Here is a 104,705-nt window from a genome sequence, read left to right on the forward strand (position 1 = left end):
GAGCCCGATCTACGTTACAGGCTAAAAGCCTAAGCAGCTGTGCGGCTTCCAAGTCCCTCCCTCGATGATCAGTCGAGAACTATTACTCCTGACGGAGCGATAGTCGAGATACAAGCAGCTGTCGAGCGCAAGCGAGGCTGCGTCGGCCGCAACTCGGTCCTGAATCGGCAGCGCGCCCGACGCAGCCTCGCTTGCGCTCGACAGCTGCTACGGGGCGGGGGCTGCGTATCGCCATTAAAGGGTTTTGGCGGAAGCCGGATTGATCATCCGTGTCAGCCCAAGGTTCTTCAGCGCCAATTGCAGCGAGCTGTGGATAACTTGCGGGTTGTCGATGGTCATCAACTCGGCCAGCAGATCCTTGGCCATGCTCAGTTCAACCTGGCGCAGCATCCACTTCACCTTCGGCAAGTTGGTGGCGTTCATAGACAGGCTGTCAAAGCCCATCGCCATCAACAGCACCGCCGCCGCCGGGTCGCCGGCCATTTCACCGCAGATGCTCACCGGCTTGCCTTCGGCATGGGCGTCGCGCACCACGTGTTGCAAGGCTTGCAGCACCGCCGGATGCAGGTAGTCGTAGAGGTCGGCCACCCGTGGGTTGTTGCGGTCCACGGCCAGCAGGTATTGGGTCAAGTCGTTGGAGCCCACCGACAAGAAGTCCACCTGCCGCGCCAGTTCCTTGGCCTGGTACACCGCCGCCGGGATTTCGATCATCACGCCAATCGGCGGCATCGGCACGTCGGCGCCTTCGTCGCGCACCTCGCCCCAGGCGCGGTGGATCAGGTGCAAGGCTTCTTCCAGCTCATGGGTGCCGGAAATCATCGGCAGCAGGATGCGCAGGTTGTTCAGGCCTTCGCTGGCCTTGAGCATGGCGCGGGTCTGCACCAGGAAGATTTCAGGGTGGTCGAGGGTGACGCGAATACCGCGCCAGCCGAGGAAGGGGTTGTCTTCCTTGATCGGGAAATACGACAGTGACTTGTCGCCGCCGATGTCCAGGCTGCGCATGGTCACCGGCAACGGGTGGAAGGCAGACAGTTGCTCGCGATAAATCGCCAGCTGCTCCTTCTCGCTCGGGAAACGCTGGTTGATCATGAACGGCACTTCGGTGCGGTACAGCCCCACCCCTTCGGCTCCGCGCTGTTGCGCGCGGGCCACATCGGCCAGCAGGCCGGTGTTGACCAGCAGCGGCACACGGTGGCCGTCGAGGGTAACGCACGGCAGTTCGCGCAACGAATCGAGCCCGAGCGCCAGTTGCTTCTCTTCTTCCACCACCTCGGCGTATTGCTTGCGCATGACTTCGCTGGGGTTGGTAAACACCTCGCCGCGATGCCCATCGACGATCATGTCGATGCCATCGACCTTGGAATACGGCAGGTCCACCAGGCCCATCACCGTCGGAATACCCATGGCGCGGGCCAGGATCGCGACGTGGGAGTTACCCGAACCCAGTACGGAGACCAGGCCCACCAGTTTGCCTTCGGGCACTTCGCCGAGCATGGTGGCGGTCAGTTCTTCACTGATCAGGATGGTGTTGTCGGGGTAAACCAGGTTGGTGGTGCGGTCTTCCTGCAGGTAGGCCAGCAGACGGCGGCCGAGGTCGCGCACGTCCGAGGCCCGCTCGCGCAGGTAGGCGTCATCCATCAATTCGAAACGGTTGACGTGATCGGTGACCACCTGGCGCAGCGCGCCCTGGGCCCACTGGCCGGTCTTGATCACGGTCTTGACTTCGTTCCCGAGGGACGCGTCGTCGAGCATCATCTGGTACACGTCAAACAGCGCGCGCTCTTCGGGGCGCAGCTGGGTGGCCAGCTTGGTCGACAGGTTGCGCATGTCGGCGCGCACGCCTTCCAGGGCCGTCTTGAACAGTTTGATTTCAGCGTCGATGTCGTCGACGTTCTTGTCCGGCACCACATCGAGGTCGGCCGGCGGCAACATGACCACGGCAGTACCGACCGCCGCACCCGGCGAACCCGGCACGCCGACGAACTTGGCTTCCTGGATACCCTTGCCCTGGCCGCCCAGGCCGCGAATCGAGCCGGTGGCTTCGGCGTGGGCAATAACCCCGGCGAGCTGCGCGCTCATGGTCACGAGGAAGGCTTCTTCACCCTCGTCGAACTGGCGACGCTCTTTTTGCTGGATGACCAACACGCCGACGACGCGGCGGTGGTGAATGATCGGTGCGCCGAGGAACGAGGCGTAACGCTCTTCGCCGGTTTCGGCAAAGTAGCGATAACGCGGGTGATCAGCCGCGTTTTCTAGATTGAGGGGTTCTTCACGCGTCCCCACCAAGCCCACCAGACCTTCGTTGGGCGCCATGCTGACCTTGCCGATGGAGCGCTTGTTCAAGCCCTCGGTGGCCATCAGCACAAAACGGTTGGTCTCTGGGTCCAGCAGGTAAACCGAGCAGACCTGGCTGCCCATGGCTTCCTTGACGCGCAACACAATAATCCCCAACGCCGCCTTGAGATCCTTGGCGGAGTTAACTTCCTGGACGATCTTGCGCAGCGTATTGAGCATGGCTCGGGGTCGAACTCCGTCGTCAGTCGCGCGATAAAAGGCGCGGGGCAAGCTCTTTGAGAGCGCGACGATAAACCTCGCGCTTGAATGTCACCACCTGGCCCAACGGGTACCAATAACTGACCCAACGCCAGCCATCGAACTCCGGTTTACCGGTCAAATCCATCCGCACCCGCTGCTCGTTGGAGATCAGGCGCAGGAGAAACCATTTCTGCTTCTGGCCGATGCACAGCGGTTGGCTGTGGGTACGCACCAGGCGTTGCGGCAAACGATAGCGCAACCAGCCCCGGGTACAGGCCAGAATCTGTACATCTTCGCGCTCAAGGCCGACTTCTTCGTTCAACTCACGGTACAAGGCGTCTTCAGGGGTTTCGTCGGGGTTGATTCCGCCTTGAGGAAACTGCCAGGCATCTTGGTTGATTCGGCGAGCCCATAGCACCTGGCCGGCATCATTCGTAAGAATAATCCCGACATTAGGACGGAAACCATCGGGGTCGATCACGGCAACAACCTCGCAAACGCATGTCGCCGCATTGTTCCACAAAGGTTGTTCCAGCGGCAACGAGGCTTCTTACCTTATGTGCACTCTTGTGAAAAGACCGTATTCTGGACGCCTTTTTACAGACTTTTCAGCGAGTAACTGCAATGCGCCTGGCTTTATTCGACTTGGACAACACCCTTCTTGGCGGTGACAGCGACCACGCCTGGGGCGATTACCTCTGCGAACGGGGGATTCTCGACGCGGTAGCCTACAAGGCCCGCAACGACGAGTTCTACCAGGACTACCTGGCCGGCAAGCTGGACAACGCCGCGTACCTGAACTTTTGCCTGGAAATCCTCGGCCGCACCGAGATGGCCCAACTGGACGAGTGGCACAACGACTATATGCGCGACTGCATCGAGCCGATCATGCTGCCCCTTGCCGTCGAACTGCTGGCCAAGCACCGCGCCGCTGGCGACAAGCTGGTGATCATCACCGCCACCAATCGTTTCGTCACCGCGCCAATTGCCGCACGCCTGGGCGTGGAAACCCTGATCGCCACCGAATGCGAGATGGAAAACGGCCGCTACACCGGACGCAGCACCGATGTGCCGTGCTTTCGCGAGGGCAAGGTGACGCGCCTGAATCGTTGGCTGGAAGAAACCGGACATAACCTGGAAGACAGCTATTTCTACAGCGATTCAATGAACGACCTGCCGTTGTTGGAGCAGGTGACGCATGCGGTGGCGGTGGACCCGGACCCGAATCTGCGCGCCGAAGCCGAGAAGCGTGGTTGGCCGGTGATTACGCTGCGTAGCTGATGGCCCTATCGGCGACACGGTCCAAAGCGTTAAACCGGCTTGGCGCCCATCAACCCTGCAATCGCCACAAACCCCACCAGGCTCACCACCGCCAGCACCAAAGTGAAATTCAGGCTGCCGCCCTCGCCTTTGCGCAGGCGGTTAAGCCGTGCCACCAACCAGAACCAGGCCAACGCCGCCACGGTATAGAGGATGCTGGAACCCAGGATCCAGGTCTGCCCCAATGGCCAGCCGACCAAGTGCACCAACCACCAGCCGGTAAACGGCATGCTGACCATACAAACGCCCATCAGCAACCACACGAACGCCCACGGGCGCTGCACAGTCACGGCCGGGCCGGCGCTGCGCTTGCGCCAGGCCAACAGCGCCAGGCCGAGGCCGCAGAGCAGCAGCAACACCGTGGCGGCTATGTGGATAACTTTGAGGGTGGTCAGGGTTTCCATGTGTCGTCTTCCTTAAAGTCCGCCCCAATCAGCGTAGTCGCTCAACCGAGAAACAATTTGTAGGCCGGGTTATCGCTTTCATCCCAATACGGGTAGCCAATGGCCTCCAGGGCTGCCGGGACCAGGTGACGCTCGCTCGCCGGCACTTGCAGGCCGGCGACCACACGGCCGTCAGCGGCGCCGTGGTTGCGATAGTGGAACATCGAGATGTTCCAGCGCCCGCCCAATTTATTGAGAAAGTTGAACAAGGCCCCCGGACGCTCAGGGAATTCGAAGCGAAACACCACTTCATCACTGACCTTGGCCGCATGCCCACCGACCATATGGCGGATGTGCAACTTGGCCAGCTCGTTCTCGGTCAGGTCCAGCACCGGAAAACCCTGGCTGGTGAGGCTGGCGATCAGCGCACTGCGCGGGTCGTTTTCCGGGTGGGTCTGCACCCCGACAAAGATGTGCGCTTCGCTGCCGGAGTGGTAGCGGTAGTTGAATTCGGTGATCTGGCGCTTGCCCACGGCCTCGCAGAAAGCCTTGAAGCTGCCCGGTTTCTCGGGGATGGTCACGGCGATGATGGCTTCACGACCTTCACCCAGTTCGGCGCGCTCGGCCACATGGCGCAGGCGGTCGAAGTTGACGTTGGCGCCGGAGTCGATGGCCACCAGGGTTTGCCCGGTGATACCACGGGTCTCCACGTATTTCTTGATCCCTGCCACACCCAGCGCACCGGCCGGCTCGGTGATGGAGCGGGTATCGTCGTAGATGTCCTTGATCGCCGCACAGATTTCATCGGTGCTGACGGTGATTACCTCATCCACATAGTGTTTGCAGATGTCGAAGGTGTGCTGGCCGATCTGCGCCACCGCCACGCCGTCGGCAAAGATACCCACGGTGGGCAGCACCACACGCTCGCCGGCGGCCATGGCGGCTTGCAGGCAGTTGGAGTCGTCCGGCTCGACGCCGATGATCTTGATCTCCGGGCGCAGGTATTTCACGTAGGCCGCAATGCCGGCGATCAGCCCGCCGCCGCCCACCGGTACGAAAATCGCGTCCAGAGGCCCCGGGTGCTGGCGCAGGATCTCCATTGCCACGGTGCCCTGCCCGGCAATGGTGTGCGGATCATCGTAGGGGTGAATGTAGACGTAGCCTTTTTCGTCGACCAGTTTCAGCGAGTAGGCCAGGGCTTCCGGGAAGGAATCGCCGTGCAGCACCACTTTGCCGCCACGGGAGCGCACGCCTTCGACCTTGATCTCCGGGGTGGTCTTGGGCATCACGATCGTGGCCTTGACCCCCAGCACCTTGGCCGCCAGGGCCAGGCCCTGGGCATGGTTGCCCGCCGAGGCCGTGACGACGCCGCGTGCACGCTCTTCAGCCGTCAACTGAGTCAGCTTGTTGTACGCGCCGCGAATCTTGAACGAGAACACCGGCTGCAAGTCTTCACGCTTGAGCCAGACCTTGTTGCCCAGCCGCTCGGAGAGCTGGCGGGCGGTCTGCAGCGGGGTTTCTACGGCAACGTCATAGACGCGCGAGGTGAGGATCTTTTTGACGTACTGTTCAAGCATCGGCGGAAATCACTGGGCGGGTTGGGCAGGGCCAAGGAGTCTAACCCAGCGTTTGGCCGGGCGACCACACGAATCCAGAGGTTTTGTTAGGTTATACTCGCGCCCCTCTTTACTCCCCGCCCGTTCCGGAGCCCGCATGACCCAGGATCAACTCAAACAGGCAGTGGCCCAGGCCGCCGTCGATTTAATCCTTCCTAAACTCGACGACAAGAGCATCGTCGGTGTCGGCACCGGCTCCACCGCCAACTGCTTTATCGACGCGCTGGCCCAGCACAAAGGCGCATTCGACGGCGCCGTGGCCAGTTCCGAAGCCACCGCCGCGCGCCTCAAAGGCCATGGCATTCCGGTGTACGAGCTCAATACCGTGAGCGACCTGGAGTTCTACGTCGACGGCGCCGATGAGAGCGACGAACACCTGAACCTGATCAAGGGCGGCGGTGCAGCCCTGACCCGCGAGAAAATCGTCGCGGCGGTGGCCAAGACCTTTATCTGCATCGCCGACGCCAGCAAGCTGGTGCCGGTCCTCGGCGCGTTCCCGCTGCCGGTGGAAGTCATCCCGATGGCCCGCAGCCACGTGGCCCGCGAGCTGGTGAAGCTGGGCGGCGACCCGGTGTACCGCGAAGGCGTGTTGACCGACAACGGCAACATCATCCTCGACGTGTTCAACATGCAGATCACCAACCCGGTGGAGCTTGAGACGCAGATCAACGCCATCGTCGGCGTGGTCACCAACGGCCTGTTCGCTGCGCGTCCGGCGGATGTGCTGCTGCTGGGCACTTCCGAAGGCGTGAAAACCCTCAAGGCCTAAGAACACCACATTAGTTCGGCAGTGTTTTCAGGGGCTGGGTTTCTTGAACACATAAAACAGGTTCGGCTCGCTGACCAGGTACAACGTGCCCTCGTCATCCATGGCGATCCCTTCGGCCTGGGGTACGCGCTTTTTCAGGCCGTGGCGCCCATTGAGCAGAGACAGACTGCTCAATGGGCGACCGTCGATATCCAGTTCCAACACCAGAAACGACTCATCCGACAGCGCCAGCAGATGGCCGCTGCGCTCGTCGTATTGCAGGCTTGAAAGATCGCGCACAAACAGCCCGGCATCGCGCTTGGGGTTGTTGATGACGTGCACCGAGTAGGTTTTTTCCGGTTTGAAATGGGGAAAGCCGTGAACCTCGTAGATCAGCATCGGGTCGCGCTCCTTGGCCACGAACAGGCGCTTGCCGACTGAGTCATAGGCCAATCCTTCAAAACCCTTGTTGCCCCCGACATGCAGGCCCAGGGTCATCTGCTCCGCATCGGCAGCGTCGAGGAATTGGGTAGCGTCGTCCACATGCACCTTGATCAGCCGCTGCTGGCGTTCGTCGGTGATGACGTAGATGTTGTCGCTGATAAATTCCACCGCCTCGGCATCACCAAACCCCACCAACGGGATGCGCCGCAGGATCTTGCCCTCAAGGGACAACTCGATCAGCTCGGCGTTTTTATTGGTGACGGTAAACAGGCTTTTGCGCACAGGGTCGTACGTGAGGGCCGAGACATCGTCGTCAAGCCCTTCGATAACCTGGGCCTCCAGGACCACTCGGTAATCCGCCAGGCCAATGGAGCGCTCGTCCGCCGGCTGGCGCCAGGCCTGCCAGTTGAACCAGGCGCGCTCGAACAGGCGAAAGTGCTGCGCAACGGCCCCGGCGCTGACCAGGGCGATCAGCACAAGCATAAAGAGAATGGGTTTGGGACGGGCAAATCGACGCATCGGGCGGGGCTCAAAGTCAAAAGTGGCGAATAAATATCACGCCCGTCTGAATTTAAACTTAAACGCACCCTGGTGTCTGGCGAATGCCGCTAACAGAGAGATATCCGACGTAATCCGTCCGTTACTTCTGCTTTTCGAACCGATAGAACAGGTTCGGCTCACTGACGATATAGAGCGTGCCGTTCTCATCCATGGTCACGCCTTCTGCACGGGGGATGGTGTTCTTGAGGCCGTTGAAGCCACCGAGCAGGGTCATGAAACTGACTTGTTCGCCCTTCTCGTCCAACTCCAGCAGCAAGTGGGAGTCGGCCGATAACACCAGCAGATGACCGGTGCGCGGGTCGATGGCCAGGGCCGAGAGGTTACGCATGTCCAGCGCTTTGCTGGCCAGTTTTTGTTTATCGCCGACCAGGGTCTGGCTGCCGTCGCTTTTCCAGGTGAACAACGCCGGCGGGCGCTCTTCACCGAGTACAAATTGCTGATTGCGCTTGTCCCAGGTAAACCCTTCGAACGCTTTGTTCTGGTCCTTGGACGGGCCCAGGTCATAGCTCGGAAAGTCGGCCTTGTTCAATTGCTGGGTGGTGGCATCGACCTTGAGGATGGTCAGGCTGTGTTCGCGTTCATCCACCACGGCTATCAGGCCGTTTTCCATCACCGTCACGCCTTCAGGGTTGCTCCAACCGTTGAGCGGCATCTTGCGCAGCACATCGCCTTGCAGGTTCAGCTCGACCAGGAACGGGTTTTTACCCATGACGGAAAACAGGGTTTTGGTCTGCGGGCTGTAGGAGACGTCCGACGCTTCATCCTTCTCCATGCCCGGCAGCAGCTTGCCATCGATCACGGCATGGTAGTCCGGCAACCACACACTCTCCTGACGCTCAGCCGGGGTTTCGAAGCGCTCCAGCATCCACAGCAGGCCGCGATCGTCCCAGTGCATGGCCCAGGAAATACCGTAGACGATGGCGCCCGCCAGAAACAGCCAGGAATACCAGCGCAGGGCAAAACGAGAACGCGGCTTGGGTGTGGCGGAGGGCAGGGACACGGCCATTGGGGGCTTTTTCCGGAAAGTCAGCGGTAGGTGATAGCACAGGATCAACGGGCCCGCGCGCTGGAGGCTGGGAATTATCCGGATGGCGTGTGAAAAAAATGCAAAAGCCGATGCACGAGATGGACTCGGAGCAATGTGGGAGGGGCGGTGCGACGATTCGACTTGCTCCCGATAGCAGTGTGTCAGTCAACATCCACTTAACTGATACAGCGTAATCGGGGCAAGTCGAATCGTCGCACCGCCCCTCCCACATCAGGTGCTTAGCGAACGCTGCTTTCGAAGCGGTTCACACCTGTCAGCTCCAACACCAGCTCATCGCCCACATTCAACGGGCCCACGCCAGCGGGGGTGCCGGTGAGGATCACATCGCCGGCCTGCAGCGAGAAGCAGCCGGCCATGTATTGGATCATCGGCACGATCGGGTTGAGCATGATCGCGCTGTTGCCGTCTTGGCGCACTTCGCCGTTGATGGTCAGGCGAATGCCAATGTCGGTCACGTCCGCGAAGGTGCTGCCGACCACGAATGGCGCAAGCACCGCTGCGCCGTCGAAGGACTTGGCGATTTCCCACGGCAGGCCCTTGGCTTTCAGCTCGGCTTGCTTGTCGCGCAGGGTCAAGTCCAGGGCCGGGGCGAAGCCGGAGATGGCGTCCAGCACTTCTTCACGGCTGGGCTTGTTCGACAGTGGTTTGCCGATCAATACCGCGATTTCCGCCTCGTAGTGCACCGAGCCGCGCTCGGTCGGAATGCTGAAACCGCCTTCCAGCGGTACTACGCAACTGCCTGGCTTGATGAACAGCAACGGCTCGGTTGGCACCGGGTTGTCCAGTTCCTTGGCATGTTCGGCGTAGTTACGCCCAATACACACCACCTTACCCACTGGAAAGTGGATGTTGGTGCCGTCGACATACTTGTGCTGGTAGCTCATGAAACGACTCCTTCGGGGGCGGTTAAACAGCGAAGATCTTGCCAGGGTTCATGATCCCGTTCGGGTCGAACACCGCCTTCACTGCTTTCATGTATTCGATCTCAACCGGCGAGCGGCTGTAGGTCAGGTAGTCACGCTTGGTCATGCCCACGCCGTGTTCGGCGGAGATCGAGCCGTTGTACTTCTGAACGGTTTCGAACACCCACTTGTTCACGGTGGCGCACTTGGCGAAGAACTCATCCTTGCTCAGGTTTTCCGGCTTGAGGATGTTCAGGTGCAGGTTGCCGTCGCCGATATGGCCGAACCAGACAATTTCGAAGTCCGGGTAGTGTTCGCCGACGATCGCGTCAATTTCCTTCAAGAACGCTGGCACTTTGGAGACAGTGACCGAAATATCGTTCTTGTACGGCGTCCAGTGGGAAATGGTCTCGGAGATGTACTCACGCAGTTTCCACAGGTTGTGCAACTGGGTTTCGCTCTGGCTCATCACGCCGTCCAGCACCCAGCCCTGCTCGACGCAGTGTTCGAAGGTTTCCAGGGCGTGGTTGGCGACTTCTTCGGTGGTGGCTTCGAATTCCAGCAGCGCGTAGAACGGGCACTCGGTTTCGAACGGTGCCGGCACATCGCCACGACCGAGGACTTTGGCCAGGGCCTTGTCGGAGAAGAATTCGAAGGCGGTCAGGTCCAGCTTGCTCTGGAAGGCGTGCAGCACCGGCATGATCGAGTCGAAATCGGTGGTGCCGAGCACCATCGCCGTGAGGTTTTTTGGCGCACGGTCCAGGCGCATGGTGGCTTCGACCACAAAGCCCAGGGTGCCTTCGGCGCCGATAAACAGTTGGCGCATGTCATAGCCGGTGGCGTTCTTGATCAGGTCGCGGTTCAGTTCCAGCACATCACCCTTGCCGGTGACGACTTTCATGCCGGCCACCCAGTTGCGGGTCATGCCGTAGCGAATGACCTTGATCCCGCCGGCATTGGTACCGATATTGCCGCCAATCTGACTGGAACCGGACGACGCGAAGTCCACCGGGTAGTACAGGCCTTTTTCTTCGGCGACGTTCTGCAATTGCTTGGTGACCACGCCCGGCTGGCACACGGCGGTACGGTCGGTAAGGTTCACGTCGAGGATCTGGTTCATATAGTCGAACGAGACGACCACTTCGCCATTGGCCGCCACGGCAGCAGCCGACAACCCGGTACGACCACCGGATGGCACCAGCGCCACCTTGTGCTCATTGGCCCAACGGACAATGGCCTGCACCTGCTCGGTGGTCTTGGGGAACACGATGGCGGTCGGCGCGGGCGCGAAGTGCTTGGTCCAATCCTTGCCGTAAGCCTCCAGGGAGTCGGCGTCGGTCAGCACTTTGCCGGGCTCAACCAGGGTCTTTAGCTCATCAATCAGGGCAGGATGGGTCATCGACAGAACTCTCGAACAATTCATGGTCATCCTGAGAACGCTTCACGTCGCAGGAATAGGTGTTTAGCGGGGCGCGTATGCTAGCATACCGCCCCCGCAGGACAGAGCCCAAGGGCGTTTCTGCGGTGACGGCTTTCCTGCCGTCCGGGTCAGCTTAACGATCCGATTCCCTGCCATTTTTCTCCGGGATACAGGTTTACGCAGATGAGCAAGACTTCTCTCGATAAGAGCAAGATCAAGTTCCTTCTTCTGGAAGGCGTCCACCCATCGGCCGTCGACGTATTGAAGGCCGCCGGGTACTCCAGCATTGAGTACATCACCAGTTCTCTGCCGGAAGCCCAGCTCAAGGAAAAGATCGCCGACGCGCACTTTATCGGCATTCGCTCCCGCACCCAGCTGACCGAAGAGATCTTCGATCACGCCAAGAAACTCGTGGCGGTCGGCTGTTTCTGCATCGGCACCAACCAGGTCGACCTCAACGCAGCGCGCGAGCGCGGCATTGCAGTGTTCAACGCCCCGTACTCCAATACCCGTTCCGTAGCGGAGCTGGTGCTGGCCGAGGCCATCCTGCTGCTGCGCGGTATCCCTGAGAAGAACGCTTCCTGCCACCGTGGCGGCTGGATCAAGAGCGCGGCCAACTCCTTCGAAATCCGTGGCAAGAAACTGGGTATCGTCGGTTACGGTTCGATCGGCACGCAACTGTCGGTACTGGCCGAAGGCCTGGGCATGCAGGTGTTCTTCTACGACACCCTGACCAAGCTGCCATTGGGCAACGCCACCCAGGTGTCGAGCCTGACCGAACTGCTGGGCATGTCCGACATCGTCACCCTGCACGTTCCGGAAACCGCTGAGACCCAGTGGATGATCGGCGAGAAGGAAATCCGCGCCATCAAGAAAGGCGGCATCCTGATCAACGCTGCACGCGGCACCGTAGTCGAGCTGGACGCCCTGGCCGACGCGATCAAGGACAAGCACCTGATCGGCGCCGCAATCGACGTGTTCCCGGTGGAGCCACGCTCCAACGACGACATCTTCGAAAGCCCGCTGCGTGGCCTGGACAACGTGATCCTGACCCCGCACATCGGCGGCTCCACCGCTGAAGCCCAGGCCAACATCGGCCTGGAAGTGTCGGAGAAGCTGGTCAAGTACAGCGACAACGGTACGTCGGTCTCGTCCGTCAACTTCCCGGAAGTGGCCCTGCCGGCTCACCCTGGCAAACACCGTCTGCTGCACATCCACCAGAACATCCCTGGCGTGATGATGGAGATCAACAAGGTCTTCGCGGAAAACGGCATCAACATCTCCGGTCAGTTCCTGCAGACCAACGAGAAGGTCGGCTACGTGGTGATCGACGTCGACGCCGAGTACTCGGACCTGGCGCAAGAGAAGCTGCAGCACATCAACGGGACCATCCGAAGCCGCGTGCTGTTCTAAAACGGCGGGAATGGTCAGCTACAAGCGGTAAGTTTCAAGCGGCAAGCTAAAAGCGTCTACTTGCAGCTTGTAGCTTGAAACTTGCCGCTAAAAAACGGGTGTCCCGCCAGGGGCACCCGTTTTTTTATTTCACATTAACTGTGATCACTTTCGAAGCTACCGTCGGGTCGAACTGCATGTGCAGCTTGTCGCCGGCCACCAGTTGCAGGGTGTGTTTGCCTGGGGTGAGGGTCAGCTCGGTCTCGGTCTGGGCCTTGCCGTAGTGAATCACGGTGTCGGTGGCCGGGATCGGTACGCTGGCGTCTGGCAGCGCTTTCTGGTCGATCAGCAGGTGGTGGTGGCCGGTGCCTGCGGTTTGGTCAGTGGCCGGGGCCAGCTTCAGGCCTTCCATGCCGAATTTGACGGTGAAGGTTTTATCCACGGTGGCACCGTCTTTCGGCGAGACGATAAATACCTTGGCGCCTTCAGGTGGCGCGCTACGCGGGATGCCGTCGGCGGCGGTGGCCAACATCGAAGCACCCAGCAGCAGGGAGGCCAGGGTTGCACGTGACAAAAGGGCTTTCATTCGCTTCTCCAGTTTTTCTGTGAAATCTGTAGGGGGATGACAACTTCGCGATAAATTGCTGTCCAAGGCACTCAACACCATAGCAAAGCGATGCTGAACGGCGCCTCGCACATTCGAAACCTCTAGGAGTGACCATGCGCTTTTCGCCTGGCCTGTTACTTTTGCTTCCCCTTCTGAGCCCCTTGGCTCATGCCGAACTGATCGACGATGTAAACGATCGCGGCGAACTGCGCATCGCCCTTGAAGCCAACACCCCGCCGTACAACTTCAAGGAAGGCGACAAACTCACCGGCTTTGAAGTCGAGCTGGGTGAACTGCTGGCAAAAGAAATGGACGTGCGCCCCTCATTTATCACCACCGATGACGCCGATATGCTGCCAGGAGTCTCAACCGGTAAATACGATGTGGCCATCAACCATATCGCTATGACTGCCGAGCTGAAGGATCAGTTCGATTTCAGCGAGGCTTATCACGACAAGCCTGAACTGGCGATCCCGTTCCAGAAGGGCAACCCGGCCTTCAAGACGAGTTTGGACGGGGCGTTGAAGCGGGTGAAGGACGATGGCCGATTAAAGGCGCTGTCGCACAAGTGGTTCGAGGACGAAGCCCCTACAGGCGCGCCAACGCCTGTGCCGCCTCAGGCAACTCCAGCTCACTGAACACCTGCACGCCATGGCGCTTGAGCAGCGCCGCCGTGACGCCCTCGCCACTGACCTTTACACCGGTGAAGGTGCCGTCATAGGTCAGCAGGTTGCCGCAGGACGGGCTATTGGCCTTGAGGATGGCGATACGGAGGTTATGACGCAGCACCAACGCCAAGGCCTGGCGGGCGCCTTCGAGGAAGGCGGCGCTGAAATCTTCGCCCTCGGCAGTCAACACTTGGGCGCGGCCTTCCCACACATCGATGCCCTGTCCACCTGGAATCTCGGCCGCGGGCCTGGGCGTCGGCAGACCGCCCGACACTTCCGGGCAGATCGCAATCACGCGACCTTCAGCCTGCCATGCCGCCAATTGGTCGAACGGCCCGCTGGCCCCGCCGTCGTAGCGCACCTTGTGGCCGAGCAGGCAGCGGCTGATCAGAATCTTTTGCATGGTTAAAACGGTTCGTTACCGCGCCGGCGAAACCAGCCGGTGAGGGACAGGCGTTCGCGCGTAGCAGGCATGACCTCGTGGGGCACCTCGCCCGACAGGAACACCACCAGGCTTCCGCCGGTGGGCACCACATCGTGTTCGACGCCGTCCTTGAGGTACATGCGCAACTGGCCACCGTGCTCGGGCAGCCAGGCGTCGTTCAAGTAGATCACCGCCGAGACCATGCGCCGGTCATCGTCACGAAAACGGTCGAGGTGCTTGAGGTAAAACGCGCCGGGCGGATACATCGCGAAGTGGCTTTCGAAATCCTCGAGACCCAGGAACAGGCCACGGTTCATGGCCAGGCGCAGGCTGTCCATCAGCGCCATATAGCTGCCGCAGACCGCCGCGTCGCCCTCCTCCAGCCACTGGATACGGTCACCACGAATGCCCTCGCGAATCTCCTGGGCGGGCCCACGCCCCACGGCCGCTGGCGCCAGTTCACCCTCGGCCGCACGTTTACGGCACTCAGCCGCCAGTTCCAGGGTCAGAGCCTGGGGCAGGAAGCCGTTCTGCTGCGACCAGCCTTTTTCGGCCAGGTCATCAACGATGCGTTGCAGCAGGGGGTGATCAAGGGGTATTTGCATGGCGCGCATAGTATCCATACGCCTGTGAATCCGACAGCGCCGTCGAGCGCCTCAACACACTTTAGTCAGGCGACTGATAGGACTTCTCGACAAATCCTACGCCCGACACGGACAATAGTGGCCGACTGACAGGAGTCCATATGCGTCGTTTGTTTTTTTCCTTGCTGATGTTCTGCGTTTTGCCCGCTTGGGCAGACGGCCATGACCAGTTGTACAAGGTCGCCGGCTGGGCCGAACAACGTGCGCATTTCAATGACGCCCTCAGTGCTGCCCAGCAACGCTACCGCAATAGCCTGCCGCCGGCGGTGTACCAGGCGCTGGTGGACAACAGCAATAAACGCTTTGCCGCCCAGGCCATGGACCAACGTGCCGAGGCGCAACTGCGCAAGAACCTGGCGGACCCCAAGCCCGCCTTGGCGTTCTTCCAGTCGCCGCTGGGCCGCAAGATCGTCACCGCCGAATTGCTGGCCACGCGCCGTGACCAACTGGCAAAAAATGCCCAGGGCCTGCCCAAGATCGAAGCCGACGCCACCCGCAGCCTGATCATCGGCCACCTGGCACAGGCCCTGCCCGCCCGCGAAGCCGGCGCCGAAGTGAGCCTGGCGATTGCCGGTGTAGCCGCCGACAGCTTGAGCCAGATGATCCCCGGCCTGCTGGGTGGTGGTCAGGCTCAGGGCATGTTGAATGGGCAGCGTGAGCGGCTGATGCAACAGATCGACAAGGACTTGAACAACACGTTGCTGTACGTCTATCGGGATTTGTCCGACCCGGAGCTGGAAGAATTCGCCACGTTTGCGGAGTCGCCGGAGGGTAAGGCGTATTACCAGGCGGCGCTAGCGGCGATTCGTGCGGGGCTGGCGGTCGGCCAAAGCACTTCAAGCCTGACGCAGTAATAAAATGTGGGAGGGGGCTTGCCCCCGATGGCAGTGGGTCAGCTACAGATAAGCTGACTGATACACCGCTATCGGGGGCAAGCCCCCTCCCACATTTGGACTGCGTTATTTCAGATGGGCCGTCAAATACCGGAAGTACTCTTCACGAATCCCTGGAATCTCATTTGCCAAGTGATGCCGGCCACGCGGCAGCATCAACACTTCGGGCTGGTCGAACTTGCCCCGCAGCACCTGCAAGTTGTGCTGCCAATCCACCGTCATGTCTTCCTCACCCTGCACAATCACCGGCCGCCGTGGGCTGCGCGGGGCGGCTTCGATGCGTTTGATCCAGCGCGCCAGCGCGCCCACCCAGGCGGTTGGCAGTTGGCGCGGCTGAAGCGGGTCGGCCTCCAGGAACGGCTTGAACTGCGGGTCGTTGGTGTTCTCGCTGAAACGCCGGGCGATGCCGTTGACGAACGGGCGCAGCAGGTAATAGCTGACCTGCGACCACCCCCACGCACGCGGCCGCACCAGCGGTGAGAGCAGGAAGGTCTTGCCCTGGGCCGGGCTGTCGGCCCCCTGGTTGAGCAGGTGGTCCACCACCACCGCGCCGCCGGTGCTTTGCCCGAACAAGTGCCAGGGCTGTGGCAATTGCAGCGCTTGGGCCTGGACGAACAGCGCCTGCACCACATCCTGGTACACGGCAAAATCATCGATGCTGGCGCGCGCGCCGCTGGACAAGCCATGGCCCGGCAAATCGCAGGCGATCACCACAAAGCCTTGGTCCAGCGCCCAGTCCACCACGTGGCGATACAGGCCCATATGGTCGTAGAAGCCGTGGAACATAAACATCGTCGCCACCGGCACGGGCGGCCACCACACCTGGGCGACCACCTCAAACCCATCCACCTCGAAACGCCCCAGCCGACTCACAACCGGCACTTTGCGTGCACTCAGGTCCAGCCCATAGAAACGCTGGTAGACCCGCGCTTCGGCTGAAAGCGGTTGCGCATCCACCAGGGGCCGCAGGCTTTCGCGAAGGTGATCAGGGTCAAAGGTCACAGGCATAAAGGGTTCCAGACTTGCGGCGAAGATGAATATCGAGCTGCGATATTCATCTGTCAGGACAAGCATGGCAAGCTACGCGACCTGCGAGGATAGATCCGAATGCGACAGCCTTACCGTAACGCCCTGTTCGCCAGCCTGATCCTGATCATGTGCGCTGGCGTGCTGTGGGCGGCGTATGACTGGTTCCAGGGCCGCTACCTGCGCGCCTTCAGCGAACACACGGCGGTATTTTCCGGCGACTCCCTGCGCCTGCCCGCCGAACTCAGCGGCCCCGGACCGATCCGCCTGGTGCATTTCTGGGATCCGGCTTGCCCGTGCAATGTCGGCAACCAGCAACACCTGGGCGAGTTGATCGAGCAGTACGCGCCCCAGGGCGTCGAGTTCTATGCCCTGCAAAAAGCCGGCAGCCACGGCCAGTTGCCCGACAACCTGCGCAAGATGAAAACCCTCACTGTCCTGCCCGGTGCCGACCAGGTGCCGGCCAGCCCGGCCGTGGGCATCTGGGACCGAACCGGCAAGCTCGCGTATTTCGGGCCGTACAGCGAAGGGCTGACGTGTAATTCCAATAACAGTTTTATCGAGCCGATCCTGAAAGCCCTTGAAGCCGGCCGAGACGTGAACGCCACTCACACCCTGGCGGTGGGCTGCTATTGTTCGTGGTCGAAAGATTAGTCGCCCGCCACCCCACTCTTGGTAAGGAATGTTCATGAAGCGCGTCTTGCAGGTTCTCGCGGTTCTGCTGGTGCTGATTGGCCTCGGTGCGGGCTGGTATGTCTACAGCAAGCAACCGACCCGCCAGGGCACGGTTGAACTGGCCAACCTGCAAGGCTCCGTCACCGTGCGCTACGACGACCGTGGCGTGCCGCATATTCGCGCCGAGAACGAGACCGACCTGTATCGCGCCCTGGGCTACGTGCATGCCCAGGACCGCCTGTTCCAGATGGAGATCATGCGGCGCCTGGCCCGTGGCGAGTTGGCCGAGGTGCTCGGGCCGAAGCTGCTGGAGACCGACAAGCTGTTCCGCAGCCTGCGCATTCGCGACCGCGCCGCCACCTATGTGGCGCAGCAGGACCATGAATCGGCGCACTGGAAGGCCCTGCAAGCCTATCTGGACGGGATCAACCAATATCAGGACAGCCACGCCCGCCCGATGGAGTTCGACGTGCTGGGCATCCCCAGGCGCGCGTTTACCGCCGAGGACACCATCAGCGTCGCCGGGTACATGGCCTACAGCTTTGCCGCTGCGTTTCGTACCGAGCCCTTGCTGACTTACGTGCGCGACCAACTGGGCAGCGACTACCTGAAAGTCTTCGACCTCGACTGGCAACCCAAGGGCGCCCTCAACCTGGCCGACAGTGACTGGAAAACCCTCGGCGCCCTCGCCGCCCTGAGCGAACAGGCGTTGGCCGACAACGGCTTGCCGCAATTCGAGGGCAGCAACGCCTGGGCCATCAGCGGCAGTCGTACCAAGAGCGGCAAACCGCTGCTGGCGGGTGACCCGCACATCCGTTTCTCGGTGCCATCGGTGTGGTACGAAGCGCAACTGTCGGCACCCGGGTTTGAGCTGTATGGCTACCACAACGCGCTGGTACCCATGGCGTTCCTGGGGCACAACCTGGATTTCGGCTGGAGCCTGACCATGTTCCAGAACGACGACCTCGACCTGATCGCCGAGAAGGTCAACCCGGACAACACCAACCAGGTCTGGTACCACGGCCAGTGGGTCGAGATGAGCAGCAGCGAGCAACAGATCGCCGTGAAAGGCCAGGCACCGGTCAGCCTCACCCTGCGCCAGTCGCCCCACGGCCCGATCGTCAATGACGTGCTCGGCGAGAACGGCGGCAAGACACCGATTGCCATGTGGTGGGCGTTCCTCGACACCCAGAACCCGATCCTCGAAGGCTTCTACCAGCTCAACCGCGCCGACACCCTGGCCAAGGCCCGCGCGGCGGCGGCCAAGGTGTCTGCACCGGGGCTGAATATCGTGTGGGCCAATGCCAAGGGCGATATCGGCTGGTGGGCGGCGGCGCAGTTGCCGATGCGCCCGGCCGGCACCCACGCGGGCTTTATCCTCGACGGCAGCACCGCCCAGGCCGACAAGCTGGGCTTCTACCCCTTCAGCGCCAACCCTCAGGAAGAAAACCCGGCGCGTGGCTATGTGGTGTCGGCGAATGCCCAGCCGGTGTCGCCTACCGGCATGGAAATCCCCGGCTATTACAACCTCGCTGACCGTGGCCAGCAGCTGAACGCGCAGTTGAGCGACAAGAGCGTGAAGTGGGATGTGAACAACAGCCAGGCCCTGCAACTGGGTACCACCACCGCGTTCGGCCCGCGCCTGCTTGCACCGCTGTTGCCGGTGCTGAGCGAGGTGGTCACGGACCCGGCGCAGTTGAAGCTGGTGGAACAGCTTGCCAGCTGGAAAGGTGACTATCCGCTGGATTCCACCAGCGCCACGCTGTTCAACCAGTTCCTGTTCAACCTTGCCGACGCGGCTTTCCACCCAAAACTGGGCGACGCCATGTTCAAGACCCTGCTCACGACCCGCGTGATCGACGCCGCCCTGCCCCGCCTGGCTGCCGACCCGGCCTCGCCCTGGTGGGACGGCAAGCGCACCGACACCGTCAAGCGGGCCTGGGACAACAGCCTCGCGCACCTCAAGGCCACCTTCGGCGATGACCCAACGCAATGGCAATGGGGCAAGGCCCACACCCTGACCCACGGTCACCCGCTGGGCTCACAAAAGCCCTTGGACCTGATCGTCAACGTCGGCCCGTTCCCGGCACCCGGCACCCACGAAGTGCCGAACAACCAGTCGGCCGTCATCGGTCCCGCGCCGTGGCCGGTGACCTACGGCCCGTCTACCCGCCGCCTGATCGACTTCGCCGACGTGGCCCACGCCCTCACCATCAACCCGGTGGGGCAAAGCGGCGTGCCGTTCGACAAGCACTATGGCGACCAGGCCGAGACCTATATCGAAGGGGGTTACGAGCAGGCGCATTTCAGTGATGAGGAAGTCACGGCCAATACCCGCGGCACGCTGAAACTGCTGCCGGCGCGATAACCCCTTGGAAATCGGTCAACCTGTGGAAGGGGCTTAGACCGGTGCCGCAAAGTTGAGCCGGAACTGCTGCGGCGTCACGCCCAGCCGACGGTTGAACACGCTGCGCATGTGCTGGGCATCGCGAAACCCGCATTGGTAGGCCACGGTCTTCAGCGGCGCATGCGTGCTTTCGAGCATCACCCGCGCCGCATCCACCCGTGCTCGTTCGACAAACTCCGCAGGCGTTATCCGCGCTTCACGGGCGAACACCCTGGAGAAGTTGCGCGCGCTCATGTTGGCGGCCCTGGCCAGGTCGGCGATGCTCAGGTCGCCCGTCAGGTTCGCCAGTACGTATAACTGCACCAGCGCCACTGCCGAGGTGGTTTCGGTGTGAGGGGTGAGGAACGGGCTGAACTGCGACTGCCCGCCCGAACGCTGGGTGAACACCACCAGGCGCTTGGCCACGCTCAACGCCACTTCCGGGCCGTGGTCCTGGGCCAGCAGGTACAGCGACAAGTCGATGCCCGCCGTGACGCCTGCCGAGGTGTAGAGGTTGCCGTCCTGCACGTAGAGACGGTCTGCTTCGACCTGGGCCGAGGGGCACAGATGCGCCAGGTCGGCAGCATCGTTCCAGTGGGTAGTGACGGTTTTGCCATCCAGCAATCCGGCGCGCGCCAGCATGAAGGCGCCGTTGCAGACAGAACCGAAGCGTTGCGCCCGGGCGGTTGCGCCACGCAGCCAATCATCGAACTGTGGGCCGAAATCCTCGAACGGCAACTGTGGGCCGCCGGCGACCAGCAGCAGGTCATAGGCTTGCAGGGCTTCGCTGTAATGCCGGTGGGCCTGCAATGCCAAACCGTTGGAGGCGGCCATGGTGCCGTGGCCCAGCCCGATGACCTCTATCTGGTAGTGATCCTGGGACGGCAGAAAGCGGTTGGCTTCGCAGAACACATCCATGGGGCCGGTCACATCCAGTGACTGGACGCCGGGGAAGATCAGGATAGCGACGGTCTTGTGCATGCTCACAGACACCTTTTTCTAGCGGAATAAAATGCAAGCCCCCTCCCACATTGGGATTTTCACAGACTTCGAGAGGGCTATCGCCCGCCATACCCTAGCTGATTTCCCCTTGGCACGATGTGGCGGCAGATTGGCCGGGATCGCACCCTCGTCACCATGGCCGCTTCACGTGCGCGCGACCAGACTGGGGGCTTTCCAGAGGAGAACCACCATGACCATCACCATCGCCGGCATCAAGATCCCGGACAGCGCCCTGGCCAAGGCCACCACCGAATACATTCGCGACATCGAATCCGACCTGCTCTACCACCACTCCCGCCGAGTGTTCCTGTTCGGCGCATTGAGCGGTGAGCGCAAACAGTTGGCCTATAACCCGGAGCTGCTTTACGTCGGCGCCATGTTCCATGACCTGGGCCTGGTGGAAGGCCATCGCAGTGACGACGAGCGCTTCGAAGTGGACGGCGCCAACGCCGCCGCGGCCTTCCTCAAGCCTTACGGGCTGAGCGACGACGATATCGAACAGGTGTGGCTGTCCATCGCCCTGCACACCACGCCAGGCGTGCCGCAGCACCTGCGCCCGACCGTGGCACTGGTGACAGCCGGCGTCGAAATGGACGTGCTGGGCATGGACTACGCCGCGTTCAGCAGCGTGCAGCGCGAAGCCGTGGTGCATGCGCATCCACGCGGTGAAGGGTTCAAGGAGTGCATCATTTGCGCGTTTGCCGACGGCTTGCGCCATCGCCCGCAGACCACGTTTGGCAACGTGAAGACCGATGTGCTGGTGGATCAAGAGCCGGGGTTCAAGCCGATGAATTTTGTCGAGGTGATTCGCAAGTCGCCGTGGTTGGCGTAGTTGACTTGAAATGCAATCAAATGTGGGAGGGGGCTTGCCCCCGATTGCTGAGTGTCAGTCACTGCATCTATTGACTGACCCACCGCTATCGGGGGCAAGCCCCCTCCCACACCTTTAGACCGGCGCTGGAGCCCGACGCTTGTCCGGCTGCTGCCAGCCGTCCGCCGCGGCTTCTTCGATGGCTTGCTGGATGGCCTTCTTGCGCATCTCTTCGGCACGCCGGCTGAAGAACCACACCAGGAACGTCACCAGCGACACCGCCAGCAGAATCAGGCTGGCCACGGCGTTGATCTCGGGTTTAACCCCCAGGCGCACCGCCGAGAACACTTCCATCGGCAACGTCGTCGAACCCGGCCCCGAGACGAAGCTGGCCAGTACCAGGTCATCCAGGGACAGTGCGAACGACATCATGCCGCCCGCCGCCAACGACGGCGCGATCATCGGGATGGTGATCAGGAAGAACACCTTCCACGGCCGCGCCCCCAGGTCCATCGCCGCTTCTTCGATCGACAGGTCCAGCTCACGCAGGCGCGCCGATACCACCACCGCCACATACGCCGCACAGAACGTGGTGTGGGCGATCCAGATGGTGACGATGCCACGCTCCTGGGGCCAGCCGATCATCTGCGCCATGGCCACGAACAGCAGCAACAGCGACAGACCGGTGATCACTTCCGGCATCACCAACGGCGCGGTCACCAGGCCGCCGAACAGCGTGCGGCCCTTGAACTGGCTGATGCGCGTCAGCACAAACGCCGCCAACGTACCCAGCGCAACAGCGGCCACCGCCGTGTAGCAGGCGATTTCCAGGGACCGGGCCACCGAGCCCATCAACTGGGTGTTGTCCAGCAGGCCCACGTACCACTTGATCGACCACCCGCCCCACACCGTTACCAGCTTGGGTTCGTTGAACGAGTAGATCACCAGGATCAGCATCGGCAGGTAGATGAACAACAACCCCGCCACCAGCATGAAGCTTGAGAAACTGACGCGCTTCATATCTTGCCCTCCATCTCTTTGGCTTGGCTGCGGTTAAACAGAATGATCGGCACGATCAGGATCGCCAGCATCACTACCGCCAGGGCAGACGCCACCGGCCAGTCACGGTTGTTGAAGAACTCTTGCCACAACACTTTACCGATCATCAGGGTTTCCGGGCCGCCGAGCAGTTCCGGGATCACGAACTCGCCCACCACCGGGATAAACACCAGCATGCAGCCGGCGATGATGCCGTTCTTGGACAGCGGCACGGTGATTTTCCAGAAGCTGTTGAAGGTGCTCGAACCCAGGTCCGAGGCGGCTTCCAACAGGCTCTGGTCATGCTTCACCAGGTTGGCGTACAGCGGCAGGATCATAAACGGCAGGTACGAATAGACCACGCCGATATACACCGCAATGTTGGTGTTGAGGATCTGCAGCGGCTCGTTGATCAGCCCCATGGACATCAGGAAGCCATTGAGCAACCCGTTGTTGCTGAGGATGCCCATCCACGCATACACGCGGATCAGGATTGCGGTCCAGGTCGGCATCATGATCAGCAGCACCAGCACGGTCTGCATCTCTTTGCGCGCGGTGGCAATGGCATAGGCCATCGGATAGCCGATCAGCAGGCACAGCAGCGTGCTGAAAAACGCCATCTTCAGCGAGCCCAGGTACGCCGCGATGTACAGCTCATCACCTGCCAGCAAACTGTAGTTGGCCAGGTTCAGCACCACCTGCAGTTTCTGCTCAACGTAGGTGTAGATCTCGGTGTACGGCGGAATCGCCACGTCGGCTTCGGCGAAGCTGATTTTCAGGACAATGAAAAACGGCAAGGCGAAAAACAGGAACAGCCACAGGAACGGGATCCCGATGACCACCTGCTTGCCACTGGGGACGATGCGGTGCAAGCGCCGCTTGAGCTTCTTTATGTTCATGTGCGCAGTACCACGCCGCTGTCGTCTTCCCACCACACGTACACCTGGTCACCCCAGGTTGGGCGCTGGCCACGGCGTTCGGCGTTGGCCACGAAGGACTGCACCAGCTTGCCGCTCGGCAGCTCGACGTAGAACACCGAGTGGCCGCCCAGGTAGGCGATGTCGTGCACCTTGCCGCTGGACCAGTTGTGCTCGCAGGTCGGCATTTCGGTGGTGACCAGCAGTTTTTCCGGGCGGATGGCGTAGGTCACCGACTTGTCTTCCACCGAGGTGGCGATGCCGTAGCCGACGTAGATGTCACGGTCCAGGTCCGGGCACTTGAGCACCGCGTGGCCTTCGGCGTCATCCACCACCTGGGTATCGAAAATGTTGACGTTACCGATGAATTCGCACACCAGGCGGCTGGTCGGTGTCTCGTAGATGTCGATCGGGCTGCCGATCTGGGCGATCCAGCCCAGGTGCATGATCGCGATGCGCTCGGCCATGGTCATGGCCTCTTCCTGGTCGTGCGTCACCATCACGCAGGTCACGCCGACGCGCTCGATGATCTCTACCAGTTCGAGTTGCATCTGCGAGCGCAGCTTTTTATCGAGGGCGCCCATCGGCTCATCGAGCAGCAGCAGTTTCGGGCGCTTGGCCAGGGAGCGGGCCAACGCCACACGCTGACGCTGGCCACCGGACAACTGGTGCGGCTTGCGCTTGGCGTACTGGCTCATCTGTACCAGCTTGAGCATTTCGGCCACGCGGGCATCGACCTCGGCCTTGGGGATCTTGTCCTGTTGCAGGCCGAATGCGATGTTCTGCGCCACGGTCATGTGTGGGAACAAGGCGTAGGACTGGAACATCATGTTGATCGGCCGCTCGTAGGGCGGCATATCGGTGATGTCCACACCGTCGAGGTAAATCCGACCTTCAGTCGGGCGCTCGAAACCTGCGAGCATGCGCAGCAGGGTGGACTTGCCCGAACCCGAACCGCCGAGCAAGGCGAAGATCTCGCCTTTCTTGATTTCCAGGGACACATCGTCCACGGCAATCGTCTCGTCGAACTTCTTCGTGACCCGGTCGATTTTGACCAGCACCTTTTTCGGTGTCTGGTCGCCCTCGAGGGCTTTCTTATAGGCGCCGGAGGCAACTGCCATTTACGAAACTCCCAAAAAAAAGAGTGCAGTTCGCCCGAGGCGGGCGAACCCAGGATAGTGTGAGCCTTACTTGCCCGTCTTGACCTTGGTCCAGCTACGGGTCATTAAACGCTGCACTTTCGGGGGTAGCTCGAAGTTGACGAATGTCCTGTCGAGAACCGCCTGCGGTGGGTAAACCGCTTCGTCGGTGCGTATCGATTGCTCCATCAGCTTGTCCGCCCCTGGGTTAGGGTTGGCATAGCCGACGGTGTCACTGACCTGGGCGATCACCTCAGGTTTCAGTAAATAGTTGATGAAGGCGTGGGCTTCCTTGACGTTGGTGGCATCCTTGGGGATCGCCAGCACGTCAAACCACAGGTTGCCGCCTTCTTTCGGAATTGCGTAGGCGATATTCACGCCTTTGCCCGCTTCGCTTGCGCGAGCCTTGGCCTGGAACACATCGCCGGAGAACCCGGCAGCCACGCAGATGTTGCCGTTGGCCAGGTCCGAGATGTATTTGGAAGAATGGAAGTAGGTCACGTAGGGCCGCACTTTGAGCAGCTTTTCTTCGGCCTTCTTGTAGTCTTCAGGGTCGGTGCTGTTGGGGTTCAGACCCATGTAGTTGAGTACTGCCGGCAGCATTTCATCCGCCGAATCCATGAAGGACACACCGCAGGTGGCCAGCTTCTTCATGTTTTCCGGTTCGAACAACACGGCCCAGGAGTCGATCTTGTCGACACCCAGCACTTCCTTCACTTTGTCGACGTTGTAACCGATGCCATTGGTACCCCACAGGTACGGCACGGCGTACTGATTGCCCGGGTCATTCTTCTCCAGGCGCTTGAGCAACGCAGGGTCCAGGTTGGCGTAATTAGTCAGCAGCGACTTATCGAGCTTCTGGAACGCCCCGGCCTTGATCTGCTTGCCGAGGAAGTGGTTGGACGGCACCACCACGTCATAGCCGGTACGCCCGGCCAGTAACTTGCCTTCGAGGGTTTCGTTGGAATCAAACACGTCATACACGGGTTTGATGCCGGTGGCCTTTTCGAAGTTGGCCAGGGTGTCGGAGCCGATGTAATCCGACCAGTTATAAATATGCACGGTCGGTGCGGCCTGCACGCTGAGAGCCAGCGTGATACCTGCACCTACCAGCAAGGCTTGGCGAAATAAAGAAATTGGCAAGTGGAGGTCCTCTTAAATAGTTGGGCCTTAAAGTTGTTGCCCGGCAACAAAACCGGCGCGCAACTTACCCTCGATAAACCGATCCGGCAAAACTTTCTGACATTTAATGTGTGGGAGGGGGCTTGCCCCCGATGGCGGCGTGTCAGCTTGCAAATGTGTTTCTGATACAACGCCATCGGGGGCAAGCCCCCTCCCACAGGTTCTAAGGCTTACTTGCCGGACTTGATCTTGGTCCAGCTGCGCGTCATTTCACGCTGGGTGGCAGCCGGCAAGTCTGCAATGGCGTAGAGCTTGGCTTGCACATCGGCTGGCGGGTAGATGCCCGGGTCGCTGGTGATGTCTTTGTCGACCAGTGCGGTGGCCTTCTCGTTACCGTTCGGGAAACGCACGCTGTTGGTGATCGAAGCCATGACTTCCGGCTTGAGCAGGTAGTTCATGAACTTATAAGCGGCGTCGACGTTTTCGGCATCTTTAGGGATGGCGACCATGTCGAAGAAGCTGCCCGCACCTTCTTTCGGAATGTCGTAGGCCACCTTGACCTTGCCACCGGCTTCAGCCGCGCGGGATTTGGCCTGCTGGATGTCACCCGAGTAACCCACGGCTACGCAGATGTTGCCGTTGGCCAGGTCGGAGATGTACTTGGACGAGTGGAAGTAACCAATCGAAGGACGGATTTTCAGGAACAGGTCTTCGGCCTGCTTGAGGTCGGCCTTCTTCTGGCTGTCGGTTGGCAGGCCCAGGTAATGCAGCGCGATCGGCAGCATTTCGGTCGGCGAATCGAGGAAGCTCACGCCGCAGCTTTTGAGCTTGGCGATGTTTTCCGGCTTGAGCAGCATGTCCCACGAATCGATCTTGTCCACGCCCAGCGCGGCCTTGACCTTCTCCGGGTTGTAGCCGATGCCGATCGAACCCCACATGTACGGGAAAGCGTGCTTGTTATCCGGGTCGCTGACCGACACGGCTTTAAGCAGGGAGGTGTTCAGGTTGCCGTAGTTGGACAGTTTGGACTTGTCCAGCTCTTGGTAGACACCAGCCTTGATCTGCTTGGCGAGGAAGTTGTTCGACGGTACGACGATGTCGTAACCGGACTTGCCTGCCAGCAACTTGGCTTCGAGTGTCTCGTTGCTGTCAAAAACGTCGTACACCACTTTAATGCCCGACTCTTTTTCAAAGTTGGCGATGGTGTCCGGTGCAATGTAGTCGGACCAGTTGTAGACGTGCAGCACTTTATCGTCTGCCTGGGCCGCGCCCGCCATTGCGCCCATCAGGGACAAGGCGAGGAGGGTCTTGCCAGCGTTCTTCAAACCTAATGCCTTCATTTGGTGATGCTCCAATTTTTCTTTTTTGGGCCACGTTCTTTTATGTTCAGCGACCCTTCCAGAGGGCAACAAAACAGGGCGACAGTCTGGCAAGTTCAGGGGCCGGCTTTCAACCAAAGCCCCTACATTTATAACTGCCCGGTGCGCTGCGCACTGAGCCTAGCACTTAGCCCTGCAATGCCGCCAAAGTCAGGTCCAGGCAATGACGAGCCTTGGTCACCAACTCGTCGATTTCAGCCTTGCTGATCACCAGAGGCGGCGAAATGATCATGGTGTCGCCCACGGCGCGCATGATCAGGCCATTCTCGAAGCAGAAGGTTCGGCAGATCATGCCTACGCCCCGGCCCTCGTAACGCTTGCGCGTCGCCTTGTCCTGAACCAGCTCAATTGCACCGAGCATGCCGACACCGCGCACTTCACCCACCAACGGATGATCCGCCAGCTCCCTCAGACGTTTCTGCAAATACGGTGCCGTTTCGTCGTGGACGCGGTTAACGATTTTTTCATCGCGCATGATGCGGATGTTTTCCAGGGCCACTGCCGCCGCCACCGGGTGACCGGAGTAGGTGAAGCCGTGGTTGAAATCACCGCCCTCGTTGAGCACGGCCACCACGTCGTCGCGCACGATCAGGCCGCCCATGGGGATGTAGCCGGAGGTCAGGCCCTTGGCGATGGTCATCATGTGGGGCTTGAGGTCGTAGAAATCGCTACCGAACCACTCACCGGTACGGCCGAAACCGCAAATCACTTCGTCGGCAACAAACAGGATGTCGTACTTGGCGAGGATTTCCTTGATGCGCGGCCAGTAGCTGTCTGGCGGTACGATCACGCCACCGGCGCCCTGGATCGGCTCGGCAATAAAGGCACCGACGTTGTCCACGCCCAGTTCCAGGATCTTCTCTTCCAGTTGGTTGGCGGCCCAGATCCCGAACTCTTCGGGGCTCATGTCGCCGCCCTCGCCGAACCAATAAGGCTGGGCAATGTGGACGATGCCCGGGATCGGCAAGTCGCCCTGTTCGTGCATATAGGTCATGCCGCCCAGGCTCGCGCCGGCCACGGTGGAGCCGTGGTAGCCATTCTTGCGGCTGATGATGGTTTTCTTGTTCGGCTGGCCCTTGATCGCCCAATAGTGGCGGACCATACGCAACATGGTGTCGTTGCCTTCGGAGCCGGACCCGGTGAAGAACACGTGGTTCATGCCGGCAGGTGCGATATCGGAAATCGCCTTGGCCAACTCCAGTACCGGTGGGTGAGCGGTCTGGAAGAACAGGTTGTAGTACGGCAGTTGTTTCATCTGCTTGGCGGCGGCGTCGGCCAGTTCATCGCGACCGTAACCGATCGCCACGCACCACAGGCCGGCCATGCCGTCGAGGATCTTGTTGCCTTCGCTGTCCCACAGGTAAACGCCGTGGGCTTTGGTAATGATCCGGGGGCCTTTCTCTTTCAATTGCTTGAAGTCGCTGAACGGCGCCAGGTGGTGATCACTGCTCAAGGCTTGCCATTCACGGGTTTGCGGGTTGTTGCTGGACATACCAATCTCCTAGACTTTTCAGTGAAGGGCGCGCCGTGTGAAGGGCGCGCCCGGCGCATCAGACGGCGAAGAGCAGGAATTCCCGCTCCCACGAACTGATCACGCGCTTGAAGTTTTCATGCTCGGCCCGCTTGACCGCGACGTAGCCTGTGATGAATTTCTGACCCAGGTATTTTTCGATGGTCTTGCTGTTTTCCATGCGTTCCAGGGCGTCTTCGATGGTCAACGGCAGGCGCAGGTTACGTCGCTCGTAACCACGCCCCACCACCGGGGCACTCGGGTTATGGCCTTCGACCATGCCGATGTAGCCACACAGCAGGCTGGCGGCAATCGCCAGGTACGGGTTGGCGTCGGCGCCCGGCAGGCGGTTTTCGACGCGACGGTTCTGCGGGCCGGCATCCGGTACGCGCAGGCCGACAGTACGGTTTTCTTCACCCCACTCCACGTTCACCGGCGCCGAGGTGTCGGGCAGGAAGCGGCGGAACGAGTTCACGTTGGGGGCAAACAGCGGCAGCAATTCAGGGATAAACTTCTGCAGGCCGCCAATGTGGTTGAGGAACAGCTGGCTCATGGTCCCGTCTTCATTGGAGAAGACGTTCTTACCGGTGGCGATGTCGATGATGCTCTGGTGCAAGTGCATCGCGCTGCCGGGCTCGCCGGTCATCGGCTTGGCCATAAAGGTGGCCGCCACGTCGTGCTTGAGCGCGGCTTCACGCATGGTGCGCTTGAACACCAGGATCTGGTCGGCCAGGGACAGGGCATCGCCGTGACGGAAGTTGATTTCCATCTGCGCCGTGCCGTCTTCGTGGATCAGGGTGTCGAGGTCCAGCTCCTGCAGCTCGCACCAGTCGTAGACGTCTTCGAACAACGGGTCGAACTCGTTGGCGGCTTCTATAGAGAAGGACTGGCGGCCGGTCTCCGGACGCCCGGACCGACCGATCGGCGGTTGCAGCGGGAAGTCCGGGTCTTCGCAGCGCTTGGTCAGGTAGAACTCCATCTCCGGCGCCACGATGGGCTGCCAGCCTTTGTCGGCGTAGAGCTTGAGGACTTTCTTGAGCACGTTGCGCGGCGACAGCTCGATCGGGTTGCCTTGCTTGTCGTAGGTGTCGTGGATCACCTGGGCGGTCGGCTCGATGGCCCAAGGCACCAGGAATACCGCGTTCTGGTCGGGGCGGCAGATCATGTCGATGTCGGCCGGGTCGAGCAATTCGTAATAGATGTCGTCTTCGACATAGTCGCCGGTCACGGTCTGCAACAGAACGCTCTCGGGCAGGCGCATGCCTTTTTCGGCGATGAACTTGTTGGTCGGCGAGATCTTGCCCCGGGTGATACCGGTCAGGTCGCCAATCATGCATTCGACTTCTGTGATCTTGTGGTCTTTCAACCAATCGGTGAGCTGGTCGAGGTTGTTACTCATAAATGCCTCTGGGCTGGGTTTCCTGGCATCCATTAAAGGCCAGGCGTTGGTTGACGCAGCATCCGCGTCGTTTTTTCGTTCAGGGTAGGAGCTTACCTGCCATTTGCTGCAGCGTTGCATTCCTCAAGCCAAAGTCGTGCAGAATCATGAGCGGCCGCGCAGAGGGGAGCCGGTCAGTGACCGTCGAGGAGGCAAAAGAGAAAGCGGACGGGCCGTCAAGAATATTGGCCGGTGCGTGGGCATTCACGCGGGACGAACGGACTGCGGACAAAGCCTGGCTGGAGCAGGCTGAGACGCCGAGTGGCGGCAGGCGATACATGAAGCACCCCGGTATTATTGCTGTTATGGGTTTGAATCGAGCTTAGCCTTGTTCATTTTTTTACACAACACCCCCGTAAAAAATACAACACGGCCCGCTCAAGCCTGCGAGTCCCAAGCCCGTCAAACCGGAAAAACCGCCCCAAAAAGCCCCAAATATGCCGTCACGGCGCTTTTTTAGGGCAAAAAAGGCCTCGCTTGACTTCGGCATGCCGTTCGGGTTGACTGAAACCAGAAAAGATCAATGATTGATATTTTTAACAACAAAGGTGTTGCATCATGTCGGTACCCCCGCGTGCCGTTCAGCTTAACGAAGCGAACGCGTTCCTTAAGGATCATCCTGAGGTTCTGTACGTAGACCTTCTAATTGCGGATATGAATGGTGTGGTGCGCGGTAAGCGCATCGAACGAACCAGCCTCCACAAGGTTTACGAGAAGGGCATTAACCTGCCTGCCTCTTTATTTGCCCTGGATATCAACGGCTCAACGGTGGAAAGCACCGGTCTGGGCCTGGACATCGGTGATGCTGACCGAATCTGTTATCCGATCCCCGACACCCTGTGCAATGAACCCTGGCAAAAGCGCCCTACCGCGCAACTGCTGATGACCATGCACGAACTTGAAGGTGAACCTTTCTTCGCCGATCCGCGCGAAGTGCTCCGCCAGGTTGTCAGCAAGTTTGACGACCTCGGTCTGACCATCTGCGCCGCCTTCGAGCTTGAGTTCTACCTGATCGACCAGGAGAACGTGAACGGCCGCCCGCAACCGCCCCGCTCGCCGATCTCCGGCAAACGCCCGCACTCGACACAGGTCTACCTGATCGACGACCTCGACGAATACGTCGACTGCCTCCAGGACATCCTGGAAGGGGCCAAAGAGCAAGGCATCCCGGCGGACGCCATCGTCAAGGAAAGTGCCCCGGCGCAGTTCGAAGTGAACCTGCACCACGTGGCCGACCCGATCAAGGCCTGCGACTACGCGGTACTGCTCAAGCGCCTGATCAAGAACATCGCCTACGACCATGAGATGGACACCACCTTCATGGCCAAGCCTTACCCAGGCCAGGCAGGCAACGGTTTGCACGTACACATCTCGATCCTGGACAAGGACGGCAAGAACATCTTTGCCAGCGAGGATCCCGAGCAGAACGCCGCATTGCGTCACGCGATCGGCGGTGTGCTCGAGACCCTACCCGCCCAAATGGCGTTCCTGTGCCCTAACGTCAACTCCTACCGTCGTTTCGGCGCACAGTTCTACGTGCCGAACTCGCCGTGCTGGGGCCTGGACAACCGCACCGTGGCGATTCGCGTACCGACCGGCTCGTCCGACGCCGTACGTATCGAACACCGTGTCGCCGGCGCCGACGCCAACCCTTACCTGCTGATGGCTTCGGTCCTGGCAGGCGTGCACCACGGCCTGACCAACAAGATCGAACCGGGCGCACCCGTGGAAGGCAACAGCTACGAGCAAAACGAACAGAGCCTGCCGAACAACCTGCGCGATGCCCTGCGCGAGTTGGACGACAGCGAGGTGATGGCCAAGTACATCGATCCTAAATACATCGATATCTTCGTCGCCTGTAAGGAAAGTGAGCTGGAAGAGTTCGAACACTCCATCTCCGACCTTGAGTACAACTGGTACCTGCATACCGTGTAAGCGGTTGCTGCATTGAAAAAACGCCGCAGGCTGTTGGTCTGTGGCGTTTTTTTATGGGTTTGTTCCGGGAGACCGATTCGGCCTTATCGGGGCATGGGTATCTACACAATTTTCAGAGACTGGCGAGTTCCACTGTGGCGAGCGGGCTTGTCCCGCGTAGGGCTGCGAAGCAGCCCCAAAACCAGCCTCCACAGAGTGTCTGATACACCGCGTTCTTCCTTATTGGGGCTGCTACGCAGCCCTACGCGGGACAAGCCCGCTCGCCACAACAGCCCTATCTGCCGGGCGTTCAGCGTTGAGCAAAAGTTGTGTAGATACCCATGCTTATCGGGGGCCTGGAAGACAACACAGACTCCTACTCATACAATGCCCGCTGCCTTGTAGGAGACTTCCATGCCCACCCGCCCCGCCGCCCCTCGCAAACCCCGTGCCCGCAGCCAGGCGCGGATCGACGCGATTCTCGACGCCGCCCGCACCTTGCTGGCCACCGAAGGCGTGGCGAGTTTGTCGATCTACAGCGTGGCCGGGCGCGCGCAGATTCCGCCGTCGTCGGTGTATCACTTTTTCGCCAGCGTGCCGGCGCTCCTGGAGGCACTGACCGCAGATGTCCATGCGGCCTTCCGCTCCGCCATTCAGGCGCCCATCGACCACGATTCACTCAAGCATTGGCGCGACCTGTCCTACATCGTCGAACAGCGCATGCTCATCATCTACAGCAACGACGCCGCCGCGCGGCAGTTGATCCTGGCCCAGCACGGGCTGACCGAGGTGACCCAGGCGGACCGTCAGCATGATCTGGAGCTGGGGGATTTGATGCTGGAAGTGTTCGACCGCCACTTTGAAGTGCCGACGCTGCCCGCCGATGTGGATGTGTTCGCCTTGGCGCTGGAATTAAGCGACCGCGTCTATGCACGCTCGGTGCATCAGCATGGGCTGATCACGCCGCGAATGGCGGAGGAAGGGATGCGCGTGTTTGATGCGTATGTGGGGCTGTATTTACCGGCGTATCTGCCTAAGCGTTGAACCGTGGGTTGGCTGGGCGGGCCTCATCGGGGGCAAGCCCCCTCCCACATATTGATCTGTGAACACATTCAAAATGTGGGAGGGGCGGTGCGACGATTCGACTTGCTCCCGATGACGGTATCAAGTGATCACAACTTGGCGATCGACACCTCAGTCGACTTCACAAAGGCAATCACTTCACTGCCAATCACCAGCTCCAGCTCTTTGACCGAGCGAGTAGTGATCACGGACGTGACGATACCGGACGCGGTCTGCACGTCGATTTCCGACAGCACGTCGCCGACTACGATTTCCTTGATGGTGCCTTTGAACTGGTTACGCACGTTGATGGCTTTAATAGTCATGGTGGACTTCCTTCGTGGGACAAGTGAGTTATTGAGCCCAACGCAATTGCGTAGGCAGCGGTGAAACAGGTTCGGGTTCCGGCGGCGTGCCGGGTAACGACAGCACACGGTTGAGTACTTGCGCTTCCAGCGCGGCCAGGCGATGTGAGCCACGGGCCCGTGGACGCGGCAGGTCGACGATCAGGTCGAGGCCGATTTCGCCGTCTTCGATCAGGATCACCCGGTCGGCAATGGCCACGGCTTCGCTGACGTCATGGGTCACCAGCAACACGGTGAAACCGTGTTTTTGCCAGAGGTTTTCGATCAGTTGCTGCATCTCGATACGGGTCAGGGCGTCCAGGGCGCCCAGCGGTTCGTCGAGCAGCAGCAGACGCGGCTGGTGGATCAAGGCGCGAGCCAACGCCACACGCTGCTTCTGGCCACCGGACAAGGCCGCCGGCCACTCATTGGCACGTTCGGCCAGGCCGACAGCTTCCAGGGCCTCCAAGGCTTTAGGGCGCCAGTTGCCTTTGAGGCCAAGGCCGACGTTGTCGATGATCTTTTTCCACGGCAGCAGGCGCGCTTCCTGGAACATCAACCGTGTGTCTTCAATCGCTTCGCTCAGCGGCGCGGAACCGGCCAGCAGCTCGCCGCCGCTGGCTTTGTCCAGGCCGGCCAACAGGCGCAGCAAGGTACTTTTACCGCAGCCACTGCGACCGACCACGGCCACGAACTGGCCCGCCGGAATGTGCAGATCAATTTCCTTGAGCACTTCCCGCGCACCGAAGGCCTTGCGTAATTTGCGCACCGCCAGGGGAATCCCCTTCAGCAGGCGCGGAGGTTGTTGAGCCGTCATGCCGCACCTCCTTTATTGACTTGATACGCCGGGTGCCAACGCAGCCAAACACGTTCCAGACCGCGCGCGGCCAAATCGGCCAGCTTGCCGAGGATGGCGTACATCACGATGGCCAACACCACCACGTCGGTTTGCAGGAATTCGCGGGCGTTCATCGCCAGGTAGCCGATACCCGAGCTGGCGGAAATGGTTTCCGCCACGATCAGCGTCAGCCACATAAAGCCCAGGGCAAAGCGCACGCCCACCAGGATCGATGGCAGCGCGCCCGGCAGGATCACTTGCCAGAACAGGCTGAAACCGGACAAGCCATAGCTGCGCGACATTTCTACCAGCGCCGGGTCGACGTTGCGGATGCCGTGGTAGGTGTTGAGGTAGATCGGGAACAGCGTGCCGAGGGCCACCAGGAAAATCTTCGCGGTCTCGTCGATGCCAAACCATAGGATCACCAGCGGAATCAGCGCCAGGTGCGGCACGTTGCGGATCATCTGCACCGAGCTGTCCAGCAGGCGTTCGCCCCACGTCGACAGGCCGGTGATAAACCCCAGCGCCAGGCCGATGCTGCCACCGATCACAAAGCCCAGGCCGGCACGCCAGCCACTGATGGCCAGGTGCGTCCAGATTTCACCGCTGCGCACCAGGTTGACCCCGGCCTCAATCACCGCACTGGGCGCCGGCAGGATGCGTGTCGACAACCAGCCCGCCGACACCGACAACTGCCACACCGCCAGCAATAGAATCGGCAGCACCCAGGGCGCCACGCGATGGCTCAATTTTTCAACATTCATGGCGCCGCCTCAGCTCTGTGACGCAGCTTTGGGAAGGATGTCGTTGGCGACCATCTCACCGAACGGGCTCACGTAACCGGCGCTTTTCGGCAACTCCGGACGTTCGATATCCAGGTGCGGGAACAGCAGCTCGGCGACCCGATAGGACTCTTCCAGGTGTGGATAACCGGAGAAGATAAAGGTGTCGATGCCCAGCGCTGCGTACTCCTTGACCCGTTCTGCAACCGTCGGACCATCGCCCACCAGCGCGGTCCCCGCACCGCCACGCACCAGGCCGACGCCGGCCCACAGGTTGGGGCTGACTTCCAGGTTGTCGCGGTTGCCGCCATGCAAGGCCGCCATGCGCTGCTGGCCGACGGAATCGAAGCGCGCCAGGGAAGCCTGGGCACGGGCGATGGTGTCGTCGTCCAGATGGGAGATCAGTTTGTCGGCGGCTTTCCAGGCCTCCTCGTTGGTTTCGCGCACGATCACATGCAGACGAATACCGAAGCGCACGGTGCGCCCGAGTTTCGCCGCCTTGGCCCGCACCTGTTCGATCTTCTCGGCGACTGCAGCCGGTGGCTCGCCCCAGGTCAGCACCATCTCCACTTGTTCGGCGGCCAGGTCCTGAGCCGCTTCGGAGGAACCACCGAAGTACAGCGGCGGGCGTGGCTGCTGGATCGGCGGGTAGAGCAACTTGGCGCCTTTGACGCTGATGTGCTCGCCGTCGTAATCCACGGTTTCGCCTTCCAGCACGCGGCGCCAGATGCGGGTGAATTCCACGGACGCCTGGTAGCGATCTTCGTGGCTGAGGAACAAGCCATCGCCAGCCAGCTCTTCCGGGTCACCACCGGTCACCAGGTTGAACAACGCACGGCCGCCGGACAGGCGATCCAGGGTCGCGGCCTGACGCGCGGCCACCGTCGGGGAAATGATCCCGGGGCGCAGCGCGACAAGGAATTTCAAACGCTGGGTCACCGGGATCAGCGAGGCGGCCACCAGCCAGGAGTCTTCGCAGGAACGGCCGGTGGGGATCAGCACCCCGCCGAATCCCAGGCGGTCAGCGGCCTGGGCCACTTGCTGCAAATAACCGTGGTCGACGGCACGAGCGCCTTCGGCGGTGCCAAGGTAATGGCCGTCGCCGTGGGTAGGCAGGAACCAGAAAATAGTGAGGCTCATGGAGTTGTCTCCTGAAGAAATCGGATTACGGCGCTTTAGCCACGGCAGCAGGTGGCGTCCAGATCACGTCCTTGATGCTCAAGGGCTTGGGGATCAATTTGAGTTGGTAGAAGCTGTCGGCGATTTTTTGCTGGGCCGCCACCACTTCCGGGGTCAGGAACAGCGCGCCATAGCCCTGGCGTTTCACCGAGGTCAGGGTGATGTCTGCCGGCAGGCCCAGCAGCGGCGCGACCTGTTCGGTGACTTCCTGGGGGTTGGCCTTGGACCACTCGCCCACCGCGCGCACTTCTTCGATCAGCGCCTTGACCACTTCCGGATGCTTTTCGGCGTATGGCTTGGTGGCCAGGTAGAACTGGTGGTTGTCGGCGATGCCGGTGCCGTCACGCAGGGTGCGCGCTTGCAGTTGTTTCTCGGCGGCGGCCTGGTACGGGTCCCAGATCACCCAGGCGTCCACGCTGCCACGCTCGAAGGCGGCACGGGCATCGGCGGGGGGCAGGAACACGGTCTGCACGTCGGTGTATTTCAGGCCGGCATCTTCCAGGGCACGCACCAGCAGGTAATGCACGTTGGAGCCTTTGTTGAGCACGACTTTCTTGCCCTTGAGCTCGGCCACCGATTTGATCGTCGAGTCTTTCGGCACCAGGATCGCTTCACTGGTCGGCGCTGGCGGCTCGTAGGCCACGTAGAGCAGGTCGGCACCGGCGGCCTGGGCGAAGACCGGCGGGGTTTCGCCGGTGACACCGAAGTCGATGGAGCCGACGTTCAGGCCTTCAAGCAGTTGCGGGCCGCCGGGAAACTCGGTCCATTGCACCTGCACACCTTGGGCGGCCAGGCGCTTTTCCAGGGTGCCCTTGGCCTTGAGCAGCACCAGGGTGCCGTATTTCTGATAACCGATCCGCAAGGTCTCGGCGGCTTGGGCCTGAACGATGGCGCCGAAGGACACAGCCGCAGCAAACAGTGCGACCAGACCACGACGCAAGATGACAGTGCGCATGGCGCTCTCTCCAAATAATGCGATGAGGGGGTTGGCTGCACCTGCTTGGCCGTTGGCGGCTGAGTAAGGTGAGTACATCTATATAGCGGTGAGGCTGACTTAAATGCTCCAGCGAGCACTCAACAAACGTTCATTCAACACATGCGGGTCCAACGGTTTCGGACGACGGGCCATGGCGCCATAAAGCGTCTCCAGGGCCTCGTGCAACCGGTGTTCGAGGACCGGCACCAGTTGCGCCTGGGCACTGCCTTCGCCGTAGGCGATCTGGCTGTCCTCGGCAAAAATCCCGTGGAGCAATTCCTGGGCCTTGAGGGCCGACAACACCGGCTTCAAGGCGTAATCCACCGCCAGCATGTGGGCGATGCTGCCGCCAGTAGCCATCGGCAACACAATCTTGTGGGCCAGGGCGCGCTCGGGCAGCAGGTCGAGCACGGTTTTCAACGCGCCGGAGAACGACGCCTTGTACACCGGCGTGGCGATGACCAAGCCATCCGCGTTAGCCACCTGTTGCAGCAGGTCAATGACCTTGGGGCTGTCGAAGCGTGCATGCAGCAAGTCTTCAGCCGGGAAGTCCCGTATCTGGTAACTCACCACTTCAACGCCTTTGTCTTGCAACCACTGACGGGTTTTTTCCAGCAAGACCCCGGAGCGGGAACGCTGACTGGGACTGCCTCCAAGTGTTACGACCAACATGCAGGAATTCCTTGAGCAAGTGCCGGCGGTTCGCTGTGTGGCGATGGCGCCAAGATGGAACAGACCTTATCAGCAGATTAATATATCTATAAATCTTATTTTTTAATTTGTTTATTCTTTAAATGCATATGAGATTTATAAGTCGCCAGGCGAAAAAAAAGGCCGTTGAAACGGCCTGAAAACCCCTGCTATGTGATTCGGTTTGCAACTTGAAATGCAGTCAAAATATGGGAGGGGGCTTGCTCCCGATTACGGTGTGTCAGTGACCAACGACTTGGCTGATCCACCGCTATCGGGGGCAAGCCCCCTCCCACAAAGTTATGTGCTAACGATTGGGTTGTGGAGTAAGCCGCAGATACGGCTTCACCGCCCGATAACCCTTGGGAAAGCGCTTCTTGATCTCTTCCTCATCCTTGAGCGACGGCACGATCACCACTTCATCACCGTCCTGCCAGTTGGCGGGGGTGGCGACTTTGTAGTTGTCGGTCAGCTGCAGCGAGTCGATAACCCGCAGGATTTCGTGGAAGTTACGACCGGTGCTGGCCGGGTAGGTGATAGTCAGGCGGATCTTCTTGTTCGGGTCGATCACGAACAAGGACCGTACGGTGAGGGTGTCACTGGCGTTCGGGTGGATCAGGTCGTAGAGGTCCGAAACCTTGCGGTCGGCGTCCGCCAGGATCGGGAAGTTGACGACGGTGTTCTGGGTTTCGTTGATGTCTTCGATCCACTTGTGGTGCGAATCCACCGGGTCTACCGACAGGGCGATGGCCTTGACGCTGCGCTTGGCGAATTCGTCCTTGAGCTTGGCGGTGAAGCCCAGCTCGGTGGTGCACACCGGGGTGAAGTCCGCCGGGTGGGAAAACAACACACCCCAGCTGTCGCCCAGCCATTCGTGGAAACGAATCTTGCCGGCGCTGGAATCCTGTTCGAAGTCGGGGGCGATGTCGCCAAGTCTTAGGCTCATGGTGTGGCTCCTGGTGAGTGCTTATGGAGCCCACTGTGCATGGATTAGGGATCATTTAAAAAGAATAAATATCGATTTATCTAGACGATAAAGGAATATTAAAAATGTGTTCATTGGACGTGGGAAATGGGGAGGCGCACCATCGGTTCCAAGGTTCGAGAAGGCCTTGAGACGCTGTACAAAGAGGGGTTCAGGAAGGGCTTACGGGGGTTTAGCCCGACTTGAAAGCAAGACACCTTGCCCGGCGTTGCGCCGGGCAAGGTTTACAGTCTTACAACAGCTTTACGCTACTAGAACAGTGGCAGCGAGTAGCTGACGATCAGGCGGTTTTCGTCCTGGGAACGGGTGTTCGCCAGGTCGGTACGCCACATAGCGTTTTTCCAGGCAACGCCGAGGTTTTTCAGCGGGCCTTCTGGAATCACGTAGGCAACGGTGATGTCGCGTTCCCACTCGGACTGGCCAGTGGTTTCAGCACGACCGTTGTTGTTGGCGATAGTGTCGATGTCGCTACCTTTCAGGTAAACAACACCGGCAGTCAGGCCAGGTACGCCAACTTTGGCGAAGTCATACGCGTAGCGAGCTTGCCAGGTACGCTCGCCGGCACGGGCGAACTTTTGGATCTGCATGTCGGTAGTCAGGTAAGCCGACGAACCGTCACCCTGGTTCAGCCAAGGGAAGTCGCTGCTGCCGTTGCTGACCTGATAACCACCACCGAAGGTGTGACCGGCAACGGTGTACAGGAACAGGCCGCTGTACAGGTTGTTGTCGACTTTACCTTTGCCGGCGTTGAAGCCGTTGTAGTTACCGGTGGTGTAGTAAGCGGGGGTGTTGCCGTTCAAGCCATCATCAGTGCTGTGGAAGTAACGCAGGTCAGACTTCAATACGCCCGGGCCGATCGACCAGTTGTGGGTCAGACCAAGGAAGTGCTGCTTGTAGAAATCTTCCAGATTGCCGTAGTAGTACTGGGCAGTCAGGTCCTTGGTGAGTTTGTAGTCACCACCTGCGTAGTAGAACTTATTGACGAACTTGCCTGCGTTGTAGTTGGAGCTACCGTTGGCGCCGCCCAGCGACAAACCTTCGTTGTTGCTGGAGTTACGGCCCTTGGCATGCTCGATCTGACCAGCAACCAAGGTCAGATCCTTGATGTCGTTGGTAGTGATCTGGCCACCTTGGAAGGTCTGCGGCAGCATACGACCATCGTTGGTCACAATAACTGGCAACTTAGGCTGCAGGGTGCCCAGCTTCAGCTCGGTTTGGGAGATCTTGACCTTGCCGGTTACGCCCAGGCTGGCGAAATCATTAACAGCCGTGTTGCCGTCGCTCGGGAACACAGTACCGCCAGATGCGGTACCGCTGTAGTTACCATGTTCTGCACGGCTCGAATCCAGACGCACGCCGTACAGGCCGATCGCATCAACGCCGAACTGAACGGTACCTTGGGTGTAACCCGAGATGAAACGCAGGTCGAAGCCTTGGCCCCATTCAGCGTTCTTGCTACGGCTGCTCGCGGTTGGAGCGCCATCACGGTTATCAGTGTTGATGTAAAAGTTACGCGCACTCAGTGTGGCGTGGCTGTCTTCGATGAAACCGGCAGCGCCTGCTTGCTGAGCGATGACGCCCAAAGCTACAGACAGTGCCAAGGTGGACTTCTTCATGTACCGCTCCTCTCATTTCTAATTTTTGTATTTCTTTGGTCTCGGGTCTGACGCCCTCGATCCACAGATGCGCGATTAGCACCGGATAGTGACTGACAAGTCAATCGTAACCTTGTGTGTCTAATACCTTCGTCTAACCACCGTTGATTTGGTCCCTGCAGGGTAATGAGTTTTTCATACACCCAAAAAGAATTATTTCATTCTTTTTCATACGATTCAGGAATAAGCCTTTCCGTGATGCGGACAGGCCAGCATAGACCATCCGCTCAATAAGCTAATTCCTAAAGGGTATTTATTAGCGCTTTTTTAGATCGATTAGTGTGGCCGTTCCGCCGCATACGTCACCCACGATCAAAAAGGCGACGCCATCATGGCCAAAGGCACATCCTCCCGTCAATTTGTTACAGTTTTTGTGTCACTAATAGTTTCTTTTGTTGTCAAAGCCGCCCATTCGACGATTCAGGTGGTTGTGGTACGCCCACAATCTATCCATAGCCGCCATCCTGTTATCGGCGTCAGATCAAGAATGCTTAAACTTTAGTCGTGCGTGACGGCACGCCAGATTGGCCTGCGACGCAGGCAGGCTCTTACGCGAGCCTGCCCAGTGACTTGGGGATAGGGCTTTACAAGGCCTTCTCGAAAATCTTCGAGTTACGCTGGTAGTTGTACAGCGAGGCCCGCGCCGAGGGCAGGCGATCAACGCTGCTCGGCACAAAGCCGCGCTCACGGAACCAGTGGGCAGTGCGCGTGGTAAGCACGAACAAGGTTTTCAACCCCTGCGCCCGGGCACGGGTTTCAATTCGCTCCAACAGCTCATCACCGCGCCCGCCGTGGCGGTACTCGGGGTTCACCGCCAGGCACGCCAGTTCACCCGCGTCCGAATCGGCGATCTGATACAACGCTGCACACGCGATGATCATGCCTTCGCGCTCCACCACACTGAACTGCTCGATCTCACGCTCGAGCACTTCCCGTGAACGGCGTACCAGGATGCCTTGCTCTTCCAGCGGGCTGATCAGGTCGAGCAAACCGCCGACGTCTTCAATCGCCGCCTCGCGGACCAGTTCGAATTGCTCCTGGGCCACCAGCGTGCCGCCGCCATCGCGGGTGAATAGTTCAGTGAGCAAGGCGCCATCTTCGGCGTAGCTGACGATATGGCTGCGCCCTACCCCACCCCGGCAGGCCTGGGCGGCCGCATCGAGCAATTCGGACTGGTAGTTGCTGCTGCCCAGGCGTTGCAGGTGTGCCGGCACTTGTTGCGGGCGCAGTTCGCGCACCAGACGGCCGTTTTCATCGATCAGGCCGAGATCGGCGCCGAACAGCAGCAGCTTGTCGGCCCCCAGGTCGATGGCGGCGCGGGTGGCGACGTCTTCGCAGGCCAGGTTGAAGATTTCACCCGTAGGCGAATAGCCCAGGGGCGACAGCAGCACGATGGAGCGCTCATCCAGCAGACGATTGATGCCCTTGCGATCGACCCGACGCACTTCGCCGGTGTGGTGATAGTCCACGCCTTCGAGCACGCCGATAGGACGCGCGGTCACCAGGTTGCCGCTGGCCACCCGCAGGCGCGAGCCCTGCATCGGCGACGAAGCCATGTCCATCGACAAGCGCGCTTCGATGGCGATACGCAGGTGGCCGACCGCGTCGATCACACACTCCAGCGTCGCGGCATCGGTGATGCGCATGCCTTCGTGGTAAGTCGGGATCAAGCCGCGTGCTTCAAGGCGCGCTTCGATCTGTGGGCGCGAACCGTGCACCAGCACCAGGCGCACGCCCAGGCTGTGGAGCAGCACCAGGTCGTGGACGATATTGCCGAAGTTCGGATGATCCACACCGTCGCCGGGCAACATGACCACAAAGGTGCAGTCGCGGTGGGCGTTGATGTAGGGCGAAGCGTGACGAAGCCAATTAACGTAGTCGGGCATGGAACCTGGGCCTGTAATAAAAAGCAGCCAAAAAAGGATGAGTCGTGAAAACGCACAGCGGGCTGATGGTTATCGTCGGAACAGGCTTGGCGACACGCTCGCTCTCCTTATGTACGAATGGACAGGGGTTAATTTACGCAGGTTTCAGGCAGTAATGTTCGATCAGTTCCCGCAATAGACGCACTGTAGGCGTCAAGCGTGACATTTCGAGGTACTCGCCCGGTTGATGGGCACAGGCGATGTCGCCAGGGCCCAGCACCAGGGTTTCACAACCAAGGCGCTGAAGATAAGGCGCTTCGGTGCCGAACGCTACTGCTTCGGCACGATGACCGGTCAATCGTTCCGCGACCCGCACCAGCTCGGCGTCTTCGGCCTGTTCGAACGGCGGCACTGCGGGGAATAACGGCGCGTAGTCGATCTTGACTTTATGGCGCTCGGCCAGCGGTTCGAGCTTTTGCCGGATCGCCGCACGCAGCACTTCGGGATCCATGCCCGGCAAGGGCCGTAGGTCGAATTCCAGGGAGCACTGGCCGCAGATACGGTTGGGGTTGTCGCCGCCATGGATACAGCCGAAGTTCATGGTCGGTTGCGGCACGCTGAATTGTGTATTGCGGTACTCGCGCTGCCAGGCCAGGCGTAGGCCGCGCAGTTCGCCGATGGCGTCGTGCATGGCTTCGAGGGCGCTGTGGCCCAGGCTTGGATCCGACGAATGGCCGCTTTGGCCGAGAATGTCGATGCGCTCCATCATCACGCCTTTGTGCAGGCGGATTGGCTTGAGCCCGGTTGGTTCGCCGATTACTGCCGCGCGGCCCAATGGGCGACCCGCTTCGGCCAATGCCCGGGCACCGGACATGGAGCTTTCCTCATCGCAGGTGGCAAGGATCAGCAACGGCTGCTTGAACGGCTGATCCAGCAGCGGCAACACCGCTTCAATCGCCAGCGCGAAAAAGCCCTTCATGTCGCAACTGCCCAATCCTACCCAGCGGCCGTCGACTTCCGTCAGCTTGAGCGGATCGGTCTTCCACAGCGCAGCGTCATAAGGAACGGTATCGCTATGGCCGGCCAACACCAGACCGCCGGGGCCAGTACCGAAACTGGCCAGCAGGTTGAATTTGCCGGGGCTGACGGGCTGGATGTCGATGGAAAAACCCAGGTCGCCCAACCAACTGGCGAGCAAATCGATCACGGGGCGGTTGGTCTGGTCGAGAGACGCTTGGGTGCAACTCACCGAAGGCGCTGCAATCAGCGCGGCGAACTGCTCTTTCATGGACGGTAACGGCATGCGCGGTCTCCCTACTTCCCGGACGAGCCCCACTATAGAGGCATCTGCACGACACAATAAACCGTTGCGGCGCGTTGCCGGGCTCAGTCCTGTACACTGCACGACCTTGGCAGCCACTCTTTTTCCCGGCTGCGCTCCCGATCCTGGATTTTCCGGCCATGCAGAAAGAAACCGAAATCAAGCTCCGCGTCAGCCGCGAAACACTCGCCGCGCTGCGTGAGCACCCGTTACTGAAAAAACGCAACAAAAGTGGCTGGGAACGCCGTGAGTTGATGAACCAGTACTTCGACACCCCCGAGCGCGACCTGGCCCAGGCCAAAGTCGCCCTGCGCCTGCGCAAGGACGGTGACGACATTATCCAGACCCTCAAGACCCGTGGCCAAAGCGTCGCCGGTTTGTCGGAACGCAACGAGTACAACTGGGACCTGCCCAAAGCCAAGCTCGACGTGAAGAAACTCGATGGCGAGTGCTGGCCCGAGCAGTTGGCCGAGTTGGACAAAAAGACCCTCAAGCCGATCTTCACCACCGACTTCGTGCGCGAACGCGCCGAAATCGCTTGGGGCCGTGGCAAGGCCAAGGTGGTGATCGAAGCCGCCCTGGACCTGGGCCATGTAGTGGTCGGCAAGCAGAAAGAAGAAATCTGCGAGCTGGAACTGGAACTGCGCGAAGGCGAACCGGCTGCCCTGCTGGAGTTGGCCGCCGAACTGGCCGCCACCCTCGCACTGATGCCGTGTGACATCAGCAAGGCCGAGCGCGGCTACCGCCTGTACGACGCCAGCAGCTACTCCTTGAGCCTGCCAGCGCCGCAGATCCATGCCGAAATGCCGCTGGACGACGCCTTCGCCGCAATCATGTGGCACCTGCTCGGCAGCAGCCAGCGCCTGGCCGAGCAATACCGCTTCAATGGCCACTGGCGTCTGCTGCAAGACTGGGTCGACAACCTCGGCGAACTGCGCGCCCTGATCGGCAGCCTCGGCCAGGCCGCGCCGCGTCAATCCACCAGCGAACTGCGCAGCGCACTCGATGCATTGCTGGAAGACTGGCGCCCACTGGTCCAGGCCGGCGGCGACGACGAAGATATTCGCAAAGCTGCACCCGAGCAGTTCGCCGAAGAGTTGGACGACGTACGCTGGGGCTTGTTCTCGCTGAACACATCCCGCTGGTTGCTGGCTCGCACCTGGACCGCCGACCGCAACGTGCGCGGTAACCGCCAGGGCGCCGCACAAATCACCAACTGGCTGCCGCGCCTGCTGGCCGACGATGCCGTCGCCCTGCAACTGCCGCGCTACCAGCAGCAACCGGAAGACCTGGCAGAGCAACTGCCGCGCATCGAGCGCATCCAGGCCTGGCTGCACCATGCGCGTAACGTGGTGGACATTCCGGAACTGGACCGTTTGTACGGCGAGCTGAACAAGCTGGCGCAACTGGCCAACCAGCCGATCACCGACGAGTCGCTGGATGCGCGTATGCATCAGGCGATTGCGGTGTATCAGAACCGTGCCTGGAAGACCCTGCTGCGCCTGTAATATCGCCATCGGGAGCAAGTCGAATCGTCGCGGTACGACGATTCGACTTGCTCCCGATGAGGCCGGTCAGCGCAATACTGGCAGGCTGGTCGTCGACTTGATTTCAGACAGCGCCACAATCGAGTTGACCTCCTGAATCCCGGGCACCATCGACAGCTTCTCGAAGAAAAACCGCTCGTACGCCTCAATGTCCGAGGTCACGATGCGCAGCAGAAAATCCACCGCCCCCATCAGCACATAACACTCCAAGACTTCCGGAAACCCGCGAATCGCTTCGGTGAACTCGGTGAAGTTGGATCGGCCGTGGGCGTTGAGTTTGACCTCGGCGAAGATCTGCGTATTGAGGCCGATCTTCTTGCGATCCAGCAGGGTGACCTGGCCGCGAATCACCCCTTCTTCCTTGAGCCGCTGGATGCGCCGCCAGCACGGCGACTGGGACAGGCCGACCTGTTCGGCGATCTGCGCGCTCGACAGCGAGGCGTCCTCTTGCAGCAGGGCCAGGATGCGACGGTCGTAGACGTCCAACTCGCTGTGCATATAAATGCCTTTAATTCTGATTATTATGAATTGATTAATTCGTTTAATCGCAAATAAGGCCCATCTTAGATAAGAAATCTCCCGAAGCGAATGTAAAAATTTCTCCAGTCGAATCTGGAGAGTCAGCATGCATGCCGTCGAAACCACCCACCCCCTGACCCGCGTCGATGCGTGGTCTGTCAGCAGCGCCCATTGCCAGGCGCACTACCAGATCGTCGCCGAGGCGGAGCCCGATGTGCTGTGTCGGGTACTCAACTATTTTGCGTTGCAGTTCTTAACGCCGAGCCAGGTCACCGTGAGCCGGCAAGAAGACCTGCTGAACATCGACATCGTGATGGATGGCCTGAGCTGGCACCGCGCCCAAGTGATCGCTGAAAAGATTCGAAACCTGATCAGCGTGTGCACGCTGCAGGTGTGGACCGCCGATTCCGTGGGGCCTGCGGCACGGGTGGCGACAGCTCAGTAAAGGCCTGCAACATACGCTGGGAGGAAGATATTCAGAGGCTGGCTAGCCTGAAATTTCGTCCGAGGCTACCCAGGAAAACCTTCATGTCTGCTGATCACCGATTGGAACTGCATCAGTTGCTCCCGGCCTTGGTCGAGGGAGGTTTGATCACTCCCGACATCGCGCAGCGCTTATCGGCGCTGCCCGCCGGCAGCAGCCAGCACCCACTGGAATGCATCGCCGCCCATGGGCCTTGCCTGGAAACCCTGACCCAGTGGCTTGCGCAACATGTCGGGCAACCGTATTTGCGTATCGACCCGCTGAAGATCGATGTCGCAACGGTGGTGCCGCTGATGTCCCACGCATTTGCCCAACGCCACACCATCCTTGCAGTGGCCGTGGACGCACAGACCGTCACAGTTGCCAGCGCCCAGCCCCACGTCACCAGTTGGGAATCAGGACTGGCACAAGTGCTCCAGCGTTCGATCAAGCGCGTGGTTGCCAACCCCCAGGACATTCAGCGTTGTATCAGCGAGTTTTACCGGTTGGCGAAGTCCGTCAGCGGTGCGGATCAAAAGGTGGCGGTGCCTGGCAACTTCGAGCTGCTCAACCTCGGCGCCGGCGACCAGCAGCCGGACGCCAACGACGCGCATATCGTCAATATCGTCGACTGGCTGTTGCAGTACGCTTTCGCCCAGCGCACCAGTGATATTCATATCGAGCCGTGCCGTGAACAAGGCCGCGTGCGCTTTCGCATTGATGGGCTGTTGCACGATGTCTATCAATTTCCACCCCAGGTGACGATGGCAGTGGTCAGCCGCCTGAAAAGCCTCGGGCGGATGAACGTGGCGGAAAAACGCAAACCCCAGGACGGTCGGGTCAAGACCAAAAGCCCCGCCGGCGCAGAAGTTGAGTTGCGTCTATCGACCTTGCCCACCGTCTTTGGCGAAAAACTGGTGATGCGGATTTTCGATCCGCAGGTGCTGCTCAAGGACTTTGACCAATTGGGTTTGTCCAGTGAGGACCAGCAGCGATGGCACACCATGACCCGCCAGACCAACGGCATCCTCCTGGTCACCGGTCCTACCGGCTCAGGCAAGACCAGCACCCTCTACACCACGCTTAAGCAACTGGCGACCCGCGAGGTCAACCTCTGCACGGTAGAAGACCCAATCGAGATGGTTGAGCCGGCATTCAACCAGATGCAGGTACAGCACAACATCGACCTGACCTTCGCCAGCGGCATCCGAGCCCTGCTACGCCAGGACCCGGACATCATCATGATCGGCGAGATCCGCGACCAGGAAACCGCCGAAATGGCGATCCAGGCCGCACTGACCGGGCACCTGGTGCTATCGACGCTGCACACCAACGATGCGCCCAGCGCCATCAGCCGCTTGCAGGAACTGGGCATTGCTCATTATTTGATCAAGGCCACGCTATTAGGGGTGATGGCGCAGCGCCTGGTGCGCCTTCTGTGTCCTCATTGCAAGCGGGCGGCGGGCGATATCCACGAAGCGGTTGGGTGTGCGGAATGTCGAAACAGCGGGTTTCAGGGGCGCGCCGGGGTTTACGAGATCATGGTGCTGAATGACGCCCTCAAGGCGCTGATCACTCCAGGCGCCGACGCGCAGTCCCTGCGCAGGGAGGCGGTTGCGCAAGGCATGTGCAGCCTGCGCATGGCCGGCGTGGGAAAAGTAAAGGCGGGGCTGACCACGATGGCAGAGGTGTTGCGAGTGACGCCTGGGGATTCGGTAACAAATGCTTTGATTACCGCGTACTGAAACCGTTCTTATCGGTGACAAGACCGTTACAATCGGCCGAACGTCGTTTAACTGACACCATCAGATAGGGAATCGCTATGCAGATCGGAACCGTACTGCTTCTTTTCGTGGGCTTGGCCATCGCCATCCTGTTCATGGGCTTCAAGGTGGTCCCCCAGGGCTATCAGTGGACCGTCGAGCGCTTCGGCCGTTACACCAACACCCTCAAGCCGGGTCTCAACATCATCATTCCGGTCATGGACCGCATCGGCCGCAAGATCAACGTGATGGAAAGCGTGCTGGATATTCCGCCCCAGGAAGTCATCACCGCCGACAACGCCACCGTGCAGATCGACGCCGTGTGCTTCTTCCAGGTGGTCAATACCGCCCAGGCCGCCTACGAGGTCAACAACCTCGAACACGCTATCCGCAACCTGCTGCAAACCAATATCCGTACCGTGCTCGGCTCCATGGAGCTGGATGCCATGCTCAGCCAGCGCGACGGTATCAACGAAAAACTGCTGCGCACCGTCGATGAAGCCACAGCGCCGTGGGGCATCAAGATCACCCGGATCGAAATCAAGGACATCAGCCCGCCCGCCGACCTGATGGCCGCCATGTCCGGCCAGATGAAAGCCGAGCGGATCAAGCGTGCACAGATCCTGGAAGCCGAAGGCCTGCGGGCGTCGGCGATCCTGACTGCCGAAGGCAAGAAGCAGGCACAGATTCTTGAAGCCGAAGGTGGACGCCAGGCCGCGTTCCTGGAGTCTGAAGCCCGTGAACGCCAGGCAGAGGCAGAAGCCCGTGCGACCCAGGTCGTTTCCGAAGCGATCGCCACCGGTAACGTGCAGGCCATCAACTACTTCGTCGCGCAGAAATACATCGATGCCCTTGGCAAGCTGGCGTCGGCCAATAACAGCAAAGTGATCCTGATGCCGCTGGAAGCCAGCCAGGTGATCGGCGCTGTCGGCGGTATTGGCGAAATCGTCAAGGCAACCTTCGACAACAAGAAAGCCTGAGGCGATCGACATGTGGGATTTCCTGCAGCATCTTTCGTTCTGGGACTGGCTCGCGCTGGGTACGGTGCTATTGATTCTTGAGGTATTCGGTGCCGGTGGTTACCTGCTGTGGATGGGTATAGCTGCGGCAGCCGTGGGCGTGATCAAGTTTCTGCTGCCGCCGCTCGGGTTGGAGTGGCAACTGTTGCTGTTCGCTGTATTGTCGATCTTGACGGCGGTGTACTGGTGGAAACGCCAGCGCAGCAGCGCCAAAGCCAGTGACCAACCGGGGCTCAATGAGCGAGGCTCGGAGCTGGTCGGTCGCGTCTTCCTGGTACATCAGGCGATTGTGGATGGTCGGGGCAAGGTAAAAGTCGGTGATGGCGTATGGATGGTGACCGGTCCTGACAGCCCTGTAGGCACTCAAGTGCGTGTGGTTGGCCTGGATGGCGTCATTTTAAAGGTTGAAACTGTTTAGTCAGTGATGGAACTCGGTTGGGCTAACTACAATCAAACCGTACAGATCACTCACCCGGAGTCACCCATCATGCGTCTTAAATATGCTGTCGCAACCCTCGCTGTGCTTTCCCTTCCAGTCGGTTCAGCCATGGCCGACAGTTTCTGGCGCAATGTCATCTCGTCGGGCGCCACTACCGGCTCGACGTACCTGACCTTCAAGGACCACAAGCTGGTGGTTGCCGCACAAGACGACGCAGGCAGCTTTGTTGCCAGCGACGGCGGCATCCGCGGCCCGTACCTGGAAGCCGCCATGCAGAAAGTCCGCGCCGATAACCCTGGCCTGCAGGCCACGGATATGGAGCTGGCCAACGCCATCCTTGCGAAGAACGCTGTTACCGAGTGATTCCCTCACTCTGAAGAATGCCGCTTTTGAAGCGGCATTTTTTTGCCCGCAATGTGACGATTCATTCACAGGCGACAGGCTATATTCAGTCGTGCCGTGCAACTATGCCGGCACTGATAAGCCTCTCATTCATCGCCAATCTGAAACGGATGCCTTCGTCGCCATGAGCCAACAGCCTTTTCTGCCGTTTTCCAAACCCACCATCGATGAAGCCACCATCTCGGCGGTCGGCGATGTACTGCGCTCGGGCTGGATCACCAGCGGACCAAAAGTGCAGGCGTTCGAAGCACAGCTGTCGGAATACTTTGGCGGCCGGCCGGTACGCACCTTCAACTCCGGCACCTGCACCATGGAGATCGCCCTGCGCATCGCCGGTATCGGGCCTGGCGATGAAGTCATCACCACACCGATCTCCTGGGTCGCAACAGCCAACGTGATCCTGGAAGTAGGTGCCACGCCGGTATTCGCCGACATCGACCCGGTCACCCGCAACATCGACCTGGCCCAGGTGGAAGCCGCAATCACCCCGCGCACCAAGGCGATCATCCCGGTGTACCTGGCCGGCCTGCCCCTGGACATGCCGATGCTGTACGCACTGGCCAACAAGTACAACCTGCGCATCGTCGAAGACGCCGCCCAGGCGCTGGGCTCCAGCTGGGATGGTGAACGCATCGGCTCCACCGGGGACTTTGTATCGTTCAGCTTCCAGGCCAACAAGAACATCACCTCTTCCGAGGGCGGTTGCCTGGTGTTGAACAATGCCGAAGAAGCCCGCCTGGCAGAAAAATATCGCCTCCAGGGCGTTACCCGTACCGGCTTCGACGGCCTCGACGTGGATGTGCTGGGCGGCAAGTTCAACATGACCGACATCGCTGCAGCCATCGGCCTGGGGCAGTTTGCCCACATCGAGAAGATCACCGCCCATCGCCAGCACCTGGCACAGCACTACTTCAAATGCTTCGGCAGTGATTTCGAGGAAAAGTACGGTGCGCAACTGCCGCCGGCCGATTTCGAAAACAGCAACTGGCACCTGTTCCAGTTGGTACTGCCGGAGCGCCAGGACGGCCTGCCGGCCCGCGCGACCTTCATGGAAAAAATGCAGGCACAAGGTGTTGGCATTGGCTATCACTACCCGCCGATTCATCTGCTGAGCCTTTATCGGGCACAGGGGTTCAAGGAAGGTATGTTCCCGGTAGCGGAAAAGGTTGGGCGTTTGATCGTGTCGTTGCCGATGTTTACGGCGATGACAGAGGCGGATGTGGAGCGGGCGGTGGCGGCGGTTAAAGCGGTATTGAAAGCAGGCTGATCACTTACGACTGATGCAATTAAATGTGGAAGGGGGCGTGCTCTCGATTGCGGTGGGTCAGCCATTAATAAGCAGGCTGACACTCCACCATCGGGGGCAAGCCCCCTCCCACATTGGTCTTGCGGTTACTCGCCGATGGCGGCTTTGTAGCCAGCAGCATCCAGCAGTTTTTCCAGATCAGCCGGGTTGCTTGGCTTGAGCTTGAAGATCCACGCGCCGTAAGGATCGGAGTTCAGCAGCTCAGGACTACCGCTCAGTTCTTCGTTGACGGCAATCACTTCGCCGGCAACCGGAGCGTAGATATCCGAGGCTGCCTTCACCGACTCAACCACACCCGCCTGGCCTTCGGCTTTAAACGTAGCGCCGACTTCGGCCAACTCAACAAACACCACATCACCCAGAGCTTCCTGAGCATGGTCGGAGATGCCGACAGTCACAGTACCGTCAGCTTCCAGACGGGCCCATTCGTGACTTTCGGCAAAACGCAGGTCGGCAGGGATATTGCTCATAGTCTGTGTCCTCAAGAAGTAGTGTCAGCGGCCATTGGCCTGCCGGAAATAGTTAGATCAAGGTTTTGCCATGACGCACGAAGGTCGGTTTGACCACTCGAACCGGGTACCACTTGCCGCGGATTTCCACTTCGGCCCGATCGGCCGTCGCCGTCGGTACACGCGCCAGGGCAATGGATTTGCTCAGCGTAGGAGAGAAACTACCACTGGTGATCTCCCCTTCGCCAACATTGGCGATACGAACCACCTGGTGAGCGCGTAAAACCCCACGTTCTTCCAGAACCAGCCCGACCAGTTTGAACTGCACACCGGCGGCCAGCTCTGCTTCCAGCGCCGCACGCCCGATGAAATTGCGCCCAGCAGGTTCCCACGCGATGCTCCAGGCCATGTTGGCCGCCAGGGGCGAAACGTCCTGGTGAATATCCTGGCCGTACAGGTTCATCCCAGCTTCCAGCCGCAAGGTATCCCGCGCGCCGAGGCCTATGGGTGAAATCCCCGCGCCTACCAGATCGTTGAAAAACCCTGGGGCCTGATCGGCAGGCAGGACAATTTCCAGGCCGTCCTCGCCGGTGTAGCCCGTGCGCGCGATAAACCAATCGCCGTCGGCATGCCCTTCAAAGGGCTTGAGCTGGTGGATCAGGGTGCCGCGAGACTGGGTGACCAGCTCGGCAATCTTCTGCCGGGCATGGGGACCTTGAATGGCGAGCATGGCCAACTCGGGCCGCTCATGCAGTTGCACTTGATAGCTGCCAAGTTGCGCCTGGATCCAGGCCATGTCCTGGTCTCGGGTGGCGGCGTTGACCACCAGCCGGTACCCGGCCTCGGTGCGGTAGACGATCATGTCGTCCACCACGCCACCCCGCTCGTTGAGCATGGCGCTGTACAACGCACGGCCACAGCCGTGCAAACGCTCGACATCATTGGCCAGCAGGCGCTGGAGCCATTCCTTGGCCTGGGGGCCGGTGATATCGATCACGGTCATATGAGATACATCGAACACCCCGCAGTCGCGCCGCACCTGATGGTGCTCCTCAACTTGCGAGCCGTAATGCAAAGGCATATCCCAACCGCCAAAATCGACCATTTTCGCGCCGAGGGCGAGATGCAGGTCATACAGAGGCGTGCGCTGTCCCATGGGTTTCTCCTTCCGGGCTTGGCGAAGGTGCGCAGCGTCGTTGCTCGTGCTGGACGCCTTGAATTACAAGGCCGGCAGCGACGTACAGCGACTCGATCCGAAGGACGGACCGCACCGAATGCCGCGCATTGTAGCCGCAAGCCGTAGGACTGGCACCTAACCGATTGGTCGGGCGGAGCGTCGGATCAGCCCGATGACCGGCAGCAGACCCACCAGCACCAGTGTCAACGCTGGCAGAGAGGCCCGCGCCCACTCGCCTTCGCTGGTCATTTCAAAAATCCGCACCGCCAGGGTGTCCCAGCCGAATGGGCGCATCAGCAGGGTCGCGGGCATTTCCTTGAGCACATCCACGAACACCAGCAGTGCTGCACTCAGGGTGCCGGGCAGCAACAGCGGCAGATACACTTTGCAAAACAGTCGCGGTCCACTCACGCCCAAACTACGCGCAGCTTCCGGCAACGAAGGCCGGATGCGCGCCAGGCTGTTTTCCAGCGGCCCGTAGGCCACCGCCAGAAAGCGCACCAGATACGCCAGCACCAGCGCCGACAGGCTGCCCAGCAACAACGGCTTGCCCGTCCCTCCGAGCCAGCCGGACAACGGCACCACCAGTTCACGGTCCAGGTAACTGAACGCCAGCATGATCGACACCGCCAGCACCGAGCCCGGCAAGGCATAGCCGACATTGGCCAGGCTGATACCGGAGCGGATCGCCCGGGTCGGCGCCAGACGGTTGGCGAAGGCCAGTACCAGCGCCACGCTGACCGTGATCAGCGCCGCAATGCTGCCCAGGTAAAGGGTGTGGACGATCAGGCCCGAATAGCGCTCATCCAGATCGAACCGTCCACGCTGCCAGAACCAGACCACCAGTTGCAGCACCGGGATGACAAAAGCGCAGGCGAACACCAGGCCACACCACCCACTGGCCAAGGCCGCTTTGACCCCCGTCAAGTGGTACAGCGCCTTACCCCGGGGGCGCTCGTTGCTGGACCGACTGGCACCCCGGGCACGACGCTCACCGTACAGCACCAGCATTACCACCAGCAGCAAGAGGCTGGCCAGTTGGGCCGCGCTGGACAGGCTGAAAAAACCGTACCAAGTCTTGTAGATGGCGGTGGTGAAGGTATCGAAGTTGAACACCGAGACCGCACCGAAGTCCGCCAGGGTCTCCATCAACGCCAGGGCCACGCCCGCACCGATCGCCGGTCGCGCCATGGGCAGCGCCACGCGCCAGAATGCTTGCCAGGGCGATTGTCCCAACACCCGCGCGGCTTCCATCAAGCCTTTGCCCTGGGCGAGGAATGCGCTGCGCGCCAGCAGGTACACATAGGGATAGAACACCAGCACCAGCACGATGATCACGCCGCTGGTGGAGCGCACCCGTGGCAGGCGCAAGCCGCTACCGAACCCTTCGCGCAGCAGGGTCTGCACGGGGCCTGAGAAATCCAGCAGGCCGACAAACACGAAGGCCAGCACATAGGCGGGAATAGCAAAGGGCAGCATCAGTGCCCAGTCGAGCCAGCGCCGTCCAGGGAATTCGCAGAGGCTGGTGAGCCAGGCCAGGCTTACGCCCAACAGGGTGACCCCAACGCCGACACCCAGCACCAGGGTCAGGGTGTTACCCAGCAGGCGCGGCATCTGGGTTTCCCAGAGATGGGACCAGATTTGCGCGTCGATGCTTTGCCAGGACAGCAACAGCACGCTCAGCGGCAGCAGCACCAGGGCGGCGACGCTGAAGACCGGCAGGTACCAGCGGCGTTGGGCGGGGTAGGCCAAAGGTTAGCTCTCGTTTGATGAATAGCTTGAAACCACCACACTCCAATGTGGGAGGGGGCTTGCCCCCGATGGCGGAGTCTCAGTCTATTCATCAGTGACTGATCTACCGCCATCGGGGGCAAGCCCCCTCCCACATGTTGATCTGCGGAGCTTTACAAATTCAGTTCCAGCCAGCGCGATCCATCAGGCGAATGGCTTCAGCCTGGCGCTTGCCCGCCACTTCCACCGGCAATGTGTCAGCCACGAACTTGCCCCAGGTCGCTACTTCAGCGGACGGAGGTACCGCCGGGTTGGCCGGGAATTCCTGGTTCACATCGGCAAAGATCTTCTGCGCCTCAGGCGTGGTCATCCACTCCACCAGCGCCTTGGCGGCTTCCGGGTGTGGCGCGTGCTTGGTCAAGCCGATGCCCGACAGGTTCACGTGCACGCCACGGTCGCCCTGGTTCGGCCAGAACAGCTTCACCGCCAGGTCCGGCTTTTGCTTGTGCAAGCGGCCGTAGTAGTAAGTATTGACGATACCCACATCGCACTGCCCGGCGTTGATGGCCTCCAGCACGGCAATGTCGTCCGAGAACACGTCGGTGGACAGGTTATTCACCCAACCCTTGACGATTTCTTCGGTCTTGGCCGCGCCGTGGGTTTCGATCAGGGTGGCGGTCAGCGATTGGTTGTAGACCTTTTTCGCCGTGCGCAGGCACAGGCGGCCTTCCCACTGTTTGTCGGCCAGGGCTTCGTAGGTGGTCAGGTCACCTGGTTTAACCCGGTCGGTGGAATAGGCGATGGTCCGCGCGCGCAGGCTCAAACCGGTCCAGGCGTGGGCCGAAGAGCGGTATTGCAGGGGAATGTTCTTGTCGATCACGGGGGAGGTGAACGGTTGCAGAATGCCCATTTGCTCGGCCTGCCAGAGGTTGCCGGCATCCACGGTGAGCAGCAGGTCGGCGGTGGCGTTTTCGCCCTCGGCCTTGATGCGCTGCATCAGCGGGGCTTCCTTGTCGGTGATGAATTTTACCTGCACACCGGTCTTTTGGGTGTAGGCGTCGAACACCGGTTTGATCAGTTCGTCGATACGCGAGGAGTAGACCACCACCTCGTCGGCGGCCTGCACGGTGGTGCTGCCGATCAGGGTGAGTGCCAGGGCAGTCAGGAGGCGCTTGGGTGCCAACATGGGTGCGGTCTCTCATTTGCAAAGTAGGCGCAAATGATAGGGACTCACATTTGGTAACGCTCGGTGCAGGCGTTACCAAATGTTGCACAGACGTGTCAGGGCTTGGCCAGGTCCGGCAGATCCCCGGTCAACCCGAGGGCCTGGCGCACAAACACGGCCTTGGCTTCGGGCATCTGGTCGACCATCTTCAGCCCGGCATTACGCAACCAGCGCAGCGGCAGTTGATCGGCCTGGAACAAGCGCTCAAAGCCTTCCATCGCCGCCATCAAGGCCAAGTTATGCGGCATGCGGCGGCGCTCGTAACGGCTGAGCACCTTCACATCGGCCAGACGTTCACCGCGCTCGGTGGCCGACAACAACACTTCGGCCAGCACCGCCGCATCGAGGAACCCCAGGTTGACGCCCTGCCCGGCCAATGGGTGGATGACGTGGGCGGCGTCGCCGATCAACGCCAGGCCCTCGGCCACATAGCGTTTGGCGTGGCGCTGGCGCAAGGGCACGCACACGCGCGGATCGGCGCTGACCACGCGGCCAAGGCGTCCTTCAAAGGCGCGCTCCAGCTCACGGCAGAAGCTTTCATCATCCAACGCCATCAGGCGTTCGGATTCAGCCGGCGTAGTCGACCAGACGATCGAACACCAGTCCTCCTGCCCATCCCGCTCCAGCGGCAAAAACGCCAGCGGGCCGGTGTCGGTAAAGCGTTGCCAGGCCGTGCGCTGGTGCGGCTGGCTGCTGCGCACGCTGGTAACGATGGCGTTATGCAGGTAGTCCCATTCACGGGTCGCGGTGCCGGTCAGGCGGCGCACGGCGGAGTTGGCGCCATCGGCGGCCACCACCAGCGGCGCGCGCAATTTGCGACCATCGGCCAGGGTCAGCAGCCAGTCATCGCCGGAACGACGCATCTGCTCCAGGCGCGCATTCGCCAGCAGGCCCAGGTCGCAGTCGTGCAGACGGTCGAGCAACGCATCCTGGACCACGCGGTTCTCGACGATATGCCCAAGCACTTCGGCATGCACACTGGCGGCCGAAAAGTGGATCTGCCCGGTGCCGCTGCCGTCCCACACCTGCATCTCGCCGTAGGGGCTGGCGCGTCGTTCAACGATGCCATCCCACACACCGAGGCGCTCGAGAATGCGTTGGCTGGCAGCCGACAAAGCGCTTACACGCGGTTCGAAGGCCGCCGCGCGGTCGAACGGCTTGACGCTCAGCGGGCTGCCGTCGAGCAGCAACACTTGCAGGCCACTGCCCTGCAACGCCAGCGCCAGGGCGCTTCCGACCATTCCGGCCCCGACAATCAGCACATCTGCGCGCATGTCCATGCTTTAAGCCTGTCTCGCTGGCGGCTTGCGCCGCACGTAAAGGGTTTTGTCGACCCGCGCCACCAGGGTGCCGGAGCCGTCATGAATCTGCACCTTGAGGTGGGGCAAGTACTTCTCGCCACCTTCGGTCTGTCGACGCACCTCATCCAGCAAGGCCTCGTCGATGGAAAATTCGGCATACACAGGGCCCTTGCCCGGCGAAATGAAATCGATGCTCGCGGCCTTGTCCCACACGATGTAATCGCGGCCCAGGTTCTCCATCAACATCAGCATGTAGAACGGATCGACCATCGAATACAGGCTGCCGCCGAATTGCGTGCCGACGTAATTGCGGTTGTACCAGCCCAGGCCCAGGCGCACTTTGACGTGACGAAAATCGGCGCTCATGTGCTGCACGCTGACCCCGGCGCCCAGGTACGGCGGATACAGGGTCATGACCCAACGCAACAACCGCGCCTTGCCCAACCGTTCAACCAACCACTTACGCATCGGGACGCGTACCCAGGCCCATGGCCTGACGGGCGAACCAACGCTTGGCCGGTGGCAACAGGTCCAGGCCCAGCAGGCCCATATTGCGGCCCATGGCGACCAGCGGTTGCGCACTGCCAAACAGCCGCGTGACCTGGTCGGAGAACCCCACGGTCAACTTCTGATCCATGCGCTGACGTTCGCGATAAGCCTGCAACGTCGCCAGGTCACCCGGTACCGCCGGCCCGGCCAGCAAGACCTCGGCCAAGGCGTACGCATCACGCAGGGACAGGTTGAACCCCTGCCCGGCAATCGGGTGCAGGCTGTGGGCGGCATTGCCGAGGATCGCCAGGTGCGAGCGCACTTGCTCTTCGGCTTCCACCAGGGTCAACGGATACAAATGACGGGCGCCCACTTGCTTGAGGGTGCCCAGGCGGTAGCCGAACACACTCTGCAATTCACTCAAGAAGCTGCGCTCATCGAGATTGGCCAGGCGCTGTGCGTCCATGCCGATACGGGTCCACACCAGGGCACAACGGTTGTCCGGCAGCGGCAGCAGGGCCATGGGGCCTTCATCGGTGAAACGCTCGAACGCTTCGCCGTTGTGGGCCTCGCTCGGGGTGACGTTGGCGATCAGCGCGCTCTGGTTGTACGGGCGGGTTTTCACGCCAATGCCCAGTTGCTCGCGCAGGCCGGAGCGGCCGCCGTCGGCCAGCACCGCGAGGTCGCACTCCAGCACGGTTTCATCGTTTAGGGTCAGGCGGTAGCCATCGGGCAACGGCTCCATGCGCGCGACTTCCGCCGGGCAGCGCCAACTCACCACGTCCTGGTCCAGGCCTTGCCACAGGCATTGGCCAAGCCAGGCGTTTTCCACCACGTAACCGAGGGCCGGCACGCCTTCCTCCATGGCCGACAGCCGCGCGGTGGAGAAGCGCCCACGGTCCGACACATGGATCTGCTTGATCGGTTCGGCGCGGCGCGAGATCTGTTGCCACAGGCCCAGGCGCTGATAAATCTGCCGGGCGCCGTAGGACAGCGCCGAAGACCGCGCATCGTAGCTTGGCTGGTAGCTGTCGCCGGGCGCGAAGGGTTCGATCAGCACGATCTTCCAGCCACGCGCCTTGGCCCCGGCCTGCAACGCCAGCGCCAGGCTCGCGCCCACCAGGCCGCCACCGATAATCGCCAGGTTGACCCGGCTCATCGGGCAGCCGCCATCAGGGCTTCGATTTCAACGACGCCCTTGGGTGCGCCGCCGGTCAGAATTTCACAGCCTTGCTTGGTCACCACCACGTCGTCCTCGATGCGTACGCCAATGCCACGCCATTTCTTCGCTACGGTCTGGTTATCCGGCGAAATGTAGATGCCCGGTTCCACGGTCAACGCCATGCCGACTTCCAGCACACGCCATTCGCCGCCCACCTTGTACTCGCCCACGTCATGCACATCCATCCCCAGCCAATGGCCGGCGCGGTGCATATAGAAGGGCTTGTAGGCTTCAATGGCGATCAGCTCGTCGATGTCGCCCTTCAGCAACCCCAGCTTCACCAGCCCGGCAGTGATGACCTGCACCGTCGCCTCGTGGGCCTGGTTCCAATGCTTGTTCGGCGCGATCTCGGCAAAGGCGGCTTCCTGGGAAGCCAGCACGATTTCATAGATCGCCTTCTGTTCCGGTGAAAATTTGCCGTTGACCGGCCAGGTGCGCGTGATGTCGCTGGCGTAGCAGTCGATTTCGCAACCGGCATCGATCAGCACCAGGTCGCCGTCCTTGAGCACGGCGTCATTCTGCTGGTAATGCAGGATGCAGCTGTTGCGCCCGGCGGCGACGATGGAGCCGTAGGCCGGCATCTTCGCGCCGCCCTTGCGGAATTCGTAATCCAGTTCGGCTTCCAGGCTGAACTCATGCAAGCCGGCGCGGCTGGCTTGCATCGCCTTCACATGGGCCGCACAGGAAATTCGCGCAGCCTCGCGCATCACCTTTACTTCCGCCGCCGATTTATACAGGCGCATGTCGTGGAGCAGATGATCCAGGGCAACAAATTCGTTCGGTGGCTGGGCGCCAAGGTGCGCTTTAGAGCGGATGACGTTGATCCACTCCATCAGGTGCCGATCGAATTCGGCGTTGCTGCCCATGGCCGAGTACACCCGGTCGCGGCCTTCGATCAGGCCTGGCAGGATGTCGTCGATATCGGTGATGGGGAAGGCATCGTCGGCGCCAAAGTCACGGATTGCGCCTTCGGTGCCGGCACGCAGGCCGTCCCACAACTCGCGCTCGGCGTTGCGTTCGCGGCAGAACAGCACGTACTCGCCATGCTGGCGGCCGGGCATCAGCACGATCACAGCTTCCGGTTCGGGGAAACCGCTCAGGTACTGGAAGTCGCTGTCCTGGCGGTAGACGTGCTCCACATCGCGATTGCGGATAGCCACGGCGGCGGCCGGCAGGATCGCGATGCTGTTGGGTTCCATCTGCGCCATGAGCGCCTTGCGGCGCCGGGTGTATTCCGCTTTGGGGATATGGATCATGGGCAGATTGGCTTCCTTTCTTAGTGCAGCGAAGGCTTGGGTGCGGCAGGCTCAGCGGACTTCTTGGTCTCGGTGAACAGCAGCAACGGCGCGACGCGCAGGTATTCCATGACTTCCATGTAGTCGCCTTCGCCGTCTTCGGACTCTTCCAGGGCATCTTGCACCTGGGAGATGGCCGCCAGGTCCTGCAGCACTTCCTTGGCGTCGGTGCTCAGTTCAAGGCCACCAGCATTCACGCCGAAACCGTGGAGGAAGCCCTGGCACCATTGGCCCAGTGCGGCGGCGCGTTCGGTGAGCGGTGCATCGTCGGTCGGCAGCAGCAGGACCACGGTGACGTCGTCACCGGTCAGCTCGCCCTTGACCATCTCTTGCAGGCCGATCAGCGCGTTACGCACGTTTTCGGTCGGTTCGGTTTCCAGCAGCTCGGCCACATCGGCCAGCCAGTTGTCGGCATCAAAGCCAACGCCGGTGCAGCTGCGGCCGAGCAGCACGCCGTGCAGTTCGGCAGGCGAGCAAGGATGACCGCTGGTGCTCAGCAGTTTGGAAAAAGCATCGTACGGGGAGTTCTGAATGGGCATGGTGAGCTAGGCGCCAGACGGCGCAATGTCTAGAATGGAGCGCTGTATCCTAGCACCGGCAGACGTACCAAGACTATCAAGGGCGTCAGATCGTTTATCCTGCAGTTGCCATTCATCAGACAAATCCAGTGGAACCCAATGGAAGACACCGACCTGCAAGCGCTGATGGCCAGACTCGAATTGCTAATTACTCGGGTCGAGCAACTTAAGAGCCAAAACGGACTCCTATTAGCTCAGGAAAAGACCTGGCGCGAGGAACGCGCTCACCTCATTGAAAAAAACGAAATCGCCCGGCGTAAGGTCGAATCGATGATTTCGCGCCTGAAGGCCCTGGAGCAAGACTCATGAGTTCAAGCAATAGCGTCACCGTGCAGATCCTCGACAAAGAATATTCGATCATCTGCCCACAGGAAGAGCGCAGCAACCTGGTGAGCGCCGCCCGCTACCTGGACGGCAAGATGCGTGAAATCCGCAGCAGCGGCAAAGTGATCGGCGCCGATCGCATCGCCGTGATGGCCGCGCTGAACATTACCCACGATCTGCTGCATAAGCAGGAGCGCCCTGACGTACAGGCCAGCGGGTCGACACGCGAGCAGGTGCGTGACCTGCTCGAACGCGTCGATCTGGTGCTTTCCAGCGACTCAGAGGCACCCAAGGGCTGATTGCCGCGACTGTTTAAGGTATACTCGCCCCACTCCCTGGCGTGTTTGCCAGTCGGCGATGTCCCTGAGCCGATTCGCACTACCCTGGAAGTTGCACGTTGGGCTGGTGTGCATGTCCGCTAGACGGAAAGCCTTAAAGCCTACTGCATCTTCCACCTTGAACTTTCGGGTTCAAGGGCTAAGTCGACAGCGGCTCTGTCGGGGAGCCTGAATTCCAGAACTCAATGCCAGTCCCCGGACTGGCATTGTTTTATGAGCCGAAAACCATGAACGAACCTGCGCCGCTTTCCCGTCCGCACCTTCGACGCATGTTGCGCAAAGCTCGCCGCGCCCTCACGCCGAGCGAGCAGCGCCAGGCCGCCCACGGCCTGTATCGGCAATTGGCGCAGCACCCGCTGTTTCGCCGGGCCAAACATATTTCCTTGTATCTACCGACGGACGGTGAAATTGATCCGCGCCTGCTGCTGCGCGCGGCACAGCGCCGGGGCAAGGCCACTTACCTGCCGGTGCTCAGCGCCTGGCCACGGACCAAGATGGTGTTTCAGCGCGTGAAGCCTGGGGAAAAGTTGCTGCCCAACCGCTTTCGCATTCTGGAGCCACGGGTCAATGCCAGGCGCCAGCGCAAGGTGTGGGCGCTGGATCTGGTGTTGCTGCCGTTGGTGGGGTTCGATGATGCAGGTGGCCGCCTGGGCATGGGCGGCGGTTTCTACGACCGCAGCCTCGCCTACCTGGCGCGTCGCCAGGGCTGGCGCAAGCCGACACTGCTGGGCCTGGCCCATGAATGTCAGAAGGTCGATCGATTGGCACAGGCCAGCTGGGATGTGCCATTGGCTGGCACCATCACCGACAAGCAGTGGTATGTCGCAGAAACGCCGCTGGAAGCCGCGGCGCCTTGAAGAAGGGTTAACGCTTGAAAGGTTGCGGCTGCTGCTGAGCCAGTTCAACCGGCGCATCGGTCTTGTTCGACCACAAGCTTTGCGCATACCCGGTGGTCACGACGCCCAGACCAAATAAAATCACCAATATCCATAGTAAATCCGGTTTACGTTGCATCGATTGCCCCCCTTCAGGCACCTCGTACACGATGACAACAACGTTCCAAGGTAGTCCGTTGCAGCTGCGTCAAGCTTAAAATCCCGGCATTCTGCGATAACGTGAACCAACACGCAAACCTTGACGCCAACCGACTGTCGGTTTGTCATCAAATTGCCTGACAACTTGCCCACTGCCTTTTTCAGGAGCGCAAAAATGGCCTACTGGCTGATGAAATCCGAGCCCGACGAACTCTCCATCAACGGCCTGGAAAAGCTTGGCGAAGCGCGCTGGGACGGGGTGCGCAACTACCAGGCACGCAACTTCCTGCGCGCCATGGCGGTGGGTGACCAATTTTTCTTCTACCACTCCAGTTGCCCCGAGCCGGGCATTGCCGGCATCGGCAAAATCATCGAAGCCGCCTACCCCGACCCTACCGCGCTGGAGTCGGACAGCCATTACTTCGACGCCAAGGCCAGCCCGGAGAAAAACCCGTGGAGTGCGATCAACGTCGCGCACGTCCAGACCTTTCCCAAGGTGCTGGGCCTGGGCTACCTGAAACAGCAAACCGCCCTCGCCGAATTGCCATTGGTACAAAAAGGCAGTCGTCTTTCCGTGATGGCGGTCACGCCAGCGCAATGGGCCGTGATCATGGATCTGCTTTAACTGACCGGAATCAAAACCCTCCAGGGCAAAACCGGTCACACTGGGTCGTTAATGCCGCAGGAAGCAGCCATGTCGACGAATCATCACACCTCCCGCGTTTTCGCTATCGCGTTGATCGCTCTGTTAGTGGGCGCTGGCGGCTTTGGTTACTGGCGCTCCACCCAGGATCGCTTGCCCGACGGCCTGAGCATGGGCAATGGCCGCCTGGAATCCACCGAAGTGCAGATTGCCGCCAAGATCCCCGGGCGCCTGGCCGAGGTGCGGGTGGATGAAGGTGACAAGGTGCTCAAGGGCCAACTGCTGGCGCGCATGGACACCCGCACCCTGGAAGCCCAACGCGCCCAGGCCGAAGCTGAAGTACTGCGTGCCAAGGAAAATTTCGCCGCCGCAGAAGCCAATGTGCAACTGCGCCAAAGCGAGCAACTGCTGGCCCATCAGGAACTCAAGCGCACCCAGGAGCTGTACAAGCGCGGCTTTGCCAGTAGCCAGTTGATCGACCAACAGCAGGCCCGCCAGAACACCGGCAACGCCGCCGTGATCGCAGCGCAAGCCCAGGTCAATTCGGTAAAGGCCGCCATCGGTGCCGCACAGGCTCAAGTCGCCCAGCTCACCAGCGAAATCGATGACAGCAGCCTGCGCGCGCCCATCGACGGGATTATCCAACTGCGCCTGGCCGAGCCCGGCGAGGTCCTCGGTGCCGGCGGGCGCGTGCTGTTGCTGATCGATCCCGAGGATCAGTACATGAACCTCTACCTGCCCGCCTCCGTCACCGGTCGCCTGACGGTGGGCAGTGACGCACGCATCCTGCTCGATGCCCTGCCCCAGCAGCCGCTGCCGGCCAAGATCAGTTTTGTCGCCGCCAAGTCGCAGTTCACCCCCAAGGAAGTGGAAACCCGCGACGAACGACAAAAACTGGTATTTCGCGTCAAGCTGCGCCTGACCCAACCCAGCGCCGTGCCCCAGGCCAAACCGGGCATGCCCGGCGCCGGCTACGTGCGCATGGCTGATATCGACTGGCCGGCCAACCTGCAATGACCGACCTGGCGCTGCACGCCACCGGCATCAATCACCGTTACGGCAAGCAGCAGGCCTTGATCGACATCGCCTTCAGCCTGCCCACCGGCACGCGCTGCGGACTGATCGGCCCGGATGGGGCGGGCAAGTCGAGCCTGTTGGGGTTGATCGCTGGGGTTAAAAAGCTCCAGGACGGCCAACTGGAGGTGCTCGGCGGCGCCATCCAGGACCGTCGTCACCGCAACAGCCTGTACCCGCGCATCGCCTTCATGCCCCAGGGCCTGGGCGGCAACCTGTACCCCGAACTGTCCATCAGCGAAAACATCCGCTTCTTTGCCACGCTGTTCGGCCTGTCCAAAGCCGACTGCGACCAGCGCATGCACAACTTGCTGCTGGCCACCGACCTCGCGCGCTTCGCCGAGCGCCCGGCCGGCAAACTCTCCGGTGGCATGAAGCAGAAGCTCGGCCTGTGCTGCGCGCTGATCCACGACCCGGACTTGTTGATCCTCGACGAACCCACCACCGGCGTCGACCCGCTGTCGCGGCGGCGCTTCTGGGAACTGGTCGAGACCGTACGCAGCGAGCGCCCGCAACTGACGCTGCTGGTGGCCACGGCCTACATGGAAGAAGCCGAGCAATTCGAACATTGCCTGATGCTTGACCGTGGCAAGCTGATCGCCGACGGGCTCAGCAGTGATCTGGCGGCAGCGACCCCCAGCGGCAAACTGGATGAGGCCTTCACCCACTTCCAGGGCGACAGCGCCCATGACAACCAGCCGCTGGTGATCCCGCCAAGGGAAAACGCCAACACCGATATCGCCATCGAAGCCCACGACCTGACCCTGCGCTTCGGGGACTTCACGGCGGTGAACAAGGTCAGTTTTGCCATCGGCCGTGGCGAGATCTTCGGCTTCCTCGGCTCCAACGGTTGCGGCAAGACCACCACCATGAAAGTCCTCACCGGGCTGATGCCGGCCACTGAAGGCAGCGCCACGCTGCTGGGCAACCCGGTGAACGCCAAGGACCTGGCCACCCGCAAGCGCGTAGGTTTCATGTCGCAAAGCTTCTCGCTGTATGGCGAGCTCAGCGTGCGCCAGAACCTGGTGCTGCATGCACAACTGTTCGATTTGCCCAAGGCCGACAGCGGCCCGCGCATCGATGAACTGATCCAGCGCTTCGACCTCGGTGAAGTGGCCGAGCAGCCGTCCGGGGAGCTGCCCCTCGGCCTGCGCCAACGCTTGTCATTGGCCGTGGCGGTGCTGCATCGCCCGGAAGTGTTGATCCTCGATGAGCCCACCTCGGGCGTCGACCCAGCAGCGCGGGATGATTTCTGGCGGCTGTTGATCGAGTTGTCCCGCGAACAAGGGGTGACGATCTTCCTGTCCACCCATTTCATGAATGAAGCCCAGCGCTGTGACCGCATCTCCTTGATGCATGCCGGCAAGGTACTCGCCTGCGACACGCCGGACGCACTGCAACGGCAGTTCAACGGCGACACCCTGGAAGCCGCGTTCGTCACCTGCCTGGAGCACGCCCAAGGCGATGCCGAACCCGCCCCGCCCGCCAAAACCGTCAGCGAAACCCATGCGCCGCCCATCAGCAAGCGTGGTTTCAGCCTGTCCCGCCTGTTGGCCGTGGCCAGCCGCGAAGGCAAGGAGTTGCTGCGCGACAAAGTGCGCATGGCCTTCGCCCTGCTCGGCGCGATGTTCATGATGGTGATCTTCGGCTACGGCATTTCCCTGGACGTGGAAAACCTCGCCTTCGCCGTCTACGACCAGGACCAGACGCCACAAAGCCGCACCTACCTGGAAGCCTTCCGCAGCTCGCGCTACTTCGCCGAGCAGGCGCCGATCCAGGATGCCAATGAATTGCACCGACGCCTGCAACGCTCGGAAATCAAACTGGCCCTGGAGATCCCGCCCGGCTTTGGTCGCGATCTCTATGCCGGTCGCCAACCCACCGTGGCCGCGTGGCTCGATGGCGGCATGCCGTTTCGTGCGGAAACCAGCCGCAACTATGTGGAGGCGGTGCACCAAGGCAACCTGCAGCAACTGGCTGAACTGAGCAGCCAACCCCGCAGCAACCAGGCCGCCGCCAAGCTCGAAACTCGTTTTCGTTATAACCAGGACGTGGTCAGCGTGAACGCCATCGGCCCGGGCGTGATGGCACTGATCCTGGCGTTTATCCCGGCGATGCTCACCGCCCTGGGCATCGTGCGCGAGAAAGAATTGGGCTCGATCACCAACTTCTACGCCACACCGCTGACGCGCCTGGAGTTTCTGTTGGGCAAGCAGGCTCCCTACCTGGCCGTGAGTCTGGTCAACCTGGCGCTGCTGGTGGCGATGAATCGCTGGCTGTTCGGCGTACCGTTCAAGGGCAGCGGCCTGACGTTGGCGTTTGGCGGGCTGCTGTATGTACTGGCCACCACCAGCATGGGCCTGTTGATTTCCGCGTTCACCCGCACCCAGATCGCGGCGATCCTCGGCACCATGATCATCACCAGCCTGCCAACCATCCAGTTTTCCGGGCTGATCGTGCCGCGCTCGTCCCTGGAAGGCGCCGCTGCCTTGATGGGCACGCTGTTTCCGGCCGGGCACTTTTTGGATATTGCCGTGGGCACCTTCACCAAGGCCCTGGATCTGCGCCAGTTGTGGCCACAATGCCTGGCGCTGTTCGGCTTCTTTATCGGGTTCACCGGGTTGAGCCTGGTCATGCTCAAGAAGCAGGAGGCCTGATGCACAAGCTCGCACACATCTTCCGGCTGGGCATCAAGGAACTCACCAGCCTGCGTCACGACAGCGTATTGCTGCTGTTTCTGTTCTACGCCTTCACCGTCGCCATCTACATGCCCGCCGCCGGCTCGGTGATCGGCGTGCACAACGCCAGCGTGGCGTTTGTCGATGAAGACCACAGCGCGCTCTCACGGCAAATGGCCGAGGCGCTGCAACCGCCCGAGTTCCAACCCCCGGCGCCGTTGGCCTATGACCAGTTGGACAAGGTGATGGACAGCGGCCAGTACACCTTCGTAATCAACGTGCCAGCCAACTTCCAGGCCGACCTGTTGGCCGGTCGCCAGCCTGGCGTGCAGGTGAACGTCGACGCCACGGCGATGAGTCAGGCGTTCATGGGCGCAGGCTATATCGGGCGGATCTTCCAGCGCGAGTTGCTCAACTACAGCGGGCAAACCGATGCCGCAACCCAAGCGCCCGCACTGCTCACGACCCGCTCACTGTTCAACACCAACCTGGAGGGCGGCTGGTTCCTGGCGGTGATCCAGATCGTCAACAACATCACCATCCTGGCCATCGTGCTCACGGGCACCGCGTTGCTGCGAGAGCGCGAGCACGGCACCCTCGACCACCTGCTGGTGCTGCCGCTGACGGCGCTGGAAATCATGCTGGCGAAAATCTGGAGCAATATGCTGGTGGTGGTGCTGTGCACCTGGCTATCGCTGGAGGTGGTGGTCAAAGGGCTGCTCGGCGTGCCACTGGCCGGGTCGCTGGGACTGTTTCTGTTCGTGACCGCGTTGTACCTGTTTGCCAGTACGGCACTGGGGATCTTCCTCGCCACCCTCGCCCGCTCCACGCCACAGTTCGGCTTGCTGGCGATCCCGGTGATTATCCCGATGCTGCTGTTGTCAGGCGGCAGTACACCGCTGGACAGCATGCCCGAGTGGTTGCAGTGGGTGATGCAGGGCTCGCCGTCGACGCACTTTGTGAGCCTGAGCGCAGCGATTTTGTTTCGCGATGCGGGGGTCAGCGTGGTGTGGCCGGATTTGTTGGCCCTGGCGGGGATTGGGTTGTTGTTTTTTGCGGTGGCATTGGCGCGGTTCAGGAAGAGCCTGGCTTCCTGACGAAGCCCACGTAGCAGCTGCCGAGCGCAAGCGAGGCTGCGTCGGCCGCGCTGCCGATTCAGGACCGAGTAGCGCCCTACGCAGCCTCGCTTGCGCTCGGCAGCTGCTACGGGGTTTGCGCGGTTTTGGATAAGACGGTATCTACGGGGCAGCGCGTTACTGAATGATCAGGTTATTGAACAACAGATCTTCCACCATGGGCTTGCCCGTCTCGTCGTTCATCACTTGCTGGGTTTGCTTCAGCGCTTCCTGGCGCAGCTTTTCCTTGCCCTCGACAGTGCTCATCGTCTCATTGGTCTGCTGGGTGAATAGCGCGACCAACTGGTTACGGATCAATGCGTCGTTGGCCTTGACCGCTTTGGCGGCTTCCTCGCCAGTCACGCGCAGGGCGATGTCGGCCTTGAACACTTTGAGCTTGGCCGTGCCATCCAGGCCGTAGTTACCCACGAACGGCGGGCTCAGGCTGATATAACTGACCTTCGGCGCCGCACCTTCTTTGGCTTCTTCGGCCTGGGCTGCCATCGGCAAGGTCAGGGCCAGCATCAACAGGATCCACGCTTTCACAGTTCATTCCTCACATTCGGTTGCCGGGTAGCATAACGCTAGCAAGGCAGAGCACAAGCTTATGGCGACTTATCAGGGCCGAGCATGCTCGTTGACCCACAGGCCTACCCTCCTACACTTATCGGCCACGACACCAAAAGGAATAGCCCGATGAAAGCTGTGCTGTGCAAAGCCTTCGGCCCCGCCGAAACCCTGGTGCTGGAAGAAATCGCCAGCCCGGCGATCAAGAAGAACGAAATCCTGCTGGACGTGCACGCCGCCGGGGTCAACTTCCCCGACACCCTGATCATCGAGGGCAAATACCAGTTCAAGCCGCCCTTCCCGTTCTCGCCGGGTGGCGAGGCCGCGGGCGTGGTCAGCGAAGTGGGCGAAAAGGTCAGCCACCTGAAAGTCGGCGACCGGGTCATGGCGCTCACCGGCTGGGGCAGCTTTGCCGAGCAGGTCGCGGTGCCGGGCTACAACGTGCTGCCGATCCCGCCGAGCATGGACTTCAACACCGCCGCCGCCTTCAGCATGACCTACGGCACCTCGATGCACGCGCTCAAACAACGCGCCAACCTGCAACACGGCGAAACCCTGCTGGTACTCGGCGCTTCCGGCGGCGTGGGCCTGGCCGCCGTGGAAATCGGCAAGGCCATGGGCGCGCGGGTGATCGCCGCCGCGAGCAGCGCCGACAAACTCGCCGTGGCCAAGGCCGCCGGCGCCGATGAACTCATCAATTACAACGAAGCCAACCTCAAGGACGAGATCAAGCGCCTGACCGACGGCAACGGCGCCGATGTGATCTACGATCCGGTGGGCGGCGACCTGTTTGACCAGGCCATCCGCGCCATCGCCTGGAACGGCCGCCTGCTGGTGGTGGGTTTTGCCAGCGGGCGCATCCCGGAGCTGCCGGTGAACCTGGCGCTGCTCAAGGGCGCAGCGGTGGTCGGGGTGTTCTGGGGCTCGTTTGCCCAGCGCCAGCCGCAGGACAATGCGGCGAACTTCCAGCAACTGTTCACTTGGTACGGTGAGGGCAAGCTCAAGCCACTGGTGTCGCAGGTGTATCCGCTGGAGCAGGCTGCCCAGGCGATCAATGACCTGGGGCAGCGCCGGGCGGTAGGCAAGGTGGTCGTCCAAACCCGCTAACCGACCTTAAATGTAATCAAATGTGGGAGAGGGCTTGCCCCCGATGGCAGTGGGTCGGCTACAGATAAGCTGACTGACCTACCGCTATCGGGGGCAAGCCCCCTCCCACATTTGATCTTCGGTGTTCGTAAGAGAACATGCTCCTACTCTCATTTCCTGTATTCGCAGATAAGAAGCGATGCTATTTTCGGTAACGAAACTGTAACATTCGCATCCGCAGTCAAAACAAGAAATCTGGAGCTTTTGAATGTTTGCTTTCTTTCGTCCTGCCGCGCACCAGGCACCTCTGCCTGAAGAAAAAATAGACAGTACCTACCGACGGCTGCGCTGGCAGATCTTCGCCGGTATTTTCTTCGGTTATGCCGGGTACTACCTGCTGCGCAAAAACTTCTCCCTGGCCATGCCCTACCTGATCGACGAGGGTTATACCCGGGGTGAGCTGGGCCTGGCGATGTCGGCCATCGCGATCGCCTACGGCCTGTCCAAGTTCCTCATGGGCCTGGTGTCAGACCGCTCCAACCCGCGCTACTTCCTGCCCTTCGGCCTGCTCGTATCGGCGGGAGTGATGTTCATTTTCGGTTTCGCACCTTGGGCGACGTCCAGTGTGACCATGATGTTCATTTTGCTGTTCATCAACGGCTGGGCCCAGGGTATGGGCTGGCCGCCCAGTGGCCGGACCATGGTGCACTGGTGGTCGCAGAAAGAACGCGGCGGTGTGGTATCGGTGTGGAACGTGGCGCACAACGTTGGCGGCGGCCTGATCGGCCCGCTGTTCCTGCTGGGCATGGCCTGGTTCAACGACTGGCATGCCGCCTTCTACGTGCCGGCCACGGTGGCCTTGGCGGTGGCGGCGTTTGCCTTCATTACCATGCGCGACACTCCGCAATCGGTGGGCCTGCCACCGATTGAGCAATACAAGAACGACTACCCGGAAGGCTACGATGCCAGCCACGAAGACGAATTCAGCGCCAAGGAAATCTTCGTCAAGTACGTGCTGCGCAACAAAATGCTTTGGTACATCGCCTTCGCCAACGTGTTCGTCTACCTGCTGCGCTACGGCGTACTGGACTGGGCGCCAACCTACCTCAAGGAAGCCAAGCACTTCACGGTCGATAAGTCGTCTTGGGCGTACTTCTTCTACGAGTGGGCAGGTATTCCGGGCACGCTGCTGTGTGGCTGGATGTCGGACAAGATCTTCCGCGGCAACCGTGGCCTGACCGGCATCGTGTTCATGGCGCTGGTGACCGTTGCGACCCTGGTGTACTGGCTCAACCCACCGGGTAACCCGATGGTCGACATGATCGCGCTGTTCTCGATCGGCTTTTTGATCTACGGCCCGGTCATGCTGATCGGCCTGCAGGCGCTGGAACTGGCCCCGAAGAAAGCCGCCGGTACGGCTGCCGGCTTCACCGGTCTGTTCGGCTACCTGGGCGGTTCGGTGGCGGCCAGTGCGGCCATGGGCTACACCGTGGACCATTTCGGCTGGGACGGTGGTTTTGTGCTGCTGATCGGCGCGTGCCTGCTGGCCATCGCGTTCCTGATCCCAACGCTGTGGCACACCAACAGCGTCAGCTCGGCGCGTTAATCGCCTGGGCAATCCTTGGCACAACGCTTGAGCCGCGCCTCCAGATTCTTGTCTGGCATGGCGTGGCTACGCAGGGCGTTGACGGTCTGCTCGACATAATCGCGAGTGGTCCCGTAACGCCCGCAAGCGCTTTGCAACACATGGTTCAGCACGATATCGGGCAAGTTGCCGGCGTAACTGGGCAAGTGCCGCTCCAACACAAACCCCAACGCCTGCACCTGACTGCCATCTTCAAGACGGCAGCTGAGCCAGTGCGGCCGGTAGGAGGGGTAAGGCATCTCGCGCTGCCACAAGGCGTAGAGCGAGGCCTCCAGTTGATCTTCCGGCAAGCGGTAGGCAAACCCGCTGCACGAGCCACCGCGATCCAGGCCAAAGACCAAGCCCGGCAACTCCGGCGTACCCCGATGCTCATGGGACCACAGGTACAGGCCCCGGTGATAACCATGTACCCGTGCCCGCACCCGTTCGGTCGACGAACATTCCGGGCGCCAGATCAGCGAACCATACGCAAATAGCCAGACCGGGCCACCCTTGTGCCGGCCCATGGTGGCCTGCATCGAGCTCATTAACTGTTCGTGAGTGAGTTGCGGCCCAAGATCGAGCCGCGGAGGGTAAGCCAATTGCAAAAGATCGGATTCAATGGCGGTCATGGCGAAAAGCGGTGCGCCCCCTGTGTGTTACCAGTTGTAAGCAACTTTACCGTAATAAAACGCGCCGCTGTAACCGTACGGCGAAAAAGTGCTACAGGCGGTTGTCGCGACTGCGGTGACGGCGCAGCCCTTTTCGTCAGGATTGCACCCGGCAATCTCGCTACTTTCAGCCCCGGTTCAGCCTGGGAGCACGCCAAGCGGTCAAAATAGCGCGCACATCACGACCCACCTAGCCGCCATCAAACCGACTATCGAGGTCGCTCCCATGAAGAAATTTCGACTGCCTGGCCTGCTGCTCCTGGCCCAAGCCACCACCGCACTGGCTGGCGAAACACCGCCCGCCAATGACGACAAAGGCTTCTGGTACGCGCAGACCAGCGTGTATACCCGGCACTTCGCGCCGGACAAAGATCACAACAACAACCAGGACCTGATCGGCCTGGAGCGCAATGAAGCATCAGGATTGGTGTATGGCGGGGCGACGTTTCGCAACTCGTTCAGCCAGCGCTCCTACTATGCCTATGCAGGCAAGCGCTATGAGATGACCGACTATCCGGTGTACCTGAAGGTCACAGGCGGGGCGATCCAGGGCTATCGCGGCAAATACCGCGACAAGATCCCCCTGAACCGTTTCGGCGTAGCGCCGGTGATCATTCCGTCGGTAGGCACCCATTACGGGCCGGTGGCAGCGGAACTGGTGCTGCTGGGGTTCAATGCGGCGATGGTGACGACCGGGGTACGATTCTGAGCACGTCCCCTCCCACAGTTTGAACGCCTCAGGCCCGCGGGGCGTAGGCGAATACGTCGGCGCGCATCTGGTGTGCATCCATACCGGCGTCGACCAACGCATCCAGCGTGCCGTAGATCATCGCCGGTGAACCGCTGGCATAGACATGCACCGCCTTGAGGTCGGCAATGTCTTCGCACACCGCTTCATGCAGCAAGCCGCAGCGCCCCTCCCAACCGCATAGGTCGCTGACCACCTTGTGCAGGAACAGGTTGGGCAGTTGCAGCCATTGGTCCCAGTGCTCGATCTCGTAGAAATCTTCCGGGCGACGCACACCCCAGTACAGATGTACCGGGTGCTTGAACCCGGAAGCACGGCAATGCTCGATCAGGCTGTGCATCTGCGCCATGCCGGTACCGGCGGCGATCAGCACCAAGGGCCCGTCCGGCAGCTCGGCCAGGTGGGTGTCGCCAAATGGCAGCTCGATGCGCGCCATCTGGTCGCGCTGCAATTGCTCCAGCAAGTTGCGCGCGCTGTCCTCGCGGGCCAATACATGCAGCTCCAACTCGCGACCGGCATGGGGCGCCGACGCCAGGGAAAATGCCGACTTCTCGCCATTCTCCCGCTCGATCATCAGGTATTGCCCGGCGTGGTAACGCACCGCCTTGCCGGCCGGGGCCCGCAGGCGCACGCGCCACACATCGCCGCCCACTTCCACGCACTCGCTCAATTGGCATGACAACTTGCGCAACGGCAACTCTCCCGGCGCCAGCACGCCATCCCACAACACCACGCAATCCTCCAGTGGTTCGGCGATGCAGGTGTAGAACTCACCATGGTCGCGCACTTCGCCGGCTTGCTGCACCCGGCCTTCCACCAGCAGTGCGGCGCACACGTGGCACACGCCATTGCGACACGCCTGAGGGCATTCGTAGCCCAGGCGGCGCGCGCCTTCGAGGATTCGCTCGCCGGGGACCAGCTCCAGCACGGCGCCGGAAGGTTGCAGGGTTACACGCATCAATCTATTCCCAATTCTTTCCAGATCGCATCGACACGTGCCGTGACGGCTTCATCCTTGACGATCACCCGGCCCCACTCGCGGGTCGTTTCACCCGGCCATTTGTGGGTAGCGTCCAGGCCCATCTTCGAGCCCAGGCCCGACACCGGCGACGCGAAGTCGAGGTAGTCGATCGGCGTGTTGTCGATCATCACCGTGTCGCGCTTGGGGTCCATGCGCGTGGTGATGGCCCAGATCACGTCGTTCCAGTCCCGGGCATTGATGTCGTCGTCGGTGACAATAACGAACTTGGTGTACATGAACTGTCGCAAAAACGACCACACACCCAGCATTACCCGCTTGGCATGCCCCGGGTACGACTTCTTCATCGTCACGATGGCCATGCGATACGAGCAGCCTTCCGGCGGCAGATAGAAGTCGGTGATTTCCGGGAATTGCTTCTGCAGGATCGGCACGAACACTTCGTTCAGCGCCACACCCAGGATCGCCGGCTCATCTGGCGGACGACCGGTGTAGGTGCTGTGGTAGATCGGTTTGATCCGGTGTGTGATGCGCTCGACGGTGAACACCGGGAAGCTGTCGACTTCGTTGTAATAGCCGGTGTGGTCGCCGTATGGGCCTTCATCGGCCATCTCGCCTGGATGAATCACGCCTTCGAGGATGATTTCAGCGGTGGCCGGGACTTGCAGGTCGTTGCCACGGCACTTCACCAGCTCGGTGCGGTTGCCGCGCAACAGGCCGGCGAAAGCGTATTCGGACAAGCTGTCGGGCACCGGGGTTACGGCGCCGAGGATGGTCGCAGGGTCAGCGCCCAGGGCCACGGATACCGGGAATGGCTGGCCGGGGTGTTTTTCGCACCACTCACGGTAGTCCAGCGCGCCGCCACGATGGCTCAGCCAACGCATGATCACCTTATTGCGGCCGATCACTTGCTGGCGGTAGATACCCAGGTTCTGGCGGTCCTTGTTCGGGCCCTTGGTAACGGTCAGGCCCCAGGTGATCAGCGGGCCGACGTCGCCGGGCCAGCAGGTTTGCACGGGGAGCATGGCGAGGTCGACGTCATCCCCTTCGATGACCACTTCCTGGCACACCGCGTCCTTGACCACCTTGGGTGCCATGGCAATGATCTTGCGGAAGATCGGCAGCTTCGACCAGGCATCCTTGAGGCCCTTGGGCGGCTCGGGCTCCTTGAGGAACGCCAGCAGCTTGCCGATTTCGCGCAACTCGCTGACCGACTCGGCGCCCATGCCGAAGGCTACGCGGTCGGGAGTACCGAACAGGTTGCCGAGCACCGGGATGTCAAAACCGGTCGGGTTCTCGAACAGCAGCGCCGGGCCCTTGTTACGCAAGGTGCGGTCGCAAATCTCAGTCATTTCCAGCACCGGGGAAATCGGCATCTGGATACGTTTCAACTCTCCGCGCTGCTCAAGTTGCTGCACGAAATCCCGAAGATCCTTGAATTTCATTAACCATGCCACCCGTAAAATAGGCGTACATCCTACCTGCTCTGAGGGCTGCTGGCAGCTTATCGCGGCGCATTTGGGTCAGGAACAGGCTTAAAAAACGCGCAAAAAAAAATGGCGCCCCTGGGGGCGCCATTCTTTCGGACCTGAAACGTCGTATTACTTACGTTTCATCGACAGGAAGAACTCGTCGTTGGTCTTGGTGGTTTTCAACTTGTCGATCAGGAACTCGATGGCCGCAACTTCGTCCATCGGGTGCAGCAGCTTGCGCAGGATCCACATGCGCTGCAGTTCGTCGTCGGCGGTCAGCAACTCTTCACGGCGGGTGCCGGAGCGGTTGATGTTGATCGCCGGGAACACGCGTTTTTCCGCGATGCGACGGTCCAGGGGCAGTTCCATGTTGCCGGTACCCTTGAACTCCTCGTAGATCACTTCGTCCATCTTCGAACCGGTTTCAACCAGTGCGGTGGCGATAATGGTCAGCGAGCCGCCTTCTTCGATGTTCCGCGCGGCACCGAAGAAACGCTTCGGTTTCTCCAGGGCGTGGGCATCGACACCACCGGTGAGGACCTTGCCGGAGCTCGGGATCACGGTGTTGTAGGCACGGGCCAGACGGGTGATGGAGTCGAGCAGGATCACCACGTCCTTCTTGTGTTCGACCAGGCGCTTGGCCTTCTCGATCACCATTTCGGCAACCTGCACGTGGCGGGTTGGCGGCTCATCGAACGTCGAGGCAACCACTTCGCCGCGCACGGTGCGCTGCATTTCGGTTACTTCTTCCGGACGCTCATCGATCAGCAATACGATCAGGTGAACTTCAGGATTGTTACGTGCAATGTTCGCTGCAATGTTCTGCAGCATGATGGTCTTACCGGCTTTCGGCGGTGCGACGATCAGGCCACGCTGGCCTTTGCCGATCGGGGCGCACAGGTCGATCACACGACCGGTCAAGTCTTCGGTGGAACCGTTACCGGCTTCCATCTTCATGCGCACGGTCGGGAACAGCGGGGTCAGGTTCTCGAAGAGAATCTTGTTTTTCGCGTTCTCGGGACGATCAAAGTTGATCGTGTCGACCTTGAGCAGGGCGAAGTAACGCTCGCCTTCCTTCGGTGGGCGGATCTTGCCAACGATGGTGTCACCGGTGCGCAAGTTGAAGCGACGGATCTGGCTCGGCGAGACATAGATGTCGTCTGGACCGGCGAGATAGGAGGCGTCTGCAGAGCGGAGGAAACCGAAGCCGTCCTGGAGAATCTCCAGCACGCCATCACCGGAGATTTCCTCGCCGCTTTTCGCGTGCTTTTTCAGCAGGGAGAAAATCACGTCCTGCTTGCGCGAACGGGCCATATTTTCTATGCCCATTTCTTCGGCCAGTTGGAGCAGGTCGGTAATCGGCTTTTGCTTGAGTTCAGTCAGATTCATATAGGAATGACGTAATCATTTATGGAGGGGGGGAAATTAAGCTTTTGGCTTAATGAGGCCGCGCCGCAGAGAAGGCGACAGGATCGCGTACTAATCGAAAAGGAATGCGTCGGCGACGGCTTGCAGGGGGCAGTGGAGAAACCAGTGCGGGGCCGAATGTACCACCTGAGTTTCGGAGCGTCTAGCCCTGTTTCACGAAAAAGCCCCGCTATTTACGGGGCTTTTTGACGACGCTTAGATGTTCGCGTCGAGGAAAGCTTGCAGCTGAGACTTCGACAGCGCGCCCACCTTAGTGGCTTCGACGTTGCCGTTCTTGAACAGCATCAACGTAGGAATACCGCGCACGCCATGCTTGGCCGGGGTTTCCTGGTTGTCGTCGATGTTCAGTTTGGCAATGGTCAGCTTGCCTTCGTAGGTGGTTGCAATGTCGTCCAGGACCGGAGCGATCATTTTGCAAGGGCCACACCATTCAGCCCAGTAGTCAACCAGCACCGGGCCAGCAGCCTTGAGTACTTCGGCCTCAAAGGTCGCGTCGGTGACGTGCTTGATAAGATCGTTGCTCATGGATGTCTCCGGATTGTAAGCAAAAAAAACGTTGCCCATCATAGCCGCCCTTCCCCCGTTCAGGAAGCCGCCTCTGATTGAGTCTTCCTATGATGGCGCATGAGTTTGGGTATAGCCCAACTCAGGGCGTAACGGGAGTCACGAAGGCGATACCTGTACGCAACGCCGCATTGCGTACATGCTCCTGCATGGTTTTCTGCGCCGACGCACTGGCCCGCCGGGCCAGGGCGCGCAGGATTTTGCGATGTTCCTGCCAGGTTTCCATGGCCCGCTCCGGCCGGATGAACGGTAGTTTCTGGCTTTCCAGAAACACCTCGGCACTGGCACTCAGGATGCTCACCATCGCCTGGTTACCGCTGGCCAGCAGGATCCGCTGGTGGAATTCGAAGTCCAGCCGTGCGGCCGCTTCGAAGTCGCCGGCCTTGAGCACCTTGCGCATCGCTTCGACATTGTCTTCCAGGCTGTCCAGTTCATCGATCGTCAGCGTGACAGCCGCCAAACCCGCCGCAAACCCTTCCAGCGCATAGCGCAACTGGAAGATATCGAGCGGCGTGGCCTGGGCTGCAAAAGGCCAGGCAAATCCCGGCGCGTCATCCACCGCCTGCACGAACACGCCTTTACCTGGCTGCACACTGACCACACCCAAGGCGCTCAAGGACGACAGCGCCTCGCGCAGCGACGCCCGGCTGACGCCCAACTGCACCGCCAGGTCGCGCTGGGACGGCAGTGCATCGCCCGGCCCGAAGCCTTGCTCCTTGATCAGTTTGCGGATGGCCTGCAGGGCCGCTTCCGGTACGGCTTGGGCGATGGAATTCATAAAAAACTCAAGGTTCCAGTCAACAGAGCGGCTAGTTGTAAAGCTATTCGTGGCCCGCGGCAAGCCACGCCCCAAAGGGGCTCGCGGGGTTTTATCGACGCTCGAAAAGGGTGCGAAAAATCGCAGCACTGTTCAGACCAGTAAGACCACCGCACCTCAACAAACTCAAGCCTCGCAGACGATCCGCGCAGTACTGGCACGGGCTGTGCACTGAGCAAATCCAGAAAATTCCTTCGCCCTTCTCGGAGAGTTGCCATGACCAAGCGCTACAGCGCCCTGCTCACTGCCCTGTTTGCCAGCCTGATGCTGAGCCAGGCACCCGCCCAGGCCAACGGTCTGGACGATATCGTCGCCCGTGGCACCCTCAAGGTCGCCGTGCCCCAGGACTTCCCGCCGTTCGGTTCGGTCGGCCCCGACATGAAGCCCCGTGGCCTGGACATCGACACCGCCAAGCTGCTGGCCGACCAACTCAAGGTCAAGCTGGAGCTGACCCCGGTCAACAGCACCAACCGCATCCCGTTCCTCACCACCGGCAAGGTCGACCTGGTGATCTCCAGCCTGGGCAAGAACCCCGAGCGCGAAAAGGTCATCGATTTCTCCAAGGCCTACGCACCGTTCTACCTGGCCGTATTCGGCCCGCCTGACGCCGCCATCAGCAGCACCGACGACCTCAAGGGCAAGACCATCAGCGTGACCCGTGGCGCCATCGAAGACATCGAGCTGACCGCCGTAGCGCCCAAGGAAGCCACCATCAAGCGCTTCGAAGACAACAACTCCACCATCGCCGCCTACCTGGCCGGTCAGGTCGACCTGATCGCCAGCGGCAACGTGGTGATGGTGGCGATCAGCGAACGCAACCCGAAACGCGTGCCTGCACTGAAAGTGAAGCTCAAGGACTCGCCGGTGTACGTGGGCGTGAACAAGAACGAGCCGGCGCTGCTGGAGAAGGTCAACCAGATCCTGGTCGCGGCCAAGGCCGACGGCAGCCTGGAAAAGAACGCGATGCAATGGCTGAAAGAGCCGCTGCCCGCCGATCTTTGATACGACGGAGCTGACTCATGGCGTATCAATTTGACTTTGTGCCGGTGCTGGCCAATACCGATCTGCTGTTGCGCGGCGCGTTGTTCACTCTTGAGCTGACGGCCATCGGTGCGATCCTGGGGGTGGCCCTGGGCACCGTCGGCGCGGTGGTGCGGGCGTGGAAAATCCAGCCATTTGCCTGGTTCTTCGGCGTCTATGTCGAGTTGATCCGCAACACACCGTTCCTCGTGCAGCTGTTCTTCATTTTCTTCGGCCTGCCGTCCCTGGGGCTGAAAATCACCGAGTGGCAGGCTGCTGTATTGGCGATGGTGATCAACCTGGGGGCCTACTCCACGGAGATCATCCGCGCCGGCATCCAGGCCATCCCGCGCGGGCAATTGGAAGCCGCCGCCGCGCTGGCGATGACGCGCTTCGAAGCGTTTCGCCATGTGGTGCTGCTGCCGGCGCTGGGCAAGGTGTGGCCGGCCCTGAGCAGCCAGATCATCATCGTGATGCTCGGTTCGGCGGTGTGTTCGCAGATCGCCACCGAGGAGCTGAGTTTTGCCGCCAACTTTATCCAGTCGCGCAATTTCCGCGCGTTTGAAACCTATGCGCTGACCACCCTGGTGTACCTGTGCATGGCGTTGATGATTCGCCAGCTGCTCAACTGGATCGGCCGCCGCTTTGTGATGAGGAATAGCCGATGAGTGATTTTTCCTTCTGGGACATCGTGCGCAACCTGCTTACGGGCCTGCAGTGGACGCTGTTGCTGTCGCTGGTGGCGTTTATCGGCGGCGGCCTGATCGGCTTGCTGGTGATGACCATGCGCATCAGCAGCAAAGCGTTCCCGCGCAATGTTGCGCGCACCTATATCGAACTGTTCCAGGGCACACCGTTATTGATGCAGCTGTTCCTGGTGTTCTTCGGCATCGCCCTGTTGGGGGTGGATATTTCACCGTGGCTGGCAGCGGCGATTGCCCTGACGTTGTTTACCAGTGCGTACCTCGCCGAAATCTGGCGCGGCTGCGTCGACTCCATCGCCCATGGGCAGTGGGAAGCATCGGCCAGCCTGGCGCTCAATCCGCTTGAACAACTGCGCTACGTGATCCTGCCCCAAGCCCTACGCATTGCGGTGGCACCCACGGTTGGGTTCTCGGTGCAAGTGGTCAAAGGCACCGCCGTCACTTCAATCATCGGCTTCACCGAACTGACCAAGACCGGCGGCATGCTCGCCAACGCCACCTTCGAGCCTTTTATGGTCTACGGCCTGGTGGCGCTCGGTTACTTCCTGCTCTGCTACCCCTTATCCCTCAGTGCGCGCTACCTGGAAAGGAGACTGCATGCCTCTGCTTAGAATTTCCGCCCTGCATAAATATTACGGCGATCACCACGTCCTCAAGGGCATCGACCTGACCGTTGAAGAAGGCCAGGTGGTAGCGATCATCGGCCGCAGCGGCTCGGGCAAGTCCACCTTGCTGCGAACCCTCAATGGCCTGGAATCGATCAACGACGGCGTGATCGAGGTTGATGGCGAATACCTCGATGCCGCCCGTGCCGATCTGCGCAGCCTGCGACAGAAAGTCGGCATGGTGTTCCAGCAGTTCAACCTGTTCCCGCACCTGACCGTAGGCGAAAACGTCATGCTCGCACCGCAAGTGGTGCAGAAAGTGCCAAAGGCCAAGGCAGCACAACTTGCCAGGCAAATGCTGGAGCGCGTAGGCCTGGGTGAGAAATTCGACGCTTTCCCCGATCGCCTGTCAGGCGGCCAGCAGCAACGCGTTGCCATTGCCCGCGCCCTGGCCATGTCACCCAAGGTGCTGCTTTGCGATGAAATCACCTCAGCCCTGGACCCGGAGCTGGTCAACGAAGTGCTCAGCGTGGTGCGCCAACTGGCCAAGGACGGTATGACCTTGATCATGGTGACGCACGAAATGCGCTTCGCCCGGGAAGTCGGCGACAAGCTGGTGTTCATGCACCAGGGCAAGGTGCATGAAGTCGGTGACCCGAAGTTGTTGTTTGCCAACCCGCAGACTGCCGAGTTGGCGAACTTCATCGGCACTACCGAAGCGCACGCCTGATCGATCAGCCGCCGGGTACCCATTCAAAACGCCCGCTACCCTCCAGCAACGTTTTATCGCGGACGGGGGGCGCGGCGCTCGATAGATAGGTGTCGACCTGCACCTGCGCAGAAAAGACTCGCCCCCTGACAGCCTGCCCGGCCTTCAGCACCACCAGCGCTTGGTCAGGCCGCAGTTGAGCACTGCGCTCGGCTCGGTTGTGCATCGGTGCCAGCTCTATTGCTTGGCCATCCAGCAGTGGCTGTTGCAGCGTCAGGTCAAAACGCCCCGCCCGGCCAAACCTGAAACCTTGGGCATCGGCCGGCACACCCTGAAAACGCAACGCAATCAACGTAGGCTCAGAGCACACCACGTTCAGGCGCACCATGCGTTTACCCAGGAAAATCCCGCGAGGCTCGGGCGTTGTACCGGGGCGCAGAAGCCCGTAATCAATTTGTGGCTGGCTCACTGATAGGCGGCACTCAGAAGCCGAAGCCTCAAAAACCGTCAACAGGCTCAACACCACCGTAAGAGCTCCCGGCGCCAAGGCACCTTTAACGGCAGACCGCCGCTGTGTTTTCATAAAGTTGGCCATCATCGTTTTGTTCCGACAGGTCGAGTTGCAGTTTGCAGGAGGTCGCGTTCGGCAATGACACGGTCAGGGCTTGTGGCGCGTCGATGTTGCTCAGGAAAATCAGGCCGTCCCCGACGACTGTGGTCAGGAATGTAGTGTCTGCTGCCATAACCGAAGCGCCTTTGGCCAACGGTCGGCCACTTTGATCGATGGCACGCAACAGCACCCGCCGGACCTTCACCACTTCAAAGTCGACCGTACTGAATGAGCCTCGCCCAGCCTCCAGGGTTTTGATGCCATTCTTGATATCAACCTGACGTGGCAGGGATTTGCCTTCCACCTCGACGAGACTGGACTGATAGGCAGGCAAGCCCGGTATCACCGCCATTCCCCATCGGTCAGTCCATACAGGCCCTTGGGGTGTGGTGATGCGCGCGCCCGAAACATCGCCGACCGAAGCAACTCCAAAGGTATCCTCGACCCTGTACGGTGACAGCGTCAGCCCACGCTCATGTGCCACAACCGCGCCCTGCAACTGTCCGCTATAGCTGGTGCTGGTCGACTCCCGGTTAACGCCCAGGCCCAGCTGGGCGTAACGGGACGTCGTGTTGAGCGTACCGCCCAGCGCATGCCGGGCGTCAGCACCCAGGTCGCTGTCGGCGCGAAGTTCATAATTGAGCGTGTCGTCGACGCGCTCGCTGAAAGCTGTGCCAATACTTGATCGACTTCCCTGGCGCCTGGCCGTGGAAGTCAGCGAACGATCCCCACCCAAGGGAACGCTGACCTGCAGGCGAATGCCGACCCCATCGTTGTCGTCCTTGTTATTGCCGGAAGCACCCACCTGCGAGTCCACGCTCACCCCGACGTTGGCGTACTTGAAATTCTTGTTCCAGGAACCATGGATATGCTGGGAGGTGTGGCTGTTGAAGTTTGCAGCACGGGTGTATCCGATCGCGAATCCGCCCAACTGTGGGTCCGCCCAGTTGAACCCCGCCGTGTATTGATTTTTGAAGCGCGAGTCCACTCCCTCCCCCATATCGGCGCGCACAGTGTCGAGCACATCACGAAAACCTGGCGTCTGGGTCGTAGCACTCAAGGTCATGTGCACATCACCCGGCAATACGCTCCCCAAGGAGACGCTGTTACGCATGCCCCGCACGCTGTTCTTGCTGTCACGTGAGAGGTTGTTACGCAGGCCAACAGAGAAACGCTGCGCGAAATTGCTGTCCAGTGCCAACCCCACGGAATTGTAATGGTCCGTAACCTGCACACCCGAGCTGAGGGCGGTATCGGGTGTGAGCGCCCAGGTCCCGGAGCCCATGGCCAGCAGAGGTTCATCGGCACCGCTGCGGTCCACGTCCCGAATCGTGCCCACGGCCGCGGTATAACCTGACTTCAACGGCACCGCACCACGAAAGGAAGCGGCTGGTACGACAAAACTACGCTGTCCGCCACGGGTCTCGATAACCCGCACTTCAAGATCGCTCGTGCCGTTGAGCAGCGGCAGGTTGCTCAACACAAACGGCCCTTCCGGCACGACCGTTGTGTAGATCAGGGCGCCCGACTGACGCACCTCTACCCGCGACTGGCTCAGGGCCTGGCCTTCGACCACCACACCATTGCTGCCGGCACCGCCTTCGACACCGTCTGGAGACAGCTGAAAACCGGTCAGTTGCATGCCGCCAAACACCGGACTGTTACCGGCGATCTGTCCCACCTGGAAAGTAGACGCCAACGACGCAAGATCCCGTTGCGCATAAGCGTATAAGTGCTCTGTCCTTGAACGACCATCGGTCGAGAAATAAAGCTGGCGACTGCGTGCAATCCAATCGCCGACGTTGAACCCCAACTCCGTAGACGCCGATAGAAAACGCCCCCTGGCCTCGCGCGAATGACTGTTGATACCTTGCAAATCGTAGTTGAGCAGGCCCGCCGTTCCTCCTCGGGCGAAGTGGCCAGTACCTCGTTGCGGCTCACGTATCGCCGGGGTCGGAACCACGATCGACACCTCTTCGTTGCCCGGGCGCAGGGTCAATACCGTACTGGGAAACTCGGCAAGAAAGTCATGGCAGGCCTGATCAGCGGGAACCTGCTTGTCTATCACCGAAGCAGGTACACGCAGGCCTCCGCGATCCAGCAAGCCGCGGGTAAAGCACAGCTCCCCCTCATGGTTGAACCGCGCATCGGTCAATCCAATGCGATCACCATTAACCGTCAGATCGACGACCCGAACGCCTTCACTGAATCGCGGTGCGTTCTGAAAATAGCGGGCGACCGATGGATCAAGTCCGCGATGCTGCAAGATGGCTAGATCGAATCCCAGAGGGGATGCCCCAGGCCCGGCATACACATGCCCAGCCGCTCCCGTAAACATCGCTACGCAGACTGAAAGACTGACTCGGTGAAACATAAAAGGCGCTTCGGCCTTTTGTACGTCACGTCGGTTTTTACGAACAACGCCGGCAACCTCGTTTATTTTTCTCATACGCGGTCAAGGCGTGTTGGCTACGAGCAGGGCATCGTAATTGTCTACGGTAAATCCATAGACAGTGGCAGGCGCGATGGTGACTGACCTGGCATCAGGGTTGGGGCTTGAAAATTCGGCGCTCAACACCTCACCCGGCAAAACATAGGTGCGTGAAAGATAGGCTTTGGCTTTTTGCGGGTTCAGTTGCACCTCAGCGGCCAAACGAACGATATAGGGACTATCGTTGCGCACGCTCAAGGTTTTGCCCTGCAGGCTCCAGGTCAGCAGCTCCCAAGGCGCATTGTGCTGGGGCAGGCCCTTGGGGTGGAGAATCAGTGGCAGGTTTTGTCGCAGACTGATACCAATCGTCGCCCCTGACCCTGGCTGGGTCTGTGGAATGCCCTCGAAGGTGACACGTTTTAGACGCTGGGTTTTGAGCGGTTCGTTGCCGATCGCCAGAAACCTCACCATTTGCAACTCGCCACCGTCCACCCTGGAAACAGGTGGAGTGACAACCACCAGCGGTTCAAGATCTTCAGGAACATCTTCAATTGCCGAATGGAGTAGCGCCGGCCCTGCATCAGTATTTTTGACGTTAATACTGACCTCACCATCCGCTTCATTCAGCACAATGACAGTGGTTTCAGGCTCCATACCATCGGCGTACGCTGCACCGCATAAAAGAAAGTTGACGCACATGCATATCGCTAAAAAAAACTTTGACTTCGAGAAGACGCTCATTCGATCTTTCCTTTACTTCGAGCACAGCAAAACAGCCAACACAAGTTAAAACTTCAAACACGCGAAGCCTCAACCTGCGCTGGCCGACCCGGCATCGCTTACAAGTAGCGCAACTCTAAGGTGGCATGGCCATCCAGATTGATGCCTTGACCGACGGAGAAAGCAGAGGTCTTGTTGATGACTCCTTGTACTTGCAAGTTGCCGGAAACGACGGACAGCTTAATCGGCGTAGTTGTGCCTGATGCCCAACTCGTCAAATGCGGCGGCTGTGCCAGAGCACCATCGCCGAAGGTCCAGGCAGCACCGTTATTGTTCGAACCATTAACCCTGACAACCTTACCGTCGGCGACGGTATTCGCCATGAACATAACGTAACCGCCCACCTTCTCACCTTTGGATGAGGTACCCAGTCCATAGTTGAAGGTGTCGATATATGTCCGGTTAAATGCAGTTTGCATCATCCCGGGCACTTTACTGCCTGCACGATTGTCCTGTGTCCTGATGCTTACCAAGGTAGGCGCATCACACCTGACTGTGAAGGGAGTGCTTTTTTTATCCAATTTTGTGTAATTAGTGACACTCAGCGAACTCGGTCGAATCATACCGTAATCAAAAACCGAGTTAGCTATCGTAAAACTACAACTTGCGGGAGCAATAGTGCCTTTAACACGCACATCAGCAGCTTGGGCGTTCAGACCAGCAACGCCAAAAAACATCCCCATCAATAAAACTGCTTTATTTTTCATGAACAGCCCTTTTTATAAAAACCATGAGTAACGCCCAAACTTATTTCGTTTGAGCTATTAATTTTCAACGCACAGCGACAAGACAACCAAGCCTATCGACATAACGGCGTCGCTTTCACCGTATCCAAGCAACAGGTATGTTGCTTAGAGATAGACCAATTCAAGAGTTGCATGACCATCCAGCATTATTTCGCTATTCATGGTCAACGCAGAGGTCTTATTAATAACCGGCTGAACCCTCAAGTTGCCGGAAACAACTTTCAACCTGATAGGTGTGTACGCAGAGCCTGAACGCCAACTGCCCAACTCCGGCGGTTGCCCCAAGACTTGATCTGTGTAGTGCCACGTCGCCCCATTATTGAAGGACCGTGCTAGAAGAACCGCTCTTCCATCTGCAACGTTATTCTCCATAAAAACAACATAGCCACCGATATTTTCACCCTTAGCCGTAGTACCAAGCCCGTAGTTAAACCCATCGTGATAAGTCCTGTTATACATAACCTGCATCAAACCAGGCACTTTACTGGATGCACGATTATCCAGCGTCTTGATTCCGACCATCGTAGGGGACGAGCAACTGACAGCAAAAGGCGTCCCCTTTTTATCTAACTTTGTGTAGTTTGTAGCGCTTAACGAACTAGGATTAATTCGCCCAAAATCAAGGGTCGAATTAGTAATGGTAAAACTACAGCTGGCAGGGGCAATAGAACCCTTGACCCGCAAATCCGCAGCTTGAGCATTCAGGCCAGCGACGGCAAGAAACAGCCCCACGAACAAAGCACTTCTACTTTTCATCTATAGCTCAACTCACTATCAGTGATCATTTACCGGCGCGTAGCTAAAGGCTCAAACGCTCCGAAAGCCAACTTTACAAGCCGCATTTAAAATGCCGACCCACTGAACCCTTAGCCCATAAACAAATACCACCACGGTCCAAATCGCCGACCCGAAGTATTAACACTCCACCCAATCAATAAAGCCGGAAAAAATATCAACCATCGTAAGAGCGTTCAGCAGCGTCCCTTCCACATTTGAGCAATCACTGTGCGAATAAAAATAACAACTCAGAGGACTAATAAAAAACTGCGTAGGAATTAGTTACTACCCCGTAAATAAAGGCCTCTAAAAATACGGACTACGGTAGCGATTGACCTTGTAATACAACTGTCATGAAAACCTCCTACAACCCGCATCGGCGATTTCCGCAGAGGCGCTGATTGGAAATCCTCTGGCGCTACGCGTTGGCGTCAGCTGTCGATCGTGGCACGATGGCAAGGTTATCGACCGAGACCCCCTAACCATGCCGCAATCCCAAGCCAAGAATCTGTCCCTGATCGCCGCCATCGACCTGGGCTCCAACAGCTTTCACATGGTCGTGGCCAAGGCCCAGAACGGCGAAATACGCATCCTTGAGCGGCTCGGAGAAAAAGTGCAACTGGCTGCCGGGATCGACGATGAGCGCCAGCTCAATGAAGAGTCCATGCAGCGAGGGCTCGATTGCCTCAAGCGTTTTGCCCAACTGATCAATGGCATGCCCCTGGGTGCTGTACGAATCGTCGGCACCAACGCCTTGCGCGAAGCCCGCAACCGGGGCGAATTCATCCGCCGCGCCGAGGAAATCCTCGGGCATCCGGTAGAGGTCATCTCCGGCCGTGAAGAAGCGCGCCTTATCTACCTCGGCGTGTCGCATACCCTCGCAGATACTCCTGGTAAGCGCCTGGTCGCCGATATCGGTGGCGGCAGTACCGAGTTCATCATCGGCCAGCGCTTCGAACCGCTGCTGCGTGAAAGCCTGCAGATGGGCTGTGTCAGCTATACCCAACGTTATTTCAAGGACGGCAAGATCACCCCGGCTCGCTATGCCCAGGCCTATACGGCGGCGCGACTGGAGATCATGAGCATCGAGCACGCCCTGCACCGCCTGACCTGGGATGAAGCCATCGGCTCATCCGGCACCATCCGTGCCATCGGCCTGGCGCTCAAGGCCGGCGGCCATGGCACCGGCGAGGTCAATGCCGAAGGTCTGGCGTGGCTCAAGCGCAAGCTGTTCAAGCTGGGGGATGCCGAGAAAATCGACTTCGACGGTATCAAGCCCGACCGTCGCACCATCTTCCCGGCCGGCCTGGCGATTCTCGAGGCGATCTTCGACGCCCTCGAACTGCAGCGCATGGACCACTGTGACGGCGCCCTGCGTGAAGGCGTGCTGTATGACCTGCTGGGCCGCCATCACCACGAGGACGTGCGTGAGCGCACCCTCACCTCGCTGATGGAGCGTTATCACGTCGACCTGGAGCAGGCCGCTCGTGTGGAGCGCAAAGCCCTGCACGCCTTCGACCAGGTCGCCGAGGACTGGGACCTGGAAGACGGCGTGTGGCGCGAACTGCTGGGCTGGGCGGCCAAGGTGCATGAAGTGGGCCTGGACATCGCCCACTACCATTACCACAAGCACGGCGCCTACCTGATCGAGCACTCCGACCTGGCCGGCTTCTCCCGGGAAGACCAACAGATGCTCGCGCTACTGGTGCGCGGCCATCGCCGCAACATTCCCAAGGACAAATTCGCCGAGTTCGGCGACGAAGGCATCAAGCTGATCCGCCTGTGCGTGCTGCTGCGCTTTGCGATCCTGTTCCACCACATTCGTGGCACCCAGGAAATGCCTCAGGTGACACTGCGCGCCAACGGCGACAGCCTGGATGTCGTGTTCCCGAAAGGCTGGCTGGATGAGAACCAGCTGACCCAGGCGGACTTTGGCCAGGAAGCGGAGTGGCTGACACGGGTGGGGTTCAGCCTGAACCTGCGCTGAGCCGATCTAAAGAACACTGCAAAAACACATGTGGGAGGGGGCTTGCTCCCGATTACGGTGTGTCAGTCGCGAATACTTTGACTGAACCACCGCAATCGGGAGCAAGCCCCCTCCCACATTTTCAGACCGCGTCGGTTTTTAGTTCACCGCCAGAATCGGGCTACCCAACTTCTCCAGCAACGTCGCCTGGGCACTGCGCGGGTTCTGGTTGCCGGTCGGCGTGTTGCGCACGTAGCGGCCGTCAGACTGCAGGCTCCAGCTGTGGGTGTTGTCGGTGAGGTAGCTTTCCAGCTCCTTCTTGACCCGCATTATCAGCTTCTTGCCCTCTACAGGGAAGCAGGTTTCCACACGCTTATCGAGGTTGCGCTCCATCCAGTCGGCACTGGAGAGGAACATCTGCTCTTCGCCACCATTGAGGAAGTAGAACACGCGCGTGTGCTCCAGGAAGCGGCCGATGATCGAGCGCACATGGATGTTATGCGACACGCCGACAATGCCCGGGCGCAGGCAGCACATGCCGCGCACCACCAGGTCGATGCGCACGCCGGACTGGCTGGCCTTGTACAGCGCGCGGATGATCTTCGGATCGGTCAGCGAGTTGAATTTGGCGATGATGTGCGCCGGTTTGCCGTCGAGGGCGAACTGGGTCTCGCGCGCAATCATGTCGAGCATGCCCTTCTTCAGGGTGAACGGCGCGTGCAGCAGCTTCTTCATGCGCAAGGTCTTGCCCATGCCGATCAACTGGCTGAACAGCTTGCCAACGTCTTCACATAAGGCGTCGTCGGAGGTCAGCAGGCTGTAGTCGGTGTAGAGCTTGGCGTTACCGGCGTGGTAGTTGCCGGTGCCCAAGTGGGCGTAACGCACGATCTCACCGGCTTCGCGGCGCAGGATCAGCATCATCTTGGCGTGGGTCTTGAAGCCGACCACACCGTAGATCACCACCGCACCGGCCGCTTGCAGGCGGCTGGCCAGTTGCAGGTTCGACTCTTCGTCAAAGCGCGCCCGCAACTCGATCACCGCGGTGACTTCCTTGCCGTTGCGCGCGGCGTCTACCAGCGCGTCGACAATTTCCGAGTTGGCGCCGCTGCGGTAAAGGGTCTGGCGTACGGCCAACACATGCGGGTCCTTGGCGGCCTGACGCAGCAGGTCGACCACTGGGGTGAAGGACTCGAATGGGTGCAGCAGCAGGATGTCCTGCTTGCTCACCACGCTGAAGATGTTCTCGCTGTTTTGCAGCAGTTTCGGAATCTGCGGGGTGAACGGGGTGTATTGCAGCTCCGGATGGCTGTCCAGGCCGGTGATGCTGAACAGGCGCGTGAGGTTCACCGGGCCGTTGACCTGGTACAGCTCGCTTTCGCCCAGGTTGAACTGCTTGAGCAGGTAGTCCGACAGGTGTTTCGGGCAAGTGTCGGCCACTTCCAGGCGTACCGCATCGCCGTAGCGCCGCGAGAACAGCTCGCCACGCAGGGCGCGGGCCAAGTCTTCGACGTCTTCGGAGTCCAGCGCCAGGTCGGCGTTACGGGTCAGGCGGAACTGGTAGCAGCCCTTGACCTTCATGCCTTGGAACAAGTCATCGGCGTGGGCGTGGATCATCGACGACAGGAATACATAGTTGTCGCCAGCGCCCCCCACCTCTTCCGGTACCTTGATGATCCTTGGCAGCAAGCGCGGTGCCGGGATGATCGCCAGGCCCGAGTCGCGACCGAAGGCGTCGATACCTTCCAGCTCGACGATAAAGTTCAGGCTCTTGTTCACCAGCAATGGGAACGGGTGCGTCGGGTCGAGACCGATCGGGGTGATGATCGGCGCGATTTCGTCGCGGAAGTAGCGGCGCACCCAGGTCTTGATCTTGGTGGTCCAGTGGCGACGGCGGATGAAGCGAACCTGATGTTTTTCAAGTTCCGGCAGCAGGATGTCATTGAGGATCGCGTACTGGCGATCCACATGACCGTGCACCAGTTCGCTGATGCGCGCCAACGCCTGGTGCGGCTGCAGGCCGTCCGCGCCGGCTTGTTCACGGGCGAAGGTGATCTGTTTCTTGAGGCCGGCGACGCGGATCTCGAAGAACTCATCCAGGTTGCTGGAGAAAATCAGCAGGAACTTCAGGCGTTCCAGCAGCGGGTAGGACTCATCCAGCGCCTGCTCGAGCACGCGAATGTTGAATTGCAGTTGTGACAGCTCACGGTGAATGTACAGGCTGCTGTCATCCAGGTTGGTCACCACGGCGACCACCGGGACCGGGGCGGGCGCTTCGGCTACCACGACAGGCGGGGCCGGCTCATGCTCCGGCGGAGTCTCGGTGACTTGTTCAACCACCGGGTGAGCGTCTTTTACGGCAACGTCGGAGAGTCCTTCGGTATTCATCGAGTGTTCCTGTGAGGGCTATTGTTGCTCTCTAAGCAATTGGGCGGCGCGGGCGGCGAAATAGGTCAGGATGCCATCAGCCCCGGCACGTTTAAAGGCCGTCAAGGATTCAAGGATTACCCCTTCACTCAACCAGCCATTTTGTATTGCAGCCATGTGCATGGCGTATTCGCCACTGACCTGATACACAAAGGTCGGCACTTTGAATTCCTCTTTGACCCGGTAAAGGATATCCAGGTAAGGCATCCCGGGCTTGACCATCACCATGTCGGCGCCTTCGGCCAGGTCGGCGGCCACTTCGTGCAGCGCTTCCTGGCTGTTGGCCGGGTCCATCTGGTATGAGGCCTTGTTGGCCTTGCCCAGGTTCAGGGCCGAGCCCACCGCATCGCGAAACGGGCCGTAGTAGGCACTGGCGTACTTGGCCGAGTAGGCCATGATCCGCACATTGACGTGACCGGCCAGCTCCAGGGCTTCGCGAATCGCCTGGATGCGGCCATCCATCATGTCCGACGGCGCAACCACCTGGGCGCCCGCTGCTGCGTGGGACAAAGCCTGCTTGACCAACGCATCGACGGTAATGTCGTTCTGAACATAGCCTTCTTCGTCAAGAATGCCATCCTGCCCGTGCGTGGTGAACGGGTCCAACGCCACATCAGTGATCACCCCCAGCTCCGGAAAACGCTCGCGCAGGGCGCGGGTGGCGCGCTGGGCGATCCCATTCGGGTTCCAAGCTTCGGCAGCGTCAAGGGACTTGAGTTCAGACGGCGTGACCGGGAACAACGCCAACGCCGGAATCCCCAGCTCGACCCAGCCCGCCGCCTCTTCAAGCAGCAGATCAATGGTCAGACGCTCTACACCCGGCATCGACGCTACCGCTTCCCGGCGATTTTCACCGTCGAGCACAAACACCGGCAGGATCAGATCATTCGTCGTCAGTACGTTTTCACGAACCAGGCGGCGAGAAAAATCATCACGGCGATTACGGCGCAGGCGAGTAGCAGGGAATAGGCGATTGGCAGGGGTAAAGCTCACGACAGACTCCTGAGCCCGGGTTCACGGGCGAGCGTTGCAGTTATAAGCGGGCATTATGACGAAGGTATGACAGTTGTGCTTAACGATGCGACCTGTAGTCGCATTCGTCGTTTATGTAGGAATTGTTCACTTCGTGACACATCTCGATACTTTCATGAATGTTCACGAAGGCGTAGGCTGCGCGTTCATTTCGCCAGCACCCAGACCATGCTTCAACAATTTCTGCATGACTTCGGCTACTTTGCCCTCTTCCTAGGCACGTTCTTCGAAGGCGAAACCATCCTGGTTCTCGCAGGCTTCCTGGCGTTCCGTGGGTACATGGATATCAACCTGGTGGTGGTCGTTGCCTTCTTCGGCAGCTACGCCGGCGACCAGCTTTGGTACTACATGGGGCGCAAGCACGGCCGCAAACTGTTGGCGCGCAAGCCGCGCTGGCAATTGATGGGCGACAAAGCCCTGGAACATATCCGCAAGCACCCGGATATCTGGGTGTTGAGCTTCCGCTTTGTCTACGGATTGCGCACGGTAATGCCCGTCGCGATCGGCCTGTCAGGCTACCCGCCGGTGCGCTACCTGATCCTCAACGGTATCGGTGCCGCGATCTGGGCTGCCGCGTTGGGGGCTGCGGCCTATCACTTCGGCGCCGTGCTGGAAGGCATGCTGGGCAGCGTCAAGAAATACGAGCTGTGGGTACTGGGCGCCCTGCTGCTGCTGGGCTTTGGCCTGTGGCTGCGCCGCCGCTTCAAGAACGCCCGCATTGCCCGCCAGGCCTGTGCCGACGCCAAGGCGCGGCTTGCCGCCGCCGAGCCCGTCCCGGTAGAAGCGCCTAAGACACCAGTCGAGTAAGCCGGCCTCTGCAACAGTAGAGGCCAATCACGCTGAGCAGGCTGTAGCTCAGCAAGCCCAGCCAGCCCAGGTTGCTGGCGGGCCAAAGCCCGACCACCGGCGCCAGCCACACCAACGGCACATTCAGCACCAGGCGCATCAGCTCCGCCTTTAACGCCCACGGACGATTCTCCAGGGCCACGCCCAGGGTAAACAATCCAAGTGCCATCGCCCCCCAGCCGATAATCAGCGCTGCGGTGGACAGACCCTCGCCGACATTCATCAGATAGCTGCCAAAACCCACATACGCCGCGAACTGCAGGGCGATGTAGACCTGTTGGCGCGCGTCCAGCGGCACTTCGAATTTGCGGAACTGGCTCAACTCCGGCTTGGCCAAGGGGTATTTGGCCTTCACGTCCGCCGGGCGCCACCCGGTGCGCATGAACCAGATGCGCAGCTTGTCCCACTGACTCTCGGTACGCCGCGCATCACTCCAAAGCTGTGCATAAAACTGCAGGTTGGCCCACAACGGATTCCAGCTGGCCAAGGGCGTGGTCACGCCGAAAATCACCGGTTCGTTGTCGTCTTCTTCCTGGAAGGTGCCGAACAGTCGGTCCCAAAGAATGAACACCCCGCCATAGTTGCGATCCATGTAGAGAGCGTTCTGTGCGTGGTGGGCCCGATGATTGGATGGCGTGACGAAAAACCATTCGAACCAGCCGAGCTTTGGCACGTGCCGGGTATGCACCCAGAATTGATACAACAGGTTGAGCGACGCCACGCTGATAAACACCACCAGCGGTACGCCAAGCACGGCCAGGGGCAGGTAGAAGATCCAGCTCAGCAGGAAGCCGGTGCTGGTCTGGCGCAGGGCGGTGCTGAGGTTGTAGTCCTCGCTCTGGTGATGCACCGAGTGCGCGGCCCAGAGGATATTGCGCTCGTGCCCCATTCGATGCAGCCAGTAATAACAGAAGTCGTAGAACACAAAGGCAAACACCCAGGCCCAGACGCTGTGGACGGGCAGTTCAATCAGCGCCAGGTGCTTGAGGGCGAACGCATAGGTCAGCAGCCCCACGCCTTTGGTCAACAGCCCGGTGGTGGTGGACAGCACACCGGTGCTGAGACTGTTGATGGCGTCCGCCACCCGGTAGTTGCGCTGGCCACGCCAACGGTCGGCAAGCAGCTCCAGCACGATCAATAGGATAAAAAACGGTACCGCGTAAGGCACGAAGTCCATGAGCTAGTCCGGTCTATTTTTGTTACATCAAGATTAGGTGCAGCGGTGCGAGATCCCATTGGCAACAGGTTACAAATTAGTAGACATTTAACGCCATGAATCAGGAGAAATGCCCATGAGCAAAAAGATTGCAGTGATCCTTTCCGGCTGTGGCGTGTACGACGGCGCAGAGATCCACGAAAGCGTGATCACCTTGCTGCGCCTGGATCAGCGCGGCGCTCAGGTCCAATGTTTTGCACCGAATATTGCGCAGCTGCACGTGATCAACCACCTGACGGGAGAAGAAATGCCCGAGTCGCGCAATGTGCTGGTGGAGTCGGCCCGCATTGCCCGGGGCGAGGTGAAGGATATTCGAGACGCCAACGCCGACGAGTTCGATGCGCTGATCGTACCCGGGGGGTTTGGTGCGGCGAAGAACTTGTCGGACTTTGCACAGGAAGGCGCCGCTTGCAGCGTCAACCCGCAGGTACTGGCGTTGGCCGAAGCCTTTGCCGAAGCCGGCAAGCCGGTGGGGTTGATCTGTATTTCACCAGCCCTGGCCGCGAAGATCTACGGCCCAGGCGTGACCTGCACCATCGGCAACGATGCCGACACCGCCGCCGCCCTCGACAGAATGGGCGCCACCCACCAGGAATGCACGGTGGAAGACATCGTAGAAGACAAGGCCCGCAAACTGGTAAGCACGCCGGCCTATATGCTCGGCAAGAGCATCAGTGAGGTGGCGTCAGGCATCAACAAACTGGTGGATCGGGTGCTGGAGCTGACCCACGAGAACGATTGACCAGGTGGCCAAATACTGAACGGTGATCAGCCGGCTTGGTGTGGCGAGCCGGCTTGCCACAGGCATCAGGCCTGGCGCATCAACTTCGTCAAGATCCGGTCCAGGGCATTGGCAAACGCCTGCTTGTCCTTTTCCCCATGGGGCGGTGGCCCACCGCCCATCTGGCCCTGCTCGCGCAGATCGGTAAACAGGTTACGCACCGCCAACCGTTCACTCATGTTCGCCGGGCTGAACTCCTTGCCACGCGGGTCGAGGGCGGTGACGCCCTTCTTCACCAGGCGGTCGGCCAGGGGCACATCGCTGCAGATCACCAGTTCGCCGGGCACTGCGTGCTCCACCAGGTAGTCATCTGCTGCGTCCGGACCGCTGGGCACCACGATCAACTTCACGCACGAGAAGCTCGGCTTGATCTGGCTCTGCCCGGCCACCAGGACGACCTCGAATTGGCGCTTGAGGGCGAATTTCACCACTTGGTCCTTAGCGGCCCGAGGGCAGGCGTCCGCATCGATCCAGACCCGCATGTTATGCCGCCACTCGCTGTTTCTCTGCCAGTCGGCTGCGACCGTAGAGCACTACAATGGCCAGGATCGCCACGGCCTGTGCACTCAACGAGTAAGCATCGGCATGGATGCCCAGCCAGTCGAAGTCAAAGAACGCCACCGGCCGTGTGCCGAAGATGCCGGCTTCCTGCAAGGCCTTGACGCCATGCCCGGCGAACACCACCGACAACGCGCACAGCAGCGCCGCATTGATGCCGAAAAACAGCGCCAGCGGCAGTTTCGCCGAACCGCGCAGGATCACCCAGGCCAGACCTACCAGCAGCACCAACGCCGTGGCACCACCCGCCAGCACCGCGTTGTGTCCGGCCGGGCCCGCTTGCAGCCACAGGGTTTCGTAGAACAGGATCACTTCGAACAGCTCGCGGTAGACCGAGAAGAACGCCAATATGGCAAAACCGAAGCGCCCACCGCCGCCCACCAGGCTGCTCTTGATGTAGTCCTGCCACGCCGCGGCATGGCGGCGGTCGTGCATCCACACGCCAAGCCACAGCACCATTACACTGGCGAACAGCGCCGTGCAGCCTTCGAGCAATTCGCGTTGGGCGCCGCTGACGTCAATCACATACGCCGCCAGCGCCCAGGTGGCCAAGCCGGCCAATAGCGCCAGGCCCCAGCCGATGTTGACGCTGCGCACCGCCGATTGCTGGCCGGTATTGCGCAGGAACGCGAGGATCGCCGCCAGCACCAGGATGGCTTCCAGGCCTTCACGCAGCAGGATCAGCAGACCGGAAATGTAGCTCAGCGACCAACTCAAGCCATCGCTGCCCAGCAAGCCTGCGGACTCGGTGAGCTTGCCCTTCGCCACGTCCAGGCGCTGCTGCACCTGCTCAATCGGCAGGCCGTCCTGCAACGACTGTCGGTAAGCCATCAGGGCCTTCTCGGTGTCCTTGCGCACGTTGGCGTCGACGTTATCCAGTGAGCTTTCCACCAGCTCGAAGCCTTCGAGGTAGGCCGCTACCGACAAGTCATAGGCTTGGTCGTGGTCACCGTTGCGGAACGCCGCGAGGCTTTTGTCCAGGGTGGTAGCGGTGTAATCGAGCAACTGCGCCGGGCCACGCTTGACCTGCGGCGGTTGCGCACGCTGGGCGCGGAAGGTTGCGGCAGCCGTTGGGCCGTTTGCGGCCAGTACTTCATTAGGCGTCTGGCGGGCCAGGTCGGCGAGGTTGAAGGGCTGCTCGCTTTTGGCGGCGGCCGGGTCTGCGGTGAAGCCGGCGATGTAGGTGGCCAGGTCCCAGCGCTGGCGGTCGTCCAACTGGTCGGCGAAGGACGGCATATCAGTGCCTTCGACACCCAGGCCCAGGGTGTTGTAGATCGCGTAGAGGCTCAGGCGATCCAGGCGCGCTGCATCCGTCAAGTTGGCCGGCGGCGGCGTCATTCCCACGCCGGCCGGGCCATCACCAGCACCGGCAGTACCGTGGCACACCGAGCAGTGCTGGGCATAGAGCGGTGCACCGCGCGTTGGGTCGGGCGTGATGGCCGGGGCCTGGCTGACTTCATACGCTACCGCCAGCCTGGCGCCCAACTGACGGGCCTGGCGAGCCACGGTGGCGCCGTCTGCGTGAGCGGTGACAGCCGCCAGCAGTTCGTCGACGCCCTTCACCAACTCCGCACGCTCGGGCCTTTGCGGCAAATCCGCCACCAACCCCTGCAATACCCCGAGAAACTCCACCTGCTCACGGTATTCCGAATCATCCACAACCTTGCCCGCCTCCACCGTCGGTGGGTAGTCAGCACCGATGTAGTCCAGCAGATGCAGAGCCTGTGGGGCGCTCTCGGCGGTTGCGGCCAACAGGTTGAAGCTGCACGACATCAACGCCGGCAACAGCAGCCAGGCGAGAAAACGGAAGGGGCCAGTCATGAATGAATCTCAAGTGGAAATACGAAGTAACACATTGTTAAGGCTTATGGGGTTTGACTCAAGGCGTTAGTGATTTGTCATTTGAACGGGAGGTGAATTTCAGCCGCACGGTAGTGGCATCTACGTCGACCCAATCAAAGCAAAAAGCCATTGTTTTGCCAGTAACGGTGCTTATAATGCCGCGCCCTGTTAGTGCGAAAGGGAATTTCGTTCCTCGTTTTTATGAGGAATAACCACATCGACTGACTACTTTCAGGGAAGAAGTTATATGGCTTTTCGCGCCTTACCTCCGCTCGCGCTCGCGGCCGTCACCTTGCTCTCCGGCTGTTCAATGTTCCGCAGCTACGACTCCGAGCTGCAAGCCACCAACCAGCAACTGGCCACCGGCAATGTCGACGCCGCCCTGACCCTGCTGGAAAAGAACAACACCGGTGAAGACAAAGACCTGCTGTATTTCTTCGAAAAGGGCGAGTTACTACGGGCAAAGGGCGACCTGACCGGCAGCCAGACCGCCTGGCGCAGCGCCGACCTGCAAGTCTATAAGTGGGAAGAGTCGGTCAAGTTCGACAGCGCAAAGTACCTGTCCCAGTTCGGCAGCTTCCTGGCCAACGACAAGGTGCGTCGCTACGAAGGCTATGACTACGAAAAAGTCATGCTGACCACGCAAATGGCCCTGAACCTGCTGGCCCTGAACGACTTCGACGGTGCACGCACCGAAATCAAGAAGACCCACGAACGCGAAGCGGTGATCGCCGACCTGCGCGACAAGGAATACCTCAAGCGCGAAGACGACGCCGAGCGCCAGGGCGTGACCACCCAGATCAAGGACCTGCACGGCTACCCGGTGCAAGCCCTCGACGCACCGGAAGTGGTCGGCCTGAAGAACAGCTACCAGAGTGCGTTCAGCCATTACCTGGCCGGCTTCGTCTACGAAGCCCTGGGCGAAAAAGACCTGGCCGCCCCTGGTTATCGCAAGGCCGTCGAACTACGCCCTAACACCCCACTGCTGGAAAAAGCGCTGCTCGACCTGGACAAAGCCAAGGTCGGCGCCGATGAAACCGACGTGCTGATCGTGGTGCAGAGCGGCCTCGCGCCCGCCCGCGACTCGATCCGCCTGCCGCTGCCGATCCCGATCAATGGCAACCTGGTGATCACCCCGCTGTCGTTCCCGGTGATCAAGGCCGACACCTCCACGGCGACTTTCGCCCAGATCGGTGTCGACGGCCAGCAACAGAACCTCACCGCGCTCAACAGCACCACGGCCATGTCCCGCCGCGCCCTGCGTGACGACATGCCGGGGATCATCCTGCGCACCACCGTGCGGGCGGTAAGCCGTGGCGTGGCGCAGAACAACCTGAACAAGACCAACCCCATGGCAGGCCTGGTACTGGGTATCGCCTCGGCCGTGACCGAAGGCGCCGACACCCGCACCTGGCGCACCCTGCCGGACATGACCCAGGTCACGCGCCTGCGCCTCAAGCGCGGCGAACACCAGGTCAGCCTGCCCAACGCCCTGGGTGGCACGCTGGTGACGGTCAAGGCCGACCAACCCTACCAGGTGATCACCCTGCGCGTGGTCGGCAACCAAGTGTTCGCCGGCGGCCTCGCCGCCCATGTGGTGCCCAGCACGACAACCCAGGCCATCGCCCTCAAACAACCTTAAGGAGCACGCTATGCGTCATTTCATCCTCGGCGCCCTGGCGCTGGTCCTGCTTGCCGGCTGCGCCACCCCGCCGCCACCGGAACCTGGCAGTGCTGCGAGCAAAATCGTGGTGATGGGCAAGTTCAAGGGCATCGCGGTCGGCGCCATTCGTGTGGCTCGCGAGAACGGCTTCCTCACCGCCAAAGTACAACTGAGCAACATCACCAGCAGTAACCAGATGATGTATTACCGCTTCGCCTGGCTGGGCGCCGATGGTTTCCCGGTGGGCGATGAAGAGACCTGGAAAGTGCTGACCCTGTACGCCAACCAGGCGACCTTCCTGCCCGCCATTGCCAATTTGCCCCAGGCAGCGGACTTCCGCCTTGAAGTCAAAACCCCTTGAGCCGTTCATTCTTTTTGCTGCTGAGAGATTTCCCCATGCTTGCACGCTTCTCGATCCTCGCCGTGGTTGCCGTCCTGGCCAGCGGCTGCGCGAATACCTCCCCGGTACTGGGTGGTAAAAACATCAGCTACGGCGACACCAAGGCCGTGGAACTGGTGACCAACGAGTTCGGCTCCACCGACCTGCAGATGATCGCCGAAAGCATGACCCGCTCCCTGGCCCAGTCCGGCATCCTGCAAGGCCGCCCGGTGGTGCAGGTGTATGACGTGAAGAACAAGACCAGCGAGTACATCGACACCCGCGAGATCACCACGTCGATCAAGACCCAGCTGATGAAGACCGGCACCGCACGCTTCGCCAGTGACAACACCGACATGCAGAGCCAGGTCGACCAGCTCAAGCTGCAGAACCAGAGCGGCTTGTACAAGAAATCCACGGTCAGCAAGACCGGCAACATGGTCGCGGCCAAATACCGCCTGGAAGGCTCCATCAGCTCCATCGTCAAGCGCAGTTCGGACTACAAGGACGTGTTCTACAAGTTCAGTCTGCAGCTGATCGATGTCGAGAGCGGCCTGGCAGAATGGATGGACGAAAAAGAAATCCGCAAGACCACGGAGCGCTAAGCAATGCGTGCATGGATTGGTTTGATCGGCCTGCTGTGCGCCTTTGGCGCCTCGGCCGCGCCGAAGATCGCGGTGACTGACCTGGCCTACCAGGCGCAGGTCGAGGAGTACATCCACCAGGTTTCGGCCAGCAACAACTTCCAGGCAAGCAGCTACAACGCCAGCGGCGCCTCGAACTACAGCGAGTATGAGAGCCGTAGCAGCTACATTGAGCAAACCGAGCTGCGCAAGTTCAGCGGTGACATCAAGGGTGAGATTCTCAAGTCCCGCCAGTTCCAGCTGGTGCAGGGCACGCCCTACACCGCCGATGCCAAGGGTGACGTCTATGACGTGATCAAGCGCATCAAGGCCGGTAACTTCAAGGGGGCGGACTACGTGCTGTTCGGCACGCTGTCAGATATCGACTTCACCCAGGACATCAACGCCCTGGACCACACCAACAGCTACTCGGCGGTGCTGGGCCTGACACTGGTGGCGGATTTCAGCCTGATCAACACCCGCACTTACGAAATCACCTCGGCGTTTACCGCCATGGGCGAAGGCCAGGACACCAAGCTGGTGAACAGCCGCGACCTACGCGTGAGCCTGAACCGGCCGCGTGTGGTAAAGGAAGTGTCGAAGGCACTGGGTGAGGACGTGGCACGGCAGTTGGCGGAACAGTTGGGCGGCGGCTATCAAGAGCCTGGCCAGCCGGTGTTGCGTAATAACCTGCCAAGGGATGAAGCGCCGAAGATCCTGCGCTGAGCCTAAGCTTTACAGCCAACCACACAACAAATGTGGGAGGGGGCTTGCTCCCGATAGCAGTGGGTCAGTCAGCATATTTTTCACTGAAACACCGCCATCGGGGGCAAGCCCCCTCCCACACTTTGATTCGGTTTCGTCAGCTCAAGCCGTTGCGCGATGCAGGCTGGCGAGGAAGCCCGCTGCCCCCACAAACAACCCGGCAAACGTACGGTTCATGCGCTTCTGCTGTTTGGGCGTGCGCAACAGGCGCAGGACTTTCGAGGCCAACCCCGTATACCCCGCCATCACGATCATATCGACGCTGATCATCGTCGCACCGATGATCAGGTACTGGGCCAGCAACGGCGCCTGCGGATTCACGAACTGCGGCAGCACCGCGAGCATGAACACCAGGGCCTTGGGGTTGCTGGCGTTGACCAGGAAACCACGGAACATCATCGCCATCGGCTTGCCGAGCGGGCGTACGGCCGCGTCATCGGTCATGTCCATGGGCAAGGCACGCCATTGCTTGATGGCCAGGTACACCAGGTACGCCACGCCAAACCATTTGATCGCATAGAACGCGGTCGACGACGCCGCCAGAATGGCACCCAAACCGCCCGCCACCACGGCAATCTGCATCGCCAAGCCCAGCTGCAGGCCGATCGCGTTCCAGTAGCCACGTACAAAACCATATTGCAGGCCGCTGGACATCGAAGCGATGGCGCCGGCACCAGGGGAAAGGGAGATGATCCAACTGGCCAGGAAAAAGGCCAGCCACGTGTCGAGTGCCATTGCACACCTCAGGAGAGAGTCAGCGATTGTTGTGCCTTAAGCTAACTCCGCCGACCAGAGGCTGGCTATCGATTTTTAAACGCGGTAAATGCTAGCGGTCGCCCGGGAATACATGGGTGCCGGGCCAACGCCGCACCGAGCGCTGGAAGAACAGGCTGTTAGGCACCTGTACGATAGCGCTGTCGGTACCCGCCGCTTCCACTTCGATCAGCGTGGTGTAGAGCAAGTTGATCGCCACCACCCTGCCCTTCACACCGGGCTTGTCGACGGTATCCACCAACTCCACGATGTCACCGAGGCGAAACGGCCCGACGGTAAAGATCAGGATCGCGCACAGCAGGTTGGACAACACCGACCACATGGCGAAGAACGCCACTGCCGCCACCGCGACAAACCCCGACAGCGCGGTCCACAGTACCGTAGCGGACACGCCCAGGCGTTCCAGCACAAAGATCAGCGCACTGCCCATGATCAGCCAGCGCAAACCACCGCGCAGCGGCATCAGTAATTGCGGCGGGAACGGGTAGCGTTCACCCAGGCGGGTCAGGCCCTTGGCGACAAAACGCTGGGCGAAGTAGCCGGCCAGCAGGATCAGCAGGATTTGCACGCCGATCCACACAGGCTCGATCCATTGCGCCGGCAGCGGCAACTGCAACGCTTCCATCAGGACAGCGCCTCCAGTTCCGCTTGCAGGGTTTCGAGCAGTTCGAGGGCCTCCATCCAGCTTTCCTCCAACTGCCCTTCGCGTACCTTGAGCTTGGCCTGCTCGGCCAGCAGGTCGCGCAGCTCATCCTTGCGTGCAGCCTCGTACACGGCACTGTCACCCAGGCTGGCTTCGATCTTGGCCAGGCGCTCGTGCACCTTGCCCAACTCGGCCTCAAGCTTGTCGGCTTCGCGCTTATGCGGCGCCAGCTGCTGGCGCAGTGCGGCAGCTGCCTGGCGCTGGGCTTTCTTGTCGGTCTTGTCCGGGTTGACCGGGGTATTGCTGACCGGTGCGTTGCGCAGACGATAGTCCGTCAGCCAGCGCGCGTAGTCGTCCAGGTCACCGTCGAACTCTTCGACTTTGCCATCCGCTACCAGCAGGAAGTTGTCGGTGGTGCTCTTGAGCAGGTGGCGATCGTGAGACACCACCAGTACCGCACCGCTGAATTCCTGCAAGGCCATGGTCAGCGCCAGGCGCATTTCCAGGTCGAGGTGGTTGGTCGGTTCGTCGAGCAGCAGCAGGTTCGGGCGGTCCCAGGCGATCAACGCCAGGGCCAGGCGGGCTTTTTCGCCGCCAGAGAAGTTCAGCACCGGCTCATCGATGCGCGCGCCACGGAAGTCAAAGCCACCGAGGAAGTCACGCAGGGTTTGCTCGCGCTCGGTCGGCGCCAGGCGTTGCAGGTGCAGCAACGGGCTGGCCTTGGAATCGAGGGAATCCAACTGATGCTGGGCGAAGTAGCCCACCACCAGGTTCTCGCCACGGGTCAGGCGACCGGCCAGGGGTTGCAACTCGCCCGACAGGTTCTTGATCAGCGTCGATTTGCCCGCGCCGTTAGGGCCGAGCAAACCAATGCGCGCACCCGGGGTGAGCTGCAGCTTGACCTTCTCCAGGATGGTTTTCTCGCCATAACCCAGGCGGGCATCCGAGAGGTCCAGCAACGGGCTGGAGATCTTCACCGACTCGCGGAACACAAAGTCGAACGGCGAATCGACGTGGGCCGCCGACAGTTCTTCCATGCGCTCCAGGGCCTTGATCCGGCTCTGGGCCTGGCGGGCCTTGGTGGCCTGGGCCTTGAACCGGGCGATGTAGCTTTCCATGTGCGCGCGCTGCGCCTGCTGCTTCTCGAACGCCTGCTGCTGCTGGGCCAGGCGCTCGGCACGCGCACGTTCGAACGCGGTGTAGCCGCCACGGTAGAGGGTGATTTTCTTCTGTTCGACGTGGGCGATGTTGTCGACCACGGCGTCGAGGAAGTCCCGGTCGTGGGAAATCAGCAGCAAGGTGCCCTGATAGCTCTTGAGGAAGTCTTCCAGCCACAGGATCGCATCGAGGTCCAAGTGGTTGGTCGGTTCGTCGAGCAGCAACAGGTCCGAGGGGCACATCAGCGCCTGGGCCAAATTAAGGCGCATGCGCCAGCCACCGGAGAAGTCGGCGACTGGACGGTCCATCTGTTCGTTGGTGAAGCCAAGGCCGGCGAGCATCTTGCGGGCGCGGGCGTCGGCGGTGTAGCCGTCGGCACTGTCGAGCTCCGCGTGCAGGCGGGCCTGGGCGGCGCCGTCCTGGGCTTTCTCGGCCTCGGCCAGGTCGTGTTGCACCTGGCGCAGGCGCAGGTCGCCATCGAGCACGTAGTCGATCGCGATGCGGTCCAGGGTGTCGATCTCCTGGCGCATATGGGCGATGCGCCAGTCGGCCGGCAGCAAGCAGTCCCCGGAATCCGGGGTCAGCTCACCCAGCAACAGGGCGAACAACGTGGATTTGCCGGCGCCGTTGGCACCGATCAGGCCGGCTTTGTGACCGGCGTGCAGGGTCAGCTCGGCGTCTTCGAGAAGACGTTGCGGGCCACGCTGTAATGTTAGGCTTTGAAGTCGGATCATAATGGCGGCGGAGTCTACCAGCTTCGTTGGCCGCTGGCTTGGGTGTGAATATGAACGCTGACCTGTGGAGCTTTGCTCTCTCGACTTACGCCCGCCCGGGCGTCGAAGCCGCGTGCCTGCGCTTGCAGGAGCATAGAGCGGACGTGTGCCTGTTGCTCTGCGGCGCGTGGCTGGAACAGCGGGGTGTGGCACTTGAGCCCGGGCGTGTGCGAACACTGCAACAGCTGGCCCGACCGTGGCAGGCGCAGGTGATCGAACCATTGCGACAGTTGCGTATGCAATGGCGCGCCATGGCGCAGCAGGATGAGCAGCTGGCGGCGTTACGCGAGCGGGTCAAAGCCCTGGAGCTGGATGCCGAACGGCAATTGCTGACGCGCCTGGAAGCGTTGACGCAGGCCTGGCCGACAGGGGAGATGACTCAACAGCCGTGGCTGGAAGGACTGGCGGCTGAGGATGCCGCCAACCTTGACCATGACGCGCTGCAGCAGCTGCGCGTCATGATCACCGGCACTTAGGAAGCGCTGGTTGGGGTGGTGCTTGGCGCTACCGGTGCAGGGGTGCTGCTGGCCGATGCGGTTGGAGCGGTGGACGCTGCCGGGGTAGCCGCAGGTGTTGCTGGCTTGGCCGGTGCTGGTTTTGCAGCAGCAGGTTTAGCAGCTGGCTTGACGGCAGGTTTCGCAGCAGCAGGTTTGGCAGCTGGCTTGGCGGCTGGCTTTGCAGCAGCGGTTTTAGCAACTGGCTTCGCGGCTGGTTTGGCAGCAGCGGTTTTAGCAGCTGGCTTCGCGGCTGGCTTTGCAGCAGCAGTTTTGGCAACTGGCTTGGCGGCTGGTTTGGCAGCAGCGGTTTTAGCAGCTGGCTTCGCGGCTGGTTTCGCAGCAGCAGTTTTGGCAGCTGGCTTGGCGGCTGGTTTGGCAGCAGCAGTTTTGGCAGCTGGCTTGGCGGCAGGTTTGGCAGCAGCAGTTTTAGCAGCTGGCTTCGCGGCAGGTTTGGCAGCAGCAGTTTTAGCAGCTGGCTTCGCGGCAGGTTTGGCAGCAGCAGTTTTAGCAGCTGGCTTCGCGGCAGGTTTGGCAGCAGCGGTTTTGGCAGTTGGCTTCGCGGCAGGTTTGGCAGCAGCGGTTTTGGCAGCTGGCTTCGCGGCGGGTTTGGCAGCAGCGATTTTGGCAACTGGCTTGG

At 60.6% G+C, this 104,705-nt stretch carries 101 protein-coding genes and 1 other RNA gene; 40 read left to right on the plus strand and 62 right to left on the minus strand.

Annotated elements, in window-relative coordinates; genetic code table 11:
- Positions 1 to 234 precede the first annotated feature (234 nt).
- Together ptsP and FIV39_RS26020 are read right to left on the minus strand one after the other, a co-directional pair.
- On the minus strand, positions 235 to 2,514 hold the full coding sequence (gene ptsP / locus FIV39_RS26015) for a phosphoenolpyruvate--protein phosphotransferase (protein ID WP_090401605.1): 2,280 nt from the start codon (positions 2,512 to 2,514) through the stop codon (positions 235 to 237).
- Between the two features lie 22 nt (positions 2,515 to 2,536).
- Positions 2,537 to 3,016, minus strand: a complete 480-nt coding sequence (locus tag FIV39_RS26020) for an RNA pyrophosphohydrolase (RefSeq protein ID WP_053128161.1) — start codon at positions 3,014 to 3,016, stop codon at positions 2,537 to 2,539.
- A gap of 143 nt (positions 3,017 to 3,159) precedes the next feature.
- On the opposite strand from FIV39_RS26020, the gene FIV39_RS26025 reads away from it, so the two are divergent.
- On the plus strand, positions 3,160 to 3,816 hold the full coding sequence (locus FIV39_RS26025) for a histidinol-phosphatase (protein ID WP_090401604.1): 657 nt from the start codon (positions 3,160 to 3,162) through the stop codon (positions 3,814 to 3,816).
- A gap of 29 nt (positions 3,817 to 3,845) precedes the next feature.
- Here the strand turns inward: FIV39_RS26025 and FIV39_RS26030 are convergent, their stop codons facing one another.
- Complete coding sequence (locus FIV39_RS26030; RefSeq protein WP_090401603.1) at positions 3,846 to 4,259, minus strand: DUF2269 family protein; 414 nt, start codon at positions 4,257 to 4,259, stop codon at positions 3,846 to 3,848.
- 41 nt (positions 4,260 to 4,300) lie between these two features.
- A complete protein-coding gene (ilvA, locus tag FIV39_RS26035) occupies positions 4,301 to 5,815 on the minus strand; it encodes a threonine ammonia-lyase, biosynthetic (protein ID WP_090401602.1) in 1,515 nt (504 codons plus the stop codon).
- 136 nt (positions 5,816 to 5,951) lie between these two features.
- On the opposite strand from ilvA, the gene rpiA reads away from it, so the two are divergent.
- Complete coding sequence (rpiA, locus tag FIV39_RS26040; protein ID WP_053127902.1) at positions 5,952 to 6,623, plus strand: ribose-5-phosphate isomerase RpiA; 672 nt, start codon at positions 5,952 to 5,954, stop codon at positions 6,621 to 6,623.
- Between the two features lie 27 nt (positions 6,624 to 6,650).
- On the opposite strand, the gene FIV39_RS26045 is transcribed toward rpiA, so the two are convergent.
- The 4 genes from FIV39_RS26045 to FIV39_RS26060 all read right to left on the minus strand — a co-directional run bounded on the left by FIV39_RS26045 (position 6,651) and on the right by FIV39_RS26060 (position 10,956).
- Complete coding sequence (locus FIV39_RS26045; RefSeq protein ID WP_090401601.1) at positions 6,651 to 7,565, minus strand: SdiA-regulated domain-containing protein; 915 nt, start codon at positions 7,563 to 7,565, stop codon at positions 6,651 to 6,653.
- Positions 7,566 to 7,686: 121 nt separating this feature from the next.
- On the minus strand, positions 7,687 to 8,613 hold the full coding sequence (locus FIV39_RS26050) for an SdiA-regulated domain-containing protein (RefSeq protein ID WP_090401600.1): 927 nt from the start codon (positions 8,611 to 8,613) through the stop codon (positions 7,687 to 7,689).
- A gap of 260 nt (positions 8,614 to 8,873) precedes the next feature.
- Positions 8,874 to 9,539 carry a fumarylacetoacetate hydrolase family protein gene (locus tag FIV39_RS26055; protein WP_090401599.1) on the minus strand — a complete coding sequence of 222 codons (666 nt, stop codon included), beginning with the start codon at positions 9,537 to 9,539 and terminating at the stop codon, positions 8,874 to 8,876.
- Positions 9,540 to 9,561: 22 nt separating this feature from the next.
- The gene (locus FIV39_RS26060) at positions 9,562 to 10,956 is read right to left on the minus strand and encodes an FAD-binding oxidoreductase (protein ID WP_053127893.1); all 1,395 of its coding nucleotides are present in this window, start codon (positions 10,954 to 10,956) and stop codon (positions 9,562 to 9,564) included.
- A 204-nt stretch (positions 10,957 to 11,160) separates the two neighbouring features.
- Between FIV39_RS26060 and serA the strand changes: the two genes are divergently transcribed.
- Entirely contained in the window at positions 11,161 to 12,390 is a 1,230-nt protein-coding gene (serA, locus tag FIV39_RS26070) for a phosphoglycerate dehydrogenase (RefSeq protein WP_010167810.1), read from the plus strand.
- 124 nt (positions 12,391 to 12,514) lie between these two features.
- Here the strand turns inward: serA and FIV39_RS26075 are convergent, their stop codons facing one another.
- On the minus strand, positions 12,515 to 12,955 hold the full coding sequence (locus FIV39_RS26075; protein WP_090401597.1) for a DUF4399 domain-containing protein: 441 nt from the start codon (positions 12,953 to 12,955) through the stop codon (positions 12,515 to 12,517).
- Positions 12,956 to 13,089: 134 nt separating this feature from the next.
- Here FIV39_RS26075 and FIV39_RS26080 point away from each other — a divergent pair, with 134 nt between their 5' ends.
- Positions 13,090 to 13,614, plus strand: a complete 525-nt coding sequence (locus FIV39_RS26080) for a transporter substrate-binding domain-containing protein (protein WP_090401596.1) — start codon at positions 13,090 to 13,092, stop codon at positions 13,612 to 13,614.
- Here the strand turns inward: FIV39_RS26080 and FIV39_RS26085 are convergent.
- Complete coding sequence (locus FIV39_RS26085; protein ID WP_090401595.1) at positions 13,565 to 14,047, minus strand: DUF523 domain-containing protein; 483 nt, start codon at positions 14,045 to 14,047, stop codon at positions 13,565 to 13,567. The two genes, FIV39_RS26080 and FIV39_RS26085, sit on opposite strands and share 50 nt — an antisense overlap.
- Positions 14,048 to 14,049: 2 nt before the next feature.
- A complete protein-coding gene (locus FIV39_RS26090; protein WP_090401594.1) occupies positions 14,050 to 14,682 on the minus strand; it encodes a 2OG-Fe(II) oxygenase in 633 nt (210 codons plus the stop codon).
- A 131-nt stretch (positions 14,683 to 14,813) separates the two neighbouring features.
- Here FIV39_RS26090 and FIV39_RS26095 point away from each other — a divergent pair, with 131 nt between their 5' ends.
- Positions 14,814 to 15,566, plus strand: a complete 753-nt coding sequence (locus tag FIV39_RS26095) for a DUF2059 domain-containing protein (RefSeq protein ID WP_090401593.1) — start codon at positions 14,814 to 14,816, stop codon at positions 15,564 to 15,566.
- A gap of 105 nt (positions 15,567 to 15,671) precedes the next feature.
- Here FIV39_RS26095 and FIV39_RS26100 read toward each other — a convergent pair whose 3' ends face one another.
- Positions 15,672 to 16,613, minus strand: a complete 942-nt coding sequence (locus FIV39_RS26100; protein WP_090401592.1) for an alpha/beta hydrolase — start codon at positions 16,611 to 16,613, stop codon at positions 15,672 to 15,674.
- Between the two features lie 99 nt (positions 16,614 to 16,712).
- Here FIV39_RS26100 and FIV39_RS26105 point away from each other — a divergent pair, with 99 nt between their 5' ends.
- Both FIV39_RS26105 and FIV39_RS26110 read left to right on the plus strand, forming a co-directional pair.
- The gene (locus FIV39_RS26105) at positions 16,713 to 17,285 is read left to right on the plus strand and encodes a DUF6436 domain-containing protein (protein WP_090401591.1); all 573 of its coding nucleotides are present in this window, start codon (positions 16,713 to 16,715) and stop codon (positions 17,283 to 17,285) included.
- Positions 17,286 to 17,319: 34 nt separating this feature from the next.
- Positions 17,320 to 19,674 (plus strand): penicillin acylase family protein, encoded by a 2,355-nt coding sequence (locus FIV39_RS26110; protein WP_090401590.1) that lies wholly within the window; start codon positions 17,320 to 17,322, stop codon positions 19,672 to 19,674.
- Positions 19,675 to 19,707: 33 nt separating this feature from the next.
- On the opposite strand, the gene FIV39_RS26115 is transcribed toward FIV39_RS26110, so the two are convergent.
- A complete protein-coding gene (locus tag FIV39_RS26115; RefSeq protein ID WP_090401589.1) occupies positions 19,708 to 20,673 on the minus strand; it encodes a GlxA family transcriptional regulator in 966 nt (321 codons plus the stop codon).
- A gap of 211 nt (positions 20,674 to 20,884) precedes the next feature.
- On the opposite strand from FIV39_RS26115, the gene FIV39_RS26120 reads away from it, so the two are divergent.
- Complete coding sequence (locus FIV39_RS26120) at positions 20,885 to 21,526, plus strand: HD domain-containing protein (protein ID WP_090401588.1); 642 nt, start codon at positions 20,885 to 20,887, stop codon at positions 21,524 to 21,526.
- A gap of 114 nt (positions 21,527 to 21,640) precedes the next feature.
- Here FIV39_RS26120 and FIV39_RS26125 read toward each other — a convergent pair whose 3' ends face one another.
- The 7 genes from FIV39_RS26125 to FIV39_RS26155 form a co-directional block, all read right to left on the minus strand.
- Positions 21,641 to 22,525, minus strand: coding sequence for an ABC transporter permease subunit (locus FIV39_RS26125; RefSeq protein WP_146371646.1), 885 nt, complete (start codon positions 22,523 to 22,525; stop codon positions 21,641 to 21,643).
- Positions 22,522 to 23,442, minus strand: a complete 921-nt coding sequence (locus tag FIV39_RS26130; RefSeq protein ID WP_053127871.1) for an ABC transporter permease subunit — start codon at positions 23,440 to 23,442, stop codon at positions 22,522 to 22,524. Before FIV39_RS26130 ends, FIV39_RS26125 begins: the two co-directional genes overlap by 4 nt.
- Complete coding sequence (locus FIV39_RS26135) at positions 23,439 to 24,581, minus strand: ABC transporter ATP-binding protein (RefSeq protein WP_027608405.1); 1,143 nt, start codon at positions 24,579 to 24,581, stop codon at positions 23,439 to 23,441. Before FIV39_RS26135 ends, FIV39_RS26130 begins: the two co-directional genes overlap by 4 nt.
- Positions 24,582 to 24,647: 66 nt before the next feature.
- Positions 24,648 to 25,742 carry a polyamine ABC transporter substrate-binding protein gene (locus FIV39_RS26140; protein WP_090401587.1) on the minus strand — a complete coding sequence of 365 codons (1,095 nt, stop codon included), beginning with the start codon at positions 25,740 to 25,742 and terminating at the stop codon, positions 24,648 to 24,650.
- A 209-nt stretch (positions 25,743 to 25,951) separates the two neighbouring features.
- Positions 25,952 to 27,046 (minus strand): polyamine ABC transporter substrate-binding protein, encoded by a 1,095-nt coding sequence (locus tag FIV39_RS26145; protein WP_090409851.1) that lies wholly within the window; start codon positions 27,044 to 27,046, stop codon positions 25,952 to 25,954.
- 181 nt (positions 27,047 to 27,227) lie between these two features.
- Positions 27,228 to 28,592, minus strand: a complete 1,365-nt coding sequence (locus FIV39_RS26150) for an aspartate aminotransferase family protein (protein ID WP_090401586.1) — start codon at positions 28,590 to 28,592, stop codon at positions 27,228 to 27,230.
- 58 nt (positions 28,593 to 28,650) lie between these two features.
- Complete coding sequence (locus tag FIV39_RS26155; RefSeq protein WP_003176780.1) at positions 28,651 to 30,009, minus strand: glutamine synthetase family protein; 1,359 nt, start codon at positions 30,007 to 30,009, stop codon at positions 28,651 to 28,653.
- Positions 30,010 to 30,606: 597 nt separating this feature from the next.
- On the opposite strand from FIV39_RS26155, the gene FIV39_RS26165 reads away from it, so the two are divergent.
- Both FIV39_RS26165 and FIV39_RS26170 read left to right on the plus strand, forming a co-directional pair.
- Complete coding sequence (locus tag FIV39_RS26165) at positions 30,607 to 31,983, plus strand: glutamine synthetase family protein (RefSeq protein ID WP_003213894.1); 1,377 nt, start codon at positions 30,607 to 30,609, stop codon at positions 31,981 to 31,983.
- Between the two features lie 393 nt (positions 31,984 to 32,376).
- Entirely contained in the window at positions 32,377 to 33,006 is a 630-nt protein-coding gene (locus FIV39_RS26170; RefSeq protein WP_090401584.1) for a TetR/AcrR family transcriptional regulator, read from the plus strand.
- A 128-nt stretch (positions 33,007 to 33,134) separates the two neighbouring features.
- Here the strand turns inward: FIV39_RS26170 and FIV39_RS26175 are convergent, their stop codons facing one another.
- From FIV39_RS26175 to argE, 10 genes are all read right to left on the minus strand, one after another.
- Positions 33,135 to 33,350 (minus strand): TOBE domain-containing protein, encoded by a 216-nt coding sequence (locus tag FIV39_RS26175; protein WP_003176783.1) that lies wholly within the window; start codon positions 33,348 to 33,350, stop codon positions 33,135 to 33,137.
- Positions 33,351 to 33,378: 28 nt separating this feature from the next.
- Positions 33,379 to 34,185 carry an aliphatic sulfonates ABC transporter ATP-binding protein gene (ssuB, locus tag FIV39_RS26180; protein ID WP_027608400.1) on the minus strand — a complete coding sequence of 269 codons (807 nt, stop codon included), beginning with the start codon at positions 34,183 to 34,185 and terminating at the stop codon, positions 33,379 to 33,381.
- Positions 34,182 to 34,970, minus strand: a complete 789-nt coding sequence (gene ssuC, locus FIV39_RS26185; protein WP_090401583.1) for an aliphatic sulfonate ABC transporter permease SsuC — start codon at positions 34,968 to 34,970, stop codon at positions 34,182 to 34,184. The genes ssuB and ssuC overlap by 4 nt, the downstream gene beginning before the upstream one ends.
- Positions 34,971 to 34,979: 9 nt before the next feature.
- On the minus strand, positions 34,980 to 36,128 hold the full coding sequence (gene ssuD, locus FIV39_RS26190) for an FMNH2-dependent alkanesulfonate monooxygenase (protein WP_090401582.1): 1,149 nt from the start codon (positions 36,126 to 36,128) through the stop codon (positions 34,980 to 34,982).
- Positions 36,129 to 36,153: 25 nt separating this feature from the next.
- Positions 36,154 to 37,122: a sulfonate ABC transporter substrate-binding protein gene (locus FIV39_RS26195; protein ID WP_027608397.1), complete on the minus strand. Its 969-nt coding sequence runs from the start codon at positions 37,120 to 37,122 to the stop codon at positions 36,154 to 36,156.
- Positions 37,123 to 37,221: 99 nt separating this feature from the next.
- A complete protein-coding gene (ssuE, locus tag FIV39_RS26200; RefSeq protein ID WP_090401581.1) occupies positions 37,222 to 37,815 on the minus strand; it encodes an NADPH-dependent FMN reductase in 594 nt (197 codons plus the stop codon).
- Between the two features lie 325 nt (positions 37,816 to 38,140).
- Positions 38,141 to 38,779 (minus strand): peroxiredoxin, encoded by a 639-nt coding sequence (locus FIV39_RS26205; RefSeq protein WP_090401580.1) that lies wholly within the window; start codon positions 38,777 to 38,779, stop codon positions 38,141 to 38,143.
- Positions 38,780 to 39,069: 290 nt separating this feature from the next.
- Complete coding sequence (locus tag FIV39_RS26210) at positions 39,070 to 40,434, minus strand: OprD family porin (RefSeq protein ID WP_090401579.1); 1,365 nt, start codon at positions 40,432 to 40,434, stop codon at positions 39,070 to 39,072.
- Between the two features lie 623 nt (positions 40,435 to 41,057).
- The gene (gene argA / locus FIV39_RS26215) at positions 41,058 to 42,359 is read right to left on the minus strand and encodes an amino-acid N-acetyltransferase (RefSeq protein WP_090401578.1); all 1,302 of its coding nucleotides are present in this window, start codon (positions 42,357 to 42,359) and stop codon (positions 41,058 to 41,060) included.
- A gap of 133 nt (positions 42,360 to 42,492) precedes the next feature.
- The gene (argE, locus tag FIV39_RS26220) at positions 42,493 to 43,641 is read right to left on the minus strand and encodes an acetylornithine deacetylase (protein ID WP_090401577.1); all 1,149 of its coding nucleotides are present in this window, start codon (positions 43,639 to 43,641) and stop codon (positions 42,493 to 42,495) included.
- Positions 43,642 to 43,799: 158 nt separating this feature from the next.
- Here argE and FIV39_RS26225 point away from each other — a divergent pair, with 158 nt between their 5' ends.
- Positions 43,800 to 45,167, plus strand: coding sequence for a CYTH domain-containing protein (locus FIV39_RS26225; protein WP_090401576.1), 1,368 nt, complete (start codon positions 43,800 to 43,802; stop codon positions 45,165 to 45,167).
- 66 nt (positions 45,168 to 45,233) lie between these two features.
- On the opposite strand, the gene FIV39_RS26230 is transcribed toward FIV39_RS26225, so the two are convergent.
- Entirely contained in the window at positions 45,234 to 45,704 is a 471-nt protein-coding gene (locus FIV39_RS26230) for an Lrp/AsnC family transcriptional regulator (protein WP_010167872.1), read from the minus strand.
- 127 nt (positions 45,705 to 45,831) lie between these two features.
- Between FIV39_RS26230 and FIV39_RS26235 the strand changes: the two genes are divergently transcribed.
- From FIV39_RS26235 to FIV39_RS26260, 6 genes are all read left to right on the plus strand, one after another.
- Positions 45,832 to 46,170: a hypothetical protein gene (locus FIV39_RS26235; RefSeq protein ID WP_090401575.1), complete on the plus strand. Its 339-nt coding sequence runs from the start codon at positions 45,832 to 45,834 to the stop codon at positions 46,168 to 46,170.
- Positions 46,171 to 46,253: 83 nt separating this feature from the next.
- Entirely contained in the window at positions 46,254 to 47,933 is a 1,680-nt protein-coding gene (locus FIV39_RS26240; RefSeq protein WP_090401574.1) for a GspE/PulE family protein, read from the plus strand.
- A 77-nt stretch (positions 47,934 to 48,010) separates the two neighbouring features.
- A complete protein-coding gene (locus tag FIV39_RS26245) occupies positions 48,011 to 48,931 on the plus strand; it encodes an SPFH domain-containing protein (protein ID WP_027608388.1) in 921 nt (306 codons plus the stop codon).
- A gap of 10 nt (positions 48,932 to 48,941) precedes the next feature.
- A complete protein-coding gene (locus FIV39_RS26250; protein WP_090401573.1) occupies positions 48,942 to 49,388 on the plus strand; it encodes an NfeD family protein in 447 nt (148 codons plus the stop codon).
- A gap of 69 nt (positions 49,389 to 49,457) precedes the next feature.
- Positions 49,458 to 49,772 (plus strand): DUF2388 domain-containing protein, encoded by a 315-nt coding sequence (locus FIV39_RS26255; protein ID WP_003176799.1) that lies wholly within the window; start codon positions 49,458 to 49,460, stop codon positions 49,770 to 49,772.
- Positions 49,773 to 49,935: 163 nt separating this feature from the next.
- A complete protein-coding gene (locus tag FIV39_RS26260) occupies positions 49,936 to 51,078 on the plus strand; it encodes a DegT/DnrJ/EryC1/StrS family aminotransferase (RefSeq protein WP_090401572.1) in 1,143 nt (380 codons plus the stop codon).
- Between the two features lie 125 nt (positions 51,079 to 51,203).
- Here the strand turns inward: FIV39_RS26260 and gcvH are convergent, their stop codons facing one another.
- From gcvH to FIV39_RS26305, 9 genes are all read right to left on the minus strand, one after another.
- On the minus strand, positions 51,204 to 51,587 hold the full coding sequence (gene gcvH / locus FIV39_RS26265; RefSeq protein WP_090401571.1) for a glycine cleavage system protein GcvH: 384 nt from the start codon (positions 51,585 to 51,587) through the stop codon (positions 51,204 to 51,206).
- Between the two features lie 52 nt (positions 51,588 to 51,639).
- Positions 51,640 to 52,722 carry a glycine cleavage system aminomethyltransferase GcvT gene (gene gcvT, locus FIV39_RS26270; protein ID WP_090401570.1) on the minus strand — a complete coding sequence of 361 codons (1,083 nt, stop codon included), beginning with the start codon at positions 52,720 to 52,722 and terminating at the stop codon, positions 51,640 to 51,642.
- 156 nt (positions 52,723 to 52,878) lie between these two features.
- Entirely contained in the window at positions 52,879 to 54,495 is a 1,617-nt protein-coding gene (locus FIV39_RS26275) for an ABC transporter permease (RefSeq protein WP_090401569.1), read from the minus strand.
- A gap of 160 nt (positions 54,496 to 54,655) precedes the next feature.
- Positions 54,656 to 55,660, minus strand: coding sequence for an extracellular solute-binding protein (locus FIV39_RS26280; protein WP_053127831.1), 1,005 nt, complete (start codon positions 55,658 to 55,660; stop codon positions 54,656 to 54,658).
- Between the two features lie 95 nt (positions 55,661 to 55,755).
- A complete protein-coding gene (locus tag FIV39_RS26285) occupies positions 55,756 to 56,973 on the minus strand; it encodes a 2-octaprenyl-3-methyl-6-methoxy-1,4-benzoquinol hydroxylase (protein WP_167361145.1) in 1,218 nt (405 codons plus the stop codon).
- 9 nt (positions 56,974 to 56,982) lie between these two features.
- Positions 56,983 to 57,468 (minus strand): DUF4442 domain-containing protein, encoded by a 486-nt coding sequence (locus FIV39_RS26290; protein ID WP_090401567.1) that lies wholly within the window; start codon positions 57,466 to 57,468, stop codon positions 56,983 to 56,985.
- Positions 57,461 to 58,648: a 2-octaprenyl-6-methoxyphenyl hydroxylase gene (gene ubiH / locus FIV39_RS26295; protein WP_090401566.1), complete on the minus strand. Its 1,188-nt coding sequence runs from the start codon at positions 58,646 to 58,648 to the stop codon at positions 57,461 to 57,463. Before ubiH ends, FIV39_RS26290 begins: the two co-directional genes overlap by 8 nt.
- Positions 58,645 to 59,967, minus strand: coding sequence for a Xaa-Pro aminopeptidase (gene pepP, locus FIV39_RS26300; RefSeq protein ID WP_090401565.1), 1,323 nt, complete (start codon positions 59,965 to 59,967; stop codon positions 58,645 to 58,647). Before pepP ends, ubiH begins: the two co-directional genes overlap by 4 nt.
- A 20-nt stretch (positions 59,968 to 59,987) precedes the next feature.
- On the minus strand, positions 59,988 to 60,545 hold the full coding sequence (locus FIV39_RS26305) for a YecA/YgfB family protein (protein ID WP_017739071.1): 558 nt from the start codon (positions 60,543 to 60,545) through the stop codon (positions 59,988 to 59,990).
- A 138-nt stretch (positions 60,546 to 60,683) separates the two neighbouring features.
- Here FIV39_RS26305 and FIV39_RS26310 point away from each other — a divergent pair, with 138 nt between their 5' ends.
- From FIV39_RS26310 to FIV39_RS26325, 4 genes are all read left to right on the plus strand, one after another.
- On the plus strand, positions 60,684 to 60,893 hold the full coding sequence (locus FIV39_RS26310; RefSeq protein ID WP_007982902.1) for a TIGR02449 family protein: 210 nt from the start codon (positions 60,684 to 60,686) through the stop codon (positions 60,891 to 60,893).
- Entirely contained in the window at positions 60,890 to 61,207 is a 318-nt protein-coding gene (locus FIV39_RS26315) for a cell division protein ZapA (protein WP_090401564.1), read from the plus strand. Before FIV39_RS26310 ends, FIV39_RS26315 begins: the two co-directional genes overlap by 4 nt.
- A 30-nt stretch (positions 61,208 to 61,237) precedes the next feature.
- Positions 61,238 to 61,416: non-coding RNA, 6S RNA (ssrS, locus tag FIV39_RS26320), on the plus strand.
- A gap of 57 nt (positions 61,417 to 61,473) precedes the next feature.
- Positions 61,474 to 62,103 (plus strand): 5-formyltetrahydrofolate cyclo-ligase, encoded by a 630-nt coding sequence (locus FIV39_RS26325; RefSeq protein ID WP_090401563.1) that lies wholly within the window; start codon positions 61,474 to 61,476, stop codon positions 62,101 to 62,103.
- 7 nt (positions 62,104 to 62,110) lie between these two features.
- Here FIV39_RS26325 and FIV39_RS33140 read toward each other — a convergent pair whose 3' ends face one another.
- Positions 62,111 to 62,260: a hypothetical protein gene (locus tag FIV39_RS33140; RefSeq protein WP_010207387.1), complete on the minus strand. Its 150-nt coding sequence runs from the start codon at positions 62,258 to 62,260 to the stop codon at positions 62,111 to 62,113.
- A 195-nt stretch (positions 62,261 to 62,455) separates the two neighbouring features.
- Between FIV39_RS33140 and FIV39_RS26330 the strand changes: the two genes are divergently transcribed.
- From FIV39_RS26330 to FIV39_RS26345, 4 genes are all read left to right on the plus strand, one after another.
- Complete coding sequence (locus FIV39_RS26330; protein ID WP_090401562.1) at positions 62,456 to 62,905, plus strand: EVE domain-containing protein; 450 nt, start codon at positions 62,456 to 62,458, stop codon at positions 62,903 to 62,905.
- A 69-nt stretch (positions 62,906 to 62,974) separates the two neighbouring features.
- Positions 62,975 to 63,940: an HlyD family secretion protein gene (locus FIV39_RS26335; protein WP_090401561.1), complete on the plus strand. Its 966-nt coding sequence runs from the start codon at positions 62,975 to 62,977 to the stop codon at positions 63,938 to 63,940.
- Entirely contained in the window at positions 63,937 to 66,654 is a 2,718-nt protein-coding gene (rbbA, locus tag FIV39_RS26340) for a ribosome-associated ATPase/putative transporter RbbA (RefSeq protein ID WP_090401560.1), read from the plus strand. Before FIV39_RS26335 ends, rbbA begins: the two co-directional genes overlap by 4 nt.
- On the plus strand, positions 66,654 to 67,772 hold the full coding sequence (locus FIV39_RS26345) for an ABC transporter permease (RefSeq protein ID WP_090401559.1): 1,119 nt from the start codon (positions 66,654 to 66,656) through the stop codon (positions 67,770 to 67,772). Before rbbA ends, FIV39_RS26345 begins: the two co-directional genes overlap by 1 nt.
- Positions 67,773 to 67,928: 156 nt before the next feature.
- Here the strand turns inward: FIV39_RS26345 and FIV39_RS26350 are convergent, their stop codons facing one another.
- The gene (locus tag FIV39_RS26350; RefSeq protein WP_090401558.1) at positions 67,929 to 68,336 is read right to left on the minus strand and encodes a flagellar basal body-associated protein FliL; all 408 of its coding nucleotides are present in this window, start codon (positions 68,334 to 68,336) and stop codon (positions 67,929 to 67,931) included.
- Between the two features lie 150 nt (positions 68,337 to 68,486).
- Between FIV39_RS26350 and FIV39_RS26355 the strand changes: the two genes are divergently transcribed.
- Together FIV39_RS26355 and glpT are read left to right on the plus strand one after the other, a co-directional pair.
- On the plus strand, positions 68,487 to 69,464 hold the full coding sequence (locus tag FIV39_RS26355; protein WP_090401557.1) for an NADPH:quinone oxidoreductase family protein: 978 nt from the start codon (positions 68,487 to 68,489) through the stop codon (positions 69,462 to 69,464).
- 247 nt (positions 69,465 to 69,711) lie between these two features.
- The gene (gene glpT, locus FIV39_RS26360) at positions 69,712 to 71,049 is read left to right on the plus strand and encodes a glycerol-3-phosphate transporter (RefSeq protein WP_065926651.1); all 1,338 of its coding nucleotides are present in this window, start codon (positions 69,712 to 69,714) and stop codon (positions 71,047 to 71,049) included.
- Here glpT and FIV39_RS26365 read toward each other — a convergent pair.
- The gene (locus FIV39_RS26365) at positions 71,046 to 71,699 is read right to left on the minus strand and encodes a gamma-glutamylcyclotransferase (protein ID WP_090401556.1); all 654 of its coding nucleotides are present in this window, start codon (positions 71,697 to 71,699) and stop codon (positions 71,046 to 71,048) included. The genes glpT and FIV39_RS26365 overlap by 4 nt on opposite strands.
- A 265-nt stretch (positions 71,700 to 71,964) precedes the next feature.
- Here FIV39_RS26365 and FIV39_RS26370 point away from each other — a divergent pair, with 265 nt between their 5' ends.
- Positions 71,965 to 72,447 (plus strand): sn-glycerol-3-phosphate transporter, encoded by a 483-nt coding sequence (locus FIV39_RS26370; RefSeq protein ID WP_090401555.1) that lies wholly within the window; start codon positions 71,965 to 71,967, stop codon positions 72,445 to 72,447.
- Positions 72,448 to 72,475: 28 nt separating this feature from the next.
- Here the strand turns inward: FIV39_RS26370 and FIV39_RS26375 are convergent, their stop codons facing one another.
- The 5 genes from FIV39_RS26375 to FIV39_RS26395 all read right to left on the minus strand — a co-directional run bounded on the left by FIV39_RS26375 (position 72,476) and on the right by FIV39_RS26395 (position 77,707).
- A complete protein-coding gene (locus tag FIV39_RS26375) occupies positions 72,476 to 73,444 on the minus strand; it encodes a CDP-6-deoxy-delta-3,4-glucoseen reductase (protein WP_090401554.1) in 969 nt (322 codons plus the stop codon).
- Entirely contained in the window at positions 73,444 to 74,910 is a 1,467-nt protein-coding gene (gene ubiD, locus FIV39_RS26380; RefSeq protein WP_090401553.1) for a 4-hydroxy-3-polyprenylbenzoate decarboxylase, read from the minus strand. The genes FIV39_RS26375 and ubiD overlap by 1 nt, the downstream gene beginning before the upstream one ends.
- A gap of 156 nt (positions 74,911 to 75,066) precedes the next feature.
- Positions 75,067 to 76,326, minus strand: a complete 1,260-nt coding sequence (gene rho / locus FIV39_RS26385; RefSeq protein ID WP_003176825.1) for a transcription termination factor Rho — start codon at positions 76,324 to 76,326, stop codon at positions 75,067 to 75,069.
- 234 nt (positions 76,327 to 76,560) lie between these two features.
- Positions 76,561 to 76,890, minus strand: a complete 330-nt coding sequence (trxA, locus tag FIV39_RS26390; RefSeq protein WP_015886460.1) for a thioredoxin TrxA — start codon at positions 76,888 to 76,890, stop codon at positions 76,561 to 76,563.
- A 121-nt stretch (positions 76,891 to 77,011) separates the two neighbouring features.
- Positions 77,012 to 77,707: a FadR/GntR family transcriptional regulator gene (locus FIV39_RS26395; protein WP_090401552.1), complete on the minus strand. Its 696-nt coding sequence runs from the start codon at positions 77,705 to 77,707 to the stop codon at positions 77,012 to 77,014.
- A 255-nt stretch (positions 77,708 to 77,962) separates the two neighbouring features.
- Between FIV39_RS26395 and FIV39_RS26400 the strand changes: the two genes are divergently transcribed.
- The 4 genes from FIV39_RS26400 to FIV39_RS26415 are packed head-to-tail and all read left to right on the plus strand — an operon-like array spanning position 77,963 to position 80,805.
- Complete coding sequence (locus tag FIV39_RS26400) at positions 77,963 to 78,748, plus strand: transporter substrate-binding domain-containing protein (RefSeq protein ID WP_017530859.1); 786 nt, start codon at positions 77,963 to 77,965, stop codon at positions 78,746 to 78,748.
- A 17-nt stretch (positions 78,749 to 78,765) separates the two neighbouring features.
- Positions 78,766 to 79,434 (plus strand): amino acid ABC transporter permease, encoded by a 669-nt coding sequence (locus FIV39_RS26405; protein ID WP_017736949.1) that lies wholly within the window; start codon positions 78,766 to 78,768, stop codon positions 79,432 to 79,434.
- Positions 79,431 to 80,081 carry an amino acid ABC transporter permease gene (locus FIV39_RS26410; RefSeq protein WP_090401551.1) on the plus strand — a complete coding sequence of 217 codons (651 nt, stop codon included), beginning with the start codon at positions 79,431 to 79,433 and terminating at the stop codon, positions 80,079 to 80,081. The genes FIV39_RS26405 and FIV39_RS26410 overlap by 4 nt, the downstream gene beginning before the upstream one ends.
- The gene (locus FIV39_RS26415; protein WP_090401550.1) at positions 80,068 to 80,805 is read left to right on the plus strand and encodes an amino acid ABC transporter ATP-binding protein; all 738 of its coding nucleotides are present in this window, start codon (positions 80,068 to 80,070) and stop codon (positions 80,803 to 80,805) included. Before FIV39_RS26410 ends, FIV39_RS26415 begins: the two co-directional genes overlap by 14 nt.
- Before the next feature lie 4 nt (positions 80,806 to 80,809).
- On the opposite strand, the gene FIV39_RS26420 is transcribed toward FIV39_RS26415, so the two are convergent.
- From FIV39_RS26420 to FIV39_RS26440, 5 genes are all read right to left on the minus strand, one after another.
- Positions 80,810 to 81,382: a DUF1120 domain-containing protein gene (locus tag FIV39_RS26420; protein ID WP_143513854.1), complete on the minus strand. Its 573-nt coding sequence runs from the start codon at positions 81,380 to 81,382 to the stop codon at positions 80,810 to 80,812.
- A complete protein-coding gene (locus FIV39_RS26425) occupies positions 81,339 to 83,843 on the minus strand; it encodes a fimbria/pilus outer membrane usher protein (RefSeq protein ID WP_244176256.1) in 2,505 nt (834 codons plus the stop codon). Before FIV39_RS26425 ends, FIV39_RS26420 begins: the two co-directional genes overlap by 44 nt.
- Before the next feature lie 6 nt (positions 83,844 to 83,849).
- Positions 83,850 to 84,566: a fimbria/pilus chaperone family protein gene (locus FIV39_RS26430; protein WP_090401547.1), complete on the minus strand. Its 717-nt coding sequence runs from the start codon at positions 84,564 to 84,566 to the stop codon at positions 83,850 to 83,852.
- A gap of 98 nt (positions 84,567 to 84,664) precedes the next feature.
- Entirely contained in the window at positions 84,665 to 85,312 is a 648-nt protein-coding gene (locus FIV39_RS26435; RefSeq protein WP_090401546.1) for a DUF1120 domain-containing protein, read from the minus strand.
- Positions 85,313 to 85,456: 144 nt separating this feature from the next.
- Positions 85,457 to 86,107, minus strand: coding sequence for a DUF1120 domain-containing protein (locus FIV39_RS26440; RefSeq protein ID WP_090401545.1), 651 nt, complete (start codon positions 86,105 to 86,107; stop codon positions 85,457 to 85,459).
- Between the two features lie 505 nt (positions 86,108 to 86,612).
- On the opposite strand from FIV39_RS26440, the gene ppx reads away from it, so the two are divergent.
- A complete protein-coding gene (gene ppx, locus FIV39_RS26445; RefSeq protein ID WP_090401544.1) occupies positions 86,613 to 88,115 on the plus strand; it encodes an exopolyphosphatase in 1,503 nt (500 codons plus the stop codon).
- A gap of 138 nt (positions 88,116 to 88,253) precedes the next feature.
- Here ppx and ppk1 read toward each other — a convergent pair whose 3' ends face one another.
- Together ppk1 and hemB are read right to left on the minus strand one after the other, a co-directional pair.
- Positions 88,254 to 90,479: a polyphosphate kinase 1 gene (ppk1, locus tag FIV39_RS26450; RefSeq protein WP_090401543.1), complete on the minus strand. Its 2,226-nt coding sequence runs from the start codon at positions 90,477 to 90,479 to the stop codon at positions 88,254 to 88,256.
- Positions 90,480 to 90,497: 18 nt separating this feature from the next.
- Positions 90,498 to 91,511: a porphobilinogen synthase gene (gene hemB / locus FIV39_RS26455; RefSeq protein ID WP_090401542.1), complete on the minus strand. Its 1,014-nt coding sequence runs from the start codon at positions 91,509 to 91,511 to the stop codon at positions 90,498 to 90,500.
- A 207-nt stretch (positions 91,512 to 91,718) separates the two neighbouring features.
- Between hemB and FIV39_RS26460 the strand changes: the two genes are divergently transcribed.
- Positions 91,719 to 92,357, plus strand: a complete 639-nt coding sequence (locus FIV39_RS26460) for a DedA family protein (RefSeq protein WP_090401541.1) — start codon at positions 91,719 to 91,721, stop codon at positions 92,355 to 92,357.
- Here the strand turns inward: FIV39_RS26460 and FIV39_RS26465 are convergent.
- Entirely contained in the window at positions 92,338 to 93,573 is a 1,236-nt protein-coding gene (locus FIV39_RS26465; RefSeq protein WP_090401540.1) for a sterol desaturase family protein, read from the minus strand. The two genes, FIV39_RS26460 and FIV39_RS26465, sit on opposite strands and share 20 nt — an antisense overlap.
- A gap of 115 nt (positions 93,574 to 93,688) precedes the next feature.
- Here FIV39_RS26465 and elbB point away from each other — a divergent pair, with 115 nt between their 5' ends.
- Positions 93,689 to 94,354, plus strand: a complete 666-nt coding sequence (gene elbB / locus FIV39_RS26470) for an isoprenoid biosynthesis glyoxalase ElbB (RefSeq protein ID WP_090401539.1) — start codon at positions 93,689 to 93,691, stop codon at positions 94,352 to 94,354.
- A gap of 65 nt (positions 94,355 to 94,419) precedes the next feature.
- Here elbB and FIV39_RS26475 read toward each other — a convergent pair whose 3' ends face one another.
- Both FIV39_RS26475 and FIV39_RS26480 read right to left on the minus strand, forming a co-directional pair.
- The gene (locus FIV39_RS26475) at positions 94,420 to 94,875 is read right to left on the minus strand and encodes a YaiI/YqxD family protein (protein ID WP_090401538.1); all 456 of its coding nucleotides are present in this window, start codon (positions 94,873 to 94,875) and stop codon (positions 94,420 to 94,422) included.
- A gap of 1 nt (position 94,876) precedes the next feature.
- Complete coding sequence (locus FIV39_RS26480; RefSeq protein ID WP_090401537.1) at positions 94,877 to 96,772, minus strand: FTR1 family protein; 1,896 nt, start codon at positions 96,770 to 96,772, stop codon at positions 94,877 to 94,879.
- Positions 96,773 to 97,040: 268 nt separating this feature from the next.
- Here FIV39_RS26480 and FIV39_RS26485 point away from each other — a divergent pair, with 268 nt between their 5' ends.
- Genes FIV39_RS26485 through FIV39_RS26500 form a run of 4 tightly spaced genes read left to right on the plus strand, consistent with a single transcriptional unit; the run spans position 97,041 to position 100,184 of the window.
- The gene (locus tag FIV39_RS26485; protein ID WP_090401536.1) at positions 97,041 to 98,435 is read left to right on the plus strand and encodes a COG3014 family protein; all 1,395 of its coding nucleotides are present in this window, start codon (positions 97,041 to 97,043) and stop codon (positions 98,433 to 98,435) included.
- A gap of 10 nt (positions 98,436 to 98,445) precedes the next feature.
- Positions 98,446 to 98,817: a YcfL family protein gene (locus FIV39_RS26490; RefSeq protein ID WP_090401535.1), complete on the plus strand. Its 372-nt coding sequence runs from the start codon at positions 98,446 to 98,448 to the stop codon at positions 98,815 to 98,817.
- Positions 98,818 to 98,852: 35 nt separating this feature from the next.
- A complete protein-coding gene (gene lpoB, locus FIV39_RS26495) occupies positions 98,853 to 99,440 on the plus strand; it encodes a penicillin-binding protein activator LpoB (protein ID WP_053127752.1) in 588 nt (195 codons plus the stop codon).
- 3 nt (positions 99,441 to 99,443) lie between these two features.
- Entirely contained in the window at positions 99,444 to 100,184 is a 741-nt protein-coding gene (locus tag FIV39_RS26500; RefSeq protein ID WP_090401534.1) for a penicillin-binding protein activator LpoB, read from the plus strand.
- A 141-nt stretch (positions 100,185 to 100,325) separates the two neighbouring features.
- On the opposite strand, the gene FIV39_RS26505 is transcribed toward FIV39_RS26500, so the two are convergent.
- The 3 genes from FIV39_RS26505 to FIV39_RS26515 form a co-directional block, all read right to left on the minus strand.
- On the minus strand, positions 100,326 to 100,958 hold the full coding sequence (locus FIV39_RS26505; RefSeq protein ID WP_090401533.1) for a LysE family transporter: 633 nt from the start codon (positions 100,956 to 100,958) through the stop codon (positions 100,326 to 100,328).
- 91 nt (positions 100,959 to 101,049) lie between these two features.
- Positions 101,050 to 101,622, minus strand: a complete 573-nt coding sequence (locus tag FIV39_RS26510) for a mechanosensitive ion channel family protein (RefSeq protein WP_090401532.1) — start codon at positions 101,620 to 101,622, stop codon at positions 101,050 to 101,052.
- Entirely contained in the window at positions 101,622 to 103,532 is a 1,911-nt protein-coding gene (locus tag FIV39_RS26515; protein WP_090401531.1) for an ATP-binding cassette domain-containing protein, read from the minus strand. Before FIV39_RS26515 ends, FIV39_RS26510 begins: the two co-directional genes overlap by 1 nt.
- A gap of 50 nt (positions 103,533 to 103,582) precedes the next feature.
- Here FIV39_RS26515 and FIV39_RS26520 point away from each other — a divergent pair, with 50 nt between their 5' ends.
- Positions 103,583 to 104,047 carry a TIGR02444 family protein gene (locus FIV39_RS26520; protein ID WP_090401530.1) on the plus strand — a complete coding sequence of 155 codons (465 nt, stop codon included), beginning with the start codon at positions 103,583 to 103,585 and terminating at the stop codon, positions 104,045 to 104,047.
- Here FIV39_RS26520 and FIV39_RS26525 read toward each other — a convergent pair.
- The coding region (locus FIV39_RS26525; protein ID WP_186731563.1) for a hypothetical protein at positions 104,044 to 104,705 on the minus strand (662 nt) is incomplete at its 5' end. The two genes, FIV39_RS26520 and FIV39_RS26525, sit on opposite strands and share 4 nt — an antisense overlap.

The sequence above is a fragment of the Pseudomonas grimontii genome (assembly GCF_007858185.1).
In the GTDB taxonomy this organism is placed as follows: Bacteria; Pseudomonadota; Gammaproteobacteria; order Pseudomonadales; family Pseudomonadaceae; genus Aquipseudomonas; species Aquipseudomonas grimontii.

Bases quoted from the DNA above. Each gene is read 5' to 3' on its own strand.
- FIV39_RS26510 (WP_090401532.1), bottom strand. From the start codon at position 101,622: ATGGAAGCGTTGCAGTTGCCGCTGCCGGCGCAATGGATCGAGCCTGTG.
- argA (WP_090401578.1), bottom strand. From the start codon at position 42,359: ATGCCCGACTACGTTAATTGGCTTCGTCACGCTTCGCCCTACATCAAC.
- FIV39_RS26025 (WP_090401604.1), top strand. From the start codon at position 3,160: ATGCGCCTGGCTTTATTCGACTTGGACAACACCCTTCTTGGCGGTGAC.
- FIV39_RS26260 (WP_090401572.1), top strand. From the start codon at position 49,936: ATGAGCCAACAGCCTTTTCTGCCGTTTTCCAAACCCACCATCGATGAA.
- FIV39_RS26330 (WP_090401562.1), top strand. From the start codon at position 62,456: ATGGCCTACTGGCTGATGAAATCCGAGCCCGACGAACTCTCCATCAAC.
- FIV39_RS26280 (WP_053127831.1), bottom strand. From the start codon at position 55,660: ATGTTGGCACCCAAGCGCCTCCTGACTGCCCTGGCACTCACCCTGATC.
- FIV39_RS26375 (WP_090401554.1), bottom strand. From the start codon at position 73,444: ATGCGTGTAACCCTGCAACCTTCCGGCGCCGTGCTGGAGCTGGTCCCC.
- rpiA (WP_053127902.1), top strand. From the start codon at position 5,952: ATGACCCAGGATCAACTCAAACAGGCAGTGGCCCAGGCCGCCGTCGAT.
- FIV39_RS26125 (WP_146371646.1), bottom strand. From the start codon at position 22,525: ATGAAGCGCGTCAGTTTCTCAAGCTTCATGCTGGTGGCGGGGTTGTTG.
- ilvA (WP_090401602.1), bottom strand. From the start codon at position 5,815: ATGCTTGAACAGTACGTCAAAAAGATCCTCACCTCGCGCGTCTATGAC.
- pepP (WP_090401565.1), bottom strand. From the start codon at position 59,967: ATGATCCATATCCCCAAAGCGGAATACACCCGGCGCCGCAAGGCGCTC.
- FIV39_RS26240 (WP_090401574.1), top strand. From the start codon at position 46,254: ATGTCTGCTGATCACCGATTGGAACTGCATCAGTTGCTCCCGGCCTTG.
- glpT (WP_065926651.1), top strand. From the start codon at position 69,712: ATGTTTGCTTTCTTTCGTCCTGCCGCGCACCAGGCACCTCTGCCTGAA.
- FIV39_RS26335 (WP_090401561.1), top strand. From the start codon at position 62,975: ATGTCGACGAATCATCACACCTCCCGCGTTTTCGCTATCGCGTTGATC.
- FIV39_RS33140 (WP_010207387.1), bottom strand. From the start codon at position 62,260: ATGCAACGTAAACCGGATTTACTATGGATATTGGTGATTTTATTTGGT.
- FIV39_RS26430 (WP_090401547.1), bottom strand. From the start codon at position 84,566: ATGAGCGTCTTCTCGAAGTCAAAGTTTTTTTTAGCGATATGCATGTGC.
- FIV39_RS26370 (WP_090401555.1), top strand. From the start codon at position 71,965: ATGAAGAAATTTCGACTGCCTGGCCTGCTGCTCCTGGCCCAAGCCACC.
- ppx (WP_090401544.1), top strand. From the start codon at position 86,613: ATGCCGCAATCCCAAGCCAAGAATCTGTCCCTGATCGCCGCCATCGAC.
- FIV39_RS26435 (WP_090401546.1), bottom strand. From the start codon at position 85,312: ATGAAAAATAAAGCAGTTTTATTGATGGGGATGTTTTTTGGCGTTGCT.
- FIV39_RS26155 (WP_003176780.1), bottom strand. From the start codon at position 30,009: ATGAGTAACAACCTCGACCAGCTCACCGATTGGTTGAAAGACCACAAG.
- FIV39_RS26405 (WP_017736949.1), top strand. From the start codon at position 78,766: ATGGCGTATCAATTTGACTTTGTGCCGGTGCTGGCCAATACCGATCTG.
- FIV39_RS26395 (WP_090401552.1), bottom strand. From the start codon at position 77,707: ATGAATTCCATCGCCCAAGCCGTACCGGAAGCGGCCCTGCAGGCCATC.
- FIV39_RS26110 (WP_090401590.1), top strand. From the start codon at position 17,320: ATGAAGCGCGTCTTGCAGGTTCTCGCGGTTCTGCTGGTGCTGATTGGC.
- FIV39_RS26310 (WP_007982902.1), top strand. From the start codon at position 60,684: ATGGAAGACACCGACCTGCAAGCGCTGATGGCCAGACTCGAATTGCTA.
- FIV39_RS26245 (WP_027608388.1), top strand. From the start codon at position 48,011: ATGCAGATCGGAACCGTACTGCTTCTTTTCGTGGGCTTGGCCATCGCC.
- ssuB (WP_027608400.1), bottom strand. From the start codon at position 34,185: ATGACGGCTCAACAACCTCCGCGCCTGCTGAAGGGGATTCCCCTGGCG.
- FIV39_RS26345 (WP_090401559.1), top strand. From the start codon at position 66,654: ATGCACAAGCTCGCACACATCTTCCGGCTGGGCATCAAGGAACTCACC.
- FIV39_RS26150 (WP_090401586.1), bottom strand. From the start codon at position 28,592: ATGTCCAGCAACAACCCGCAAACCCGTGAATGGCAAGCCTTGAGCAGT.
- FIV39_RS26485 (WP_090401536.1), top strand. From the start codon at position 97,041: ATGGCTTTTCGCGCCTTACCTCCGCTCGCGCTCGCGGCCGTCACCTTG.
- FIV39_RS26520 (WP_090401530.1), top strand. From the start codon at position 103,583: ATGAACGCTGACCTGTGGAGCTTTGCTCTCTCGACTTACGCCCGCCCG.
- ssuE (WP_090401581.1), bottom strand. From the start codon at position 37,815: ATGTTGGTCGTAACACTTGGAGGCAGTCCCAGTCAGCGTTCCCGCTCC.
- FIV39_RS26400 (WP_017530859.1), top strand. From the start codon at position 77,963: ATGACCAAGCGCTACAGCGCCCTGCTCACTGCCCTGTTTGCCAGCCTG.
- FIV39_RS26095 (WP_090401593.1), top strand. From the start codon at position 14,814: ATGCGTCGTTTGTTTTTTTCCTTGCTGATGTTCTGCGTTTTGCCCGCT.
- ptsP (WP_090401605.1), bottom strand. From the start codon at position 2,514: ATGCTCAATACGCTGCGCAAGATCGTCCAGGAAGTTAACTCCGCCAAG.
- argE (WP_090401577.1), bottom strand. From the start codon at position 43,641: ATGCCGTTACCGTCCATGAAAGAGCAGTTCGCCGCGCTGATTGCAGCG.
- FIV39_RS26460 (WP_090401541.1), top strand. From the start codon at position 91,719: ATGCTTCAACAATTTCTGCATGACTTCGGCTACTTTGCCCTCTTCCTA.
- gcvH (WP_090401571.1), bottom strand. From the start codon at position 51,587: ATGAGCAATATCCCTGCCGACCTGCGTTTTGCCGAAAGTCACGAATGG.
- elbB (WP_090401539.1), top strand. From the start codon at position 93,689: ATGAGCAAAAAGATTGCAGTGATCCTTTCCGGCTGTGGCGTGTACGAC.
- FIV39_RS26225 (WP_090401576.1), top strand. From the start codon at position 43,800: ATGCAGAAAGAAACCGAAATCAAGCTCCGCGTCAGCCGCGAAACACTC.
- rbbA (WP_090401560.1), top strand. From the start codon at position 63,937: ATGACCGACCTGGCGCTGCACGCCACCGGCATCAATCACCGTTACGGC.
- ssuD (WP_090401582.1), bottom strand. From the start codon at position 36,128: ATGAGCCTCACTATTTTCTGGTTCCTGCCTACCCACGGCGACGGCCAT.
- FIV39_RS26315 (WP_090401564.1), top strand. From the start codon at position 60,890: ATGAGTTCAAGCAATAGCGTCACCGTGCAGATCCTCGACAAAGAATAT.
- FIV39_RS26085 (WP_090401595.1), bottom strand. From the start codon at position 14,047: ATGCAAAAGATTCTGATCAGCCGCTGCCTGCTCGGCCACAAGGTGCGC.
- FIV39_RS26100 (WP_090401592.1), bottom strand. From the start codon at position 16,613: ATGCCTGTGACCTTTGACCCTGATCACCTTCGCGAAAGCCTGCGGCCC.
- FIV39_RS26285 (WP_167361145.1), bottom strand. From the start codon at position 56,973: ATGCGCGCAGATGTGCTGATTGTCGGGGCCGGAATGGTCGGAAGCGCC.
- FIV39_RS26120 (WP_090401588.1), top strand. From the start codon at position 20,885: ATGACCATCACCATCGCCGGCATCAAGATCCCGGACAGCGCCCTGGCC.
- FIV39_RS26425 (WP_244176256.1), bottom strand. From the start codon at position 83,843: ATGAGAAAAATAAACGAGGTTGCCGGCGTTGTTCGTAAAAACCGACGT.
- FIV39_RS26255 (WP_003176799.1), top strand. From the start codon at position 49,458: ATGCGTCTTAAATATGCTGTCGCAACCCTCGCTGTGCTTTCCCTTCCA.
- FIV39_RS26305 (WP_017739071.1), bottom strand. From the start codon at position 60,545: ATGCCCATTCAGAACTCCCCGTACGATGCTTTTTCCAAACTGCTGAGC.
- ssuC (WP_090401583.1), bottom strand. From the start codon at position 34,970: ATGAATGTTGAAAAATTGAGCCATCGCGTGGCGCCCTGGGTGCTGCCG.
- FIV39_RS26325 (WP_090401563.1), top strand. From the start codon at position 61,474: ATGAACGAACCTGCGCCGCTTTCCCGTCCGCACCTTCGACGCATGTTG.
- FIV39_RS26130 (WP_053127871.1), bottom strand. From the start codon at position 23,442: ATGAACATAAAGAAGCTCAAGCGGCGCTTGCACCGCATCGTCCCCAGT.
- FIV39_RS26165 (WP_003213894.1), top strand. From the start codon at position 30,607: ATGTCGGTACCCCCGCGTGCCGTTCAGCTTAACGAAGCGAACGCGTTC.
- FIV39_RS26500 (WP_090401534.1), top strand. From the start codon at position 99,444: ATGCGTGCATGGATTGGTTTGATCGGCCTGCTGTGCGCCTTTGGCGCC.
- FIV39_RS26365 (WP_090401556.1), bottom strand. From the start codon at position 71,699: ATGACCGCCATTGAATCCGATCTTTTGCAATTGGCTTACCCTCCGCGG.
- FIV39_RS26415 (WP_090401550.1), top strand. From the start codon at position 80,068: ATGCCTCTGCTTAGAATTTCCGCCCTGCATAAATATTACGGCGATCAC.
- FIV39_RS26170 (WP_090401584.1), top strand. From the start codon at position 32,377: ATGCCCACCCGCCCCGCCGCCCCTCGCAAACCCCGTGCCCGCAGCCAG.
- FIV39_RS26045 (WP_090401601.1), bottom strand. From the start codon at position 7,565: ATGCGTCGATTTGCCCGTCCCAAACCCATTCTCTTTATGCTTGTGCTG.
- ubiH (WP_090401566.1), bottom strand. From the start codon at position 58,648: ATGAGCCGGGTCAACCTGGCGATTATCGGTGGCGGCCTGGTGGGCGCG.
- FIV39_RS26050 (WP_090401600.1), bottom strand. From the start codon at position 8,613: ATGGCCGTGTCCCTGCCCTCCGCCACACCCAAGCCGCGTTCTCGTTTT.
- FIV39_RS26080 (WP_090401596.1), top strand. From the start codon at position 13,090: ATGCGCTTTTCGCCTGGCCTGTTACTTTTGCTTCCCCTTCTGAGCCCC.
- gcvT (WP_090401570.1), bottom strand. From the start codon at position 52,722: ATGGGACAGCGCACGCCTCTGTATGACCTGCATCTCGCCCTCGGCGCG.
- ppk1 (WP_090401543.1), bottom strand. From the start codon at position 90,479: ATGAATACCGAAGGACTCTCCGACGTTGCCGTAAAAGACGCTCACCCG.
- FIV39_RS26115 (WP_090401589.1), bottom strand. From the start codon at position 20,673: ATGCACAAGACCGTCGCTATCCTGATCTTCCCCGGCGTCCAGTCACTG.
- FIV39_RS26075 (WP_090401597.1), bottom strand. From the start codon at position 12,955: ATGAAAGCCCTTTTGTCACGTGCAACCCTGGCCTCCCTGCTGCTGGGT.
- FIV39_RS26250 (WP_090401573.1), top strand. From the start codon at position 48,942: ATGTGGGATTTCCTGCAGCATCTTTCGTTCTGGGACTGGCTCGCGCTG.
- FIV39_RS26055 (WP_090401599.1), bottom strand. From the start codon at position 9,539: ATGAGCTACCAGCACAAGTATGTCGACGGCACCAACATCCACTTTCCA.
- FIV39_RS26090 (WP_090401594.1), bottom strand. From the start codon at position 14,682: ATGCGCGCCATGCAAATACCCCTTGATCACCCCCTGCTGCAACGCATC.
- FIV39_RS26465 (WP_090401540.1), bottom strand. From the start codon at position 93,573: ATGGACTTCGTGCCTTACGCGGTACCGTTTTTTATCCTATTGATCGTG.
- FIV39_RS26210 (WP_090401579.1), bottom strand. From the start codon at position 40,434: ATGAAGAAGTCCACCTTGGCACTGTCTGTAGCTTTGGGCGTCATCGCT.
- lpoB (WP_053127752.1), top strand. From the start codon at position 98,853: ATGCTTGCACGCTTCTCGATCCTCGCCGTGGTTGCCGTCCTGGCCAGC.
- FIV39_RS26490 (WP_090401535.1), top strand. From the start codon at position 98,446: ATGCGTCATTTCATCCTCGGCGCCCTGGCGCTGGTCCTGCTTGCCGGC.
- FIV39_RS26410 (WP_090401551.1), top strand. From the start codon at position 79,431: ATGAGTGATTTTTCCTTCTGGGACATCGTGCGCAACCTGCTTACGGGC.
- FIV39_RS26420 (WP_143513854.1), bottom strand. From the start codon at position 81,382: ATGATGGCCAACTTTATGAAAACACAGCGGCGGTCTGCCGTTAAAGGT.
- FIV39_RS26290 (WP_090401567.1), bottom strand. From the start codon at position 57,468: ATGCGTAAGTGGTTGGTTGAACGGTTGGGCAAGGCGCGGTTGTTGCGT.
- serA (WP_010167810.1), top strand. From the start codon at position 11,161: ATGAGCAAGACTTCTCTCGATAAGAGCAAGATCAAGTTCCTTCTTCTG.
- FIV39_RS26515 (WP_090401531.1), bottom strand. From the start codon at position 103,532: ATGATCCGACTTCAAAGCCTAACATTACAGCGTGGCCCGCAACGTCTT.
- FIV39_RS26440 (WP_090401545.1), bottom strand. From the start codon at position 86,107: ATGAAAAGTAGAAGTGCTTTGTTCGTGGGGCTGTTTCTTGCCGTCGCT.
- FIV39_RS26505 (WP_090401533.1), bottom strand. From the start codon at position 100,958: ATGGCACTCGACACGTGGCTGGCCTTTTTCCTGGCCAGTTGGATCATC.
- FIV39_RS26235 (WP_090401575.1), top strand. From the start codon at position 45,832: ATGCATGCCGTCGAAACCACCCACCCCCTGACCCGCGTCGATGCGTGG.
- FIV39_RS26230 (WP_010167872.1), bottom strand. From the start codon at position 45,704: ATGCACAGCGAGTTGGACGTCTACGACCGTCGCATCCTGGCCCTGCTG.
- FIV39_RS26030 (WP_090401603.1), bottom strand. From the start codon at position 4,259: ATGGAAACCCTGACCACCCTCAAAGTTATCCACATAGCCGCCACGGTG.
- FIV39_RS26480 (WP_090401537.1), bottom strand. From the start codon at position 96,772: ATGACTGGCCCCTTCCGTTTTCTCGCCTGGCTGCTGTTGCCGGCGTTG.
- trxA (WP_015886460.1), bottom strand. From the start codon at position 76,890: ATGAGCAACGATCTTATCAAGCACGTCACCGACGCGACCTTTGAGGCC.
- FIV39_RS26060 (WP_053127893.1), bottom strand. From the start codon at position 10,956: ATGACCCATCCTGCCCTGATTGATGAGCTAAAGACCCTGGTTGAGCCC.
- FIV39_RS26475 (WP_090401538.1), bottom strand. From the start codon at position 94,875: ATGCGGGTCTGGATCGATGCGGACGCCTGCCCTCGGGCCGCTAAGGAC.
- ubiD (WP_090401553.1), bottom strand. From the start codon at position 74,910: ATGAAATTCAAGGATCTTCGGGATTTCGTGCAGCAACTTGAGCAGCGC.
- FIV39_RS26175 (WP_003176783.1), bottom strand. From the start codon at position 33,350: ATGACTATTAAAGCCATCAACGTGCGTAACCAGTTCAAAGGCACCATC.
- FIV39_RS26195 (WP_027608397.1), bottom strand. From the start codon at position 37,122: ATGCGCACTGTCATCTTGCGTCGTGGTCTGGTCGCACTGTTTGCTGCG.
- FIV39_RS26135 (WP_027608405.1), bottom strand. From the start codon at position 24,581: ATGGCAGTTGCCTCCGGCGCCTATAAGAAAGCCCTCGAGGGCGACCAG.
- FIV39_RS26105 (WP_090401591.1), top strand. From the start codon at position 16,713: ATGCGACAGCCTTACCGTAACGCCCTGTTCGCCAGCCTGATCCTGATC.
- FIV39_RS26355 (WP_090401557.1), top strand. From the start codon at position 68,487: ATGAAAGCTGTGCTGTGCAAAGCCTTCGGCCCCGCCGAAACCCTGGTG.
- FIV39_RS26205 (WP_090401580.1), bottom strand. From the start codon at position 38,779: ATGAGCCTAAGACTTGGCGACATCGCCCCCGACTTCGAACAGGATTCC.
- rho (WP_003176825.1), bottom strand. From the start codon at position 76,326: ATGAATCTGACTGAACTCAAGCAAAAGCCGATTACCGACCTGCTCCAA.